The 110599-nt window shown below is 68.5% G+C and carries 114 protein-coding genes, 5 tRNA genes and 2 pseudogenes (1 of these 121 only partly in view); 51 read left to right on the top strand and 70 right to left on the bottom strand.

Annotated elements, in window-relative coordinates; translation table 11 throughout:
- Window positions 1-236 precede the first annotated feature (236 nt).
- The 19 genes from rplL to JI752_RS04385 all read right to left on the bottom strand — a co-directional run bounded on the left by rplL (window position 237) and on the right by JI752_RS04385 (window position 12808).
- Window positions 237-608 carry a 50S ribosomal protein L7/L12 gene (rplL, locus tag JI752_RS04295; protein ID WP_216959694.1) on the bottom strand — a complete coding sequence of 124 codons (372 nt, stop codon included), beginning with the start codon at window positions 606-608 and terminating at the stop codon, window positions 237-239.
- Between the two features lie 63 nt (window positions 609-671).
- Window positions 672-1205 carry a 50S ribosomal protein L10 gene (gene rplJ, locus JI752_RS04300; RefSeq protein ID WP_216959697.1) on the bottom strand — a complete coding sequence of 178 codons (534 nt, stop codon included), beginning with the start codon at window positions 1203-1205 and terminating at the stop codon, window positions 672-674.
- 337 nt (window positions 1206-1542) lie between these two features.
- Window positions 1543-2241 carry a 50S ribosomal protein L1 gene (rplA, locus tag JI752_RS04305; protein WP_216959700.1) on the bottom strand — a complete coding sequence of 233 codons (699 nt, stop codon included), beginning with the start codon at window positions 2239-2241 and terminating at the stop codon, window positions 1543-1545.
- A 4-nt stretch (window positions 2242-2245) separates the two neighbouring features.
- On the bottom strand, window positions 2246-2674 hold the full coding sequence (gene rplK / locus JI752_RS04310; protein ID WP_137835422.1) for a 50S ribosomal protein L11: 429 nt from the start codon (window positions 2672-2674) through the stop codon (window positions 2246-2248).
- Between the two features lie 177 nt (window positions 2675-2851).
- Window positions 2852-3421: a transcription termination/antitermination protein NusG gene (nusG, locus tag JI752_RS04315; protein WP_216959702.1), complete on the bottom strand. Its 570-nt coding sequence runs from the start codon at window positions 3419-3421 to the stop codon at window positions 2852-2854.
- Window positions 3422-3426: 5 nt separating this feature from the next.
- Window positions 3427-3804 carry a preprotein translocase subunit SecE gene (gene secE, locus JI752_RS04320; RefSeq protein WP_216959706.1) on the bottom strand — a complete coding sequence of 126 codons (378 nt, stop codon included), beginning with the start codon at window positions 3802-3804 and terminating at the stop codon, window positions 3427-3429.
- An 86-nt stretch (window positions 3805-3890) separates the two neighbouring features.
- A tRNA-Trp gene (locus tag JI752_RS04325) sits at window positions 3891-3966 on the bottom strand.
- Between the two features lie 163 nt (window positions 3967-4129).
- Entirely contained in the window at window positions 4130-5320 is a 1191-nt protein-coding gene (gene tuf / locus JI752_RS04330) for an elongation factor Tu (RefSeq protein ID WP_216959677.1), read from the bottom strand.
- 48 nt (window positions 5321-5368) lie between these two features.
- A tRNA-Thr gene (locus JI752_RS04335) sits at window positions 5369-5444 on the bottom strand.
- Window positions 5445-5479: 35 nt separating this feature from the next.
- Window positions 5480-5553, bottom strand: a tRNA-Gly gene (locus JI752_RS04340).
- Between the two features lie 81 nt (window positions 5554-5634).
- Window positions 5635-5720, bottom strand: a tRNA-Tyr gene (locus JI752_RS04345).
- Window positions 5721-5848: 128 nt separating this feature from the next.
- Window positions 5849-6940 carry a redox-regulated ATPase YchF gene (gene ychF / locus JI752_RS04350; RefSeq protein ID WP_216959719.1) on the bottom strand — a complete coding sequence of 364 codons (1092 nt, stop codon included), beginning with the start codon at window positions 6938-6940 and terminating at the stop codon, window positions 5849-5851.
- A gap of 78 nt (window positions 6941-7018) precedes the next feature.
- A complete protein-coding gene (pth, locus tag JI752_RS04355; RefSeq protein ID WP_216959722.1) occupies window positions 7019-7600 on the bottom strand; it encodes an aminoacyl-tRNA hydrolase in 582 nt (193 codons plus the stop codon).
- A gap of 54 nt (window positions 7601-7654) precedes the next feature.
- Window positions 7655-8308 (bottom strand): 50S ribosomal protein L25/general stress protein Ctc, encoded by a 654-nt coding sequence (locus JI752_RS04360; RefSeq protein WP_216959725.1) that lies wholly within the window; start codon window positions 8306-8308, stop codon window positions 7655-7657.
- A 114-nt stretch (window positions 8309-8422) separates the two neighbouring features.
- Entirely contained in the window at window positions 8423-9382 is a 960-nt protein-coding gene (locus JI752_RS04365; protein ID WP_216959727.1) for a ribose-phosphate diphosphokinase, read from the bottom strand.
- A 104-nt stretch (window positions 9383-9486) separates the two neighbouring features.
- Window positions 9487-9563, bottom strand: a tRNA-Gln gene (locus JI752_RS04370).
- Between the two features lie 13 nt (window positions 9564-9576).
- Window positions 9577-10482, bottom strand: a complete 906-nt coding sequence (ispE, locus tag JI752_RS04375; RefSeq protein WP_216961901.1) for a 4-(cytidine 5'-diphospho)-2-C-methyl-D-erythritol kinase — start codon at window positions 10480-10482, stop codon at window positions 9577-9579.
- Complete coding sequence (gene lolB, locus JI752_RS04380) at window positions 10479-11117, bottom strand: lipoprotein insertase outer membrane protein LolB (protein WP_216959729.1); 639 nt, start codon at window positions 11115-11117, stop codon at window positions 10479-10481. The genes ispE and lolB overlap by 4 nt, the downstream gene beginning before the upstream one ends.
- Window positions 11117-12808: a tetratricopeptide repeat protein gene (locus JI752_RS04385; protein ID WP_216959731.1), complete on the bottom strand. Its 1692-nt coding sequence runs from the start codon at window positions 12806-12808 to the stop codon at window positions 11117-11119. Before JI752_RS04385 ends, lolB begins: the two co-directional genes overlap by 1 nt.
- Before the next feature lie 105 nt (window positions 12809-12913).
- Between JI752_RS04385 and hemA the strand changes: the two genes are divergently transcribed.
- From hemA to JI752_RS04430, 9 genes are all read left to right on the top strand, one after another.
- Window positions 12914-14194 carry a glutamyl-tRNA reductase gene (gene hemA / locus JI752_RS04390; RefSeq protein ID WP_216959732.1) on the top strand — a complete coding sequence of 427 codons (1281 nt, stop codon included), beginning with the start codon at window positions 12914-12916 and terminating at the stop codon, window positions 14192-14194.
- Window positions 14195-14245: 51 nt separating this feature from the next.
- Window positions 14246-15331, top strand: a complete 1086-nt coding sequence (gene prfA, locus JI752_RS04395) for a peptide chain release factor 1 (protein WP_216959734.1) — start codon at window positions 14246-14248, stop codon at window positions 15329-15331.
- 196 nt (window positions 15332-15527) lie between these two features.
- Window positions 15528-16325: a GNAT family N-acetyltransferase gene (locus JI752_RS19500; protein WP_216959736.1), complete on the top strand. Its 798-nt coding sequence runs from the start codon at window positions 15528-15530 to the stop codon at window positions 16323-16325.
- Window positions 16326-16329: 4 nt separating this feature from the next.
- The gene (locus JI752_RS04405) at window positions 16330-18045 is read left to right on the top strand and encodes a tetratricopeptide repeat protein (RefSeq protein ID WP_216959739.1); all 1716 of its coding nucleotides are present in this window, start codon (window positions 16330-16332) and stop codon (window positions 18043-18045) included.
- A 9-nt stretch (window positions 18046-18054) separates the two neighbouring features.
- A complete protein-coding gene (gene moaB / locus JI752_RS04410; protein ID WP_216959742.1) occupies window positions 18055-18576 on the top strand; it encodes a molybdenum cofactor biosynthesis protein B in 522 nt (173 codons plus the stop codon).
- A gap of 66 nt (window positions 18577-18642) precedes the next feature.
- Window positions 18643-19032 carry a helix-turn-helix transcriptional regulator gene (locus tag JI752_RS04415; RefSeq protein ID WP_216959745.1) on the top strand — a complete coding sequence of 130 codons (390 nt, stop codon included), beginning with the start codon at window positions 18643-18645 and terminating at the stop codon, window positions 19030-19032.
- Window positions 19032-19808 carry a polyphosphate kinase 2 gene (gene ppk2, locus JI752_RS04420; protein WP_216959748.1) on the top strand — a complete coding sequence of 259 codons (777 nt, stop codon included), beginning with the start codon at window positions 19032-19034 and terminating at the stop codon, window positions 19806-19808. The genes JI752_RS04415 and ppk2 overlap by 1 nt, the downstream gene beginning before the upstream one ends.
- 148 nt (window positions 19809-19956) lie before the next feature.
- Window positions 19957-20331 (top strand): hypothetical protein, encoded by a 375-nt coding sequence (locus JI752_RS04425; RefSeq protein ID WP_216959750.1) that lies wholly within the window; start codon window positions 19957-19959, stop codon window positions 20329-20331.
- Between the two features lie 9 nt (window positions 20332-20340).
- Entirely contained in the window at window positions 20341-20850 is a 510-nt protein-coding gene (locus JI752_RS04430) for a DUF695 domain-containing protein (RefSeq protein WP_216959753.1), read from the top strand.
- Window positions 20851-20865: 15 nt separating this feature from the next.
- On the opposite strand, the gene JI752_RS04435 is transcribed toward JI752_RS04430, so the two are convergent.
- From JI752_RS04435 to JI752_RS04445, 3 genes are read right to left on the bottom strand one after another with little or no spacing between them, the layout of a single operon-like run.
- On the bottom strand, window positions 20866-21135 hold the full coding sequence (locus JI752_RS04435; protein WP_216959755.1) for an acylphosphatase: 270 nt from the start codon (window positions 21133-21135) through the stop codon (window positions 20866-20868).
- Window positions 21132-21734: a TlpA disulfide reductase family protein gene (locus JI752_RS04440; protein ID WP_345777318.1), complete on the bottom strand. Its 603-nt coding sequence runs from the start codon at window positions 21732-21734 to the stop codon at window positions 21132-21134. Before JI752_RS04440 ends, JI752_RS04435 begins: the two co-directional genes overlap by 4 nt.
- A 1-nt stretch (window position 21735) precedes the next feature.
- Window positions 21736-23001 (bottom strand): YihY family inner membrane protein, encoded by a 1266-nt coding sequence (locus JI752_RS04445; RefSeq protein WP_216959759.1) that lies wholly within the window; start codon window positions 22999-23001, stop codon window positions 21736-21738.
- A 112-nt stretch (window positions 23002-23113) separates the two neighbouring features.
- Between JI752_RS04445 and wrbA the strand changes: the two genes are divergently transcribed.
- The 3 genes from wrbA to JI752_RS04460 all read left to right on the top strand — a co-directional run bounded on the left by wrbA (window position 23114) and on the right by JI752_RS04460 (window position 24584).
- Window positions 23114-23707 carry an NAD(P)H:quinone oxidoreductase gene (gene wrbA, locus JI752_RS04450; protein WP_216959761.1) on the top strand — a complete coding sequence of 198 codons (594 nt, stop codon included), beginning with the start codon at window positions 23114-23116 and terminating at the stop codon, window positions 23705-23707.
- Window positions 23704-24033, top strand: a complete 330-nt coding sequence (locus JI752_RS04455) for a DUF2069 domain-containing protein (RefSeq protein WP_216959763.1) — start codon at window positions 23704-23706, stop codon at window positions 24031-24033. Before wrbA ends, JI752_RS04455 begins: the two co-directional genes overlap by 4 nt.
- Window positions 24034-24095: 62 nt before the next feature.
- Window positions 24096-24584, top strand: coding sequence for an asparaginase domain-containing protein (locus JI752_RS04460; protein WP_216959765.1), 489 nt, complete (start codon window positions 24096-24098; stop codon window positions 24582-24584).
- Between the two features lie 68 nt (window positions 24585-24652).
- Here JI752_RS04460 and JI752_RS04465 read toward each other — a convergent pair whose 3' ends face one another.
- The 7 genes and pseudogenes from JI752_RS04465 to sufT form a co-directional block, all read right to left on the bottom strand.
- The gene (locus tag JI752_RS04465; protein ID WP_216959768.1) at window positions 24653-27028 is read right to left on the bottom strand and encodes a S8 family serine peptidase; all 2376 of its coding nucleotides are present in this window, start codon (window positions 27026-27028) and stop codon (window positions 24653-24655) included.
- 385 nt (window positions 27029-27413) lie between these two features.
- Window positions 27414-29396, bottom strand: coding sequence for a S8 family serine peptidase (locus tag JI752_RS04470; protein WP_254200360.1), 1983 nt, complete (start codon window positions 29394-29396; stop codon window positions 27414-27416).
- Window positions 29397-29660: 264 nt separating this feature from the next.
- Window positions 29661-29933, bottom strand: a complete 273-nt coding sequence (locus JI752_RS19240; RefSeq protein ID WP_345777331.1) for a proprotein convertase P-domain-containing protein — start codon at window positions 29931-29933, stop codon at window positions 29661-29663.
- A gap of 87 nt (window positions 29934-30020) precedes the next feature.
- A pseudogene (locus JI752_RS04475) lies at window positions 30021-31250 on the bottom strand (zinc-dependent metalloprotease); the annotation flags it as partial.
- Window positions 31251-31406: 156 nt separating this feature from the next.
- Entirely contained in the window at window positions 31407-31679 is a 273-nt protein-coding gene (locus tag JI752_RS19245; protein ID WP_345777332.1) for a proprotein convertase P-domain-containing protein, read from the bottom strand.
- A gap of 87 nt (window positions 31680-31766) precedes the next feature.
- A pseudogene (locus JI752_RS04480) lies at window positions 31767-33488 on the bottom strand (S8 family peptidase); the annotation flags it as partial.
- A gap of 483 nt (window positions 33489-33971) precedes the next feature.
- The gene (gene sufT, locus JI752_RS04485) at window positions 33972-34529 is read right to left on the bottom strand and encodes a putative Fe-S cluster assembly protein SufT (RefSeq protein WP_216959781.1); all 558 of its coding nucleotides are present in this window, start codon (window positions 34527-34529) and stop codon (window positions 33972-33974) included.
- A gap of 160 nt (window positions 34530-34689) precedes the next feature.
- On the opposite strand from sufT, the gene JI752_RS04490 reads away from it, so the two are divergent.
- Window positions 34690-35106, top strand: a complete 417-nt coding sequence (locus JI752_RS04490; protein ID WP_216959784.1) for a hypothetical protein — start codon at window positions 34690-34692, stop codon at window positions 35104-35106.
- 4 nt (window positions 35107-35110) lie between these two features.
- Here the strand turns inward: JI752_RS04490 and JI752_RS04495 are convergent, their stop codons facing one another.
- Window positions 35111-36553: a PLP-dependent aminotransferase family protein gene (locus JI752_RS04495; protein ID WP_216959786.1), complete on the bottom strand. Its 1443-nt coding sequence runs from the start codon at window positions 36551-36553 to the stop codon at window positions 35111-35113.
- A gap of 128 nt (window positions 36554-36681) precedes the next feature.
- Between JI752_RS04495 and JI752_RS04500 the strand changes: the two genes are divergently transcribed.
- The 4 genes from JI752_RS04500 to JI752_RS04515 all read left to right on the top strand — a co-directional run bounded on the left by JI752_RS04500 (window position 36682) and on the right by JI752_RS04515 (window position 39340).
- Window positions 36682-37224: a hypothetical protein gene (locus tag JI752_RS04500; RefSeq protein WP_216959789.1), complete on the top strand. Its 543-nt coding sequence runs from the start codon at window positions 36682-36684 to the stop codon at window positions 37222-37224.
- A gap of 213 nt (window positions 37225-37437) precedes the next feature.
- Window positions 37438-38244 carry a helix-turn-helix transcriptional regulator gene (locus JI752_RS04505; RefSeq protein ID WP_216959792.1) on the top strand — a complete coding sequence of 269 codons (807 nt, stop codon included), beginning with the start codon at window positions 37438-37440 and terminating at the stop codon, window positions 38242-38244.
- A complete protein-coding gene (locus JI752_RS04510; protein WP_216959796.1) occupies window positions 38232-38744 on the top strand; it encodes a hypothetical protein in 513 nt (170 codons plus the stop codon). The genes JI752_RS04505 and JI752_RS04510 overlap by 13 nt, the downstream gene beginning before the upstream one ends.
- Window positions 38745-38845: 101 nt before the next feature.
- Window positions 38846-39340 carry a hypothetical protein gene (locus JI752_RS04515; protein ID WP_216959798.1) on the top strand — a complete coding sequence of 165 codons (495 nt, stop codon included), beginning with the start codon at window positions 38846-38848 and terminating at the stop codon, window positions 39338-39340.
- Window positions 39341-39520: 180 nt separating this feature from the next.
- Here the strand turns inward: JI752_RS04515 and JI752_RS04520 are convergent, their stop codons facing one another.
- Together JI752_RS04520 and JI752_RS04525 are read right to left on the bottom strand one after the other, a co-directional pair.
- Complete coding sequence (locus tag JI752_RS04520; protein ID WP_216959802.1) at window positions 39521-40912, bottom strand: NAD(P)(+) transhydrogenase (Re/Si-specific) subunit beta; 1392 nt, start codon at window positions 40910-40912, stop codon at window positions 39521-39523.
- Window positions 40909-41208, bottom strand: coding sequence for an NAD(P) transhydrogenase subunit alpha (locus JI752_RS04525; RefSeq protein ID WP_216959805.1), 300 nt, complete (start codon window positions 41206-41208; stop codon window positions 40909-40911). Before JI752_RS04525 ends, JI752_RS04520 begins: the two co-directional genes overlap by 4 nt.
- 132 nt (window positions 41209-41340) lie before the next feature.
- Here JI752_RS04525 and JI752_RS04530 point away from each other — a divergent pair, with 132 nt between their 5' ends.
- The 5 genes from JI752_RS04530 to JI752_RS04550 all read left to right on the top strand — a co-directional run bounded on the left by JI752_RS04530 (window position 41341) and on the right by JI752_RS04550 (window position 44390).
- On the top strand, window positions 41341-41697 hold the full coding sequence (locus tag JI752_RS04530; RefSeq protein ID WP_216959808.1) for a hypothetical protein: 357 nt from the start codon (window positions 41341-41343) through the stop codon (window positions 41695-41697).
- Between the two features lie 111 nt (window positions 41698-41808).
- Complete coding sequence (locus JI752_RS04535; protein WP_342317257.1) at window positions 41809-42324, top strand: RNA polymerase sigma factor; 516 nt, start codon at window positions 41809-41811, stop codon at window positions 42322-42324.
- A complete protein-coding gene (locus tag JI752_RS04540; RefSeq protein ID WP_254200183.1) occupies window positions 42321-42728 on the top strand; it encodes a hypothetical protein in 408 nt (135 codons plus the stop codon). The genes JI752_RS04535 and JI752_RS04540 overlap by 4 nt, the downstream gene beginning before the upstream one ends.
- 1 nt (window position 42729) lies before the next feature.
- Window positions 42730-43185 (top strand): DUF3106 domain-containing protein, encoded by a 456-nt coding sequence (locus JI752_RS04545; RefSeq protein WP_216959814.1) that lies wholly within the window; start codon window positions 42730-42732, stop codon window positions 43183-43185.
- Window positions 43186-43253: 68 nt separating this feature from the next.
- Window positions 43254-44390 (top strand): NAD(P) transhydrogenase subunit alpha, encoded by a 1137-nt coding sequence (locus JI752_RS04550; RefSeq protein ID WP_216959817.1) that lies wholly within the window; start codon window positions 43254-43256, stop codon window positions 44388-44390.
- A 57-nt stretch (window positions 44391-44447) separates the two neighbouring features.
- On the opposite strand, the gene JI752_RS04555 is transcribed toward JI752_RS04550, so the two are convergent.
- Complete coding sequence (locus JI752_RS04555) at window positions 44448-46721, bottom strand: DUF1631 family protein (RefSeq protein WP_216959818.1); 2274 nt, start codon at window positions 46719-46721, stop codon at window positions 44448-44450.
- Window positions 46722-46831: 110 nt separating this feature from the next.
- Between JI752_RS04555 and JI752_RS04560 the strand changes: the two genes are divergently transcribed.
- The 3 genes from JI752_RS04560 to JI752_RS04570 are packed head-to-tail and all read left to right on the top strand — an operon-like array spanning window position 46832 to window position 48963.
- Window positions 46832-47434 carry a nitroreductase gene (locus tag JI752_RS04560; protein ID WP_216959821.1) on the top strand — a complete coding sequence of 201 codons (603 nt, stop codon included), beginning with the start codon at window positions 46832-46834 and terminating at the stop codon, window positions 47432-47434.
- Window positions 47431-48366, top strand: coding sequence for a 5'-3' exonuclease H3TH domain-containing protein (locus JI752_RS04565; RefSeq protein WP_345777319.1), 936 nt, complete (start codon window positions 47431-47433; stop codon window positions 48364-48366). Before JI752_RS04560 ends, JI752_RS04565 begins: the two co-directional genes overlap by 4 nt.
- A 30-nt stretch (window positions 48367-48396) precedes the next feature.
- Window positions 48397-48963, top strand: coding sequence for an NUDIX hydrolase (locus tag JI752_RS04570; RefSeq protein WP_216959824.1), 567 nt, complete (start codon window positions 48397-48399; stop codon window positions 48961-48963).
- 96 nt (window positions 48964-49059) lie between these two features.
- On the opposite strand, the gene pip is transcribed toward JI752_RS04570, so the two are convergent.
- Window positions 49060-50004: a prolyl aminopeptidase gene (gene pip, locus JI752_RS04575; RefSeq protein WP_216959827.1), complete on the bottom strand. Its 945-nt coding sequence runs from the start codon at window positions 50002-50004 to the stop codon at window positions 49060-49062.
- A gap of 201 nt (window positions 50005-50205) precedes the next feature.
- Between pip and JI752_RS04580 the strand changes: the two genes are divergently transcribed.
- The gene (locus JI752_RS04580) at window positions 50206-50844 is read left to right on the top strand and encodes a hypothetical protein (protein ID WP_216959830.1); all 639 of its coding nucleotides are present in this window, start codon (window positions 50206-50208) and stop codon (window positions 50842-50844) included.
- Window positions 50845-50900: 56 nt separating this feature from the next.
- Here the strand turns inward: JI752_RS04580 and prmC are convergent, their stop codons facing one another.
- A complete protein-coding gene (gene prmC, locus JI752_RS04585) occupies window positions 50901-51806 on the bottom strand; it encodes a peptide chain release factor N(5)-glutamine methyltransferase (protein WP_216959832.1) in 906 nt (301 codons plus the stop codon).
- A 211-nt stretch (window positions 51807-52017) separates the two neighbouring features.
- Between prmC and ahpC the strand changes: the two genes are divergently transcribed.
- The 3 genes from ahpC to oxyR all read left to right on the top strand — a co-directional run bounded on the left by ahpC (window position 52018) and on the right by oxyR (window position 55417).
- Window positions 52018-52581, top strand: a complete 564-nt coding sequence (ahpC, locus tag JI752_RS04590; protein WP_216959835.1) for an alkyl hydroperoxide reductase subunit C — start codon at window positions 52018-52020, stop codon at window positions 52579-52581.
- Window positions 52582-52806: 225 nt separating this feature from the next.
- Complete coding sequence (gene ahpF / locus JI752_RS04595; protein ID WP_216959838.1) at window positions 52807-54396, top strand: alkyl hydroperoxide reductase subunit F; 1590 nt, start codon at window positions 52807-52809, stop codon at window positions 54394-54396.
- Window positions 54397-54481: 85 nt separating this feature from the next.
- On the top strand, window positions 54482-55417 hold the full coding sequence (gene oxyR, locus JI752_RS04600) for a DNA-binding transcriptional regulator OxyR (protein WP_216959840.1): 936 nt from the start codon (window positions 54482-54484) through the stop codon (window positions 55415-55417).
- A gap of 17 nt (window positions 55418-55434) precedes the next feature.
- Here oxyR and JI752_RS04605 read toward each other — a convergent pair whose 3' ends face one another.
- The 3 genes from JI752_RS04605 to JI752_RS04615 form a co-directional block, all read right to left on the bottom strand.
- A complete protein-coding gene (locus JI752_RS04605; protein WP_216959842.1) occupies window positions 55435-56010 on the bottom strand; it encodes a hypothetical protein in 576 nt (191 codons plus the stop codon).
- A 164-nt stretch (window positions 56011-56174) separates the two neighbouring features.
- On the bottom strand, window positions 56175-56696 hold the full coding sequence (locus JI752_RS04610; protein WP_216959845.1) for an adenine phosphoribosyltransferase: 522 nt from the start codon (window positions 56694-56696) through the stop codon (window positions 56175-56177).
- A gap of 46 nt (window positions 56697-56742) precedes the next feature.
- Complete coding sequence (locus JI752_RS04615) at window positions 56743-57018, bottom strand: DUF2007 domain-containing protein (RefSeq protein WP_216959848.1); 276 nt, start codon at window positions 57016-57018, stop codon at window positions 56743-56745.
- A gap of 116 nt (window positions 57019-57134) precedes the next feature.
- On the opposite strand from JI752_RS04615, the gene JI752_RS04620 reads away from it, so the two are divergent.
- The 5 genes from JI752_RS04620 (at window position 57135) to JI752_RS04640 (ending at window position 61826) form a co-directional block, all read left to right on the top strand.
- Window positions 57135-58901, top strand: coding sequence for a glutamine--tRNA ligase/YqeY domain fusion protein (locus JI752_RS04620; RefSeq protein WP_216959852.1), 1767 nt, complete (start codon window positions 57135-57137; stop codon window positions 58899-58901).
- 13 nt (window positions 58902-58914) lie between these two features.
- Window positions 58915-59349, top strand: a complete 435-nt coding sequence (locus JI752_RS04625) for a hypothetical protein (protein ID WP_216959856.1) — start codon at window positions 58915-58917, stop codon at window positions 59347-59349.
- The gene (locus tag JI752_RS04630; RefSeq protein ID WP_216959858.1) at window positions 59349-59924 is read left to right on the top strand and encodes a nucleoside deaminase; all 576 of its coding nucleotides are present in this window, start codon (window positions 59349-59351) and stop codon (window positions 59922-59924) included. The genes JI752_RS04625 and JI752_RS04630 overlap by 1 nt, the downstream gene beginning before the upstream one ends.
- Window positions 59925-59940: 16 nt before the next feature.
- Window positions 59941-61005, top strand: coding sequence for a 23S rRNA (cytidine(2498)-2'-O)-methyltransferase RlmM (gene rlmM, locus JI752_RS04635; protein WP_216959861.1), 1065 nt, complete (start codon window positions 59941-59943; stop codon window positions 61003-61005).
- 119 nt (window positions 61006-61124) lie between these two features.
- Window positions 61125-61826 (top strand): hypothetical protein, encoded by a 702-nt coding sequence (locus tag JI752_RS04640; protein ID WP_216959863.1) that lies wholly within the window; start codon window positions 61125-61127, stop codon window positions 61824-61826.
- A 54-nt stretch (window positions 61827-61880) separates the two neighbouring features.
- Here the strand turns inward: JI752_RS04640 and JI752_RS04645 are convergent, their stop codons facing one another.
- Window positions 61881-63074, bottom strand: coding sequence for an FAD-dependent oxidoreductase (locus JI752_RS04645; protein WP_216959866.1), 1194 nt, complete (start codon window positions 63072-63074; stop codon window positions 61881-61883).
- The gene (ubiH, locus tag JI752_RS04650) at window positions 63071-64354 is read right to left on the bottom strand and encodes a 2-octaprenyl-6-methoxyphenyl hydroxylase (RefSeq protein ID WP_216959869.1); all 1284 of its coding nucleotides are present in this window, start codon (window positions 64352-64354) and stop codon (window positions 63071-63073) included. The genes JI752_RS04645 and ubiH overlap by 4 nt, the downstream gene beginning before the upstream one ends.
- Before the next feature lie 53 nt (window positions 64355-64407).
- Between ubiH and JI752_RS04655 the strand changes: the two genes are divergently transcribed.
- The 9 genes from JI752_RS04655 to JI752_RS04695 all read left to right on the top strand — a co-directional run bounded on the left by JI752_RS04655 (window position 64408) and on the right by JI752_RS04695 (window position 73886).
- On the top strand, window positions 64408-65028 hold the full coding sequence (locus JI752_RS04655) for a DUF6580 family putative transport protein (RefSeq protein WP_216959872.1): 621 nt from the start codon (window positions 64408-64410) through the stop codon (window positions 65026-65028).
- Window positions 65029-65037: 9 nt separating this feature from the next.
- Window positions 65038-65592 carry a cob(I)yrinic acid a,c-diamide adenosyltransferase gene (locus JI752_RS04660; RefSeq protein WP_216959875.1) on the top strand — a complete coding sequence of 185 codons (555 nt, stop codon included), beginning with the start codon at window positions 65038-65040 and terminating at the stop codon, window positions 65590-65592.
- Window positions 65593-65605: 13 nt separating this feature from the next.
- The gene (locus JI752_RS04665; RefSeq protein WP_216959878.1) at window positions 65606-66526 is read left to right on the top strand and encodes a histone deacetylase family protein; all 921 of its coding nucleotides are present in this window, start codon (window positions 65606-65608) and stop codon (window positions 66524-66526) included.
- Between the two features lie 222 nt (window positions 66527-66748).
- Complete coding sequence (gene lptD, locus JI752_RS04670) at window positions 66749-69229, top strand: LPS assembly protein LptD (RefSeq protein WP_216959891.1); 2481 nt, start codon at window positions 66749-66751, stop codon at window positions 69227-69229.
- A complete protein-coding gene (locus JI752_RS04675) occupies window positions 69226-70596 on the top strand; it encodes a peptidylprolyl isomerase (protein WP_216959894.1) in 1371 nt (456 codons plus the stop codon). The genes lptD and JI752_RS04675 overlap by 4 nt, the downstream gene beginning before the upstream one ends.
- Before the next feature lie 7 nt (window positions 70597-70603).
- Complete coding sequence (gene pdxA, locus JI752_RS04680) at window positions 70604-71584, top strand: 4-hydroxythreonine-4-phosphate dehydrogenase PdxA (RefSeq protein ID WP_216959897.1); 981 nt, start codon at window positions 70604-70606, stop codon at window positions 71582-71584.
- A gap of 7 nt (window positions 71585-71591) precedes the next feature.
- A complete protein-coding gene (gene rsmA / locus JI752_RS04685; RefSeq protein ID WP_216959900.1) occupies window positions 71592-72416 on the top strand; it encodes a 16S rRNA (adenine(1518)-N(6)/adenine(1519)-N(6))-dimethyltransferase RsmA in 825 nt (274 codons plus the stop codon).
- A gap of 74 nt (window positions 72417-72490) precedes the next feature.
- A complete protein-coding gene (gene apaG / locus JI752_RS04690) occupies window positions 72491-72874 on the top strand; it encodes a Co2+/Mg2+ efflux protein ApaG (RefSeq protein WP_216959902.1) in 384 nt (127 codons plus the stop codon).
- 10 nt (window positions 72875-72884) lie between these two features.
- Window positions 72885-73886 carry a symmetrical bis(5'-nucleosyl)-tetraphosphatase gene (locus tag JI752_RS04695; RefSeq protein WP_216959906.1) on the top strand — a complete coding sequence of 334 codons (1002 nt, stop codon included), beginning with the start codon at window positions 72885-72887 and terminating at the stop codon, window positions 73884-73886.
- A gap of 13 nt (window positions 73887-73899) precedes the next feature.
- Here the strand turns inward: JI752_RS04695 and JI752_RS04700 are convergent, their stop codons facing one another.
- The 9 genes from JI752_RS04700 to JI752_RS04740 all read right to left on the bottom strand — a co-directional run bounded on the left by JI752_RS04700 (window position 73900) and on the right by JI752_RS04740 (window position 80252).
- Entirely contained in the window at window positions 73900-74394 is a 495-nt protein-coding gene (locus JI752_RS04700) for a dihydrofolate reductase (protein ID WP_216961795.1), read from the bottom strand.
- On the bottom strand, window positions 74394-74996 hold the full coding sequence (locus tag JI752_RS04705; protein ID WP_216959909.1) for a hypothetical protein: 603 nt from the start codon (window positions 74994-74996) through the stop codon (window positions 74394-74396). The genes JI752_RS04700 and JI752_RS04705 overlap by 1 nt, the downstream gene beginning before the upstream one ends.
- Before the next feature lie 16 nt (window positions 74997-75012).
- Window positions 75013-75807, bottom strand: coding sequence for a thymidylate synthase (locus tag JI752_RS04710; protein WP_216959912.1), 795 nt, complete (start codon window positions 75805-75807; stop codon window positions 75013-75015).
- A gap of 12 nt (window positions 75808-75819) precedes the next feature.
- Complete coding sequence (lgt, locus tag JI752_RS04715) at window positions 75820-76698, bottom strand: prolipoprotein diacylglyceryl transferase (RefSeq protein WP_216959916.1); 879 nt, start codon at window positions 76696-76698, stop codon at window positions 75820-75822.
- A 162-nt stretch (window positions 76699-76860) separates the two neighbouring features.
- Complete coding sequence (locus JI752_RS04720) at window positions 76861-77349, bottom strand: TPM domain-containing protein (protein WP_216959918.1); 489 nt, start codon at window positions 77347-77349, stop codon at window positions 76861-76863.
- Between the two features lie 10 nt (window positions 77350-77359).
- Window positions 77360-78220 (bottom strand): TPM domain-containing protein, encoded by an 861-nt coding sequence (locus JI752_RS04725; protein ID WP_216961798.1) that lies wholly within the window; start codon window positions 78218-78220, stop codon window positions 77360-77362.
- A gap of 79 nt (window positions 78221-78299) precedes the next feature.
- Complete coding sequence (locus JI752_RS04730) at window positions 78300-78947, bottom strand: LemA family protein (RefSeq protein WP_216959922.1); 648 nt, start codon at window positions 78945-78947, stop codon at window positions 78300-78302.
- Between the two features lie 172 nt (window positions 78948-79119).
- On the bottom strand, window positions 79120-79854 hold the full coding sequence (locus JI752_RS04735; protein ID WP_216959925.1) for a TerC family protein: 735 nt from the start codon (window positions 79852-79854) through the stop codon (window positions 79120-79122).
- A 17-nt stretch (window positions 79855-79871) separates the two neighbouring features.
- A complete protein-coding gene (locus JI752_RS04740) occupies window positions 79872-80252 on the bottom strand; it encodes a diacylglycerol kinase (protein WP_216959928.1) in 381 nt (126 codons plus the stop codon).
- A 298-nt stretch (window positions 80253-80550) separates the two neighbouring features.
- On the opposite strand from JI752_RS04740, the gene JI752_RS04745 reads away from it, so the two are divergent.
- Together JI752_RS04745 and JI752_RS04750 are read left to right on the top strand one after the other, a co-directional pair.
- A complete protein-coding gene (locus JI752_RS04745; protein ID WP_216959931.1) occupies window positions 80551-80853 on the top strand; it encodes an antibiotic biosynthesis monooxygenase in 303 nt (100 codons plus the stop codon).
- A 50-nt stretch (window positions 80854-80903) separates the two neighbouring features.
- Entirely contained in the window at window positions 80904-81380 is a 477-nt protein-coding gene (locus JI752_RS04750) for a VOC family protein (RefSeq protein ID WP_216959934.1), read from the top strand.
- 208 nt (window positions 81381-81588) lie between these two features.
- Here the strand turns inward: JI752_RS04750 and JI752_RS04755 are convergent, their stop codons facing one another.
- Entirely contained in the window at window positions 81589-82611 is a 1023-nt protein-coding gene (locus JI752_RS04755; RefSeq protein ID WP_216959937.1) for an isoaspartyl peptidase/L-asparaginase, read from the bottom strand.
- Between the two features lie 204 nt (window positions 82612-82815).
- Here JI752_RS04755 and JI752_RS04760 point away from each other — a divergent pair, with 204 nt between their 5' ends.
- Window positions 82816-83142 carry a hypothetical protein gene (locus tag JI752_RS04760; protein ID WP_216959940.1) on the top strand — a complete coding sequence of 109 codons (327 nt, stop codon included), beginning with the start codon at window positions 82816-82818 and terminating at the stop codon, window positions 83140-83142.
- A gap of 10 nt (window positions 83143-83152) precedes the next feature.
- On the opposite strand, the gene JI752_RS04765 is transcribed toward JI752_RS04760, so the two are convergent.
- From JI752_RS04765 to JI752_RS04785, 5 genes are all read right to left on the bottom strand, one after another.
- Window positions 83153-84388 carry an ABC transporter permease gene (locus tag JI752_RS04765; RefSeq protein WP_216959942.1) on the bottom strand — a complete coding sequence of 412 codons (1236 nt, stop codon included), beginning with the start codon at window positions 84386-84388 and terminating at the stop codon, window positions 83153-83155.
- Window positions 84389-84449: 61 nt separating this feature from the next.
- Window positions 84450-85220 (bottom strand): ABC transporter ATP-binding protein, encoded by a 771-nt coding sequence (locus JI752_RS04770; protein WP_216959945.1) that lies wholly within the window; start codon window positions 85218-85220, stop codon window positions 84450-84452.
- Complete coding sequence (locus JI752_RS04775; RefSeq protein ID WP_216959947.1) at window positions 85217-86776, bottom strand: efflux RND transporter periplasmic adaptor subunit; 1560 nt, start codon at window positions 86774-86776, stop codon at window positions 85217-85219. The genes JI752_RS04770 and JI752_RS04775 overlap by 4 nt, the downstream gene beginning before the upstream one ends.
- A gap of 154 nt (window positions 86777-86930) precedes the next feature.
- Window positions 86931-88208 (bottom strand): HAMP domain-containing sensor histidine kinase, encoded by a 1278-nt coding sequence (locus JI752_RS04780; RefSeq protein ID WP_216959950.1) that lies wholly within the window; start codon window positions 88206-88208, stop codon window positions 86931-86933.
- Window positions 88209-88224: 16 nt separating this feature from the next.
- Window positions 88225-88941, bottom strand: coding sequence for a response regulator transcription factor (locus tag JI752_RS04785; protein WP_115843669.1), 717 nt, complete (start codon window positions 88939-88941; stop codon window positions 88225-88227).
- Window positions 88942-89049: 108 nt separating this feature from the next.
- Between JI752_RS04785 and JI752_RS04790 the strand changes: the two genes are divergently transcribed.
- Window positions 89050-89391, top strand: coding sequence for a DMT family protein (locus tag JI752_RS04790; protein ID WP_216959953.1), 342 nt, complete (start codon window positions 89050-89052; stop codon window positions 89389-89391).
- A 164-nt stretch (window positions 89392-89555) separates the two neighbouring features.
- On the opposite strand, the gene JI752_RS04795 is transcribed toward JI752_RS04790, so the two are convergent.
- From JI752_RS04795 to nudE, 5 genes are read right to left on the bottom strand one after another with little or no spacing between them, the layout of a single operon-like run.
- Window positions 89556-89858 (bottom strand): DUF962 domain-containing protein, encoded by a 303-nt coding sequence (locus JI752_RS04795; RefSeq protein ID WP_216959956.1) that lies wholly within the window; start codon window positions 89856-89858, stop codon window positions 89556-89558.
- Window positions 89859-89881: 23 nt separating this feature from the next.
- Window positions 89882-90718, bottom strand: a complete 837-nt coding sequence (mazG, locus tag JI752_RS04800; RefSeq protein WP_216959958.1) for a nucleoside triphosphate pyrophosphohydrolase — start codon at window positions 90716-90718, stop codon at window positions 89882-89884.
- A 40-nt stretch (window positions 90719-90758) separates the two neighbouring features.
- On the bottom strand, window positions 90759-91037 hold the full coding sequence (locus JI752_RS04805; RefSeq protein WP_216959961.1) for a hypothetical protein: 279 nt from the start codon (window positions 91035-91037) through the stop codon (window positions 90759-90761).
- Window positions 91038-91053: 16 nt separating this feature from the next.
- The gene (gene cysQ / locus JI752_RS04810; protein ID WP_216959964.1) at window positions 91054-91851 is read right to left on the bottom strand and encodes a 3'(2'),5'-bisphosphate nucleotidase CysQ; all 798 of its coding nucleotides are present in this window, start codon (window positions 91849-91851) and stop codon (window positions 91054-91056) included.
- Window positions 91848-92399 carry an ADP compounds hydrolase NudE gene (gene nudE, locus JI752_RS04815; protein ID WP_216959967.1) on the bottom strand — a complete coding sequence of 184 codons (552 nt, stop codon included), beginning with the start codon at window positions 92397-92399 and terminating at the stop codon, window positions 91848-91850. The genes cysQ and nudE overlap by 4 nt, the downstream gene beginning before the upstream one ends.
- Before the next feature lie 118 nt (window positions 92400-92517).
- Between nudE and bioA the strand changes: the two genes are divergently transcribed.
- The gene (gene bioA, locus JI752_RS04820; RefSeq protein WP_216959970.1) at window positions 92518-93936 is read left to right on the top strand and encodes an adenosylmethionine--8-amino-7-oxononanoate transaminase; all 1419 of its coding nucleotides are present in this window, start codon (window positions 92518-92520) and stop codon (window positions 93934-93936) included.
- Window positions 93927-94664 carry a 16S rRNA (uracil(1498)-N(3))-methyltransferase gene (locus JI752_RS04825; RefSeq protein ID WP_216959971.1) on the top strand — a complete coding sequence of 246 codons (738 nt, stop codon included), beginning with the start codon at window positions 93927-93929 and terminating at the stop codon, window positions 94662-94664. The genes bioA and JI752_RS04825 overlap by 10 nt, the downstream gene beginning before the upstream one ends.
- A gap of 412 nt (window positions 94665-95076) precedes the next feature.
- Here the strand turns inward: JI752_RS04825 and JI752_RS04830 are convergent, their stop codons facing one another.
- The 10 genes from JI752_RS04830 to pilG all read right to left on the bottom strand — a co-directional run bounded on the left by JI752_RS04830 (window position 95077) and on the right by pilG (window position 109090).
- A complete protein-coding gene (locus tag JI752_RS04830) occupies window positions 95077-95427 on the bottom strand; it encodes a helix-turn-helix domain-containing protein (RefSeq protein WP_254200186.1) in 351 nt (116 codons plus the stop codon).
- Between the two features lie 176 nt (window positions 95428-95603).
- Entirely contained in the window at window positions 95604-95939 is a 336-nt protein-coding gene (locus JI752_RS04835; RefSeq protein WP_216959977.1) for a hypothetical protein, read from the bottom strand.
- 19 nt (window positions 95940-95958) lie between these two features.
- Window positions 95959-97035, bottom strand: a complete 1077-nt coding sequence (locus tag JI752_RS04840; protein ID WP_216959980.1) for a heparan-alpha-glucosaminide N-acetyltransferase domain-containing protein — start codon at window positions 97033-97035, stop codon at window positions 95959-95961.
- Entirely contained in the window at window positions 97032-97529 is a 498-nt protein-coding gene (locus JI752_RS04845; RefSeq protein ID WP_216959983.1) for a chemotaxis protein CheW, read from the bottom strand. Before JI752_RS04845 ends, JI752_RS04840 begins: the two co-directional genes overlap by 4 nt.
- A 33-nt stretch (window positions 97530-97562) precedes the next feature.
- Complete coding sequence (locus JI752_RS04850) at window positions 97563-99239, bottom strand: chemotaxis protein CheB (protein WP_216959986.1); 1677 nt, start codon at window positions 99237-99239, stop codon at window positions 97563-97565.
- Window positions 99232-105576, bottom strand: a complete 6345-nt coding sequence (locus tag JI752_RS04855; protein ID WP_254200188.1) for an Hpt domain-containing protein — start codon at window positions 105574-105576, stop codon at window positions 99232-99234. Before JI752_RS04855 ends, JI752_RS04850 begins: the two co-directional genes overlap by 8 nt.
- Window positions 105577-105670: 94 nt before the next feature.
- Window positions 105671-107692 carry a methyl-accepting chemotaxis protein gene (locus JI752_RS04860; RefSeq protein ID WP_216959989.1) on the bottom strand — a complete coding sequence of 674 codons (2022 nt, stop codon included), beginning with the start codon at window positions 107690-107692 and terminating at the stop codon, window positions 105671-105673.
- Window positions 107689-108291 carry a chemotaxis protein CheW gene (locus JI752_RS04865; protein ID WP_216961802.1) on the bottom strand — a complete coding sequence of 201 codons (603 nt, stop codon included), beginning with the start codon at window positions 108289-108291 and terminating at the stop codon, window positions 107689-107691. The genes JI752_RS04860 and JI752_RS04865 overlap by 4 nt, the downstream gene beginning before the upstream one ends.
- A 16-nt stretch (window positions 108292-108307) precedes the next feature.
- Window positions 108308-108673: a response regulator gene (locus JI752_RS04870; protein ID WP_115843696.1), complete on the bottom strand. Its 366-nt coding sequence runs from the start codon at window positions 108671-108673 to the stop codon at window positions 108308-108310.
- Window positions 108674-108691: 18 nt separating this feature from the next.
- The gene (gene pilG, locus JI752_RS04875) at window positions 108692-109090 is read right to left on the bottom strand and encodes a twitching motility response regulator PilG (RefSeq protein ID WP_115843698.1); all 399 of its coding nucleotides are present in this window, start codon (window positions 109088-109090) and stop codon (window positions 108692-108694) included.
- A 424-nt stretch (window positions 109091-109514) separates the two neighbouring features.
- Here pilG and gshB point away from each other — a divergent pair, with 424 nt between their 5' ends.
- Complete coding sequence (gene gshB / locus JI752_RS04880; RefSeq protein WP_216959992.1) at window positions 109515-110486, top strand: glutathione synthase; 972 nt, start codon at window positions 109515-109517, stop codon at window positions 110484-110486.
- A protein-coding gene (locus JI752_RS04885) for an energy transducer TonB (RefSeq protein WP_216959994.1) crosses the window boundary here: on the top strand, window positions 110483-110599 show its start. It continues 756 nt past the right edge of the window; the window shows 117 of its 873 coding nt (coding positions 1-117); its start codon is at window positions 110483-110485; its stop codon lies off the right edge, out of view. Before gshB ends, JI752_RS04885 begins: the two co-directional genes overlap by 4 nt.

A 110599-nucleotide genomic window follows, 5' to 3' on the forward strand; every position in this document is an offset into this window, starting at 1 on the left:
CCGAATCTCGAATCCCGTGGGGAAGTGAACTGTCAGTTGGAAGCCGCGGGTATTGCCGGCACCCGCACGCCCTCTAATGCTGCTTCCAACTACCAACTCGGTTGGGTTTTCGTCCGATCCGTAGCCGCGAACCGGGGTCTTGCTACAACGGCCAAAGGCCGGGGGCTCTCGCCCCCAGCCTTCAGGTGGTCGCCGGTACTGCGCTCTCGGTCAAGAGCAGGCGACGCGGGTGCTGCTTACTTGAGCTCGACGGTCGCGCCAGCGGCCTCGAGTTCCTTCTTGAACTTCTCGGAGTCTTCCTTCGACACGGCTTCCTTGACGGTCTGCGGAGCACCTTCGACGAGGTCCTTCGCTTCCTTCAGGCCCAGGCCGGTGATGGCGCGGACGGCCTTGATGACCTCGACCTTCTTCTCGCCGGCGGCCTTCAGGATGACGTTGAACTCGGTCTGCTCTTCGACCGGGGCAGCGGCGACGGCCGGACCGGCAACAGCAACCGGAGCAGCGGCGGTGACGCCGAACTTGTCTTCGATCGCCTTGACCAGGTCCATAACCTGGCTGATGGTCATGCCGGCAACGGCGTCGATGATCTGTTCGTTGGACAGGGACATGTTGTTAACCTCTGGAAATTTTTGAACTTACGAATGTGTTCAGTCGCGTGAACGAAGCGGCGATCAAGCCGTCTCGGTCTCGGCTGCGGCTTCTGCGGTTGCTTCGCCGCCACCCTGCTTGTCGGCCACGGCCTTGACGGCGCGGGCGAACATGGTGACCGGCTCGGCCAGGACGCGGGCCAGCATGGCCAGGGCCTGTTCGCGGGTCGGCAGCGAGGCGAGAACTTCGACGTGCGAGCCCGGATAGAGCTTGCCGTCGATGGACACGACCTTCGCCTGCAGCTTGTCGTTGGTCTTGGCGAATTCCTTGATCAGACGCCCGGCAGCACCGGGGTCTTCCGACGAGAACGCGTACAGCAGCGGACCGACCAGTGCATCCTTCGTGCACTCGAAGTCCGTGCCTTCGACGGCGCGCGCGGCCAGGGTGTTCTTGACAACCTTCAAGAACACGCCGGATTCGCGAGCCTTCTTGCGCATCGCGGTCATCTGACTGACCGTGGTGCCTGCGTACTCGGCAGCAACCAAGGAGTGGGCCTTCGAAGCGACTTCCGCCAGTTCGGCGACTACTTCTTGCTTCTGGGACAGATTGAGAGCCATTGCACTCCTCCAAATGAACTCCGCTCACGGCTCCAGCCGTTTGCGGTCCTGGGCGGCACCGGATCCATGGCGCCGGGGATGTTGAGACATCCCGGTGGTGGCCACTCCAGAAAAATTTCCAGAAGGCACCATCTACGCAGGCCGACCCGGAGGGGTCCGGATTAAGCAGCCCCGCTTCCACCGACGGCGATTCCTTGCCATGTCGAGCATCCCTGCCCGTCGCCGGTAGGCGCTGACCGCACCTGCGGTCTTTGACGGCTGCCGCCCCGATCGGGACCGGGGCGACGCCCTCAAAACTTGCTACCGACGGTTCGACACACCGTCGGCATGAAACGAATTACTTCAGCGTCAGCGAAGCCTGGTCCACGGTCACGCCGGGGCCCATGGTCGAGCTGATCGAAATCTTCTGCAGGTACTGGCCCTTGGCCGTCGCCGGCTTGGCCTTGATCAGGTCAAGCAGCAGCGCGTGCAGGTTGTCCTTCAGCGAAGCGTCTTCGAACGAGGCCTTGCCGATGGTGCAGTGGATGATGCCGGCCTTGTCGGTGCGGTAACGCACCTGGCCGCCCTTGGCGTTCTTGACGGCTTCGGCCGGGTTCGGCGAAACGGTGCCGACCTTCGGGTTCGGCATCAGGCCACGCGGACCGAGAACCTGACCCAGCTTACCGACGACGCGCATGGCGTCCGGGGTGGCGATGACGACGTCGTAGTTCAGGTCGCCGGCCATCATCTTTTCGGCCAGATCGTCCATGCCGACGGCTTCGGCGCCAGCGGCCAGGGCCTCGTCGGCCTTCGCGCCCGCCGGAGCGAACACGGCCACGCGGACCGACTTGCCGGTACCGGCCGGAAGCACGGTCGAACCGCGCACCTGCTGGTCGGACTTCTTGGCATCCACGCCGAGACGCACGGCCACGTCGACGGACTCGACGAACTTGGCCTTGGTCGCGGTCTTGATGATCTTGATGGCTTCGTCGATGGCGTAGGTCTTGCCGGGGACGACAGCGGCCTTGATGGCCTTTTCGCGCTTGGTCATTGCCATGTTCTTAACCCTCCACCACCAGACCCATGCTGCGGGCCGAACCCGCAATCGTCTTCACCGCCGCGTCGAGGTCGGCCGCCGTCAGGTCGGCTTCCTTCTGCTTGGCGATCGCTTCCAGCTGGGCGCGGGTGACCTTGCCTACCTTCTCGGTGTTCGGGCGCTTGGAGCCGGAGGCGATGCCCGCGGCCTTCTTCAGCAGCACCGAAGCCGGGGTCGACTTGGTGACGAAGGTGAACGTACGGTCGGAGTACGCGGTGATGATGACCGGGGTCGGCAGACCCGGCTCGAGCTTGGAGGTCGCGGCGTTGAAGGCCTTGCAGAACTCCATGATGTTCAGGCCGCGCTGACCGAGGGCCGGACCCACCGGCGGCGACGGATTGGCCTGACCGGCCTTGACCTGCAACTTGATGTAACCGACTACTTTCTTAGCCATTTCTTCCTCTCCGGGTGCAAGCGCCTGGACCTCAGGCTCCCCATCGCGCCGGGAAAATCACGTGTCCCGACATCACGTTTTGACTGAAAAATGCCGCTGACACGGCAACGGCCGCCCCGTGGCGGCCGGCCTTCCGGCCCGCGCCCAAGGCAGCGAGCCGATAAGTATAGCAGGGTTTTAGGCCTTTTCGACCTGGCCGAATTCCAGCTCAACCGGGGTCGAGCGGCCGAAGATGAGCACCGCCACGCGCAGGCGACTCTTCTCGTAGTTGATTTCCTCGACCACGCCGTTGAAGTCGTTGAACGGGCCGTCGATGACGCGAACCATCTCGCCCGGCTCGAACAGGACCTTGGGCTTGGGCTTCTCCACGCCTTCCTGAACACGCTGCAGGATGGCATCGGCCTCACGGTCGGCAATCGGGAGCGGGCGATCGGCGGTACCGCCGATGAAGCCCATCACCTTCGGGGTCTCCTTGACCAAGTGCCAGCTCTCGTTGTCCATGCGCGGGATGCCCGCCTCGTCATGGGTCGCGATCTGGACCAGGACGTAGCCCGGGAAGAACTTGCGCTCGGAACGACGCTTCTGGCCGGAGCGCATCTCCACGACTTCTTCCGTCGGGACGAGCACTTCACCGAACCGGTCCTGCATGCCGTCGCGGACGATGCGGTCGCGCAGCGCCTGCGCCACGGACTTCTCGAAGCCCGAGTAGGCGTGGACGACATACCACCGCTTGTGCACTTCGCTCATTAGCTTTACTGCCCCAGGATTAGCTTGACCAGGAACTGGATGAGCAGGTCCATGGCTGCGAGGATCAGACTGAGGACGGCCACCGCGATCATCACCACCCAGGTGGTGCGCATGGCTTCCTGGCGGGTCGGCCAGACGACCTTGCGCAGCTCGAAGCGCGACTCGGAGAGGAACTCGCGAGTCTGCAGGCCCTTGCCGCTGGTCAGGAAGACGCCGGCACCCAGCACCAGGCCGGCCGCCACGGCCAGCGCGCGGATCGGCCCCGCCCACTGATCGAAGTAGATGTACGCGGCCACGCCAGCGGCGACCAGCAGCAGCGCCAGTGCGTACTTGACGATGTCGCCGGCAGAGGCGGACCCGGGTTGTTCGACCTTGCTGTTCATCCGATCCATCGCGCGGCACGCGCGCCGCGTGTGTTGTGGGAAAGACCGACCACGTCTGACCGGCTTCTGCGGAAGATCCGCATGGGTGGCACGCCAGGAGGGACTCGAACCCCCAACCTGCGGTTTTGGAGACCGCTGCTCTGCCAATTGAGCTACTGGCGTATGGAACCTAGTGTATGGGTTTTCTTAAGACGGCGAAGGCGGACCGAAGCCCGCCCTGCCGATCTTCCGGTTTCGGGACCGCAGGGCGGGTCCGATGACCGGGCCCCGGCTTCCGCCGGGATGAAATCCAAACCCCGCGCGCCGAAGCGCACGGGGTCGGTTGTTACTTGAGGATCTTCGCCACGACGCCGGCGCCGACCGTACGACCGCCTTCGCGGATCGCGAAGCGCAGGCCTTCGTCCATCGCCACCGGGTTGATCAGTTGCACGACCATCTTGATGTTGTCGCCCGGCATGACCATCTCGACGCCTTCCGGCAGCTGCACCGCGCCGGTGATGTCCGTCGTGCGGAAGTAGAACTGCGGGCGGTAGCCCTTGAAGAACGGCGTGTGGCGGCCGCCCTCGTCCTTCGACAGCACGTACACCTCGGCTTCGAACTCCGTGTGCGGGGTGATCGAACCCGGCTTGGCCAGCACCTGGCCACGCTCCACGTCGTCACGCTTCGTGCCGCGCAGCAGCAGGCCCGCGTTGTCGCCCGCCTGGCCCTGGTCCAGCAGCTTGCGGAACATTTCAACGCCCGTCACCGTCGTCTTCTGCGTCGGACGGATACCCACGATTTCGATTTCGTCGCCGACCTTGATGATGCCGCGCTCGATACGACCGGTCACCACGGTGCCGCGGCCCGAGATCGAGAACACGTCTTCCACCGGCATCAGGAACGGCTTGTCGACGTCACGCTGCGGCTCCGGAATGAACGTGTCCAGCGCTTCCACCAGCTTCAGGATCGCCGGCACGCCGATTTCCGACTGGTCGCCTTCCAGCGCCAGACGCGCCGAACCCTTGATGATCGGGGTGTCGTCGCCCGGGAACTCGTACTTGGTCAGCAGCTCGCGGACTTCCATCTCCACCAGCTCCAGCAGCTCGGCGTCGTCCACCATGTCGGCCTTGTTCAGGAACACGACGATGTACGGCACGCCCACCTGGCGCGACAGCAGGATGTGCTCGCGCGTCTGCGGCATCGGGCCGTCTGCGGCCGAGCACACCAGAATCGCACCGTCCATCTGCGCCGCACCCGTGATCATGTTCTTCACGTAGTCGGCGTGGCCCGGGCAGTCCACGTGCGCGTAGTGACGGTTCGGGCTTTCGTACTCAACGTGCGCCGTCGAGATCGTGATGCCGCGCGCCTTCTCTTCCGGCGCCGCGTCGATCGCGTCGTACGCCTTGAACTCGCCGCCGAAACGCTCCGCACCCACCTTCGTCAGTGCCGCCGTCAGCGTCGTCTTGCCGTGGTCGACGTGACCGATCGTGCCCACGTTCACGTGCGGCTTGGTGCGCTCAAACTTACCCTTGGCCATGACTGTCGACTCTCGCTTAAGGACGGTGTGCAGGTGGTGCGTAAAAGTTGGTGCTCACGAAAGGAATCGAACCTTCGACCTCCTCCTTACCAAGGAGGTGCTCTACCGACTGAGCTACGTGAGCAAGTTGTTCCAGCAGTTTGTCTGTCGCGGCATCAATGGAGCGGGAGACGGGAATCGAACCCGCACCATCAGCTTGGAAGGCTGAGGTTCTACCATTGAACTACTCCCGCGCCGGACAAACCTGCTTGGGTACTGCGCCGGTGGATGGTAAGTCCGCCGGTTTTTCCACCAGTCTAGCGACCGGGTGAAGCTGGTGGAGGGAGGTGGATTCGAACCACCGAAGGCGTAAGCCAGCAGATTTACAGTCTGCCCCCGTTGGCCGCTTGGGTATCCCTCCAAAAGAGCCCGCAATTTTGGGACTGGACGCCGAAGTTGTCAACGCGTTTCAGACATCAATTTTCGCGCGATGCACTCTTCCGCGTCTCCCGCCCCTCCGGCCCCGCCGACGGACGGCAGCTCCGGGGCTTACACGTTGAAGCGGAAGTGCAGCACGTCGCCTTCCTGGACGCGGTATTCCTTGCCTTCCAGACGCAGGCGGCCGGCGTCGCGGGCGCCGGACTCGCCCTTGTACTTGATGAAGTCGTCGTAGGCGATGGTTTCGGCGCGGATGAAGCCCTTCTCGAAATCGGTGTGGATCACCGCCGCGGCCTGCGGCGCCGTCGCGCCCGACTTCACGGTCCATGCGCGGACTTCCTTCACGCCGGCGGTGAAGTACGTCTGCAGGCCCAGCAGCTTGTAGGCGGCGCGGATGACCCGGTTCAGGCCCGGCTCGTCCAGGCCCAGGTCGGTCAGGAATGCGTCGCGATCGGCGTCTTCGAGCTGGCTCAGCTCCTCCTCGATCGCCGCACACACCGGCACTACTTCAGCGCCTTCGGTCACGGCGCGGGCACGCACGGCATCCAGGTGCGGGTTGTTCTCGAACCCGTCCTCCAGCACGTTGGCGACGTACATCACCGGCTTGAGCGTGAGCAGGAACAGGTCGCGCAAGAGCACCTTGTCGTCGTCCGACAGACCCAGCGCGCGCGCCGGCTTGCCGGAGTCCAGGCCGGTGCGCACGCGGCTCAGGACCTCCACGCGCGCCTTGGCGTCCTTGTCGCCGGTCTTGGCCGAGCGCTCGGCGCGCTGCAGCGCCTTTTCTACCGACTCCAGGTCGGCCAGCGCCAGCTCTGTGTCGATCGTCTCGATATCGGCGATCGGGTCGATGCGGTTGCTGACGTGGATGACGTCCGGATTCTCGAAGCAGCGCACCACGTGCGTGATCGCATCGACTTCGCGGATGTGGGCCAGGAACTTGTTGCCCAGGCCCTCGCCGCTCGCCGCGCCGGCCACCAGGCCTGCGATGTCGACGAACTCCACCGCGGTCGGGATGACCTTCTGCGGCTTGACGATGCCCGACAGCGCGTTCAGGCGCGGATCCGGCACGGGCACGACGCCCACGTTCGGCTCGATCGTGCAGAACGGGAAGTTGGCCGCGGCGATACCGGCCTTGGTCAGGGCGTTGAAGAGGGTCGACTTGCCGACGTTCGGCAGGCCGACGATGCCGCATTTGATGCCCATGGCTGTTGTTCCGTGATTCGAGATTCGGGATTCGGGATTCGCAAAGGCAGCGCTTCGCGAATCCCGAATCCCCAATCCCTAATCCCTGCCCGTATGCAGCCGTTTCATGGCTTCGTTGAAATCACCGGCCACCGCCAGTGGCAGCACGTCGTCGGCGTCGGCGATGGCGCGCAGGATGGAGGCTTCGTCATCGACACCCGGCTTGCCCAGCACCCACGAGGTCACGCGGTCCTTGTGCCCCGGATGGCCGATACCCACGCGCAGGCGATGGTACTTGCCGTGGCCGAGCAGCTTGGTGATGTCGCGCAGGCCGTTCTGGCCACCGTGGCCGCCGTCGAACTTCAGGCGCGCAGTACCCGGCGCGAGATCCAGTTCATCGTGGACGACCAGCATCTCCTCCGGCTCGATCTTCCAGTAGCGAAGCGCTGCCGTGACCGACTTGCCGGAGAGGTTCATGAACGTGGCCGGCTTGAGCAGCCACAGCGGCCGGCCGGCGATGTCGATCTTGGCGGTCTCGCCGAACAGCTTGGATTCCAGGCCGAAGCGCACGCCCTGGCGCTGCGCGAGGGCGTCAACAAACCAGAACCCGGCGTTGTGCCGGGTCCGGAGATGTTCGGCACCGGGATTTCCCAGGCCGACGATGAGGCGCAAACCGGCCATCGTGAACTCACGCGGCGACCCGCCCGCTCGCGCGGGCGGATCGTCGGGACGTGATTACTTCTCGTCCTTCTTGGCGGCCTTGGTCGCCGGCACTTCGGCCGGCGGCGCATCGGTCGTTTCTTCCGACTCGACGCGGCCGTGCTTGGCGATCACGACGGCAACGTCGTGTTCCTTGCCCAGCTTCAGTTCCGGCAGCTCGACGCCCTTGGGCAGCTTGATGTCGGACAGGTGGACGATGTCGCCCACGGCCAGCTTCGACAGGTCGATCTCGATGAACTCCGGCAGGTCCTTCGGCAGGCAGCTGACGGTGACTTCGTTGAGCTCGTGCGTGATCACGACGTCGGCGGCCTTGCCGGCCGGCGAGGTGTCCTGGTTCAGGAAGTGCAGCGGCACCGAAGCCTTCAGCGCGGCGTTGAGATCAACGCGCTGGAAGTCCAGGTGCATGATGATCTGCTTGAACGGATGGCGCTGGATGTCACGCAGCAGCACCGGCTCGGACTTGCCGTCGATGTCGAGCGTCAGGATCGAGGAGTAGAACCACTCGTTCTGCTGGGCCAGCCAGGTCTTCTCGTGGTCGAGCTGGATCGGCAGCGGCGCGGACTTGCCGCCGTAGACGATGGCCGGGATGCTGGCGGCGTGGCGAAGGCGGCGGCTCGCACCCTTCCCTTCGACCTTGCGGCCAGTGGCCTTGAGGATGTGTTCGGACATTTTCGTAACTCTCTTTGCTTGCAATGAACCCGCCTCGCGGCGGGATGGACGCTCACCCGCGACCAGGTGAGCGGTTTGCGGTGAAGGCCGGAGCCGTCACCGCGGGTTCTTTGATCAGTCGACGTAGAGCGAGCTGACCGATTCGCCGAATGCCACGCGGCGGATCGTCTCGGCCAGCAGCTCGGCGACGCTGAGCTGACGGATCTTGCTGCACGCCTTTGCCGCGTCCGACAGCTTGATGGTGTCGGTGACCACCAGCTCGTCGAGCTGGGACTTGGTCACGTTGTCCATCGCCGCGCCCGACAGCACCGGGTGCGTGCAGTACGCGACCACCTTGGTCGCGCCCTGCGCCTTGAGCGCATTCGCCGCGGCGCACAGGGTGCCCGCGGTGTCGACGATGTCGTCGACCAGAACGCAGGTCTTGCCTTCCACGTCACCGATGATGTTCATCACCGTGGCGACGTTGGCGCGCGGACGGCGCTTGTCGATGATCGCCAGATCCGCGTCATCCAGGCGCTTGGCGATCGCACGCGCTCGCACCACGCCGCCGACGTCCGGCGAGACCACCACCATGTTGTCCGTGCCGTGCGCGCGCCAGATGTCGGCGAGCAGCAGCGGCGAGGCGTACACGTTGTCGACCGGCAGGTCGAAGAAGCCCTGGATCTGGTCGGCGTGGAGGTCGACCGTCAGCACGCGATCGGTACCGACCGCGCTGAACATCTTCGCCGCGACCTTCGCCGTGATCGGCACGCGCGAGGAGCGCGGGCGGCGATCCTGGCGGGCGTAGCCGAAGTACGGCACCACCGCGGTCACGCTGGCCGCAGAGGCGCGCTTGAGCGCGTCCACCAGCACCAGCAGTTCCATGAAATTCTCCGCCGTGGGCGCGTTCGTCGGCTGGATGACGAACACTTCCTGGCGACGCACGTTCTCCTCGATCTCCACCTGCACTTCGCCATCGGAGAAACGCCCGACGAGCGCCTTGCCCAGGCGGATGCCAAGTTCCTTGCACACCGACTCGGCGAGCGGGCGGTTGGCGTTGCCGCTGAAGATCAGCAGGTTGCGGTCGTTCTGCATGGTCGGGCCGGTCGGGGATCAAGGATTCGGGATTGGGGATTCACAACGACTTGCGAAACCCCAATCCCGAATGCCCGACCCTTGTGTGGAGTTCCGGTTGGAATTGGCAGGGGCGGTAGGATTCGAACCTACGGATGCCAGGATCAAAACCTGGTGCCTTGGGCCTCTTGGCGACGCCCCTGCAGTGGTTCCCGTCAGGGAGCCGGTGTTGCGGTTGTTGCCTGCTTCGCCCAGTCCGCCAGTGCACGATGCAGCGGGGAGGCGTGAGCCCCTTCCGCCACCCAGGCACGAAGCCCGGTCGGCAATGCAGCCAGCGCCGCTTCGGCGGCTTCGCGTGTGGCGAATTCGACGAAGCAACCGCTGCCGGAGCCGGTCAGGCGCGGTGAACCGACCTGCGACAGCGCAGCGAACACGGCCTCGACGGCTGGCTCGCGCGCGCGCAGCACCGGCTCGAACGCATTCCCGAGCGGCACACCCGAAACGAAGTCCGACATTGTCGCGGGAGGGGCATCACGCGTCAATTCAGGGGACTTGAACAAAGTCGCCGTGGGAGCGTGCACGCCCGGATCGGCCAGCACGTACCACGCCGGCGCGAGCGGCATCGTTGCGAGGCGCTCGCCGATCCCCTCGGCCCACGCATTCTCACCGCAGACGAAGACGGGCACGTCGGCGCCCAGTTCCAGGGCCAGAGCCGCCAGGGCGTCCAGATCCAGGCCCGTGCTCCATAGCGCATTCAGGGCGACGAGCACGGTCGCCGCATCCGACGAGCCACCGCCGAAGCCGCCGCCCGCCGGAATGCGCTTTTCGATGACGATATCGGCACCAAGGCTGCAATTGGCGGCATCTTTGAGCATGTTCGCAGCACGAACCGTGAGGTCGTCCGCCTCTTCCACGCCGGGCACAGAGGGCCCATGCCGGCGCACCTGCCCGTCCTCACGAACCCGCAGGCGAAGGGTGTCGCCCCATTCGAGGATCCTGAACACCGTCTGCAACAGGTGGTAGCCGTCCTGACGACGCCCGGTAATTCGCAGGAAGAGGTTCAGCTTGGCCGGCGCCGGCCAGGTCGACCACGCCGCGCCGCGCAGGCCCGACGCAGTCACGGGGTTTCGCCCGGCGACCAGGTATCGACGATCAGTCGCACCTTCGCCTCGCCCCGGGTGGCGGTGAGGCGCGCGGGCAGGACCGGCGCCGAGGCGGGCTCGGCCGGCTCCGCCTGCCATTGGGCGTAATCGATGGTCCAGCCGGCCTGGACCAGCCGGACCGGGCGGTCGCCGGCGCCGTAGACGATCTGGGCCGGGCCATAGCGATCGGCATCGGCGCCCACGCCCCGAACCCAGTCGGCCAGCGCCCGCACGGGGATGTTCCAGCCGGTGGTCTGCACCAGCATGGCTTCGACGTCGTCGCTCTCGCGCGGACCGCCTTCGATGCCCTCCAGCCGCGCGCCGCGATCGTCGCCGCTGAGGCGCCAGCTCTGGCGCGTCACGGGTGCGCTCAGGGAGACGGTGAAGCGGTCGTTCGACTGCTGCCAGTCGATCCGCCCGCTGCCGCCCTGCTTGCCGTTGGAAACGGCGATGCGGCCCGACAGCGACCAGTCGCGCAGGTTCGCGCGAACCTGGTCCTGCGCCTGTGCGCGTGCTTCGTCGACGGGGACCTGCGGCGCGCGCGTCGGCTGGGAGACGCAGCCCGCCAACAGCAACGTCGCCAGGACAGGCGCGAGGAAAGCCGAAGCACGCATCATTCGCCGATCTTCTCCAGCGCGCGCTTGAGCGAGCGGTTGTCGGGGTCGATCTTGCGCGCCTGTTCGAAGTACTTGCGCGCTTCGTCCTTGCGACCCAGATCCCACAGCACTTCACCCAGGTGCGCGGCGATTTCCGCGTCCTTCTGCAGGGTCAGCGCGCGACGCAGCTCCACCAGCGCCTCTTCCTTGCGGCCCAGTCGATAGAGCACCCAGCCGTAGCTGTCGATGATCGCGGCGTTGTCGGGCTCGGCGGTGCGCGCGCGTTCGATCAGTTGCAGCGCTTCCTGGTAACGGGTGGTGCGATCGGCGAGCGTGTATCCCAGGGCATTGAGCGCGGCGACATTGTCGGGCTCGGCTACGAGGATCTTGCGCAGATCGGCTTCCGCGCGCGGGACGTCGTCGCGACGCTCCCAGCTCAGCGCGCGGGCGTAGAGCACTTCCGGATCGTCCGGGAACGCCGCCAGGCCGCGCGCGTACGCGTCCATCTCGCCGGTCGCGTCCTTGTCCTTGGAGCGCAGCGAGGCTTCCAACAGATAAGCGTCGCGGCGCGCTTCGTCGTCGACGGAGGCGTCGGCCTGCAATTCGCGCAGCGAGCGGTAGGCTTCTTCGTCGCGATCGAGTTCGTGCAGCACGTTCGCCGCGCGAAGCCGCGCCGACAACCGCTGCCCGCCGCCGGGCACGCCGCGGTACCAGGCCAGCGCTTCGTCGAAACGGTCCAGGAACTCGGCGATCTGGCCCAGCAGCAGGCGGCGCTGCGGGTCCGGATCGCTGGATTTGGCGCGCAGCTCCTCGTACAGCCGCGCCAGCGCGGATTTGTCCTCGGCCTGCGCCAGCAGGGCCGCGCGCAGGGCGTAGGTCTGGTCGTCCTGCGGCCCCCTGGCCAGCACGTCCTCGGCGGCAGGGTAGTCGCCCAGGCGGTGGTATTCGTCGGCGATGGCGCGACGGAGTTCGACGTCGTCACCGGCCTGGTTGGCCAGCGTCGCCAACAGGTTTCGGGCTTCTTCGGTCTTGCCGGCTTCACGCAGTTGGCTGGCGCGCAGCAGGCCGACGCGGGCCTCGCCCGGGAAACGCTCGACCACTTCGCCGACGATGCGTTCCACCAGCGCCGGCTGCTCCAGGCCCTGCGCCAGTCCGCCGAAGGCCAGCCAGGCCTGCAGCTTGTTGGGGATGCGGTCGGCGTCGATCAGCTTTTCCAGCAGGCGCGCGGCCTGCTTGGGGCCGCGCGCGCCGCCGGACAGCACGCCCAGCGCCTGGCGCCAGCCGGCGTCGCCGGGCGACTGCAGCAGATCGGTCAGGTGCTTGCGGGCGGCGCGCTCGTTGCCGCGACGGATCGCCAGCACTGCCTCGGCGGCGGACAGGCTGAGCCCTTCGCCGCCCTGCTTGCGCCACAGGTCCAGCGCCTGCGCGGCACGCTTGTCGTCCTTGGCGAGCAGGGCGATGCGGGTCGCCCGCTCGGCCAGGGCCACGTCGTCGGCTTCGCGGGCGGCGTCCAGGTAGGCCTGTGCGGCCTCGTCCAGACGGCCGGACTGCAGCGCGAACTCGCCCGCCAGCAACGCCTCCAGCGACGCGCTCGTGGGATCGGGGGTGGGTGCTGGCGCCTTCTCGGCGGCCAGCAGCGGCGTGAAAGCAATGGCCGCGACAAGGAGGGAGGCGCAGATGGGACGGAGCGTGCGCGAGGCAACGGGCATTCGAACGGGCCTGATGGAAGCCGGGACGGGACGGGGCCGGTAGAATGTCGGCCTTCCGGGTAGCCAGCAGCTTATCGCAAGCACCTGAATGAGAGTCCGGCGTCAATGAGTTTGTTCGTACTAGGCATCAATCACCAGACCGCGCCGGTCAGCCTGCGCGAACGCGTGGCGTTCTCGGCCGATACGGTCCCCGCCGCGCTGGATGCCTTGAAGACCTTGCCGCAGGTGCACGAAGTCGCCCTGCTCTCCACCTGCAATCGCACCGAGCTGTACGCCGTTTCCCATGACGACGGCCAGGCGCTCGCCGACTGGCTGGCCACGCACCCCGACGACGTCGGCGACCTGCATGCCTACCTCTACCGCCACCGCGATGCCGACGCCGTCCGCCACCTGTTCCGCGTCGCGACCGGATTGGACTCGCTGGTGCTGGGCGAGCCGCAGATCCTGGGCCAGGTGAAGGACGCCTGGGCCACCGCCCGCAGTGCCGGCACGCTGGGCAGCCAGCTCGACCGCCTGTTCCAGCACGCCTTCAGCACCGCCAAGCGCGCGCGCACCGACACGCGCATCGGCGCCAATCCGGTGTCGGTCGCCTCTGCCGCCGTGCGTCTGGCGCAGGAGTCCTTCGCGCGTCTGGAAGACTCCACCGTGCTGATGATCGGCGCCGGCGAAACCATCGAACTGGCCGCGCGCCATCTCGTGCAGGCGCGCGCCAAGCGCCTGCTCGTCGCCAACCGCACCCTCGCCCATGCGCAGGAACTCGCCAGCCGCCACGGCGGTTTTGCCCTGCCGCTGAGCGAGATCGACAAACACCTGGGCGAAGCGGACGTGGTGATTTCCGCCACGGCCAGCCGCGATCCGATCCTGGGTCGCGCGCAGGTCGCCGCCGCGCTGGCTCCGCGCAAGCATCGGCCGATGCTGCTGCTCGACCTCGCCGTGCCGCGCGACATCGCGCCGGACGTGGCCGAGCTGAAGGACGTGTTCCTCTACACCGTCGACGACCTGGAACGCGCCATCGAAGACAACCGCCGCAGCCGACGCGAAGCAGCGACGGAAGCCGAGGCGATCGTCGAAATGCAGGTCGCGCGCTTCACCGAAACCCTGGCCGCCAGCACCCGCACCGAACCGCTCAAGCGCCTGCGCGCGCACGGCGAGGCGGCGAAGACCGACGTGCTGGCAAAAGCACAGCAGCAACTGGCCGCCGGGCAGGACCCGGCGCAGGTACTGAACTTCCTGGCGCACACGCTCACCAATCGCCTGCTGCACGCGCCGACCGTCGCGCTGCGCGAGGCCGCGCTGACGGGCAACGCCGATCTCGGACGCGCCGCGGAAAAGCTGTTCGCCGCCCGCGACGACGCCAACGGAACGGGCGAGGACCGGGAGGCCTAGCGACGCTGTGCGCGTCCGCGGTGCCTTCCCTTCCTTCGCTCATTCCGGCCCATGACCCCTACCCTGCGTCGCAAACTGGAAGCCCTCGCCGAACGCCGCGAGGAACTCGAACGCCTGCTCTCCGACGCCGGCGTGATCGCCGACGCGGACCGCTTCCGCCGCTTCTCGCGCGAGTTCGCGCAGCTGGAACCGGTGGCCAACGCGCTGAAGGCCGAAGCGCAGGCCAAGGCCGACCTCGCCGCCGCCGAAGCGATGCGCGAGGATCCCGAGCTGGCCGGACTCGCACAGGAAGAAATCGCCGCCGCGCACGAACGCCTGGAGCGCCTGGACGCCGAACTGCTCGCGCACCTCATCCCGAAGGACGCGCGCGACGAAGGCGATCTCTACCTGGAAGTGCGCGCCGGCACCGGCGGCGACGAAGCGGCGATCTTCGCCGGCGACCTGTTCCGCATGTACGCGCGCTACGCCGAGCGGCAAGGCTGGAAGGTCGAAATCGAATCCAGCAGCCCCGGCGAGCACGGCGGCTTCAAGGAAGTCATCGCGCGCGTGGAAGGCCGCGGTGCGTACTCGCGTTTGAAGTTCGAATCGGGCACACACCGCGTGCAGCGCGTACCGGAAACCGAATCGCAGGGCCGTATCCATACCTCGGCGGCGACGGTGGCGATCATCCCGCTGGAAGCCGAGGGTGAGCCGATCCAGATCAATCCCGCCGACCTGAAGGTCGACACGTTCCGTTCCAGCGGCGCGGGCGGACAGCACGTCAACAAGACCGAATCGGCGATCCGCATCACCCACGTTCCCAGTGGCGTGGTGGTGGAAAGCCAGACCGAACGCAGCCAGCACGCCAACCGCGACAAGGCGATGAAGCGCCTGAGCGCGATCCTGGCCGAAGCGCAGGCCGCCAAGGCCGCCGCCGCGCAGGCCGCCACGCGCAAGTTGCAGGTCGGCAGCGGCGACCGCAGCCAGCGCATCCGCACCTACAACTTCCCGCAGGGCCGCATCACCGACCACCGCGTGGAAGGGCTCACCTTGTACGACCTGCCGAACGTGATCCAGGGCGACATGGACGAACTGGTCGGCCGCTTGCAGCACGAGCACCAGGCGGACGAACTGGCGCGGCTGACACACGAAGCCTGAGTCGAGCCCCTCTCCCACCGGGAGAGGGGTTGGGGTGAGGGGCAACGCAGCGACTACGCCAAACCATCGGTGGTAATGCACTGCGCGTTCGCTCGCTTCGTTCCGTTCTCCCTCCTCCGGCCTCCGTTCCTCCGCACGGAGAAGGGAAGTGCGACAAAGCTACAATCGTCCGCAGCCTACGAGCCGGACACCCCCGATGCCCCTCGCGATCAAGCGCGTCACCCTCGACGACCTCGACACGGTCGTCCCGCTGTTCGACGCCTACCGCCGCTTCTACGCACAGCCCTCGGACGAGGCGCGCGGCCGTCGTTTCCTCGAAGCGCGGCTGCTCACGGAAGAATCGGTGATCCTGCTGGCCAGCGACGACGGCCGGGCGCTCGGTTTCACCCAGCTCTACCCGACGTTCTCCTCGGTACGCACCGGGCGGCTGTGGATCCTCAACGACCTTTACGTCGATGCCGACGCGCGCCGCGGCGGTGTCGGCAAGGCGCTGCTGGACGCGGCGGCGGATTTCGCCAGGGCCGACGGCGCGGTCGGAATCACGCTGGAAACCACGCAGGACAACGCGACCGCTCGCGCGCTGTACCGCGCGGCCGGATGGGAAGAAGCGCAGACGCAGTGGTACTCGCTGTCGTTCGCGCCGGCCGCACTCGCGCCGCACGACGAGCTGGTCTTCTCCTACGGCACGCTTCAACACGTCGACGTGCAGCGCCGCCTGTTCGGCCGCAGCTTCGTCGGCACGGCCGATGCATTGCCGGGTTACCGCATGGACTGGCTGGAAGAACGCGATTCCGCCGCCGTCGACGCCAGCGGCGTGGTGCGACATCCCGTCGTGCATGCGACGGGCGACGCCGCCGATCGCGTGCCGGGCATGGTGCTGCGCCTGAGCGGCGCCGAACTGGAGCGCGCCGACGCCTACGAAGCCGGCGACTATCGCCGCGTACGCGTGCGCCTGGCATCCGGCCTGGAAGCGTGGCTCTACGAAGCCGCCTGAGCCGATGAACCACGCCGCCGATCCGCGCGTCGAACTGCGCCGCGCTCTGGAGCGCAACCCGGGCGACGGCTTCGCCTGGATCCTGCTGGCCGAGCACGAACTCGACCACGGTGATGCCGTCGCCGGCGAAGCGGCGGCGCGGCGCGCGCTCGCGTTGCGCCCGGGCCATCCGGAAGCCCTGGCGCGGCTGGGCCGCGCGCAATGGATGCAGGGCCGCCGCGCGGAGGCCGTCGCCAGCCTGCGCGCCGCCGCCGACAACGCGCCGGACCATCCCGGCATCGCCGTGTGGCTCGGCCATGCGCTGGAAGACACCGGCGAAGCCGAACCCGCCGCCGACGCCTACGCGCGTGCGCATGCGCTGGCGCCGGACGAACCGCAGATCGCCGCGTACCTGCTGGCATGGCGGCGACGCCTGTGCGACTGGCGCGACCTCGACGCCCTCGCCGCACAGGTGCGCGAGGCCGTGAACCGGGGCACCGCCGCGGTGGAACCCTTCGCCTTCCTCAGCGAGGACGCCAGCGCTGCGGAGCAACTGCGCTGCGCGCGTCTGCGCGCCGGCGAGATCGCACGACAGACGCGCCCCTTGCCACCCGCGCCGGCGCGAAATCGCGAACGACTGCGCGTCGGTTTCCTTTCCAACGGCTTCGGCGCGCATCCGACCGGGTTACTGACGGTCGCGCTGTTCGAACAACTGCGTGAACTGGATTCACTCGACCTGCATCTGTTCGCGCTGAACGAAGACGACGGCAGCCCGATCCGCCGTCGACTGCACGCCGCGGCGCACACGCTGCACGACGTGTCGCGGCAACCGCACGCGCGCATCGCACAGCGCATCCGCGAAGCCGACATCGACGTCCTGTTCGACCTGCGCGGCTGGGGCGGCGGCGGCACGCCGGAAGTGCTGGCGATGCGTCCGGCGCGCGTGCAGGTGAACTGGCTCGCCTATCCCGGCACGTCGGGCGCGCCATGGATCGACCACGTGCTGGCCGATGGCTTCGTGTTGCCGGAGTCGATGACGCGCGACTTCAGCGAGAACGTCGTGCGATTGCCGCGCTGCTTCCAGCCGTCCGACACGACGCGGGCGATTCACGCGCCGCCCTCGCGCACGGAATGCGGGCTTCCCGAACGCGACCACAAAGGTGGCGGTGTCGTGCTGTGCTGCTTCAACAACAGCTACAAGCTCAATCCACGCAGCATGGCGCTCGCGTTCGCGGTCCTGCGCGACGTTCCCGGCAGCGTGCTGTGGCTGCTCTCCGGCCCGGGCCGCGCCGATGCGCGCCTGCGCGCGGCCGCGCAGGCGCAGGGCGTGGATCCGCAACGCCTGGTGTTCATGCCCAAGCAGCCGCATGCCGACTACATGGCACGCCTGCAGCACGCCGACCTGTTCCTCGACACCGGACCGTACAACGCGCACACCACCGCATCCGACGCGCTGTGGGCCGGCTGTCCCGTGCTGACGCGACCGGGCGAAACCTTTGCCGCGCGCGTGGCCGGCAGCCTCAACCATCATCTGGGAATGCAGGCGATGAACGTCGACAGCGACGAGGCGTTCGTCGCCCGCGCGGTTTCACTGGCGCGCGATCCACAGGCATTGCAGGCGCTGCGCGCGGAACTGGCACAACGTCGGCGTGAAGGTGGGCTGTTCGACATGGCCGGCTTCGCCCGAGATTTCACCGACGCCGTGCAGCGCATGGCATCGTCCCCCAACGTGAAGGAGTAGGCTGCCCGCATGACCGCCACCGCAGAATTGATCCCGCTGAACCTGTGCGTGCTTACCGTGTCCGACACGCGCACGCTGGTCGAGGACAGCTCGGGCGATTACCTCGTGCAGGCGCTTACCGACGCCGGACATCGCCTCGCCGAACGCGCGCTGCTGCGCGACGACCGCTATCAGCTGCGCGCAGTCGTCTCGCGCTGGATCGCCGACGAGGGCGTCGACGGCGTGCTGGTCACCGGCGGCACCGGCTTCACCGGTCGCGACTCCACGCCCGAAGCGCTGCTGCCGCTGCTCGACAAGGAAATGCCCGGCTTCGGCGAGCTGTTCCGTGCGGTCAGCTTCGACGAGATCGGCACCTCGACATTGCAGTCGCGCGCCTTCGCGGGGCTGGCGAACGGCACGTTCGTGTTCGCGCTGCCGGGCTCGACCTCGGCCTGCCGCACCGCGTGGGAGAAGATCATCCACGCGCAGCTGGATTCGCGCACCAAGCCCTGCAACCTGGCCACGCTGCGCCCGCGCCTGCGCGAACGCTGACGCGCGCATCACCGACGCGGCGCCATCGTCGCAACCACGTCGTCATCGCTGTGATGGAGTGAGGACATGCCGCTGGACACCACCCTGCGTTTGCTCGCAAAAGCCAGCGGCATGAGCGCCGCCGACATCGCCACCGCGATCCCGCGCGCCGGCGTCGCCACGGTCAGCGCCTGGCTCAAGGGCGAGAAGCTGCCCGGGCGCGAACAGCTCGACGCCCTGGCGCGCGCATTCGGCGTACCGGCCGGCGCACTGCTCGCCGAACTGGCCAGCACCTTCGATCCCGCGCGCACCCAGGGCGAACACGACCTGCTCGCCGCCTACCGTGCGCTCGACACGCGCCAGCAGGGCGCGCTGCTGGAAGTCGCGCGCAGCATGGCCGGCACGCGCAAGCGCACGGCATCGGCGAGTGCGGCCGGCACGGCCTCGCGTCCACGCCGCCGGCGGAGCGCCGGGTGATGGCCAAGCTCAAGCGCAAGGAATACGACGCGGCGCTGGAGCCGTTGCAGGTCGAACTCGTCGAAATGGCGCGCTGGCTCAGCGACACCGGCAAGCGGCTGGTAGTGCTGTTCGAAGGTCGCGACACCGCCGGCAAGGGCGGCGCCATCGACGCCATCGCCGAGCACCTCAACCCGCGCCAATGCCGCATCGTCGCCCTGCCCCGCCCGACCGAGCGCGAGATGGGCCAGTGGTATTTCCAGCGCTACATGCCGCACCTTCCGGGTGCCGGCGAAATCGCGCTGTTCGACCGCAGCTGGTACAACCGCGCCGGCGTCGAGAAAGTGATGGGCTATGCCGACACCGAGCAGGTGCGCACGTTCCTGCGCCAGGCGCCGGTGTTCGAGCAACTGCTGGTGGACGACGGCATCGTGCTGATCAAGTACTGGCTGTGCTGCGACCAGGCCAAGCAGGAGGAGCGCTTCGCCGAACGTCTGCTCGATCCGCTCAAGCGCTGGAAGCTCTCGCCCATCGACGTCGCTTCGCGCGAGCATTACGACGACTACACCCGCGCCCGCGAAGCGATGCTCAAGGCCACCCACACCGAGCACGCGCCGTGGACGCTGGTCGAGTTCAACGACCAGCGGCGCGGTCGCCTGGCGCTGATCCGGAATCTGCTCGACCGCATGCCCGACAAGCGCGTGCCGGAGCACACGGTCGAGTTCCCGCCACTGGAAGGAAAGCCCCGGAAGGAGCGCTACACGGTACTCAAGCCCATCGCGCCGACGCGCGACTGAGGCCGCGCCTCCCGACGACCGGCAGCCCGATGCCTTTACCGGCAGCCTCGCAGGGCCATACAGTGCGGTGGGGGCTGGTTGGGGACGGGCTGCGCTGGGGTAGGCACGGCCGACCGGCAGGTTCTGGGCACGACCAAGGGGGATCGTCATGGAACAGCAAGCCAGGGCGGCGCACGCGCATCGCACCGTCGCCGGGATCCATTGCGTCATCGCGGTGATGGCCGCGATTTTCGCTTACCTGATGACACGCCAGGCACCGCTGTTGGGTGCGTTGGCGCTGGCGGCGCCGTTCGCGGTGCTGGCCGCCGTGCACTTCGCCGTCGCGTCGGGAGCGGAGCAGTGCCGATCGTGGGCGCGCACGGCATCCACCGTGCTGGGCGTGATGATGCTGCCGCTGATTCCACTGGGCACCGCCATCGGGCTCTACCTGCTGTACAACACGCGCGGCGAATGGGTGCACAGGCAACGGCTGTCGGATTCGCTCGGCGAAGGCTGGCCGCAGCTGCAACGCGATTCGGCCTGAATCGTGCCGATGAAGCATCTGCTGCTGGTCGGGCTGATGCTCCTGCCGATGGCGCCCGCCAAGGGCGCCACGCCGATGACGGTGGCGCAGATCGTCGCCGCCGATCGCTGGACGCTCGCCGAAGGCGAATGCGAGGGGCATCCGCTGTTTCTGCGTTTCCGCGAGGACTTTCGCGAACACCCCGACGTGAGCGCCTACCCGCACCTGATGCGGGTGGTCTGGCACTACGCGCCCAATGCGGCCGGCATGCCCGACCGCACGGCCAGCGAACAGATGGGCGTGTTCGAGGATTGGCTCATCGCCGCGGTCGAACCGGACCAGACCGCCGTGCTCGCCGCCGTGATCACGCACGACGGCGATCGCCAATGGTTGTTCTACGGCGCCGACGTACGTGCGTTCGCGCGGGCACTGCGGGCGATTCCGCAGGGCGACGTGCGCCTGCCGATCGACGTCACCACCGAACGCGACCCGGACTGGACGAACCTGCACGAAGGCACGCTGTCGGGCCTGGCGGGTTGAAGCGTCGCGTACCGCTCACGCGGTCGTGAAGCCCTCGCCCACTTCCTCATCGCGCGCGGGCAAGCGTTCCAGATCGTCCACGCGCGCCATCGGCGGGCCTTCGCGCAGCCAGGCGGCGAGGTCATCCAGGGCCGTTTCCTCGCCTGCCGCGATCACCTCGACGCGGCCGTCGGGCAGGTTCTTCGCGCAGCCGCGCAGGCCCAGCCGCAGCGCTTCCTCGCGCGCGGACGCGCGGAAGAACACGCCCTGCACCTTGCCGCTGACGATGAAGCGCGCCGCGCTCACGACTGCCCGGCCTTCGGCCCTCCGGCCTTCGTGATCGCCGCTTCGATGTCCTTGGCCGTGATCGGACCGAGGAACTTGTCGGCGACCTTGCCATCCGGCGCGATCAGGTAGGTCATCGGCAATCCGCGCGGCGTGGCGAAATCGGCCGGCGGGTTGAACGTATCCACCACCGCGATCGGGTACACCACCGGGTGCAGCTTCAGGAACACTTTCATGTCGTCCGGCGTGATGTCCTCGTAGGCCAGGCCGACGACCTCGATGTGCTCGCGCATCGCGTCCAGCGCCGACAACTCGGGCATTTCCTTCAGGCACGGCTTGCACCACGTCGCCCAGAAGTTCACCACCACCCACTTGCCCCGGCGCGCGGCCAAGTCGTACTGCTGGCCATCGACCGTGGCGATGGTGAGCTTGGGCACGTCGACATCGCTTTCCGTGCGCGGCTGTTCGGCGGGTTGCGGCAGGGTCAGCGCGCCGGTGTCGGCGGGCGTTTGCGGCGCGGCCAGGTCGGTGTCGGCGGGCTTTTGCTTGCACGCGGCAAGCAGCATCGTCGCGGCGAGCGCGACGACAAGGAGGGAACCCGTGGGCGCACGGCTGGACATGTCAGACCTCGTCGGCATGGATGGAGGATGCGCGCCGCTTGAGCAGCTCGCGCAGGGGAAGGCGCAGTTCGTCGAGCGCGGCGATGGCCGAGCGCCCCAGGGAATCGTCACGGCACGGCAGCACCGCTTCGGCGACGGGGATTCGCAACTGGCAGGCTTCGTACAGCTCGGCCAGGGAGAGTTCGTCCAGATCGCGGGAGAGTATCCATTCGCCGGTCTCGGCACGGCGCACCACGTTGATCGTGTCCAGCTGCGCCAGCATCTGCTGCACCAGCGCATCGGTCAGCATGGGCTCCAGGTTCTCGATCTGGTCGCTGTGCAGCCCGCGCCCGTGCTTTCGCGCTTCGTCGAAACGCGCGAGCAGCCGCAGCAGGCCGTAGATCTCGAAGCCCAGCGGCAGGCGCATGCCGACGGGCTGATAGCGGAACTCGGACATCGACGAGGCCAGCGACGCGCCCAGCAGGATCGCCACCCAGCTCATGTAGATCCACAGCAGGAAGATCGGCACGAAGGCCAGCGTGCCGTAGATCTTCGAGTAGGAGCCGAAGTTGCCCAGGTACAGGCTGATGCCCCACTTCACGATTTCGAACAACACCGCCGCCAGCGCCGCGCCGGCGAAGGCGTGGCGCCAGTGGATCGTGCGATGCGGAACGACGCGGTAGATGGCCGCGAAGGCGAGGAACTCCAGCGTCATCGGCGACAGGCGCAGCATCGCGGTCTGCAGCGTTCGACCGGCTTCGGTTTCGAACATCGACATCGCGAAGAACTTCGCCGACAACGCCAGGCTGGCGGCGGCCATCAGCGCGCCGAGGGTCAGCACCGTCCAGTACACGAGGAAGCGTCCGATCCGCGGGCGCCCCGACTTCACCCGCCAGATCCGGTTGAACGCCGACTCCACGCCGTTGAGCGTGATCAGCAGCGACACCACCAGCGCGATCACGCCTGCGGCGGTGAGCTGGCCTGCGTTGGCCGAGAACTGCTTCAGGTACGCCTCCACCGACCGCGCCGCACTGGGCACGAAGTTGGAGAAGATGTAGTCGCTGAGCTTGTCGCTCCATTCGCCGAACACCGGGAACGCCGACAACACGCCGAAGACCACCATCGACAGCGGCACCAGCGCGAACACCGTCGTGTAGGCCAGCGCGCCCGCCGCCTGGAACAGGTTGTCCTCGAGGAAGCGCCGCGCGAGGAAACGGAAGAAGGTGCCGACGCGGGCGCGGTCGCGCGCGCGTTCGCTCCATCGGTACAAGGTATCCAGCGGGTCCATGCGCCGGAGGGTAACCGATGGGCGCAGGTAGCGGGGTCATGGCGCGCCGCGGCCGGCGGTGCCTGCACATCACGGCGTTGCCGTTATCCTGTGCGCCCTGAAGGAGGACGCGATGCCCGAGATCCTGGTGCTCTACTACAGCCGCGGCGGTTCCGTGGCACGGTTGGCGCGACAGATTGCGCGCGGCATCGGCGAGGTCGAGGGCGTGAGCGCGCGCATCCGCACCGTGCCACCCGTGGCCGCTGTTACGCAGGCCGCCGCGCCGCCGGTGCCGGAAGACGGTGCCCCGTATGTCGAACCACGCGATCTGGTCGAATGCGCCGGACTCGCGCTCGGCAGCCCGACGCGCTTCGGCAACATGGCCGCGCCGGTGAAGCACTGGCTCGACGGCCTGGTCGGCGAATGGACCAGCGGCACGCTGGTGGGCAAGCCCGCGGCGGTGTTCACCTCCACCGCGACCATGCATGGCGGCCAGGAATCCACGCTGCTGACGATGATGGTGCCCCTGCTGCACCACGGCTGCGTGTTGATGGGCATTCCCTATACCGAGCCCGCGCTGAGCACCACGCGCAGCGGCGGCACGCCCTACGGCGCCTCGCACGTGGCCGGCAACGACGACGACCCGCAGCCGACCGATGAAGAGGCGCAGCTGGCGCGCGCGCTCGGCCGCCGGCTGGCGACGCTGGTGGCGAAGGTGGCGGCATGAACGCGCGACACGTGCTGGTCATCGCCCTGCTCGCCTTGACCGCGTTGTTCATCGCGTGGTTCGCGGCGGATGCCTCGCCCGTCGCCGAACTGCTGGTGTTCGCCCTGCCGCCGCTGGCCCTGGCCGCCGGCGTGCTGCGCCGGATGCGCGCGGCGTCGTTCTGGGCCGGCGTGCTGGCCCTGGCGTGGTTCAGCCATGGCGTGATGGTGGCCTGGTCGCGCCCGGCCGAACGCGGCTTCGCCCTGACCGAGGTCGTGCTGGCCATCGTGGTGGTCTTCTCTGCGAGCCTGCCCGGCCTGCGGGCGCGGTTCGCGCGCAAGGGCTGAGGGCGCGGGCGGCGGTGCGGCCGGTATAATTTCGGCCGTCTTCCACGCGCGCGCATTCCACGATGGACCAGCTCTGCATCGTCACCACCGGCGGCACGATCGACAAGATCTACTTCGACGACAAGTCGGATTACCAGATCGGCGAACCGCAGATCGGCGGCATCCTGCGTGAGCTGGGCGTCGCATTCCAGTTCAACGTGATCCCGATCCTGCGCAAGGATTCGCTGCACATCACCGCCGACGACCGCGAGCTGATCCGCGCGACCATCGCCGCCCAGCCGGTCAAGCACGTATTGCTGACCCACGGCACCGACACCATGGTGGAAACGGCCAAGGTGCTCGCCAGCCTGGAGGGCAAGACGATCGTCCTCACCGGCGCGCTGAGCCCGGCGCGCTTCCGCGGCTCGGACGCGGAGTTCAACGTCGGCTGCGCGGTCGGTGCCGTGCAGTCGCTGCCGCCGGGCGTGTACATCGCCATGAACGGCCGCATCTGGAATCCACTGGAAGTGCGCAAGAACGTCGCGGCGAATCGCTTCGAGCCGATCGGCTGAGTCGCTAACCCTTCACACGACAATGCCCGCCCCCGAAGGCGCGGGCATTGATTGGTGCTCGGCGTCGATCAGAAGCGGATCGACCAGTTCTGCAGGTACCCCGTGTCGCCGCCCGCGCCGTCGTACACGCGCAGCTTCCACGTGCCGTTGAGCGGATGTGCCGACAGGTTCAGCGTCACCGTCTTCTGCACGTTGTCCGTGCTGTACCCGGTTCGGTTGTGCAGGTTGTACAGCGTGCCGTTGGGCGCCACCAGGTCCACCTTCAGATCGCCCTGGTACGTGTGGATGATGTTGACCGTGACCGGCGTGCTCGCCGACGCGTTACCGCTGCGACCCGACACGACGATCGGGCTCTCGATGGTCGTCAAGTCGAGGATGTTGTAGCGGGTGGCGTTGGAATAGGTCACGGCGCTGGGCGCCGCGGCATAGTCGGCCACCAAGCTCGCCCCGGAGAAGGCGGAGTACGCCCTGACCATGACGTGGTAGGTACCCGCCTGCGGCGCGGCGAAGGTGCACGTTTCATTGTTGCCGCCCAGGTACGGCCTGCAGTCGTAAATCGTGGTGGTGGGGGCACTGCCGAACTTGACGTACATGTCCGCGTCGCCTGTGCCACCAGAGAGCTTGAACGTCAGGTTGCTCGCGCCGGCCGGAACGGCGAACGTGTACTTGCGTTCAGTACCGGCAGCCGCCGACAGCCCGGTGACAGGCACGCCCTTGTTCAAAGTCGTGGAGGTGACGGGCAGGACGTAGTCGGCTACCAGACTCGCGCCCGAGAACGCGGAGTAGGCCCTGACCTTGACCAAGTACGTACCCGGCTGCGGTGTGGCGAACGAGCAGGTTTCGTTGTTTCCACTCTGGTAGGGCCTGCAGTCGAAGCTCGTGGTCGTGGGCCAGTCGCCAAACTTGACGTACATGTCCGCGTCGCCGGTGCCGCCGGACAGCTTGAATGTCAGGTTGGTCGCACCGGCCGGAACATTGAACGTGAAAAGTCGCTCATCGCCAGCAGGAGCAAGAATCCCTGTGACGGGCACACCCTTGACGAGCGCGACGACAGACGGCAACACCGGCGGCACCACCGGCGGATGCACTGTGTCCACCGCGAGCCGCGCGTTGACGATGCCGGGGCCGATTGCCGGCGACTGTATCGAGGCGAACGGCGTGGCGGTGCTCTTGAGGATGGCTTCGATCTGCGCCGGCGTCTTCGGCGTCGTAGACGCCGCCTGCATCAGAGCCACCACGCCCGACACATGGGGCGCTGCCATCGACGTGCCTTGGTAGGTGGCGTAGGACTCGGTCCCCGGTGCGGTTGTACCGCTGTTGAGGGTGGACAGGATGTCCGAGCCCGGCGCGGCGATATCGACCAGCGAACCATGGTTGGAGAAGCTCGATCGCACACCGGCGCTGGTGGTGGCTGCCACCGCGATCACGTTGTTGCAGTTTGCCGGGGTTGCAGTGGACGCATCGGCGTTCGAGTTGCCCGCGGACACGACCACCGTGGTTCCGCGGCTAACGGCGCTGTTGATCGCGTTCTGGTACGTAGCACCGCATGCGGCGGTGCCGCCGAGGCTCATGTTGATGACTTCGGCGGGATTGGCGTTGGCCGGTACGCCCGCGACCGTGCCACCGGAGGCCCAGACGATGCCATCGGCGATGTCGGACGTATAGCCACCGCACTTGCCCAGCACGCGCACGGGAAGGATCTTCGCCGCGGGCGCTACGCCAGCCACGCCCTTCCCGTTGTTCGTGACGGCGGCGATGGTTCCGGCGACGTGGGTTCCGTGCCAGCTGGAGTTCCGTGCCGCATGCGCGTAACCGCACGAATTCGCCGCCACCCAGTCGCCCGGGTCGCTGGCGTTGGCATCGCGCCCGTTGCCGTCATTTGCCATGGTGATGTCGGTGACGAAGTCATAGCCCGGCAGCACGTTGGCGTTGAGGTCGCTGTGACTGGTGATGCCGGTGTCCAGCACCGCGACCACCGATCCCGCTCCCTGGGTCACATCCCACGCGACGTTGGCGCGGATGCCGTACGTTCCCGAGTAACCCCACTGCTGGCTGTAGTTGGGGTCGTTGGGGGTCAGGGTCGGATAGTTGAGGCGGTCGACCTCGACGTACTCGACGTTCGGATGGGCGGCGATCTGGCGCATCAGCCCTTCCGCTTCGACCCGGTCGAGCCTGTTGCGGGTGACGACCACGTCCGCGCCCAGGGCCGTGCGTCGCAATTGTGACAGGCCCACCGCTGTGCCACGCGTGCTGCGCGCTGCAGCGGTGGAGAGCGCGCGCTCGCGTGATGCGGCGCTCATGGCTTCGGGACTTCCATCCCGATACTTCACGATGAAGCGCTCATAGGTCGTGCCGGACTCGAGGCCCGAGACATCGACACGCGCCTGCGCGAGCGCAGTTGCCGTCGATAACGATGAACACGCCGCCACGATGGCGATCGCCATCAGACGCGTGCAAAGGGAACTACGGGAACGACCGTGCATCTTGCGGACTCCTTCCTTCTGGACAACCGGACTCCCCGCCATGTCTGGGAACGAACCGGATCGGGAGGCATGGGTCGCAACAGCATGGGAACCAGCCCCTGCGTCATCGCGTCTTCGCGATGCACTGGCCCATGCAACCATCTCTCAAGACCGGAAGCCCCCCCTGATGATTCAATGCGGGGCATTGATAGACGAACGCGTCGATCTTCCCCGCGCCATGGTCCCGAGAGAAGGCGAATATGTATCAGCCCGGTGCACACTACTTCTCAAAAAAGCGCCTAAAAAACAGGGGCCCCGACGTTTCCGCCGGGGCCCCGTACCAAACTCGAAATTGCTTTTATAGCCGTCAGAACGTGATCGACCAGCTGTTGATGTAGCCCGTATCCAGGCTGGCGTTGTCGTTCACACGCAACCGCCAAGTGCCATTGAGCGCCTCGGTCGACAGATTGCGCGAGTACGTCTGCACGAGGTTGTCCGCGCTGCCGCCGGTGCGGTTGTGCAGGTTGTAGACGCTGCCATCGGGCGCGACCAGATCCACGCGCAGGTCGCCGCGATAGGTGTGCACGATGTTCACGCTGACCGATGCGTTGGTCGGCGCGTTGCCGGTGCGGCCGGAGACGGAGATCGGGCTTTCCACCGTGGCGTTGTCGTTGATCGGGAAGTCGGTGCCGTTGGTGTACGTCTGCGGACCTCCGGTGCTTCCCACCGTGACCGACGAGGTCTTCGTGTTCGTCGCGCCGTCGTCGTCGGTAACGGTGAGCGTGACGGTGTACGTGCCGGCCGAGGCGTAGGTCTTGCTCGGACTCGTCGCGGTCGACGTGGTGCCGTCGCCGAAGTTCCAGCTGCGCGAGACGATGCTGCCGTCGGTATCGCTGGAGCTGTCGGTGAAGGTCGCCGTAAGGCCGCTGGTGGTGAAGCTGAAGTTCGCCGTCGGCGGCGTGTTTCCGCCACCACCGCCGGCCGCGTCGACCACCGCCTTGGCGTCGAGGATGCCCGGGCCGATCGTCTGCGACGGCGTGACCGGGAACGGACGGAAGTTCGTCTTGATGATCTGCTCCACTTCCGCCGGCGTTTTTGGCGTCGCCGCCACCGACTGCAGCAGCGCGATCACGCCGGCCACGTGCGGTGCCGCCATCGACGTGCCGTTGTAGCTGGCGTAGCTCTCCGCGCCCGGCGTGGTGGTGCCGGCGTTGAGCGTGGACAGGATGCTCGAACCCGGCGCGGCGATGTCGATCAAGGCGCCGTAGTTGGAGAAGCTGGAACGCTGGCCGGTGCTGGTGATGGCCGCTACGGCGATGACGTTGTTGCAGTTGGCCGGTGTGAAGCCGGACGTGTTGGCGTTGCTGTTACCCGCGGCGATGGCGAGCGTGGTGCCACGGCTGACAGCGCCGTTGATCGCGTTCTGCATCGTCGCGCTGCACGAACCGCCGCCGCCGAGGCTGAGGTTGATCACCTCCGCCGGGGTCGCATTCGCAGGAACGCCGCTCACCGTGCCGCCCGAGGCCCAGGTGATCGCATCGGCGATGTCGGAAATGCTGCCGCCGCACTTGGCCAGCACGCGCACGGGCTGGATCTGTGCGTTGAACGCCGTTCCGGCCACGCCGATGCCGTTGTTGGTGCGCGCCGCGACCGTGCCGGCCACATGCGTGCCGTGCCAGCTTGAATTGGAACCGACAATCTGCCCGCATTCGCCCGCGCTGTACCAGTCGCCCTGGTCGGCGGGATTGGAATCGCGGCCGTTGCCATCGCGCGCGGCGGTCGCATCGCTGACGAAGTCGTAGCCGGCGATGACATTCGCGTTGAGGTCGCTATGACTGGTAATGCCCGTGTCGAGCACCGCGACCACCACGCCCGTGCCACTGGCGCTGTCCCAGGCTTCGTTCGCGCGGATGCCTGCGTCGCTGTCCTGGTAGCCCCATTGCTCGGGATAGCGCGGGTCGTTCGGCGTGAGCGCGATCTGGAGCAGACGGTCGACTTCGATGAATTCGACGTTGGGGTCCGCGGCGATCTGGCGCATCAGCTGTTCGGCTTCTGCGCGATCCAGCTTGCGATCGGCGCGCACGAGTTCACCGCCGACCGACAGACTGCGCAGCTGTTGCAGGCCGACGGCCTTGCCACCCACGCCCAACGAAGCGGCGGCATCCAGCGCGCGCTTCATGTTGGCGGCGTTGGCGCGCGGCGCGCTGCCGTCGCGGTACTTGACGATGAAACGGTCGTGCGTCGGCGCCGATGCGAGGCCGCTCAAGTCCACGCGATCGGCGGCGAAGGCCGGCGCGCAGGCGCACGAGAGGATCACCGCGGTCGCGGTGGCCAGAGCATGCAGGCGCATGCGGTTGGAGCACAGGTTGCGTGAGGACATCTCGATTCACCCCATAAGTCCATTCAATGCCGCGTTGCGCGGCGGGGAAAGGTCGAAGCGGCGTGGCGTCATGACGCTCGCGCTGCGACAACCGACGATGGTGGCGTCGCCGCCGCAAATGCGGCTGCGAAAGGGGGCGATCGCCACGGACCTCGATCGACAGCGGCCGCCCTGCACGGCCGCGTCGAGAAGGCGCCCCTCAGCGGGGCGCCATGCGACTTGCTGGAGTCGCCTTCAGAACGTGATGCTCCAGCTGTTGATGTAGCCCGTGTCGCCGCCGGCGTTGTCGTTCACGCGCAGCTTCCAGGTGCCGTTGAGCGGCTCGCTCGTCAGGTTCTTCGTGTACGTGCCGACGAGGTTGTCCGCGCTGCCGCCGGTGCGGTTGTGGATGTTGTAGAGCGTGCCGTCGGGCGCGACGAGGTCGACCTTCAGGTCACCGCGGTAGGTGTGCACGATGTTCACCGCGATCGACGCGCTCGCCGGGCCATTGCCGCTGCGGCCGGACACCGTGATCGGGCTGTCGACGGTGGCGTTGTCGCTGATCGTGTAGTCGGTGGCGTTGCTGTAGGTCTGCGTGCCGCCACCACCGCCGCCGCGGAAGGCCGCGATGGTCGCCTTGGTGTTCACCAGCACGCGCTGGTTGTGGCTGGTGGCCGCCGTGCCCATCGCGACGCCCTGGTAGGTGACGTCCGGGTTCGACCAGTAGTTCAGGCGCGGGCAGCCGCTGGTGCAGTCGTAGGCCATGATCGTGCGCCACGCGTTGTTGGGCGCGCGGTAGCCGTGGCCGTAGGCGTAGGGCGAGGTGCTCGGATCGGTGGCGGGATCATGCCGTGCCGACTGCAGGTGGCCGATTTCGTGCGCGAACGAGTAATAGCCCGTGGCGCAATCCCAGTACGCGGTCGCGAACGCCGTCGTCGCGCTGGAGCCGATGCCCGACGCCAGGCCGCAGGCGGAACTGTCGTTGCCGATCAGCACCGCAACGTCGGCCGCGTTGCTGTCGCGCAGCGCGTGGATGGTGTCCATGTAGCCGTCGCTGGTGCCGCGGAAGCGCGACAGGTCGGTGCTCATGCCGACGTCGTTGTAGGTGACGCTGCTGTAGCCGGCCAGTTCCAGGTTGATGCCGACGTTCGAATTGACGTAGCCCTGGTTGGACTCGGCCACCGCCAGCTGCGCGAGCGCCTGCATGTCGCCGCCGTAGGCGGAGACGGCGGCGCTGGTCGCCACGACCAGCACGCGGATCGTCGCCGTCGGGCCAGGATCGATGGCGAGCGCGCCGACGCGTCCGGCGGGCGGTTCCATGTTGATCTGCGGAAGATCACCGAAGGCGCTGGGATGATCCGGCGGCATCGCCCGCTCGTTGACTTCGATCACCGCGTGGTTGCCGTCGGGCAGCGGGCGGATGCGGTAGAGCTGGCCGTCCACGCGCACGTTGCCGGTGATGCCCTGCCCCCGCCTCACCAGGATCACGGAGTTGTTCCCGTCGTGCTTCACTTCGCGCGCGGTCATCGTGCGCGCCTTGGCTGTTTCGCGAACGTGACCGATCCAGACCAGGCTGCCGTCGGGCTGCACCTGCGCCTTTTCGAGCACGGCGTTGACGTTGCGCAGGCCGAGGTCGAGGCCGATCTCGGCGTTGCTCTCGCTCACCACCGCGGGATTGGCGCGCAGCGCGCGCAACGAGGTGGTGGTGGCGCTGGCGGCCAGGCGGCCGGCGGTGGTGGCCGAGGCCGACTGCACCTGCGCCGGGCCCAGAAACAGCGGCTCGGCGGAGATCGCGGTGCCGCACAGCAGCAGCGCGCCGGTCGCGACCAGCACGCGCGAATGCATGGAAATCCTGCGGTTCATACGTATGTCCTCCTGCGTGGATGGGTGTCCTTCCCCGCGACGCGCATCGGACGCGATGCGCTGCGCCGATCCGTGCGCCGCGGCAGGAAATCCCCGCTCCCGGCGCGTGCCGGGAGCGGGTTTTGTCACAACTTCAGATCAGAACGTCACCGACCAGCTGTTGATGTAGCCGGTGTCGCCCGATGCGTTGTCGTTCACGCGCAGCTTCCACGTGCCGTTGAGCGCTTCGCTCGACAGGTTGAACGTCACCGTCTTGTTGACGTTGTCCGCGCTGCCGCCGGTGCGGTTGTGCACGTTGTAGAGGCTGCCGTCGGGCGCGACCAGGTCCACCTTCAGGTCGCCCTGGTAGGTGTGCACGATGGCGACGGTGACCGAGGCGTTGGTCGGCGCGTTGCCGCTGCGGCCGGACACCGTGATCGGGCTGTCGACGGTGGCGTTGTCGCTGATCGTGTAGTCGGTGCCGTTGCTGTAGGTCTGCGTGCCGCCACCGCCGGTGGTGTAGCTGCCGGTCAGGCTCAGGGCCGAGAACGCCGAGTAGCCGCGCACCAGCACGTGGTACGTGCCCGCCTGTGCGGTGGCGATGTTGCAGGTCTCGGCGTTGCTGCTGCCTTCGGACTTGCAGTCGTAGCTGGTCGTGGTCGGCGCGCTGCCGAACTTCACGAACAGGTCCGCGTCGCCGCTGCCGCCGGAGGTGACGAAGCTCAGCCCGCTGGCGCCGGAGGGCACGACCAGCGTGTAGCGCAGCTCCGTGCCGGCACTGCCCGACAGGCCGGTGACCGGCGTGCCGTTGGTCAGCTGGCCGGTGGGCGGCGGCGTGGTGCCGTTGGCGGCGTCGACCACGGCCTTGGCGTTGAGGATGCCCGGGCCGATCGGCTGTGACGGCGTCGACGGGAACGCGGTGACGTTGGCCTTGATCAACGCCTCCACCTGCGCCGGCGTCTTCGGCGTGGTCGCCACGGCCTGCAGCAGCGCGACCACGCCCGCGACGTGCGGCGTCGCCATCGAGGTGCCGTTGTAGCTGGCGTAGGTTTCCGAGCCCGGCGTGGTCGAACCGCTGTTGAGCGTGGACAGGATGTTCGAGCCCGGCGCGGCGATGTCGATCAGCGAGCCGTAGTTGGAGAAGCTCGAACGCGCGCCGGTGCTGGTGATCGACGCCACGGCGATGACGTTGTTGCAGTTCGCCGGCGAGGCGTTGGACACGTTGACGTTGTCGTTGCCCGCGGCGATGACGAGCGTGGTGCCGCGGCCGACCGCGCTGTTGATCGCGTTCTGCGTCGTGGTGCCGCATGCGCCGCTGCCGCCGAGGCTGAGGTTGATGACTTCGGCCGGATTGGCATTGGCCGGCACGCCGCTGACGGTGCCGCCGGAGGCCCAGATGATCGCGTCGGCGATGTCGGAGTCGTAACCGCCGCAGGTGCCCAGCACGCGCACCGGCACGATCTTCGCGCCGTACGCCACGCCGGCCACGCCCTTGGCGTTGTTGGTCACCGCCGCGATGGTGCCGGCCACGTGCGTGCCGTGCCAGCTGGAACCTTGCGCGGCATGCGAGCCGCCGCATTGGTTCGCGCTGACCCAGTCGCCCGGATCGCTGGCGTCGCTGTCGCGGCCGTTGCCGTCGTTCGACACCGCGGTGTCGATGATGAAGTCGTAACCCGGCAGCACGTTCGCGTTGAGGTCGCTGTGGTTGGTGATGCCGGTGTCGAGCACCGCGACCACCGCGCCTGCGCCGTTGGTGACATCCCAGGCCTGGTTGGCCTTGATGCCGTACGTGCCGGAGTAGCCCCATTGCTCGCTGTAGCGCGTGTCGTTGGGCGTGAGCAGCGGCTTGTTGATCTTGTCGACCTCGACGTACTCGACGTTCGGATCGGCCGCGATCTGGCGCATGAGGCTCTCGGCCTCCACGCGGTCCAGCTTGCGGTCGGCGCGCACCACGTCGGCGCCGGTGGCGATGCGACGCAGGTGCTTCAGTCCCAGGGCCTTGCCGCGACCCGTCGAAGAGGCGGCGGCCGTGCTCAGCGCACTTTGCAGCGTGGCGACATTGGCGCGTTCGGCGCTGCCGTCCTTGTACTTGACGATGAAGCGGTCGTTCTTCGTCTCGGCGTCCAGGCCCGAGAGATTGACGCGGGCCTGCTGCGCAAGCGCCGGAGCGGCGAGCGCGGACGACAGGGCGATGGCGGTTGCGACGGAAAGCGCATGAGCGCGGATGCGGCGATCAGACATCTGGTGGAACCCCCGAAGTTGGGACTGCGTGATGGAAAGACCTGCCTACCGGCGCCGATGGGCACCGTGTGACGGGCCTTGTGTGCGGCCGTCCGCGTCGAGGCGGACGACCGTTTTGCCAGCTGACACCTCCGGTGCCGCAGAAGCTGCGACAACCCGGCATCACGCACTCCGGAGTCTCGGCGGTTGCCCGCCCCCTGTTCCGCGACCCTGCCAGCGCAGTTGCCGGGCCTTGCCCCCCGTTCCGGCCCGGTACCGGCGGGGTCACGCGGCCGACCGGAGCCGGCCGCGTCTCAACACAACGCGAGGTGTACCCGATGCCCCACCACCCATCGACGCGACAGGATTGGCAAAGTCACCCATTTGTGGATGCCATCACTGTTCAGGAACGGCCGTCACAGTTGCGCCCGGTGGACAACACCAACGAAAACGCCCCGCTGGGCGGGGCGTTCGTGCACTGCACAACGGTTTTCACGGGGATGCTCAGAGCATCCCGGTCTCCAGGCGCGCGGCCTCGGACATCATCGTGCGGTTCCACGGCGGGTCGAAGACCAGATCCACATCGGCCTCCACCACCGTCGGGATCATCTCCAGCTTGTCGCGCACGTCGGCGACCAGGATGTCGCCCATGCCGCAGGCGGGGGCCGTCAGGGTCATGCGCACTTCGACGCGGCGCTGGCCGGGCTTTTCCGGATGCGGCGCGATGCGGGCCTCGTAGACCAGGCCCAGGTCGACCACGTTGATCGGGATCTCCGGGTCGAAGCAGGTGCGCAGCTGGCGCCACACCATCTGCTCGACCGCCTCGTCGTCGGCGCCTTCGGGCAGTTCCAGGGGTTCGGGCGCTTCCTTGCCGATGGCGTCGGCATCGCGGCCGGCGACACGGAAGAGGTTGCCTTCGACGAACACGGTGTAGCTGCCGCCCAGGCCCTGGGTGATGTAGCCCACGCTGCCCGCGGGCAACGTGACCTGTTCGCCCTGCGGGACCATGACGACGGCGCAATCGCGCTCGAAACGGACGGGTTCGCTGCTGCGGGAATACATGCCGGGAAGATTGGGGTGCCGGGCCCCGGCACAAGTGCGGCCATTCTAGCGGCACCGTGCCCGCACGAGCCCGTCGCGCACGCGATGCAGCGTTGCCGCGCCGGTCGTTTTGCGCGCTCGCCCGCTATGCTGTGCGGCCTGTCGCCCCCGCGAGCGTTCGATGACACCACCCGCCCCTGCCCGCCGCACCTCGTGGCTCTCGTGGCCGCTGTTGCTGCTCGGCGCGTTCGGCTTCGCCGCGGTGTGGGTCCTGGCCAGCCTCTACAGCGGTCGTCAATTGGGCTGGATGGCGGTGCTGGGCGCGCTCGACATCGCCTGGATGCTGCGCCTGGGCGGCTGGCGTCCGGGCCTGGGGCGGATGGTCGCCGGCGTCGCCGCGACGGCCGGGATCGTGATCGCAGCCAACTGGTTCATCACCGCCACGCAGCTGGGCGGCATGCTCGGCCTGGACCCGTGGGACTCGGCCATGAAACTGGGCGGGCACCACGCGTGGATCCTGGTTCAGCTGGCCAACAGCGCGATGGACGCGGTGTGGATCGGCGTCGGCCTGCTGGCCGCGGCGTGGCTGTCGCGCTGAAGCCTCAGGCCGCGTCGAACTCGTCCAGACAGGTCGCGAACAGCGCCACGGCCTCCTCGATCTCCGCCACCGACAGTCCGCAATAGCCCAGCAGCAGGCCGGCGCTGTCGGGCGGCGCCAGGTAATACGGCGCGATCGGATAGAGCCCCAGCCCCAGGCTGCGCGCCCGCGCGATGAACGCCTCACCTTCGGCCGCATTGCGACCGTTGAGCCAGACCACCAGATGCATGCCGGCGTGTGAATCGTTGATGCGCAGCCGCCCGCGTCCGCAGCGCTGCAATCCGTCCAGCAGCGCATCGCGGCGCTCCTTCAGCGTCTTCCACGCGCGGCGCAGATGGCGCTCGAAACCGCCGTCGACGATGAAGCGCGCCAGCGCCGCCTGCTCGATGCCGCAGGAGCCGAAGTCGTCCTGCCACTTGGCGTTGACGTAATCCCCGCGCAGTCCCGCCGGCACTACCAGGTAACCCAGCCGCAGCGAGGGGAACATCGCCTTGGAGAAGGTGCCCACGTAGATCACCCGATCGCCCTCGTCGAGCGAACGCAACGCGGCCAGCGGTCGCGCGTCGTAGCGGAACTCGCCGTCGTAGTCGTCCTCCAGGATCCAGCTCCCGTGGCGGCGGGCGTAGTCGAGCAGTTCCAGCCGGCGCGGCAACGACAGCACCGCGCCGCTGGGGAACTGGTGCGAAGGCGTGACGCAGATGAGCTTGGGCGCGTGCGTGGGCAGGTCGTCGACGATGAGCCCGTGTTCGTCGACGTCGCGCGTGACGACCTTTGCGCCGTGGATCTGCAACGCCTCGCGCATCGCCGAGTAGTGCGGCTCCTCCAGCAGCACCTCGTCGCCCGGATCCAGCAGCACGCGCGCCGTCAGCGCCACCGCCTGCTGCGTGCCGGCCACGATCACCACGTCCTGCGGTTCGGCCTGGATGCCGCGCCGGCGCGCCAGGTAGTCGCACACGGCTTCGCGCAACGCCGGCACGCCCTGCGAGGCGGGGTAGTTCGGCGAGGTGTAGGCCGCCGCATGAGCCAGCTCGCGCGCCCAGGCGCTGGTCAGCGCGGGATTGGTCAGCGGAACGCCGTACTGGAAGGCGTAACGCACGCCGGGAATCGCGCGGCCTGGTATGCGCAGGTGATCGTGGATGACGCGCGCGCGGCGGGCGAACTGCGACTGCGCCGGCAGCGGCATGTCCACCGCGTGCAGCGGGCGCGGGGCCTGCAGAGGCGGTGTCACGTAGCTGCCCGAGCCGACGCGGCCATCGACGAAGCCTTCGGCGCGCAGCTGCTCGTAGGCGGCCAGCACGGTGTTGCGCGACACGCCCAGCTCGCGCGCAAGCTGGCGCGTGGCGGGCAATCGCGCGCCCTCGCTCATGCGGCCGCCGAAGACGGCGCCCTTCAGCGCCCGAGTCAGTTGGGCATGGAGCGGACCACGACCGTCCAGCTGCAGGTGCATGGCGGATCTCCGCAGTCGATTGGCCCCATTGAACCCCCCTGAATTGGCCCTTGCCAGTGCCAATTCTTCGCGGCCTCATAGGGCCATTCGCCGTCGCCCGTCCGCCCGCCCCCAGGAGCTTCGCGTCGATGAAAACCGCGCCCATGAAAGCCGCGCCGATGAAGGCCGGCCCCGTGCTGCCCTCCGCACGCTTCGCAGGCCACGCCCGCCCCGCGGCCTGGGCCTGGATCGTCGTCGGCGGCCTGGCCGTCGGCAGCGCCGACCTCCTGTTCGCGATGGCCTGGTGGGCGCAGTCGGGCACCCCGCCGGTGCGGATCGTGCAGTCGATCTGGGCCTGGATCGTCGGCCGCGAAGCGGCCTTCGCCGGGGGCATGGCCTCGGCCGCCGCGGGCGCGGTCCTGTACTACACGCTGATGTCGGCGATCGTGGCGATCTACCACCTGGCCGCGCGCGACTACCGCGCGCTGCGAGACCGCCCGCTGCTCGCCGGTGCGCTGTACGGCGCGGCGTGGTTCGTGCTGCTGCACGTCGTGATCGTGCCGTTGTTCTCGGCCGCGCCGCCACGGCGTTTCCTGCCCGACTGGAACCTCGCCTGCCTGCTCGCCCACATGGTGCTGATCGGCATTCCGACGGCCTGGATGGCGCGGCGCTGGTACGGCCCCGCGCCTTGATGACGCGCTGATCCGCGCACCCGATGGCAAGAGGCCGGCCGCTGAACTCGGCCGGCCTTGTTTCATGCGCGCCGCCGGACGAATGGCCCCCACGGGACCTGCCGAATTGGTTCTCCAAACCCGGCCCATGCGTGGTTAGCGTGGGGCCATTGGCGACATGCGCCGATCGGGCCCTTCGACATGCCGTTGCATCGCCACGAGCTGCCTCCCTCCGTGCGACTGTCCCCCGACGCGCTCGCCGCCGACGATTGGCACCTCGTCGTCGCGCATGGCGCCGCCGCGGTGCAGCTTGCGCCGAACTGGCCCTCGCTCTGGCTGCCGCTGCGCGGACGGCTGGCGATGCAGGCACCCGATGCGCAGTGGTGTCTGCGCGCGGGCGAAGCGCAGCTGTGGCGCGCGGCGACGCTGCGCGTGCAGGGCTCGCACGAATCGCGCTGGATCGGACTCACTGCATCGCAGGAAGTGTGGTGCCGGCACTTCGCGAACCTTCGCGACGAAGAGGAACCGTTGCCCTGGCGCGGCGAAGCCGACGACATCCACGACGCCCTGGCCACACTCGTTCGCGACGACACCGCGCTCGACGCCCTCCTGCCCGCTCTGCTCGAACGCCAGCGCGACGTCGCCGCGTGCCTGCCGCGCTGCCGTGGGCGCACGCTGGCGCACCGGCGTCAGGCACTGCTGCGCCTGCTCTGGCTGCGCCATCTGATGCAATGCCATGTCGAGGCCGACGACGACGCGACGGTCGACGTCGCCTGGCTCGCCGAACGCGCGCACTACTCGCCCGGGCATCTCATCCGCCTGCATCGCGCGGTGTTCGGCGAAACGCCGAGCGACTACTTCGCGCGGCTGCGCCATGCGCGTGCATGGCAGCTCGTGCGCGAGACCGACATGCCCGTGGCGACGATCACGCACAAGCTCGGTTTCGAAAGCCAGAGCGCCTTCTGTCGCGCGTTCAAGCACGCCTTCGGCATGACCGCCACCGAAGCACGCCGCTTGGAGACCAACGCATGCGCGGCCTGACACGGCACGCACTCGTCTGGGGCGTGCTGGGCGGATTGCTCGCGGGCACGCTCGACATCCTGTACGCCATCGGCTTCTGGTCGCTGTACGGCGTGCCGCCGCAACGCATCGCGCAGAGCATTGCCGCAGGCGTATTGGGGCGCGCCGCATTCTCCGGTGGAGCATCGAGCGCGCTGCTGGGCCTGGGGCTGCACTACCTCATCGCCGCCTGCATGGGCCTGGCCTATGCGTGCGCCGCACGCGACGCGCTGCCGCTGCGCGATCGGCCGTGGCGTTACGGCGCGCTGTACGGACTGGTGCTGTACGCCTTCATGAATTTCGTCGTCGTGCCGCTGTCGGCGTCGCCGCGCGGCGGTTCGCTTCCGACGGTCTGGACGGTGTGCAGCGTGATCGCACACGTCATGCTCGTCGGCTGGCCGTGTGCGTGGTTCGCGCGGCGCGGGTGGGACGGGCGATGGTCGCGAACGCCTGCCTCGCCGGCGTTCGTCGCCGGTTCCTGAGCTTCGCCCCGGTCATTCCGCTTCACCCCGCTCGCGCGCCTCATCGAGCCGCGCGGTGCCGCTGCGCGCGCAGGCGGCCCGCACCGCATGGAGCAACGCTGATGAACCGCACGTCCCTCGCAATGCCGTCCTTCGCAACGTCCGCGCTGGTGCTGTTGCTGGCCGCCGCGTCCGTCCCCGCCGTCGCCGGTGGCCGCTGCAAGGAGATCCGCGCCGACCTCGACGAGATCCAGTCCACCACCGGCTGCAACGCCGGCTTGGCTTCGTGCTTCCTCGGTGAAGTCGAAGGCAGCCACGGCTTCCGCGGCGTGACGCACTTCGCCGCCGACAGCGCGGTGTCGACCAGCCCGGCCACGTCGCCCAACTTCCTGATCTACAGCGGACCGTTCGAATACCGCACACGGCGCGGCACGATCATCGCGCGCGAGACCGGCGTGACCACGCGTGGCCCGGAGGGCGTGGTGACGGCGTATCAGGAGATCGTGTCCGGCACCGGCGAGTATGCCGGCGCGACCGGTCACTTCTTCGTCAGTGGCCACAAGACCGGCGGCACCGTCGACACCTTCGTCAACGGTGAGATCTGCACGGTGCGTTGAGCACTGCGCATTCACGCTCGTCGATTGTCTACGGAACCCGTGATCCCGGCGCAGGCCGGGATCCAGGCCATCATGTCAGCCGAAGAGCAGGCTTCGGTGGAACTGCGGCGTGCCTAGCCTGGATCCCGGCCTGCGCCGGGATCACGTCTTCGGTGACCCGTCGAATGCGCGATGCGCGCCTCAGTGCCCGCCGCCGTCCAGCGCCTTCAACTCGCTCACCAGCGCGCTGGCCATCTCCGCACCGTCGCCATAGAGCATGCGCGTGTTGTCCTGGTAGAACAGCGCGTTCTCGATGCCCGCGAAGCCCGTGCCCTTGCCGCGCTTGATGACGATGGTGTTCTTCGAGTTCGCCACGTCGAGGATCGGCATGCCGTAGATCGGCGAGGCCGGATCGGTCTTCGCCACCGGGTTCACCACGTCGTTCGCGCCGATCACCAGCGACACGTCGGTGTTGGGGAACTCGGGATTGATGTCATCCATGTCGGCGATGAGGTCGTACGGCACGCCCGCTTCGGCCAGCAGCACGTTCATGTGGCCGGGCATGCGTCCGGCAACCGGATGGATCGCGAACTTCACCTTCACGCCGCGATCGATCAGGCGCTGCGCCAGCTCCCAGATCTTATGCTGCGCCTGCGCCACGGCCATGCCGTAGCCGGGCACGATCACCACGCGTTCGGCGTAGGCCATCATCGCGGCGACGTCGCCGGCTTCGATGGGCTTCTGCGTGCCGCTGATCTCCTGCGCCTGCCCGCCGCCGCCGAAGCTGGAGAACAGCACGCCGTGGATCGGGCGGTTCATCGCCTTCGCCATCAGCTGCGTGAGCAGCGTACCGGCCGCGCCTACCATGGTGCCGGCGATGATCAGCGCCTCGTTGCCCAGCACGTAACCTTCGAACGCCACCGCAAGACCGGTGAGCGCGTTGTACAGCGAGATCACCACCGGCATGTCGGCGCCGCCGATGGGCAGCGTCATCAGAACGCCCAGCGCCAGCGCAAGAACGAAGAACCCGATGATGGCCGGCACCGAAAGCGAGTGCACGACGATGCCGCCCAGCACCAGCATCGCCACGAACACGGCGAGGTTGAACAGCTGCTGCCCCGGGAACACCACGCGCTTGTCGAGGCGTCCGTCGAGCTTGGCCCAGGCGATGATCGAACCCGACAGCGAGATCGCGCCGATGGCGGCGCCGATGACGGCAAGCACCAGCGCCGTGGGCGAAGGCGCCTGTCCGGCCGCGGAGAAACGCAGCAGTTCCACCGCGCCGATCGCCGCCGCCGAACCGCCGCCCATGCCGTTGTAGAGGGCGACCATCTGCGGCATGTCGGTGATGGCGACCTTCTTGCCGGAGATCCACGCCGCCGCGGTGCCGATGACGAGCGCGGTCACGATCAGCGGCAGGTTGTGCAGACCCGGCAGCAGGAACGTGGCGACGGTGGCGATCACCATGCCCAGTCCGGCCCAGCGGATGCCGCTGCGCGCGGTCACCGGCGAGGCCATGCGCTGCAGGCCCAGGAGGAACAACGTGGCGGCGACGAAGTAGCTGGCCGAAGCGACCCAGACCAGGGCGCTCATGCCTTCGACCCCGGCTTCTTGCTGGTCTTGAACATTTCCAGCATGCGCTCGGTCACCACGTAGCCGCCGGCGGCGTTGCCCGCGCCCAGCAGCACGGCGACGAAGCCGATGACCTTTTCCAGTGTGGTGTCGGCGTGGCCGAGGACGACCATCGCGCCGATCAGGACGATGCCGTGGATGAAGTTGGAGCCCGACATCAACGGCGTGTGCAGGATCACCGGCACGCGCGAGATGATCACGTGCCCGGCGATGGCCGCCAGCATGAAGATGTACAGCGCCACAAACCCGTCGCCCATCACCCATCCCCGTCGAATTGTCATCCGCATCATAACCGCCGATGAACGCGGCGCCAGTCGTGTCAACCGCGCCGCACGCGGGACGTTCCCCCTCCCGCAAGGCCCGTCCGGGCCGATCAGGAGGAGGCACCCATGAAGCACGCATCGCGCAGGCGTTGGCTGTTGACGGGACTCGGGTTGCTGGCGCTCGGCGCCGTTTCGGCGGCCAGTGCGGGGGACTTCGGCGATCGTGTGGACCGTCGCCTCGACCGCAAGGGCGAACGCGTGGAAGCGCGGCTGGACCGCAAGGGCGACCGCATCGACCACCGCCTGGACCTGCGCGCGGACCGCCAGGCCGCGCTCGGCCACTGGCGCAATGCCGCCCGGCTGGACGCCAGGGGCGACCGCATCGACCGCCGGCTGGACCGCCGCGGCGACGTCGCGCAGGCGCGCTGGGACCGCAGGGGCAACCGATTCGATCGCCGCTGGAATCGTTCGCACTGGGATTAATTCTTAGCCCTTATGCTCCGACGCGTGAACCGCGAACCCGAAGACGACGTGCTGACCGCCGCACCGGCCGACGCACACGCCCGCGCCGCTTCCTCTCCGGAGGCGGCGCCGGTGCGCCTGCCGGCGTCGCTGGAAGAGTTCCTGTCCGGCATCGGCACGCGCGCATTCCGCTTCGCCGAACTGGGCCTGCGCCATCGCGACGACGCGCTGGACGCGGTGCAGGACGCGATGATGAAGATGCTCGCCTACCGCGAGCGCCCGGCGCAGGAATGGACGCCGCTGTTCTGGAGCATCCTGCGCAGCCGCATCGTCGACGTGCAGCGTCGCCGCACGTTCCGCCTGCGCTGGCTGATGCCCGCGCCGGAGCGCGAGGACAGCGCGCTGGACTGGGCCGACGACGCACCCGACCCCTCGCGTGCCCACGAAGGCCGCGAGGCCTACGGCAAGCTGGCCGATGCGCTGGGCAAACTCCCGGCCCGGCAGCGCGAGGCGTTCAGCCTGCGCGTGCTGGAAGAACTCGACGTCGCCACGACCGCGCGGGCGATGGGCTGCAGCGAAGGCGCGGTGAAGACCCATCTGTCGCGCGCACGCGAAGCGCTGCAGCGGCAACTGGAGGATTGGCGATGACACACGAGCACGAACCGATGAACCGCAGCGACGACCGTTTCGATCAGACCATGCGCGCCCTGCACGCGCAGGCGGTGGCGCAGGTCTCCTCGCCCACCCGCGCGCGCCTGCGCGTCGCGCGGCAGGCCGCCGCACGTCCGGCCGTGGAGCGCGAACCGCGCCGCGGCCTGAACTGGGTGCTCGGCAGCGGCCTGGCGGCGGTGTTCGCCGTCGCGATCGGACTGCAGCTGCGTCCGTCGCAGGCGCCGGCGCCCGCACCGTCCGCGGCCGCCGTGGCGAGCGCGACGAGCGAGTCCAACACCGCCTTCGATACCGACACCGCCATCGCCGCGCTCGACGAAAACCCTGACCTGTACCTGTGGCTGGCGTCCAACGACGACGCCGTGCCGACCCTGGAGCCGTGACATGCGTACCTTCGTGCTTTCCCGCGTTTTCGCCTTCGCGCTGATGTTCGCCAGCGCGCCATTGCTGGCCGCCGACCCGCCCGCCGCCAAGCCGTTGCCGGCATGGGAGCAGCTCACCCCGGCGCAGCGCGAGACGCTGATCGCACCGATGCGCGATCGCTGGAACGCACAGCCCGACGGCCGCCAGCGCATGCTCGACCGCGCACAGCGCTGGCAGCAGATGACGCCCGGGCAGCGCCAGCGCGCGCGCCACGGCATGCAGCGCTGGGAAAGCATGAGCCCGGAGCAGCGCGAGCAGACCCGCGCCCTGTTCGCGAAGATGCGCACGCTCGACGAACCGCAGCGCAAGGCATTGAAGGCGCAATGGCGGGACATGACGCCCGACCAGCGCCGCGACTGGGTGAAGGCCAACCCCGCGCCGGCCGACATGCCGCCCGGCCGGCCGCCGCGCGACTAAGCCGCACCGTCGCACCGCCCGCGTCGCTTCCGCTAGGATGCGATGACAACCGGTTCGGGGAGCGGAGCATGGCGGGCATCACGATTGGCGTGGCGAGCGAAACCGCAAGCGGCGAGCGCCGCGTCGCATTGACGCCCGAAACCTGCAAGAAGCTCGTCGCACGCGGCGCACGCGTGCGCGTGCAGCGCGGTGCCGGACGGCTCGCGGCCTTCACCGACGAGGCCTACGCGGACGCCGGTGCGGAACTCGTCGCCGACGCGAACGCCGCACTGGGCGAAGCCGATGTCGTGCTCTGCGTGCAGCCGCCTTCGCCGCAGACGCTGACGTCGTTGCGCGAAGGCACGGCCGTCGTCGGCCTGCTCGCCCCGCAATCCGATGCCGCGCGCGGCGAAGCCATCAACGCGCGCAAGCTGCTCGCCTTCCCGCTCGAACGCCTGCCGCGCACCACGCGCGCGCAGGCGATGGACGTGCTCAGTTCGCAGGCCGGCATGGCCGGCTACAAGGCCGTGCTGATCGCCGCGCAACTGGCGCCGCGCTTCTTCCCGATGCTCACCACGGCCGCCGGCACGATCCGCCCGTCCAAGGTGCTGATCGTCGGCGCGGGCGTGGCGGGCCTGCAGGCCATTGCCACGGCCAAGCGCCTGGGCGCCCAGGTCGAAGGCTTCGACGTGCGCCCGGAAACGCGCGAACAGATCGAGTCGCTCGGTGGAAAATTTCTCGACCTGGGCGTCAGCGCCGCAGGCGAAGGCGGCTACGCCCGTGCGCTTACCGACGAGGAGCGCGCCGAACAGCAGCGTCGTCTTGCCGAACACCTGAAGAACGTCGATGTGATCGTCTGCACGGCCGCTGTGCCGGGCCGTCCTGCGCCGAAGATCGTCACTGCCGCGATGGTCGCCGGCATGCGCCCGGGCAGCGTGATCGTCGACCTCGCGGCCGAAACCGGCGGCAACTGCGAACTCACGCGTCCCGGCGAAAACATCGAAAGCGGCGGAGTCCTGGTCGCGGGCCCGCTCAACCTCGCCAGCATGGGGGCGGTGCACGCCAGCGAGATGTATGCGCGCAATGTGCTCAACTTCGTGAGCTTGTTCGTCACCGAAGACGCTTCGCGCGAAGGACGGCTCGCACTGGATTGGGACGACGAGCTGCTGGCGAAGACAGTGTGGCCGGAACGCGTGGTGGCGCCGGCGGTGATCGCGGCTACGTAGTAAGGATTGCGCGCGCTGCGCGCATGCCGCGATTCGCGTAGACGACGAGGACGCCGCTCAGCGCGTCCCCGTTCCCCTGTCCAGATGGCGGCGCACCTGACGCATCGCCTCGTCGAAGGCCGTGCGTTCGGCGCCGACGGTGAGGCGGCCGGCGCCGGCGAGGGCGGACAGTTCTTCCGCCGAGGCGACCAGCACGCGCAGGCCGCGGCGATTCACCAGCAGGTAGCGCGACGTGAGCGGGCTCAGCCATGCGATCTTGACCGCCGTCGTCTCGCCTTCGGCGTTGGTCAGGCGCAGCCAGTCGCCGACATCGAGCGTGCGCATGCGCTCGGCAAGCAGAGGGTCGTGACGGACCGTGTCGGTACCGCCGACCAGCCACAGGCGACGCTCGGCTTCGCCGGCGTCGTCCTCCGGCATCGACAGCGGCGGCGCCGGCCGTTGGCGTCGCGGCGTGTCCGGCGTCGCCAGCGCGCGCACCAGGCCGGCCATGCCGTGCTGGGCGGCGCTGTCGTCCAGGCCGGAGCTGGCCAGGCATTCGATGATCGAAGGCTGCAGGGCGAGCAGCTGGTCGGCCAGTTCGGCGCCGCGATTCTGCTCGGCCAGGCGGTCGGCCATCACCAGCGCGTCGCCCAGGGCGATCGCCTCGGCGTGGCGGCGCGGATCGGCGTTGTCGCGCAGCAAGGTCTGCACGACGTGGTGGCGCCAGGGCATCGCGAGGAAATCGGCCACCGCCTGCGTCAGCGTCGTATCGCCCAGGCGCTCTTCCAGCGCGTTTTCCGCCTGAGCGCGTGCGGCGCCCAGACGTTCGCGGCCGTAGGTGGCCTTGGCGGCGCGCTGCTCCTGCAGTTCGAAACGGCGGCGCTGCTGCGCAAGCAGTGCATCGAGCTCGGCATGGGCGAGTTCGAACACCGCCAGGTCTTCGTTGTAGTCGGCCACGACGCGCTGCGAAACCTCGGTGGCGCGGTCGAGCAGTTCGCGGTCCTGCGGCGTCTCGCCGTCGTTGCCTTCACAGGCTTCGGTGATGGCATCGAGCAGGCGGCGCGCGGGGTGTTCGCGCTTGACGAACACGGCGTTGTCGGTGAGCGCGACCTTGACGTACGGCAGCACCAGTCGCGCGTACAGACGGCGCGCACGGTCCTGCAGTGCGTTGTGGCGGAACAGCGAGTCGAACAGCATCGCGACCAGGTCGATCGCGTCTTCCTCTTCCGGACTGAAGCAGGCCTGGTCGGGATTGAGGCCCAACCGGCGCGCGCCGTCCTGCAGATGGTCGCGGATCGTCTCACCCAGGCGGCCGGTCACGGCCAGCGCGCGTGCGAATGCATCCGGCGGCTCGGCCTGCAGCAGCGAAGCGACGCTGAGGATTTCGTCCACGCGCATTTCGCGGCGCTGCATCACCGGGCGGTCGGGCTGCCCAGCCGTGCCGCCGGAGGCCACGTCGCCGCGCGCGATCGATTCGCGCCACGCGTGCAACTGGCTGCGCAGCTGGGCCAGTTCCTGCGCCATCGCCGCGATGTCGGGCTGCGACACCGGGGCGCCGCCCGGGCCGGGCGCATAGCCGCCGGCATAACCGCCGAGGCCGTCCTGCGGCGCCACGTAGCCAGGGGCGCCATAACCACCGCCGCCGTACACCGGCGCGGGCGGCGGCACGACCGGCTCGCGGCGGAACTCGTCCTGCGGCGGGCGCGGCGCCATCGGGGCGCCGTAACCGGAGCTGGCGAGCAGCGCGTTGATGCGCGCGTACAGATCGCCCAGCAGGCGGATCAGGTCGGTTTCGTAATGACGGAACAGGCGGCCGCGCAAGGTGTCGGGCACCTGCGCGTCCAGCAGCGTCTGCGAGAACGCCTGGACCAGGCGCTCCGGGCCGATCGGATTGATGCCGGCCGGCACGCGCATGGCCTCCGACAACGCCTGCAGACGGGTCTGCAGCGTATCCAGCGGGCGGGCGAAGCGCGCCACGAGGGCCTCGTTCAGGCGGCCGCTGGCGAGCTCGTATTCCAGTTGCTGTTCATCGACCAGGCGCAGGGTTACATCGCCGCCGCTGCGGATGCGCAGGGCGCGGAAGTCGTCGAACGCCTGCGCCACCTGCTGGCGGTACTTCATGACGTGCGAGGCCTGGTGCTGGCGCAGCACCCACAGCGCGGCCTGTTCTTCGTAATGATTGGTCTTGCCGTCGCCCTTGAGCAGGGCCACCTTCAGGGCATCTTCCACAGGCCCGTAAAGCGAACCCGGCAGACCGCCGAGCGCCTCCAGAGACTGGCGCTTGATTTCTTCGAGCACGCGCAAGGGATCGGTACGCGTGGCTTGAGCGACGCCGTGCGGGTAGCCGGACACCTGTGTTCCCCTGTAACTAGGACCGAACGTGCCGTGCGCCGGCAGTTCCCCGGCACATAGTGGCAAGATACGACACCGTCTTGCAGGCCCTCTTTGAACAATTGTGACTGATGTCGCTAAACACTTCTGACCCCCAGCAAATCGACCTCGCCCTGGCCTCCCTGGACGCCCGTCGGTCGGTCCCGCCGAAGCAGCTCGGCGAGCCTGCACCCGACTCCGAGACCCTCCTGCGCCTGCTCCAGTCGGCCGTGCGCGTGCCGGACCACGGCAAGCGGGTGCCGTTCCGCTTCCTGAGCTTCCGTGGCGAGGCCCGGCATGCCTTCGGCGAGCGCCTGGCCGCCCGCAGCCGCGAGCGCGACCCGGAGGCCAGCGAAGCGGTGTACGAAAAGGACCGGCTGCGATTCTCGCATGCGCCGCTGGTCGTGGCGGTCATCGGCCGCTTCGGGCCGGACGAAAAGATTCCTGAATCGGAGCGGTTTTCCACCGCCTCGTGCGTCTGCTTTGCCCTGCTCCAGGCCGCCCAGGCGCTGGGGTACGGCGCGATCTGGCTGACCGGCTGGCTGGCCTACGACCCGGTGGTGGACGGCTGGCTGGGCCTGGGCGAGCACGAGCGCGTGGTCGGCTTCATCCACATCGGCACGCCGAAGCTGGACGCGCCCGAGCGCGAGCGCCCCGATCCGCGTGACCTGCTGACGCACTGGAGCCCGACGTGAGCGCGGCACCCGCGGCCGGCGGCACGCTCTATCTGGTGGACGCCAGCCTGTACGTGTTCCGCGCCTGGCATTCCATGCCCAACGAGTTCCACGACACGGAAGGCTGGCCGACCAACGCCGTGCACGGCTTCGCCCGCTTCCTGCTGGAGCTGCTCGACCGCGCGCGTCCACAGCACATCGCCATCGCGTTCGACGAAGCGCTGGACTCGTGCTTCCGCAATGCGCTCTACCCCGCCTACAAGGCCAATCGCGAGCCGGCGCCGGAAGAGCTCAAGCGCCAGTTCGTGCATTGCCGGCAGCTGTGCGAGGCGCTGGGGCTTGCGGTGCTCGCGCACGGCGAATACGAGGCCGATGATCTCATCGGCACTGCGGCGACGGCCGCGCGCATGCACGGGTTCCGCTCGGTGATCGTCTCGGCCGACAAGGACCTCTCGCAGCTGCTGGGCGAACACGACGAGCAGTGGGACTTCGCCAAGGGCCAGCGCTGGGGCGCCGCTGGCGTGCCGGAACGCCACGGCGTGCACGCGCATCAGATCGCCGACTACCTCGCCCTCACCGGCGATGCCGTCGACAACATCCCCGGCGTGCCCGGCATCGGCGCGAAGACGGCGGCGGCGCTGCTGGGGCATTTCGGCACGCTCGACGCGCTGCTGGAACGCGTGGAGGAAGTGCCGTTCCTGCGCCTGCGCGGCGCGGGATCCACGGCCGCGAAGCTGCGCCAGCATCGCGAGCAGGCGCTGCTTTGCCGCCAGCTCACGACCATCGCACTGGATGCACCGCTGGGCGAAACCTCGCTGCATTTCGTGCGGGGTCGCGCCGATGCGGCGATCCTCGGCGCGCTCTGCGACGGGCTGCGCTTCGGCCCGATGACGCGACGCAGGTTGTACCAGTCGGCCGGGCTCGACTTCGCCCCGTCACAGCTTCCGTCGTAGCATCGGCCACCGCACCCACCGCCGACACCGATGACCGATCCCGCCACCGAACACGTCGAGGAACCGCTCGAAACCCTGTACGAAGGCCCGTGGCTGCGCATGTTGCGACGCGGTCGCTGGGAGTACGTCGAGCGCACTCACGGCGACGGCATGGCGGTGATCGTCATCGCGGTGACGCCGGACGACAAGGTGCTGTTCGTGGAGCAGTACCGCATCCCGCTGGGCGCGCCGACGATCGAGATGCCGGCCGGCCTGGTCGGCGACGACCACGCAACCGACACGCTGGAAGCCGCCGCCGGCCGCGAGCTGATCGAGGAAACCGGCTGGGCCGCCAAACGCCTGGAAGTGCTGCTGGTGGGGCCGACCTCGGCCGGCATGAGCAGCGAGCGCATCGCCTTCGTGCGGGCCCGCGACCTCACACGAGTCGGCGCAGGCGGCGGCATCGACAACGAGAACATCACCGTGCACGAAGTCCCGCGCGCGCAGGCGCCGGCGTGGCTGATGCAGAAGCAGCGCGAAGGCTACGAGCTCGACCTCAAGCTCTGGGCGGGGCTGTGGATGATCGAGCACAACCCGGACGGGTCGCCGGCGGGCTGAGCGTTTCGACTCGCTTCTCGCAACTGCCCCACATCCCTCTCCCCTTGCGGGAGAGGGATAGGCCGCCGAAGGCGGCCAGGGAGAGGGAAAAGGCCCTCAGCCCGCGAACCGATCCGTCGCGCGCACCAGCGCATCCACATTCTCGGCTTCGAACGCCGAATGGCCCGACGCCGGCGTGATCGCCAGTTCCGCCTTCGGCCACGCCTTCTTCAGATCCCACGCATTGGCGACCGGGCAGACCACGTCGTAGCGACCGTGCACGATCACGCCCGGAATGTCGGCGATGCGGTGCGCATCGCGCAGCAGCTGGTCGTCGACTTCGAAGAAACCGCTGTTGACGAAGTAGTGGTTCTCGATGCGCGCGAAGGCCAGCGCGAACTGCGGGTCCTCGTGGCTGGCGGCGAAGTCCGGGTCGATGTGCAGGAAGCTCGTTGCGCCTTCCCACACGCTCCACGCCTTGGCGGCGCCCAGCCGCGTGGCTTCATCGGTCGAGGTGAGGCGGCGGTGGTAGGCGCTGATCAGGTCGTGGCGCTCCACCACCGGAATCGCCGACAGGTAGTGCTCCCACGCATCCGGGAACAGGCGCGAGGCGCCTTCCTGGTAGAACCATTCCAGCTCCCAGCGACGCAGCATGAAGATGCCGCGCAGCACCAGTTCGGTCACGCGCTTGGGATGGGCCTGCGCGTACGCCAGCGCCAGCGTCGAACCCCACGAACCGCCGAACACCTGCCAGCGGTCGATGCCGAGTTTTTCGCGCAGCCGCTCGATGTCAGCGACCAGATCCCAGGTGGTGTTGTCGACCAGATCCGCGTGCGGCGTCGAGCGCCCGCTTCCGCGCTGGTCGAACAGGATGATGCGGTAGCGCGCCGGATCATGGAAACGCCGCATCTTCGGGCTGCAGCCCGCGCCGGGGCCGCCGTGCAGCAACACCACCGGTTTTCCCTTGGGATTGCCGCACTGCTCGTAGTACAGCGTGTGGCGATCGTCGACCTGCAACGTGCCGCTGTCGAAGGGTTCGATCTCGGGGTAGAGCGTGCGCATCGGGGAACCTCGTCTGGGGAAGCTGGATTCTAGCGCGCGCCTCGCGGCGAGCCTGCCACGACGGTCAAGGCGAAAGAGTCGGTGAGCTTATGCCCCGGATAACAAAACTTTTAGGAGGTGTCTGATGCCCCCCGTGCGCGATGCGGACAAAACTGCGCGTCCGTCCGCCGGACGGCCATCACTGAATCAGGAACGTAATACGTGAAGAAGACCTTGATCGCCCTGGCGCTCGCCGCCGCCCCGTTCGTGTCGTTCGCCAGCGAGTCCAATGGCATCGGCCACACCTATGTCCAACTCGATGCCATCTACCAGGATGCCGACGGCCTCTATCCGTATGGCGCCGGGTTGAGCGGCTCGTATGCATTCACCGACACGTTCTTCGCGACCGCCAGCTACGCGAGCACCCGCGACAACGATTTCAATGCGTACCCCTACAGCCCCCGCTATTACGACACCTACAACGAGCACTACCGCCAGACCAACTGGTCCTTGGGCGTGGGTTTCAACCAGTCCCTCGGCAGCCGGGCGGACTGGGTGACGCAGCTGTCTTACGTCAACAGCTCGACCACGATGCGCTTCGAGGATGACTACTACTACTACCGTGCACGCACCCGGTCGAGCGGCTACAACATCAGCACCGGCGTGCTGGGCCGACTGACCGACAAGCTCAACGCCAATGCCTACCTGGGTTATGAGGATTTCAACCATAACTACGACGGCGACTTCTACGCTGCCTTCGACATGGTCTACGCCTTCAACAAGACCTGGGGCCTGCATGGCGGTGTGAAGTTGAACGACGGCATGGAAACCTACACCGTCGGCGTTCGCGCCAGCTTCTGATCCTCCGGCTCGTCGACGAAAAGCCCGGCTCGATGCCGGGCTTTTCTTTGCGCAACTCACACGGAGGGCGTGCCCGCGGTTGGATCGCGTCGATCCGTGAGGCAGCCCAGTGTCACCCGGTCGCGCCGCTCCCAATCCTGTTCGGTCTGCACCGCTTCCAGCCCCGCCGCCTCGAACACCGCGCGCACCGCGGCGCCCTGATCCCACCCGTGCTCCACCAGCAACCATCCGCCGGGACGAAGATGCGCAAGCGCCCCGGCCGCGATGCGGCGGATGTCGTCCAGGCCATCCGCGCCCGATGCGAGCGCAGCGCGAGGCTCGAAACGCAGATCGCCCTGGCTCAGGTGCGCGTCGTCTTCGGCGATGTACGGCGGATTGCTGGCGATGAGGTCGAAACTTTCGCCCGTCAGAGGGGCGAGCCAGTCGCCCTCGCGGAATTCCACGCCCGCCAAGCCGAGCGATTGCGCATTGGCGCGGGCCACTTCAAGCGCGTCGGCACTCGCGTCGGTGGCGATGACGGTCGCCATGGGCCGTTCGTGGGCGATCGCCAGCGCGATGGCGCCCGTGCCCGTGCCCAGGTCGGCCACACGCAGCGGACGGTCCGCCGGCAGACGCTCCAGCGCGAGTTCGACCAGCCGCTCCGTTTCCGGTCGCGGGATCAGCGTCGCGGGCGTGACTTGCAGGTCGAAGCGCCAGAAGCCGCGGCGCCCGAGCAGGTAGGCCACCGGCTCGCCCGCCAGGCGACGCTCGAGCAGACGCTCGAAATCGGCCGTCTCCACCGCCGCCGGCACGTCGTCGCGATGCGTGTAGAGCCAGGTCGATCCCACGCCGAGGGCGTGGCCGAGCAGTCGCTCGGCCTCGGCGCGGGCTTCGTCGCCGGGCAACTGGCGGGTCGCGGCGGCCAGGAGGGCGCCCACGGTGGCGGCGGTCTGGGAGGGGCGGAACTCGGAGGCATCGTCCATCGCCCATTTTCGCGTGCGAAGCCGCCTGCGGCGAGGTTGGCCTTGCGGTGCTTCGACGCTGCCCGCATCTGAATGGGTCGATGAGCGTCAAGCCTTCAATAGGTTTTATCTATTAAATCCATTCCATCAATCAACTTGATGGATTAATGCGCCATCCGTAACCTCTCCCTATCGATTTTCACCCTCACCCACCCAGCCAAAGGAAGCATCCATGTCGCTGATCAACACCGAAGTCCTGCCGTTCAAGGCCACCGCCTATAAGAACGGGGAATTCATTGAAGTCACCAATGCCGACCTGAAGGGCAAGTGGTCCGTGGTGTTCTTCTACCCGGCCGACTTCACCTTCGTCTGCCCGACCGAGCTGGGCGACCTGGCCGACAACTACGCCGAATTCCAGCGCATGGGCGTGGAGATCTACGGCGTGTCGACCGACACCCACTTCACCCACAAGGCCTGGCACGACACCTCCGACACCATCGGCAAGATCCAGTACCCGCTGGTGGGCGACCCGACCGGCACCATCACCCGCAACTTCGGCGTGATGATCGAGGAAGCCGGCCTGGCCGACCGCGGCACCTTTGTGATCGACCCGGAAGGCAAGATCCAGATCGTCGAGATCAACGCCGGCGGCATCGGCCGCGACGCCAACGAGCTGCTGCGCAAGGTCAAGGCCGCCCAGTACGTCGCCGCGCATCCGGGTGAGGTCTGCCCGGCCAAGTGGAAGGAAGGCGAGAAGACCCTGAAGCCGTCGCTGGACCTGGTCGGCAAGATCTAAGTCGTCACGTTCCAACGCTGCACCGTCGCCCCGGTATCGAGGGGCGACACCGGAGGGGCGAGGCCGCCCGTGGACCCGCCCCTCCCCCCAGCCTCCGCGCGAGGCCCGGCCAGGTTGCTGGCCCCTTCTCTTCTTTGGATGTCGCGACGCTCGGGCTGTTCCCTCCCTCCCAACCGCCCGGGCGCTCGCGGCGTTCATCCCGAACAACCCCATTGGAGCCGTCGCATGTTGGATGCCGATCTCAAGACCCAGTTGAAGGCCTATCTGGAAAAGGTCACGCAGCCGATCGAGCTGGTCGCATCGCTCGACGACGGCGAGAAGTCGCGTGAGCTCGAAGGCCTGCTGCAAGACATCGCCTCGCTCTCCGACAGGATTTCGTACTCGCGCCGCGACGACGACGCACGCCGGCCGTCCTTCGCGATCAACCGCGCCGGCACGGACGTGAGCGTTCGCTTCGCCGGCATCCCGATGGGCCACGAGTTCACCTCGCTGGTGCTCGCGCTGCTGCAGGTTGGCGGCCACCCTTCCAAGACCGCGCAGGACGTGCTTGATCAGGTGCGCGACCTGGAAGGCGAATACCACTTCGAAACCTATTTCTCGCTCTCGTGCCAGAACTGCCCGGACACCGTGCAGGCGCTGAACCTGATGAGCGTCATCAACCCCAACATCCACCACGTCGCCATCGACGGCGCGCTGTTCCAGGACGAAGTGGAAGCGCGGCAGATCATGTCGGTGCCGACCGTGCTGCTCAACGGCGAGGTGTTCGACCAGGGCCGCATGACGGTCGAGCAGATCGTCGCCAGGCTCGACACCGGCGCTTCGCAGCGTGACGCCGCGAAGATCAAGGCCAAGGACGCCTTCGACGTGCTCGTCATCGGCGGCGGCCCGGCCGGCGCTGCGGCCGCGGTCTACGCCGCGCGCAAGGGCATCCGCACCGGCATCGCGGCCGAGCGTTTCGGCGGCCAGGTGCTGGACACGATGGCGATCGAGAACTTCATCTCCGTCACCTACACCGAGGGCCCGAAGCTCGCCGCCGCGCTGGAGCAGCACGTGCGCGAGTACGACGTGGACCTCATGAACCTGCAGCGCGCGAGCAAGCTGATTCCGGCCACCGAGCCGGGCGGCCTGATCGAAGTGCAGTTGGAGAACGGCGCGTCGCTGAAGTCGCGCAGCGTGGTGCTGTCCACCGGCGCGCGCTGGCGCCAGATGAACGTCCCGGGCGAGGAGCAGTACCGCAACAAGGGAGTGGCCTACTGCCCGCATTGCGACGGCCCGCTGTTCAAGGGCAAGCGCGTGGCGGTGATCGGCGGCGGCAACTCGGGCGTGGAGGCCGCGATCGACCTGGCCGGCATCGTCTCGCACGTCACGCTGATCGAGTTCGACGGCCAGCTGCGCGCCGACGAAGTGCTGCAGCGCAAGCTGCGCTCGCTGAAGAACGTCGTGGTGATCACCAACGGCCAGACCACCGAAGTGCTCGGCGACGGCCAGAAGGTCACGGGCCTGATCTACAAGGACCGCGTTTCCGGCGATCCGCTCCAGATCGAACTGGAAGGCATCTTCGTCCAGATCGGCCTGCTGCCCAACACCGAATGGCTCAAGGGCGCGATCGCGCTGTCGCCGCGCGGCGAGATCGAGATCGACTCGCACGGCCGCACCTCGGTGCCGGGCGTATTCGCCGCGGGCGACGCCACGACGACGCCGTACAAGCAGATCGTGATCGCCATGGGCGAAGGCTCCAAGGCCGCACTGAGCGCCTTCGACCACCTGATCCGCACCAGCGCGCCGGCCGAATCGGCCGCCGCCGTCACGGCATGACCGCACCCGCGCCCTCCCGGCTTGCCGGAAGGGCGCGGTAGGTTGAAGCTTCACACTCACGCAGCATCGACGCGAGGGACACCGCTTGAACCTGCGCGATCTCAAATACCTGGTGGCCCTGGCCGACCACAAGCACTTCGGCCGCGCCGCCGCGGCCAGCTTCGTCAGCCAGCCGACGCTGTCGACCCAGATCAAGAAGCTCGAGGACGAGCTCGGCGTGGCGCTGGTCGAACGCGCTCCGCGCCGCGTGATGCTGACGCCGGTGGGCCGCGAGGTCGCCGAACGCGCGCGCAAGGTCATCGCCGATGTCGAGCAGATGGCGGAGATCGCGCGTCGCAGCCAGGACCCCGAGGCCGGCACGGTCCGGCTGGGCCTGTTCCCCACGCTGGGGCCTTACCTGCTGCCGCACGTGGTGCCGCGCCTGCGCCAGCGTTTTCCGCGCCTGGAACTGTTGCTGATCGAGGAAAAGACCGACCAGATCCTCGCGCGTCTGCGCGATGGGCGCCTGGACGCGGGTCTGCTCGCGCTGCCCATCCATGACGACCAGCTGCACGTGGAGGTGCTGTTCGACGAACCGTTCCTGCTGGCCGTGCCGCAACAGCATGCGATGGCCGAACAGGATTCGCTGGACCTGCACGACCTGGATCACCAGCACCTGCTGCTGCTCGAGGAAGGCCACTGCCTGCGCGACCAGGCGCTGGACGTGTGCCACATGGCCGGCGCCGACGAACGCGACGGGTTCCGCGCGACCAGTCTGGAAACGCTGCGGCAGATGGTCGCCGCCGGTGTCGGCATCACGCTGTTGCCGGTGCTGGCCGTGCAGCCGCCCGTGCCCTCCTCCCCCGACATCCACCTGCTGCGCTTCCGCGGCAACGCGCCGCATCGGCAGATCGCGATGGTGTGGCGGCGCAGTTCGGCGATGGGCGACTTCCTGATGCAGCTGGCGGGCGAGTTCCGAAAATTGCCCGAGCACCTCCTGCGCCCGCCGCAGCACGCGCCGTCGCAGGACAGCCGGCTGTAACCGGCGACGCGATCGCCTCACTCCATGCCGATCTGACCCAGCCGGTAGCGCGTGAGGAGCGTCGTGCTCACGAGCATCGCGATGACAATGAAGGTGCAGGCCGCGTGCACGCGCCGGTTCGCGCTCCACGCGCACAGCACCATCAGGCCGATGCCGAAGATCTGCACGAGACGGAACGGCACGATCAGGGCGTTCAGTCCCATCATCGATTCCAGCAACAACGCCCATGCGCCCGCCGCCGCAAGCAGGCTGAAGAACACGGCGCGCGTGTCGTAGTAGTGCTTCTGCACGTCGATGGTGCCGTCGACGAGTTCGGGCAACAGGACGTGGCTGGCGATCACCAGCATGGCCGGCCCCAGCAGCACGAAGGCGAAGCCGGTGTAAGTCCATTCCTGCACGCCGCGCAGCATCCAGAACGACCACCACATCTGGATGTGCAGGCCGATCATCAGCACGATCCACATCGCGTGCAGCCAGTAGGGCTTCACCCGGCGGCGCACCTGCACCATGTTGCCGATGCCCGCGAACAGCTGGGTCAGGCCGAGGCTCAGCACCATGGACACCATCACCGCGAGGTAATTGAACGCATCCATCGGCGTGCGCCCGGCTGGCCGGCTCGGGCCGGCGATGTCGAGCGTAGCGCTCCGGCGCCGGTCGTTTCGACTGCCGGGGCGTAGCGGTGCCGTCGAAGGCGCGCTTCCCGTTTGCCGGAGCGGGCTGCGCCGGGACCCAACGCCCTGCCGAGGCGATGCCCCGCTCAGTAATGCAGCAAGGCGTGCAACGGCACTCCCACCGGCCAGCGCGACCGCCCGCCCAGCGCATCCAGTTCGATGAGCACGCTCGCGCCGACCAGGGTCGCGCCGAGCTTCTCCACCAGTTCGCGTGCGGCCGCCAGCGTCCCGCCGGTTGCCAGCACATCGTCCACGATCAGCGTGCGTTCGCCCGGACGCAGCGCGTCGTTGCGCGCCTGCAGCCGGTCCGTGCCGTATTCCAGCGCATAGGACACCTCGACCAGCGGCGGCGGCAGCTTGCCCGGCTTGCGCAGTGGGACGAAGCCGGCATGCAGCTTCTGCGCCAGCGCCGCACCGAAGATGAAACCGCGCGATTCGATCCCGCACACCGCCTGCACCTCACTGCCCTGCCACGGCTCAGCCAGCGCGTCGATGCAGCGGGCGAAGCTGCCCGCGTCCGCCAGCAGCGGGGTGACGTCGCGGAAGGTCACGCCGGGCTTGGGAAAGTCGGCGACGGCGCGGATCAGGGAGCGGAAATCGGTGGACATGGGACGGGCCGGCGTTGGGGCCGGTCACCATACCGGAAAGGGCCGTTCAGGCCGGCAGCCACCCGTGCGACGAATCCGCGGCCTCGTCGTCATCGGGCTCGGCGGCGGCGGGCTGGTTCAGCGGAAGCGTGGCGACGATGTCACTGGCTTCGGGCCAGACCACGTCCGGCACGCACACCAGGATGGTCCCGAACAGCGGCAACTCGCCCATCCCGCCCGTCAGGGCTTCGCCCTGCAGGAATACAGGGATCTCCTGCGCCTCCAGCGCATGCCGCACCAGATGGGCGTCGATCAGGTTGGCGGCTTGGTAGACGACTTTCATGGCGGGGCTCCCGACGGGGCGTATCGACAGCATACGCCCGGCCCTGAACGCGGGTGACGGCGGCGGCCGGCATCACCGGCTAAACTTGACGGTCTTACCCGTCCACGGCTTTACGCATGTCCGCTACGCCCCACCACGCAGCCCCCGCCACTCCGTCCGCCCCCGAAGCCGCCGCGCCCGCGAAGCAGGACTTCATCCGGCAGATCGTTCGCGAGGATCTGACCAGCGGCAAGCACCAGGCCATCCGCACGCGCTTTCCGCCGGAGCCCAACGGCTACCTGCACATCGGCCACGCCAAGGCGATCTGCCTGGACTTCGGCATCGCCGCGGAATTCGGCGGCGACTGCAACCTGCGCCTGGACGACACCAACCCGGTGAAGGAAGACCCCGAGTACGTGCGCGCCATCCAGGACGACGTGCGCTGGCTCGGCTTCGAATGGCACGACCTGCGCCACGCCTCGGACTACTTCGGCGTGCTCTACCTGGCCGCCGAGAAGCTGATCCGCCAGGGCGACGCCTTCGTCTGCGACCTCAGCGCCGAGCAGGTGCGCGAATACCGCGGCACGTTGACCGAGCCGGGCCGCGAATCGCCGTTCCGCAATCGCAGCGTGGAGGAAAACCTCGACCTGTTCCGCCGCATGCGCGCCGGCGAGTTCGCCGACGGCGCACGCACGCTGCGCGCGAAGATCGACATGTCCAGCGGCAACATGAACCTGCGCGACCCCGCGCTGTACCGCATCAAGCACGTCGAGCACCAGAACACCGGCCACGAATGGCCGATCTACCCGATGTACGACTTCGCCCATTCGCTCAGCGACGCGGTGGAAGGCATCACGCACTCGCTGTGCACGCTGGAGTTCGAGGACCACCGCCCGCTGTACGACTGGTGCGTGGACAAGGTCGACCTGGCCAACTCGCCGGACGTGCTGGAACCCGCGCTCGCCAAGGGCTTCCCGAACGAGGCCAGCAAGCCGCGCCAGATCGAGTTCTCGCGACTGAACTTCAACTACCTGGTGATGAGCAAGCGCAAGCTGCTGGCGCTGGTGAACGAAGGCCTGGTCGACGGCTGGGACGATCCGCGCATGCCGACGTTGCAGGGCATCCGCCGCCGCGGCTACACGCCCAGCGCGCTGCGCCTGATGGTCGACCGCGTCGGCATCAGCAAGCAGAACTCGCTGTTGGACATCTCGATCCTGGAAGGCGCGCTGCGCGACGACCTCGACTCCGCGGCGCAGCGGCGCATGGCGGTGATCGATCCGCTCAAGCTGGTCATCACCAACCTGCCGGCCGGCTTCGAAGAATCGCTGACGTTCCCGAACCACCCCAAGGACGAAAGCGCCGGCTCGCGCACGATGCCGTTTTCCAACGAGCTGTGGATCGAGCGCGAGGACTTCGAGGAAGTGCCGCCGAAGGGTTTCAAGCGTCTGATCCCGGGCGGCGAAGTGCGCCTGCGCGGCGCCGGCATCTTCCGTTGCGATGAAGTGATCAAGGACGGCGACCGGGTCGTGGAGATACACGGCGAGCTCGACCTGGAATCGCGCCCCGGCATGGCCGGCGCCGACCGCAAGATCAAGGGCACCATCCACTGGGTCAGCGCGAAGCACGCTGTGAAGGCCGAAGTGCGCCTGTACGACCGCCTGTTCCTCGTCGCCGATCCGGATAACGACGAAGGCGGCAAGACGTACAAGGATTACCTCAATCCCGAGTCGCGCCGCACCGTCACCGGCTACGTCGAACCGGCCGCGGCCGCGGCGTCGCCGGAGCAGTCGTTCCAGTTCGAACGCATCGGCTACTTCGTCGCCGACCGCCACGACCACCGCAGCGACGCACCGGTGTTCAACCGCAGCGTCACCCTGCGCGACACCTGGGCCACCAAGGCCTGAGAAGGAGCCTGCCATGCGCCGCCTGCCGAAGATCCTGCTCGCCGCTGTGCTGATGATGTCGTTGTTCGCGATCGCTTCGTGCGCCTCGCCGCAGGCCGAGCCCGCGCAGGCCGAGCCCGCGCAGGCGGCGACGCCGCAACGTGCCGCCGCGCCGCAGCCGGAACCCAAGCGCGTGGAGGCCCCGGCGGCCGCCGCGACCGGCGAGGCGATCAGGCTCGATTTCAGCTGCAAGACCGATTCCGACTGCGCCGTGAAGAACGTCGGCAACTGCTGCGGCGCCAAGCCCGCGTGCGTCAACGCCAACAGCCCGACCGATCCGGAAGGCGTCAAGGCCGAATGCGCGCGCAAGGGCATCATGGCGATGTGCGGCTTCAAGCCCGTCGAGGGCTGCCAGTGCGTGAAGGGTGAATGCAAGGACAAGGTCGCCGAAGTGGAATCGGTGCACTGATGCTCTACGCGCAGGTCCACCTCACGTTGCCGGCATGGGTGCACGAGTCGGTCGACACCGATCGCGCGTACGTCGGCGATGAAGCCAAGGTCGAACTCGCCGTCGCGCTGTCGCGCACGAACATCGAGGCCGGCAGCGGCGGGCCGTTCGGCGCCGCGGTGTTCGGTCCCGACGACCGCCTCATCGCCATCGGCGTGAACCGCGTGCTGCCGCACAGCTGCTCGCTCGCGCATGCCGAGACGATGGCCTACATGCTCGCCCAGCAGCGCACGCAGCGCCCGCGCCTCAACGAGGACGCGGTCGGCGAACACATCGGCCCGATCACGCTGGCGACTTCCTCGCAGCCGTGCTGCCAGTGCTACGGCGCGACCATGTGGGCCGGCATCGACCGCCTGCTGATCGGCGCGCGCAGCGAGGACGTGGAAACGCTGACCGAGTTCGACGAAGGCCCGCTGCCGGCGGACTGGGTCGGCGAACTCGAACGCCGCGGCATCCAGGTCGTGCGCGACGTGCACCGCGAGGCCGCGTGCGACGTGCTGCGCGCCTACGGCGAGTCCGGCGGCGAGCGCTACTGATGGCGCGCGCAACGTCATGACGCCCGGCGACGCCCTGCTCTGCTACTGCCGTCCCGGCTTCGAGCCCGAACTCGCCGGCGAACTGAGCGAGCGCGCCGCGCTCGCCGGCCATCCCGGCTACGCGCGCACCGAACGCAACAGCGGCTACGTCGAATTCCTCGGCGCCGACGCCGGTGCGCTCACGCGCGCGCTTCCGTTCGCGTCGCTGATCTTCGCCCGCCAGAAGCTGACCCGCATCGCCGAGCTGCGTGGACTCGATCCGAAGGACCGCATCACGCCGATCCTGCGCACGCTCGAAACCGTGCTTTCCAACGCATACACCTTCGGCGAGCTGTGGGTGGAGCATCCCGATTCCGACGAAGCCAAGCCGCTGGCCGGGCTCGCGCGCAGCTTCGGCAATGCGCTGCGGCCGGTGCTGCGCAAGCGCGGCTGGCTGACGGGCGTCGACGATCCGCGTCGCGCCAGGCTGCACGTCGTGTTCCTCGCCGGCGACCACGTGCTGCTGGCCATCGCCGAGGCCGGCGACAACGCGCCGTGGCCGCTCGGCATCCCGCGCCTGCGCATGCACGCCGATGCACCCAGCCGTTCCGCGCTCAAGCTGGAAGAAGCGCTGATGGTCCTGCTCAGCGAGAAGGAGCGCGAGAAGCTGCTGCGCGAAGGCATGCGCGGCGCCGACCTCGGCGCGGCGCCCGGCGGATGGAGCTGGGTGCTGGTGCGACAGGGACTGCGTGTGATGTCGGTCGACAACGGACCACTGCAGGAGAAGCTGATGGAGAGCGGGCGCGTCGAGCACCTGCGCGAAGACGGCTTCCACTGGCATCCACGCGCGCCGTTGGACTGGATGGTGTGCGACATGGTCGAACAGCCGCGGCGCGTCGCCGAGCGCATGGCGACCTGGGTGCGCGAAGGCTGGTGCAAGCACACGATCTTCAACCTCAAGCTGCCGATGAAGAAGCGCTGGGACGAAACGCGCCTGTGCCTGGAACTCTTCGAGGAACAGGCCGGCAAGCCGCTGCTGATTCGCGCGCGCCAGCTCTACCACGACCGCGAAGAGATCACGGTTTTCGCGACGTCGCGCTAACACCACACTCACATGGGTGAACGCTGCGCATCGCGCGACGCGCCGGTGTGCGTGAATTGACCTGCGGTTGATGTTGGGCGGGCTAGCGTCGGCCTCGTCCCCTACAGCGAGGTCACATGATGAAGTCCGCGCTTTCCCTTCCCAAGAATGTGATGGGCCCGAAGCTGTTGGCGATGGCGATCCTCGCCACGCTGGCCATCGCCGGCCCGGCCGCTGCGCAACGCACGCAGGGCGAACCGGCGAAGTCGAAGATCCAGGCCGAGGCCGCCGCCGAGGTCGCCTCGGAACAGGCCGAAGCCGCACGCGCCAGCGCGCAGACCGCGCGCGATGCCACCAGCGTCAGCGGCGGCACCTACACCACCATCAACCAGCAGGCCGACGCCGCGAACAAGGCCGCCAACCAGGCCGTCAACGCCGCTCACGACGCGCGCAGTGCGCAGAGCGCCGCGCAGTCCTCGGCCAATCCGAAGCAGGGCGCGGTCGAAGCGCGCGAAGCCGCGACCGCCGCCACCAACGCCAGCCTGCAGGCCCAGGCGTCCGCGGACGCCGCGGTGGAGCAGGCGTATCCGCAGCCGGCGCCGCCTCCGGCGACGGCACCCGCCTATGCGGGCCCGGTGAAGGAAGAGGTGCACGCCACCTCCAGCCCGCCGAATTCGACGCTCACCAACAAGGTCGATTTCAACGCGCTGGACACCAACCGCGACGGCAACCTCAGCCGCACCGAAGTCAGCGCGAACGCCACGCTGTCGGCGGATTTCAACGCGATCGACGCCAACCGCGACGGTCGCATCACCCAGCGCGAGCTTGCCGGCGGTAAGTGACCTGTCGAAGCCGTCGGCGATGGCGAACCCCTCCCGCGCCGGGAGGGGTTCGCTTTATTGACCGGCCGCGTGACGCCAGAAGGCGTGTGTGAGCGGCGGAAGTTTCCCGGCCAGCCCCAGCAGCGGCCCGCGCAGCAGCGTGGCCGCGACCGAATCGTTGGAGAACAGACGGTTGATGCCGTCGAAGGCATACGCCGACATCGCATTCTCGCTGCGCTGCTGCCGCGCCCAGCGTGACAGGCGCGCGGCCGGATCGCGCCCGGCTCGCTGCGCATCGGCCAGCGTGCGCCGCAGCGTCGCCACGTCGCGCAATCCCAGGTTCACACCCTGCCCCGCCAGCGGATGCACCGCATGCGCGGCGTCGCCGACCACGACAAGGCGTCCGGCGACGAGCGACTGCGCCAACTGCAAACGCAACGGGAATGCGGCGCGGCGGGACACGCGCGTCAGTGCTCCCAGCGTGCCAGCGAACGCGGACTGGAGTTCGCGCAGGAACGTCGTGTCGTCGATCTCCAGCAAACGCTGCGCCTCGACGTCGGGCAGCGTCCACACGATCGAGCTGAGATTGGGCTCGCCGAACGGCAGGAACGCCAGCGGCCCCGTCGGCAGGAAACGCTGCCAGCAGGTGGCCTGGTGCGGCAGCTCGCTTTCGACGAACGCAACCAGCCCGCGCTGGCCGTAATCGCGGCGCGGCGCCTGGATACCGGCAAGCGAACGAAGCTTCGATTCGGCGCCGTCGGCGGCGACCACGATCCGCGCACGCAGCGAGAGCCCACTTTCGAGCACGACGGTCGCACCGCTGTCGTCCTGCTCGAGCGCGACGACGCTGTCCGGGCAGTGCAACTGCACGCCCGCTGCCGGCAAGGCGGCCCACAGGCGATCGACGAGCAGCGCGTGTTCGACGATCCAGCCCAGCTCGCGACGGCCGAAGGCGTCGGCATCGAAGACGAGTTCACCGCCACCGGCCGCGTCCCACACCCGCATCGCGCGGTACGGTTGCAGCCGTGCGGATGCGATCTCGCGCCACACGCCCAGGTCGTCGAGCAGCGCCGCGTTGTCGGGCGCGAAGGCATACACACGCAGGTCGATGCGTTCGGCGTCGGGCGGCAGCGGCTGCCAGGCCGGCGGCTGGCGGGATTCGACCAGCGCCACGCGCAGACCGTCACGCGCGAACGCGAGCGCGGCCGCCGCGCCGACCACGCCGGCGCCGACCACCACCACATCCAGTCCGCTTCCCCGCCGGCTCATGCGCGGTTCTCCCGGCACAACGCGGGCACGTCGCCGCGATAACCCATCGCACCGCCGACCAGATAGGACTGCGCCGACGCGACGCGATCCACCGCGAACAAGCCCAGGCTGCGCAGCGGCCGCAGCAGCGGCGCGGCGTTCGCGGTCAGGCGGGCGAGGCCGTCGGAGAATCCCACCGTGCGTTCGCGATCTTCGCGGCGGCGCGCGGTGTAGGCGTCGAGCAGCGCGGCATGGCCGCAATCGCCGCTTGCATCCAGCGCGCGCATGTCGGCGATGAGTTCGGCCAGCGTGAGCGCATCGCGCAGGCCGAGGTTGAAACCCTGCGCGCCGATCGGGTGAATCGTCTGCGCGGCGTTGCCGATGAGCACCGCACGCGGTGCGACGGTGCGATGCGCGACGACGCGGATCGCCGCGTGCGCGCTGCGCGGTCCGCACGACAGGAACCGTCCGGCGCGCCAGCCGAAGGCCTCCTGCGCACGCGCGAGGAAGCCGGCTTCGTCCAGCGCGGCCACGGCGTCGGCGTCTTCGCGCGCGACGGCATGGATCAGGCCGTAGTGGCGGTCGCCGCGCGGCAGCAGCGCGGTCGGGCCGTCGTTGCCGAGGCGTTCGTAGGCGGTGCCGTCGGGCGGTCGCGAGCCGCGCACGCGCGCGATGAACAGCGCCTGCAGGTAATCGTGCTCGTCCACGCCGATGCCCAGCGTTTCGCGCACGGCGCTGCGCGTGCCGTCGGCGGCGACGAGCAGGCGCGTGTGCAGCAAACGTTCGCCGTCGGCATCGGCCACGCGGATTGCGCGCGATTCGTCCGATACGTCCGCCAGGCCGAGGAAGCGCACCGGCCGATAGCGTGTGAGCGTCGTCGCTTCCGCGAGCCGGGCTTCCAGCGCTTCGCCGAAATCACGTGCGACCACCACGCGACCGAACTCGCTGCGGCCGTAACGCGCGGCGTCGAGCAGGCCGCGGCCGAAATCGCCTCGGCGGCTGATGTGGATGCGCTGGATCGCACCGGCCGGCGCACGCAGCTTCTGCATGACGCCGAGTGCGGTGAGCGCGTTGACGGTGGCCTCGGCGAAGCTGAGGTTGCGCTCGTCGAACACCGCCGGCAGCGTGCCGGGCGGCGTGGCCTCGACCAGGCCGACGTCGAGTCCCAGGCGCTCCAACGCGATCGCCAGGCTGGCGCCGACCAGGCCGCCGCCGACGATCACAACGTCGTGGACGGTGTCGCGCGAGGGGGTGTCTCCGGGCGCGCCGGAGGGCGGAGTTGAGGGGGCCGCTACAGGCATTGCGCTATGCTAACGGTTCCTGAAGGCCCTGACCTTCCCCAGATTCCGCCCCGATGAACCGTCCAGTTTCGACCTCGCCCGCTACGCCCGCCTCCAGCTCCCTGTTCGCCCCCGGCCCGCTGGTGCTGATCGGCATGATCGTCATCGCCGCGCTCTCGCGCCTGCTGCCGCATCCGCCGAACTTCTCGCCGGTCGAGGCGGTCGCGCTGTTCGGCGGCGCCTACTTCGCCTCGCGCGCGTTGGCCATCGCGATCCCGCTGGTGGCGATGCTGCTGTCGGACGTGATCCTGGGCCTGACCCTGGGCGGTACGTACTTCGAACACTTCACCAGCTCCACCTACCTGGTGACCTGGCTGTCGGTTTACGTCTGTATCGCCCTGTCGGCGGCGCTGGGCTTCGGCCTGCGCGGTCGCGTGAGCGGCGCGCGCGTGCTGGGTTATTCGCTGATGGGCTCGGTGCTGTTCTTCGTGGTGACCAATTTCGCCGTGTGGGCGACGGCCACGCCGGTCAACGCGCATCCGGCCTGCATGACCGGCCTGATGCCGTGCTACGCCGCGGCGCTGCCGTTCTTCCAGTGGACCGTGCTGGGCACGCTGTTCTACGCCGCGATCCTGTTCGGCGGCTTCGCCCTGCTGCGTCAGCGCGTGCCGGCACTGCGCGCGCAGACGGTGTAAGCGGCGCCGATGGGCAACCGCCTTTCGAAGATCTACACCCGCACCGGCGACGACGGCACGACGGGGCTTGGCGACGGCAGCCGCGTCGCCAAGGACTCGGCCCGCGTCGCCGCCTACGGCACCGTGGACGAGGCCAATTCCTGCATCGGCCTGGTGCTGGCCGCCGATGTGCCCGATGACATCCGCCGCCTGCTCACCACGGTGCAGCACCAGTTGTTCGACCTGGGCGGCGAGTTGTGCATCCCGGGGCATGCGGCGATTTTCGACGCGGACATCGAGCGGCTGGAACAGCAGCTCGACGCATTCAACGAACCGCTGCCGCCGCTGAAGGATTTCATCCTGCCCAGCGGCGGTGAAGCGGCGGCACGCTGCCACATCGCGCGGACGGTCGTGCGCCGCGCCGAACGCGAGGCGGTGTCGCTCTCGCGCCTGGAGGACGTGCGCCCGGAAGCCGTGCGCTACCTCAACCGGTTGTCCGACCTGCTGTTCGTGCTGGCCCGCGTCCTCGCGCGTGCCAGCGGCCACGGCGAAGTGCTGTGGAATCACGAGCGGCGCAAAGGCTGACGCGCCGCGCGCCATGCGCATCTACACCCACCCCGCCTGCACGCGCCACGACCCGGGCCCCGGGCACGCGGAGCGTCCCTTGCGCCTGGTGGCGGTGACCGAGGCGCTGCGCGAAACATTCGCATCCCTGGAATGGGAAGAAGCCCCGCGCGCCAGTCGCGGGCAGCTGCTGCGCGTGCACGACGACGCGTTGCTCGCGCTGGTCCTGGACACACCGGTCGAAGGTCCGATGGCGCTGGATCCCGATACCGTGCTCGCTCCCGGTTCCGCCGAAGCCGCGCTGCGCGCAGCCGGCGCCGGCATCGCGGCGGTGGATGCGGTGATGCACGGCGAGATCCGCCGCGCCTTCTGCGCGGTACGGCCGCCGGGTCACCACGCCACGCCGTCGGCGGCGATGGGCTTTTGCCTGTTCAACAACATCGCCGTGGCCGCCGCGCATGCCTGCGACAAACACGGACTGTCGCGCGTGGCCGTGGTGGATTTCGATGTCCATCACGGCAACGGCACGCAGGCGATCTTCGACACCGACCCGCGCGTGATGTACCTGAGCTCGCACCAGATGCCGCTGTATCCCGACACCGGGTACGCGAACGAGCGTGGCGTGGGCAACATCGTCAACGTACCGTTGCCGCCGGGATGCGGCAGCGAGGGGTTCCATCGCGTCTGGCGCGAACAGCTGCTGCCGGCGCTGGACTCCTTCCGCCCGCAGCTGCTCTTCATTTCCGCCGGCTTCGACGCGCACAAGCGCGACCCGCTCGCGCAGGTGGAGCTGGAAACCGAAGACTACGGCTGGATCACGCGCGAACTGGTGGCCATCGCGCGTCGCCATGGCAACGGGCGCGTCGTGTCGATGCTCGAAGGCGGGTATGACCTGGCGGCGTTGCGCGAAGCCAGCGTCGCCCATGTGGGCGCACTGCTGGAAGGGCTCGACTGATCGCCGCTCGCGGCCCGCGTCGCCCAAGCCCGCACGGCCTGCGAACCGCACGCGACCTTCGCCGTTCGCGCCATCGTCATCCGCCGGCGGCACTCGCCCTCGTGCCTTGACGCGGAAATGAACAGCGATGGGCGCAAGATGGACCTCGCGTTGCCCCCTCGCAAGGGATACGGCAATCTAGCGACCCGTTTTTCCTGAACGCAGACGATCACGGTCCCCCGAGTGCGCCCAACCCTCCGACTGCTTCCGTTGTCGCTGTGCATCGCGCTGGCCCTGCCGGCGCACGCCGCCGACGGCGACGAGGAGGACTGGTATCTGTGCCCGATCATCGATGCCGTGCCCCGGTTCGAGGACGCGCCCGCGCCCATGGGCGGCATCGCCAGCCGTTCCACCGAACCCACCGACATCGACGGCGGCCAGCTCGAACGTGCCGGCAGCGAGCAGGACATCGTCGTCCAGGACAATGTCCGCCTGAACCGTGGCGACCAGTTCCTCGGCACCGACAAGCTCAGCTACAACGCCGAAACCGGCAAGTACAGCGCCATCGGCAACGTGCGCTACCAGGACAGCGGCATGCGCATCCTGGCCGACCGCGCCGAGGGCGACCAGAACGCCGACCAGCACCGCATCGAGAACGTGCAGTACCAGCTCACCGAGCGGCGCGGCAACGGCGGCGCGGACCGCATCGAACTCGACGGACCCAGGGGCCACCTCATCGGCTCCACCTATTCCACCTGCGCGCCGAACCAGCGCGCGTGGGAACTGCGCGCCAACCAGATCGATCTCGACACCGCCGAAGGCATGGGCGTGGCGAAGAACGCCACTGTGCGCATCGGCCGGGTGCCGGTGCTGTACGTGCCCTGGTTTACGTTCCCGATCGACGATCGTCGTCGCACCGGCCTGCTCTATCCGCAGTTGGCCCTGTCCGGACGCAACGGCTTCGACTACCGGCAGCCGGTCTACCTCAACCTGGCGCCGAACTACGATGCCACGCTCTACCCGCGCTGGATGAGCGACCGCGGCGGGCTGATCGGCGCAGAGTTCCGCTGGCTGTACGAGAAGGGCAAAGGCGAGGTCTACGGCAATTGGATGCCGAGCGACGACCTGCCCCGCAACGAGCCGGACCGCTACCTCAATCCGGAATTCGGCAATCCTTCCTCGAGCCTGCCGGACAAGAACCGCGGCCAGTTCGCGCTGTATGCCACGCACAACATCAACAGCGCCTGGTATGCCAGCACGAACCTGGGCTGGGTGAGCGACACCCATTACTTCGAGGATTTCAGCAGCAGCCTGTACGGCATCTCGATGTATTCGATCCGCAGCGACGCCGGCGTGTATGGCCGCGGGCGCTACTGGAGCGCGTCGGTGATGGCCGACCATTACCAGCTCGCCGACTACACGCTCAGCGACTTCAACCTCCCATTCGATCGACTGCCGCGCGCCTCCCTCAGCTGGGCGCAGCCGGTCATGCCCTGGTTGCAGGCGGGCGTGGATGCCGAGGGCGTGCGCTTTGCGCACACTGAGTTCCTCGGCGGCAACCGCCTGGACGTGAAGCCGTTTGTATCCCTGCCCCTGGAAGGCGCCAGCTGGTACATCCGGCCCAAGCTGGCCTGGCGCTATACCGCATACCAGCTCGATGGCAGTGCCGTCGACCGCGCTGCCGAATACACGCAGCGCGTCCTGGGTTCCAACGCCCCGCCCACGCCCGAGTTGGTCCAACAGTTTTCCGACCGCAACCTCACGCGCAGCCTGCCGATCACCTCGGTCGACGCCGGCATGTACTTCGACCGCAACACGGAGTTCCGCGGCACCAGCTACCTGCATACGCTGGAGCCGCGCCTGTACTACCTCAATATTCCGTACCGGAACCAGGACAACTTCCCGGTCTTCGACACCGGCTCGATGACCTTCAGCTGGGGCCAGCTGTTCCGCGACAACCGTTACACCGGCGCGGACCGGCAGATGGACGCCAACCAGCTGACGGCGGCGCTGACCACGCGCTTCATCAGCGAAGAAGACGGCCGCGAACGCCTGGCGGCCAGCATCGGCCAGATCCAATACTTCGACGACAGCCGCGTCACGCTGCCGAATCAGGCCACCATCGAATCGGGCAAGTCGGCCTGGGTGGCCGATGCCAGCGTCACGCCGAACGATCGCTGGAACCTGGGCGCGACCTACATCTGGAACCCGAAGTACCGCGGCGAAGACTTCGTCAGCGCACGCGTGCGCTACCTGTTCCCCCGCGGCGGCATCGTCAACGTGGGCTATCGCTACCGTCGGAATGCGGCCTTCCGCGAGGGGATCGACCCGCCGAGTTCCAGGGATCAGCTGGAGCAGGCCGACTTCTCCTTCCTGTACCCGATCAATGAGACGTGGAGTCTGGTCGGCCGGTACTACTACTCGATCCTGGACCGGAAGGAACTGGAGACCATCGCCGGTGTCCAATGGGAAAGCTGCTGCCTGGCCGCGCGTCTTGTCGGCCGGCGCTACATCCGCAACCGAGACAGCGAACTGGACACCCGGATCATGTTCGAATTCGAGCTGAAGGGCCTGGGCTCCGCCGGCCAGAACACGGAGCGGGCTTTGCGCCGTGGTATCCTCGGGTACGACCGCGACGACCTGTATCTCGTGCCGCCCACCTCGACGCAACGCCTGAACAACGGCGGCGGCCAAGTCGAAACCACCCCCGACCCGACCCTATGAAGAAACTACTCGCGTCCGCCCTTGCCGTCGCGGTGCTGTCCACGACCGCCCTGCCGGTGGCGACCGCCCTGGCCCAGACCGCGACCTCCGTCCAGCCCATCGACGGCATCGCCGCCATCGTGGATGAGGACGTGATCCTCAAGACCGAGCTGGATCGCGCGGTGAACAACATCCTGGCCCAGTACGCAGGACGCGAGAACCAGCTTCCGCCTCGTGACGTGCTGCAGCGTCAGGTGCTGGAACGCCTGGTGCTGGTCAAGCTGCAGGTCGCCCGTGCCCAGGGCACCGGCGTGCGCGTGACCGATCAGGAGGTCGACCAGGCCATCGCCGGCATCGCCCAGCAGAACCGTGTGACGCCCGAGCAGCTGCGCCAGCAGCTGGCCCGCGAGGGCACGCCCTACAACGATTTCCGCAGCTCGATCCGCGATGAGTTGCTGATCCAGCGCCTGCGCCAGCGTTTCGCGCAGAGCCGCGTGTCGGTCAGCGAGGCCGAGGTCGACGCCGCCATGGCGGCCCAGGCCAACGCGGGCAGCCAGTTCCACCTGGCCCATATTCTCGTCGCCCTGCCCGAGGGGGCCACGGCCGAGCAGATCGCCGTCGCCCAGAAGAAGGTCGAGGGCGTGAAGTCCCTGATCGACAAGGGCGAGATGGATTTCTCCGCCGCCGCGGTCCGCTACTCCGACAGCCCCAACGCGCTGGAAGGCGGCGACCTGGGCTGGCGCAGCATGGACGAGATCCCCAACGCCTTCGCCACGCTCATGCGCAACATGCAGCCGGGCGACGTGACCCAGCCGATCCGCGGCCCGAGCGGTTTCCAGCTGCTCAAGCTGGTCGAAGTCCGCGACGCGTCGCAGGCCGGTCCGAACCTGGTCACCCAGTACCAGGCGCGCCACATCCTGATCCGCGTCAGCGACTCGGTCGACGACGCCAAGGCCAAGGCCCAGGCCCAGACCCTGCAGGCCCGCCTGATGGGCGGCGCCGACTTCGCCCTGCTGGCGCAGGAAAACTCGCAGGACCAGAGCTCCGCCGCCAAGGGCGGTGAGCTGGGCTGGTTCACCCGCGACGATTTCGGCCCCGAGTTCGGCAATGCCGTCGCTGGCCTCCAGGCCGGCCAGGTGTCCGCACCGATCCGCACCCAGGCCGGTTACCACCTGATCAAGCTGGAAGGCACGCGCGAATCCGACGTGGGCGACCGCAACCGCCGCGCCCAGGTCCAGGAAACGATCGGCCGCCGCAAGCTGGAAGACGAGTGGAACCGATTCCTGCGCGAGATGCGCGGCGAAGCCTTCGTCGACGTCCGCGTCGGCAAGGCCGCCGACGCCGCACCGGCCTCGCCCACCACCCCGGCCCCGCCCACCGGCGGCTGATCCGGACATGACCCCTGTTCGGCTCGCGCTGGTGCCGGGCGAGCCGGCGGGTGTCGGTCCCGAGCTCTGCGTCCACCTGGCGCAGCGCCCCCGCGATTACGCCCTGACGGCCTTCGCCGACGCGCGCTCCCTGCGCGCCGCGGCCGAGGCGCTGTCGTTGCCGCTGCACCTGCTCGATGCCGGGGCGGTGGCGACGCAGCCGGGCGAGCTGGCGCTGGTCGAAATCCCCAACGCCGTCGTTCCCGACTTCGGTCGCCCCGACCCGCGCAACGCCGAGGCCGTGATCCGCGCCCTGCGTGAAGCCGCACGCGGCTGCCTCGACGGCCGCTACGCCGGCGTCGTGACCGGCCCCGTGCACAAGGCGGTGATCAACGAGGGCGGCATCGCCTACACCGGCACGACTGAGCTGCTGGCCGAACAGGCGGGGCGCGAGGTCGTGATGATGCTCGCCAACGACATCGTGCGGGTCGCGCTGGTCACCACGCACCTTCCGCTGCGCGAGGTCGCCGACGCGATCACCGCCGATGCGCTGGAACGCACGCAGCGCATCACGCACGACGCGCTGCGCCGCGACTTCGGCATCGCCGAGCCGGTGATCGCCGTGCTCGGCCTCAATCCGCATGCGGGCGAAGCGGGGCATCTGGGGCGCGAGGAGCTCGATCTGATCGAACCGTTGCTGACAAAGCTGCGCGCCGAAGGCATGCGGCTGGTCGGCCCGCTGCCGGCCGACACCGCCTTCCTGCCGGCCAAGCTGCGCGGCTTCGACGCGGTGGTCGCGATGTACCACGACCAGGGCTTGCCGGTACTCAAGTACAGCGGCTTCGAGCACGCGGTGAACCTCACCCTGGGCCTGCCCTACCCGCGCGTCGCCGTGGACCATGGCACGGCGCTGGACCTGGCCGGCAAGGGCACGGCCGACCCGTCCAGCCTGTTCGCCGCGGCCGACACCTGCGCCCGCATCGCCCGTAACCGCCACACGCCGGCATGATGTCCGCATGACCACGCGCAGCCCCCATTTCAGCGAGCCGGCCAAGAAGCACCTGGGCCAGCACTTCCTGCACGAACGCGGGATCATCGACAAGATCGTCCAGGCCGTGAACCCCAAGCCGGGCGACCGCCTGGTCGAGATCGGCCCCGGCCAGGGCGCGATCACCTTCCCGCTGCTCGATCGCCATCGCGAGCTGACGGTGATCGAGTTCGACCGCGACCTGATCTTCCCGCTCACCGAGGCCGCACGCGCGCACGGCACGCTGGAAGTGATCCACCGCGACGTGCTCACCGTCGACTTCACCGCGCTGGCGCGCAACGCCGGCGACGAAGGCAGCCAGATCCGCCTGGTGGGCAACCTGCCCTACAACCTGTCCTCGCCGATCCTGTTCCATGCGCTGGACCACGCGGCGGCGATCCGCGACATGCACTTCATGCTGCAGAAGGAAGTCGTCGATCGCATGGCCGCCGGCCCCGGCAGCAAGGTGTACGGCCGACTGGGCGTGATGCTGCAGGCGTACTGCCACGTGACGCCGTTGTTCGACGTGCCGCCGGGCGCGTTCCGCCCACCGCCGAAGGTCGATTCGGCCGTCGTGCGGATGGTGCCGCGCAAGCCGGAGACGATCGGCGTGGAGGATCCGGCCGTGTTCTCTGCGGTCGTTCGCGACGCCTTCGGCCAGCGCCGCAAGACGCTGCGCAACGCGCTGTCCAATCAATGCGATTCGGCCGCCATCGAGGCCGCCGGCATACGCCCGGATGCACGCGCCGAGCAGATCGAAGTCGCCGATTTCGTCCGCCTGGCCAATGCGCTGGCGCGCCAACGCAGCGCGTGAACGACCGCGGCGCTGCGAATCGCGCCTCCACAATGCGTTGACCTATCGCGGGCCTCACGCCCTAAACTGTCCGCATGGAACGCAGTACCGACTACGCCTTCGACATCTCCGTGGCGACCCGCTACCTCGACGACCAGTCCGAGCCGGGCCAGGACCGCTATGTCTTCGCTTACACCATCAGCATCCGCAACAGCGGCAGCGTGCCCGCGCGCCTGACGCGCCGTCACTGGCTTATCACCGACGGCAACGGCAAGGTCCAGGAAGTCGAAGGCGAAGGCGTGGTGGGCGAACAGCCCTGGCTGCGCCCGGGCGATGATTTCGAATACACCTCCGGCGCCGTGCTGGAAACCACGCACGGCATGATGGAAGGCAGTTACACGATGGTCGGCGACGACGGCACTCCGTTCGAGGCGCCGATTCCCGCCTTCAGCCTGTCCGTGCCCCGCACGCTGCACTGACGGATACGCCATGAGCATCTGGGCCATCGGCGACCTGCAGGGCTGTTACGACGCGACGCAGCGGCTGCTGGAACGCATCGCGTTCGATCCCGCGCGCGACCAGCTATGGTTCTGCGGCGACCTCGTCAATCGCGGCGGGCAGTCGCTGGAGACGCTGCGGCTCGTGCATTCGCTGCGCGCGAACAGCGTGGTGGTGCTGGGCAACCACGACCTCTCGCTGCTGGCCATCGGCGAGCGGCGCGAGGACGAGCAGCGCAAGGTCAACCCCGACCTGCAGCGCATCGTGCTGGCCGAGGACCGCGACGAACTGCTGACCTGGCTGCGCACGCAGAAGCTCGTGCACGCCGATCGAAAGCTGGGCTGGATGATGGTGCACGCCGCGCTCGCGCCGCAGTGGACCACGCAGATGGCCGAGCGGTTCGCGCGCGAAGTGGAAGAGCGCCTGCACGGCGACCAGTTCCGCCGCTTGCTCAGGAACATGTACGGCGACAAGCCGGCATGGCATCCCAAGCTGGCCGGCATCGATCGCCATCGCGCGATCATCAACGTGTTCACGCGCCTGCGTTACTGCACGCCGCGCGGCCGCATTTCCTTCGAGGACAAGGGCAGCCCGGGCACGCAGCCGGTCGGTCTGTACCCGTGGTACGAAGTGCCCGGCCGCGCCGAACGCGACCTCAAGATCGTCTGCGGCCATTGGTCCACGCTGGGGCTGTTCATCGGCCACGGCGTGCACGCCATCGACACCGGCGCGGTGTGGGGCGGCAAGCTGACGGCGCTGCAGCTGGACACCGACGAGCTGCGCCTGGTGCAGGTGCCCGGTCGCGACGTGCCGGCACAGCCGCCGCGCCCGCGCCCGCCCTACCATCCCGACGACAAGCGCCCGCAGCGCCCGCGCCAGAACCACAACCAGAACGGTCAGCGTCGCCAGCAGGGGCGTCCGCAGCCGCGCACGGAAACGTCGACGCAAGGCGTGCCGGCGCAGACCGCACCGGTCGAACAGGACCACGATTGAATCCGCGCGCCGCTCAGGCGCGCGCGTAATCCACGAACTCGAACGCGAAGGCGTGCTTTGCATCGCTGTCGTGATGCTCTCGCGCGATCACGCGCCACTGCGATGCATCGAAGCGGGGAAAGAATGCGTGCGCATCGTCGACCACGGTGTCGACGTGCGTGAGGTACAGGTGCGTGGCCTCGGGCAGGCACAGCCCATAGACTTCGCCGCCGCCGATCACGCACAACTGCTCGGCGCCGTCTTCGACGGCCAGGCGCATCGCCTCGTCCAGCGACGCCACCGCCTGCATGCCCTCGAACGGCACCGTGCCCGAGCGCGTCAGCACCAGGTTGCGCCGCCCGGGCAATGCGCGGCCGAGCGACTGCGCCGTCTTGCGCCCCATCAGCACAGGTTTGCCGAGCGTGAGCGCCTTGAAGCGCTTGAGATCGTCGGGCAGGCGCCACGGCAGGTCGTTGTCGCGGCCGATGGCGCCATGGCGATCGAGCGCGGCAATGAGGACGACCGGGATCACGGCGTTGCCGTCTCCAGTGCAGCGATCGGCGCGGGAGCCGAATCGCTGCAAGCCAGCTGCATGCCTTCGATGGCCGGAACCAGCGCCTCGTGCAGTTGCGAATCGCGCGGATACAGAAGCGCGACTTGAGCAGTGCCGTGCGGGTACTCGATGACCCACGCGATCCGGCTTGAGTCCTTGCGTTGCTTGTAGGGCCCCATGTAGCGCGTGGCGGAGCGGCCACCGATGGAGACGGTCTCGGTCGAGCGCACGTCCATGGAGCCGGTGGCCGCACCCAGCAGTCCGATCCTGCCGACCTTGCCCAGCCCCTTCTTGTCGAGCTCGGCGAACACGTTGGCATCGCACTGCTGCGTCAGCGCCAGCGCGAAGGGCTGGCCCTCGTGCAGCACGAAGATCTGGTGCACGGAGAACCCGCTCGCGCCCGGCGTGGTGGGAGCCTCTTCCTTGCCCAGCGCGTACCCCGGAGGCAGGTCGAACTGCCCCACGATGCCGTGCACCGTGCCTGTCCGCGTCGAAGCAGCGGGCGCCGCTTCCTGCGCGAGTGCCGATCCGGCCGCCAACGCCAGCAACCCCCACACTCCCCACATCCTTGTCTTCATCCCCTCTCCCCTTTGGTTACACCGCCACCGGCGCCTTGATGGCCGGCAGCGGGTTGTAATGCTCGATGGCGATGTCGTCGAAGGTGAAGCCGAAGATGTCCTTCACGTCCGGATTCAACCGTAGCTGCGGCAGCGCGCGCGGCGTGCGCGTGAGTTGTTCGCGCGCCTGGTCGAAGTGGTTCGAGTACAGGTGCGCATCGCCCAGCGTGTGCACGAAATCGCCCACGCCCAGCCCGCACACCTGCGCCACCATGTGCGTGAGCAGCGCGTAGCTGGCGATGTTGAACGGCACGCCCAGGAAGATGTCGCCGCTGCGCTGGTAGAGCTGGCAGCTGAGCTTCCCGTTGGCCACGTAGAACTGGAACATCGTGTGGCACGGCATCAGCGCCATGTGCGGCAGGTCGGCGACGTTCCAGGCCGAGACGATCAGCCGGCGCGAATCGGGATTGCGCTTGATCTCCCCCACGACCCAGCGGATCTGGTCGATCTCGCTGCCGTCGCTGCCGGTCCAGCGGCGCCATTGCTTGCCGTAGACCGGGCCGAGTTCGCCGTCGGCATCGGCCCACTCGTCCCAGATGCTGACCTTGTTGTCCTTCAGGTAGGCGATGTTGGTCTCCCCCTGCAGGAACCACAGCAGCTCGTGCACGATCGAGCGCAGGTGCAGCTTCTTGGTCGTGACCAGCGGGAAGCCTTCGGACAAATCAAAACGCATCTGCCAGCCGAATACGCTGCGCGTGCCGGTGCCGGTGCGGTCGGCCTTGTCGGTGCCGTGTTCCAGCACGTGGCGCAGCAGGTCGAGGTATTGCTTCATCGCGATCTCCGCTTACTTGACCGGCACGAAGGGCTGCGGCTCCAGCGTCGGCTGGCGACGCGACCACCACAACCAGACCAGGCCCAGCGCAATCAGCGGCAGGCTCAGCACCTGCCCCATCGTCAGCCAGCCGAAGGCGAGGTAGCCGATCTGCGCATCGGGCACGCGGACGAACTCCACCAGGAACCGGAAGCAGCCGTACAGCAGCGCGAACAGGCCCGAGACCGCGTAGCGCGGTCGCGGCTTGCTCGAGAACCACCACAGGGCGAGAAACATCACCAGCCCCTCCAGCGCCGCCTGGTACAGCTGCGAAGGATGGCGCGCGAAGCGGTCCAGCGCGCCGGTCGCGAACTGTGCCTGCAACTGCGGCAGGCTCATCCCCGCGAACTCGGCTTCAGCGCGCGGAAAGATCACGCCCCAACCGGCCTGCGTGTACTTGCCCCAGAGCTCGCCGCCGATGTAGTTCCCCAGCCGGCCGAAGCCCAGTCCCGGCGGCACCAGCGGTGCGAGGAAATCGACCGTGTCCATCAGGTGCAGCTTGTGGCGATGCGACCACCACCATGCCGCCGCGACAACGCCGATCAGGCCGCCGTGGAAGCTCATGCCGCCTTCCCAGATGCGGAACAGCATGAGCGGGTCCTTCAACAGATCGCTGAAGGAATAGAAGAAGACATAGCCCAGCCGACCGCCCAGCACGACGCCGAGCATCGCGTAGAACAGCAGGTCGCCGTAGGACTGCTCGTTGACGCCCGGCAAGCGCCCGGCGCGCACGCGCAGGCGGCCCAGCCACCAGGCCGTGCCGAAGCCCAGCAGGTACATGATCCCGTACCAGTGCACCTGCAGCGGGCCGAGGTGGAAGGCGATCGGGTCGATCTGGTGCAGAACGGTCATGCGGCGGCTCGCGGAGGCGTCGCCGTATTGTGCCCGACGCGGACGGGCGACGGATTGCCGCAGATGCCGGCGGGTCTTCGCCGACAGCGTCCGTTCCGAGACGGTTCCGTAACGATCCCCCTCCCCCTTGGCACAGGCCCGGGTTCGACGGACTGCGCGACCTCACAGCACGTAAGGCAGGTCCGGCAGCTCGTTGACGTCGTGCGCGCCGTCCTCGCGCGGGAAGTGCTCGACCAGGATGGCGGTCATCGCCGCCACCCCCGCCAGCACGCCGGCTTCGGCCTCGCCCGCGCGCAGGCGTTCCTCGATCAGCTGGCACACGCCGCGCCATTGTTCGTCGCTGACGCGCCCCTGGAAGCCACGGTCGGCGACGATCTCGATCCGGTGGTCCGCCAGCAGCAGGTACAGCAGGACGCCATTGTTCGCGTGCGTGTCCCACACGCGCAGTTGGGCGAAGGCCTCGTGCGCACGGTCGCGCGCCTGCGCACCGGACAGCACCGCGCGCGGATGCAGGCCCGGTTCGACGGCGAAACAGATCTCGCCGGTGTGCAGCAGCTCGCTGTCGGCAATGGCCCGCGTGATGCGCTGCAGGCTGTCGCCGGGGAACAGGCGCTTGGCCGAGGGGGCGAACAGGTGCTTGAAGACTCTCATCGCCCGCTCCTCACCAGCTGCCGGAGGCGCCACCGCCTCCGCTCATGCCGCCGCCACCGCCCCAGCCGCCTCCGCCGCCGAAGCCCCCACCGCCACCGCCAAAGCCACCGCCGCCCCAACCGCCTCCGCCCCAGCCCCCGTAACCGCGATCGCGCGCATAGCGACCGGTCGGCACCGCGGCCAGGCCGAAGAAGAAACCGATCAGCGCGCCGATGCCGCCGACGACCAGCACCGAGGAAATCAGCCACGCCACGCCGCCCGCGGCCGCGCCGCCGATCAGGCCGCGCAGCAGCGACGGCGCGCGCCCGAAGATGCCGCGCGCCACCTGCGCGACGATGAACGCCACGAACAGCGCGATCAGCCATCCGCTGCCGCCACCGCGGCGTTCGGCGCGGTGGTCGGTCATCGGCGCCGGCAGCGGCTCGCCGTCGATCAGTTTCACCAGCGCCGCGCTCGCGTCGGTGATGCCGCCGCGGTAATCGCCCGCGCGGAATTTCGGCACGAGGTATTCCTGGATCACCCGCGCGGAGGTCGCGTCGGGAATCGCGCCTTCCAGCCCGTACCCGACTTCGATGCGCACGCGCCGGTCGTCCTTCGCGACCACCAGCAGCACGCCGTCATCGACGCCCTTGCGCCCGATCTTCCACTGCTCGAAGGCACGCACCGAGTACTGCGCGATGTCCTCCGGCATCGTGGTCGGCACCACCAGCACCTGCAGCTGGCTGCCCTTGCGCTGCTGCAACGCGAGCGCCTGCGTTTCCAGCTGCTGCTCCGTCGCGGCGTCGAGCGTGCCGGTGGTGTCGATCACCGGCGAATCCAGCGGCGGAATCGGCGCCAGCTGCTGCGCCTGCGCGAAGGCGCAGGCGAGCATCAGCACGAGCGCGGCTACGGGCGCGCGCAGCACCGAGAAAACACGCCGGACATTCACGATGCGGCTCCGCGCCCGCGCATCAGCCATTCGACGGCGCGGGCTGCGGCGGCGGCGGGGTCTGCTGCGGTTGCGGCGGCTGCGCCGGCGCACCGAAGTCCACCTTCGGCGCGTCCTGGATCTGCGCTGCGTTCTCGACCGTGAAGTTGGGCTTGGGCTTGTAGCCGAAGACCATCGCGGTGAGGTTGGTCGGGAACTGGCGGATGTAGGTGTTGTAGTCCTGCACCGTCTGGATGTAACGCTGGCGTTCCACCGTGATGCGGTTCTCGGTGCCTTCCAGCTGCGCCTGCAATTGCAGGAAGTTCTGGTCGGCCTTGAGCTGCGGGTAGTTCTCGCTGACCACCAGCAGGCGGCCGATGGCGCTCTGCAGTTCGCCCTGCGCCTGCTGGAACTGCGCCAGCGACGCCGGATCGTTGGCGTTGACGTTGATGCTGCCCACGCGCGAACGCGCCTCGGTGACCTGCGTGAGCACCTGCTGCTCGTGGCTGGCGTAGCCCTTCACGGTCGCCACGAGGTTGGGCACCAGGTCGGCGCGGCGCTTGTAGACGTTGAGCACCTGCGACCAGGCGGCGTTCACCGCTTCGTCCTTCTGCTGGATGGTGTTGTAACCGCAGCCGCTCAACATCGCGACCGCAACGACCAGCACGAACGCTTGCACCAGACGGACCATGGGGGAACTCCTTCCGTGACGTTGGCCGGCATTGCACCACTGCACCGTGCGGCGCGCAATGGAGACGATGTGCACGCCCGCGCGAACGTTACGGGCGCGTTAGTGCGCCTGCGCAAACGAAAACGGCCTTCCCGTAGGAAGGCCGTTCGCGGCGACACCGGTGGGTGCGCGCTTATTCCGGCTGCAGGCGTGCCTGCGCGCGGCGCTTGGACCACAGGTTCAGGCACTCCACCAGCGCCGAGAAGCCCATCGCGCCGTAGATGTAGCCCTTCGGGATGTGCAGCTCGAAGCCGTCGGCGACCAGGTACACGCCCACCAGCACGATGAAGGCCAGCGCCAGCATCTTGATGGTCGGGTTGTGGTCGATGAACTGGCCCAGCGGCTTGGAGGCCAGCAGCATCACCGCCACGGCAAGCAGGATCGCCGCCACCATCACCGGCGTGTGGTTGGCCATGCCGACCGCGGCGATCACCGAGTCCAGCGAGAACACGATGTCGATCACCGCGATCTGCGCGATCACGGCCATGAACGAGGCCTTGGGCTTGGTGTGGATGTCCTCTTCCTCGGACTCGCCGACGATGAGGTCCTTGATCTCCATCGTGCCCTTCACCAGCAGGAACGCGCCGCCCAGGATCAGCACCAGGTCGCGCACCGAGATGCCCTGGCCGAGCACGGTGAACAGGTCGTTGGTCAGTCCCGCCAGCCACGCCAGCGTCAGCAGCAGCGCGATTCGCGTGATGCACGCCACCGCGATGCCGAACTTGCGCGCCTTCTCGCGCTGCGCGTACGGCAGCTTGCTGACCGCAATGGAGATGAAGACGAGGTTGTCGATGCCGAGCACGATTTCGATCGCGCTCAAGGTCACGAGGGTGATCCACACATGCGGATCGGTCAGCAGCTCAATCACTTCGGGTTCCTACCTGGTCAGATCAGTCGGGGCAGCAGGATCGCGCCCCAGGTCAGCACTACGTTCATCATCACCACGAACACCGCGGCCGAGCCCATGTCCTTGGCGCGGCCGGCCATCTCGTGGAATTCGGCGCCATAGCGTTCGATCACCGCCTCAACCGCCGAGTTGAGCAGTTCCACGCTCAGCACCAGCAGCATCGAGCCGATCATCAGCACGCGCTCCACCGGGGTTTGTCCGAGCCACCAGCCCACCGGGGCCAGGATGACGAACAGGTAGACCTCCAGGCGGAAGGAGGATTCGTGCAGCCATGCGGCGCGCAGGCCCTGCATGGACCACATGGTGGCTTTGGCGATGCGCGCGGGACCGCGCGGCAGGTGTCCGAATTCGTCGGCCATGCGTGAGACTCAGGCCGCGTACCGGGCGCGAACCCGGCCTGGCACCACGGAAGCCGGACGGGGATTCCCGGACGGCGTGCACACGGCTTGGGTCGGATCTGCGATCGGCATGGAGGCGTTCGTGGACGTGAAGGGGTCGCGGGCGGGCCGCGACTGGGGGCCGATTTTGCCACAAAGCCCCGCCCTCGCCCCGGGCCGTCGGTTGGGGCCGGGCGCTGTCATGCCCCCGTAGCGGCTTCTTCGCGCCCCGTTAGCGACGCACGGCCTAGGCTGAGCGGCCCGTCCGGAGCGCTTCGCCATGTCCCGCTGCGCGTTGCTGGCCCGCCTGGAAGCCAAACCCGGCAAGGAAGAGGAGCTCGAACGGTTCCTGCGCGGCGCCCTGCCGCTCGCCGAAGCCGAGCCCGGAACGCGGACCTGGTTCGCGCTGCGCTTTGGCCCGACGTCGTTCGGCATCTACGACACCTTCGACACCGAGGCCGGTCGCCAGGCGCACCTGGACGGGCCGATCGCCGCGGCGTTGATGGAGCGCGCCGACGAGCTGCTGTCGCGCCCCCCGCAGATCGACCGCGTCGACCTGCTCGCCAGCAAGCTGCCGCACTGATCCCACCCCGGGGCGGCGCGTGCCGCCCACCCCCGACCATGGAGGCCGAGATGAGCGTTCCCGCTACGCCCGAGGGTTACCACAGCGTCACCCCGTACCTGGTTGTCGACGACGCGAAGGCGGCGCTCGACTTCTACCGCGACGCGCTCGGCGCGGAAGAGATCTTCCGCCTGCCGATGGGCGACAAGATCGGCCATGCGGAAATCCGCATCGGCAATTCCATGCTGATGTTGTCGGACGAATGGCCGGACATGGACGCCTACGGCCCCAAGCACCGCGGCGGCGCGACCGCCACGTTCGTCATCTACGTGCCGGACGTGGATGCGTCGTTCGACCGCGCGGTGAAGGCCGGCGCCAAGGTCGACCGCCCGCTCAACAACGAGGCCTGGGGCGACCGCATGGGCACCGTGGTGGATCCGTTCGGGCACAAGTGGAGCCTGGCGACGCACATCGAGGACGTGTCGCCGGAGGAACTCAAGCGGCGCATGGACGAGTGGATGAAGCAGCAGGCGGGGCTGACCGCCTAGCGCGCCCCCCATTGCGATGCCGGCAAAGCCCCTCTCCCACCGGGAGAGGGGTTGGGGTGAGGGGCAACGAAGTGGCGGCGATGCCGCTCGTAATGCATCGCCGCGCTTGCCGATGTTCGCCAAATGGGTGGTGCGGCTGTGCGTCCGCCGGAATGACGAGATGCGGTGGCAGGCGTGATGCCGGCCTACGCCGGGATGACGGTAGCCTTCACTCGCCTTCGTGAATCGCCGTCCCGCGACTGCCATCGGGCTTGATCCACCCGCGGAACATGCTGCCGCTGTTGAACGGCATCGCGATGTTGCCGTCCTTGTCCAGCGCGATCGCGCCGCCGTCGCCGCCCGCGGCCGGCACGACCTTGTTCACCACCTCGTTCGCGGCGACCTCGAGCGAATCGCCGCGATACGCCATGCGCGCGCAGATGTCGTGCGCGACCGCGTTGCGGATGTAGAACTCGCCCCAGCCCGTGCCCGACACGCCGCAGCGGTCGTCCGCCCAGGTACCCGCGCCGATGATCGGCGCGTCGCCCACGCGGCCCCACTTCTTGTTGGTCATGCCACCGGTGCTGGTGGCGGCGGCGATGTGCCCCTGCGCATCCAGGGCGACCGCGCCGACGGTGCCGAAATACGTCGGCGCTTCCATCGTCCCGTTGTACGCCTCGCGCTTGCCCTTGGCGGCTTCCTCGCGCTGCGCCTTCTCCAGCTGCTGGCGACGCTTGTCGGTGTCGAAGTAGCTGTTGGGCACGCGTTCGATCTCCGGATGCGCGTCCGCGAAGGCTTCCGCTCCGCCACCGGCGAGCATCACGTGCGGGCTCTTCTCCATCACCGTGCGCGCGAGCTTGATCGGATTCTTGATTGTCGTGACGCCCGCCACGGCGCCCGCGCGGCGCGTGTGCCCTTCCATGATCGAAGCGTCGAGCTCGTGCCCGCCCTTGGCGTTGAACACCGCGCCCTTGCCGGCGTTGAACTGCGGCGCGTCCTCCATCACCACGACAGCGGCGGTCACCGCATCGAGCGCGGAACCGCCGCGCTGCAGCACGGCGTTGCCGGCGTCCAGCGCGCGGTTCAACGCCGCATGGTAGGCGCGGCGCTCCTCGTCGCTGATCGCGTCCTTCGGCACGAAACCCGCGCCGCCGTGGATGACCAGCGCCGTCTTCGGCGTGGCGGAGGATTCGGCGGCGTGAGCGTTGAAGGTCATGGCGATGAGAGCAAGCATCGGGATGAACAGGCGCATGCGAGCGGAGACCGTGATCAGGGCCCTCGAGAATAGCGTCTGAGGAGGCTTTTCAGACATATCCGATGGCCGCGGCTCACCGCCACCCCCGATGCTGGCAGCCTTCGCGCAACGAGTGATTTCGCCAAGCGCAGACGAACAACCCGCTCAGGTTACGGCGCATTCCACGCGCGCGCCGGCCCCCACACCCAAGGAGCCCGAGTCATGCATCCCATTCTCGTAACCTTGCTCGTCGTGGGCGCGGGCGACTACACGCCCCCACCGCCGGAGGCGCCCGAATGGGCGTACTACCAATGCATGATCGAAAACTCCAGCAAGTACGCGCGCAAGACATCGCTGGCGGAAGAGGCGATCACTGCGGCTCGGGCGTCGTGCCATTCCCTGCGTGAGGAACTTCTGGCCCGCTTGTACATGGACGCCTACGAATTCCAGAATTCGGAAAGCAGCAAGCGTTCGTCGGCACACTTGCTGCGCAGGATCGATGGCCAGCTGTACCCGTTCTTCGTCAAGGCGGCGCTCGATTCGAAGTAGTGCACAACGGCTACTGCTGCCGCAACGCCTCGATCGGATCCAGCTGCGAAGCCTTGCGCGCCGGGTAATAGCCGAAGAACAGGCCGGTCATGATCGAGAACGTGGCGGCCAGCGCGATCACCTGGCCGTTGAGCGCCACCGGCAGGTCGCTGAACTTCCCGACCAGCAGCGCGCCCGCCACGCCGATGACGATGCCCAGCACGCCGCCGCCCAGCGAAAGCAACATCGCCTCGGCGAGGAACTGCCGGCGCACATCCGCCGGACCTGCACCGACCGCCATGCGCAGGCCGATCTCGCGGATTCGCTCGGTCACCGAGACCAGCATGATGTTCATGATGCCGATGCCGCCGACGATCAACGAGATCGTCGCCACCGCGCCGAGCAGCAGCGACATCAGCCGCGTCGTCGCCGTGCGCGTGGCGACGATCTCGGAAATGTTGCGAACGTTGAAGTCGTCTTCCTCGCCCGGCTTGATGCGATGGCGCTGGCGCAGCAGGCCCTCCACTTCGCCCTGCGCGTAGGACAGGTCCTTCGCGTCGGACACGGTCAGCGCGATCTGCATCACCGCGCCCGACGGCAGGCCCATCGCGCCCATCAGGCGGCGGCGCGCGGTTTCCAGCGGCACCATCACCACATCGTCCTGGTCCTGGCCGAACCCGCCCTGCCCCTTCGGCTTGAGCGTGCCGACCACGGTGAACGGCACGCGGCCCAGGCGGATCGTCTGACCGATGCCCGGCTCGTCGCCGAACAACGTGCGCCGCACCGTTTCGCCCAGGATCACGGTCTTGCCTGCGCTGGTGTAGTCCTGCGCATCGAAGCCCTGGCCGTTGGCGATCACCCAACCGTTGATGTCGAAGAAGTCCGCCTGCACGCCCTGCCAGCTGGTGGAGGCGTTGTTCTCCGCGTACACCACCTGCGTGTTGCCGCGCAGCGCGCCGGCGACGTACTGCACTTCGGGGATCTCGCTGCGGATCGCGTCGACGTCGCCCTCATTGAGCGTGAAAAAGCTCGCCGAGCTCATGCGCACGCCGCCACCGCCACGGCCCGCGCCGGGGCTGATGTCCAGGCGCTGCGAGCCCAGGCCGGAGACCATCTTGTCGATTTCCTGCTGCGTGCCCTGCCCCACCGACACCATCACGATCACCGCCGCGATGCCGATGATCACGCCCAGCGAAGTCAGCGCGCTGCGCATCCAGTTGCCGCGCAACGCGTAGATGGCGGTGCGCAGGATGTCGGAGAAGTTCATGGTGTGTGGCCGGGATTCGTGATTCGGGATTCGGGATTCGCAAAAGCGGGGCTCAGGAGCGTCATGGCGCTTCTCCCAATCCCGAATCCCGACTCCCGAATCCCGGCTCTTCATGCATCTGGCCATCGCGCATCACGTAGATGCGGTCGGCGTGCGCGGCCACGTCGGCGTCGTGGGTGATCAGCACCACGGTGTGGTCCTCGTCGCGCAGCCGCTTGAACAACGCGAGGATCTCCTCGCCGGTCTTGCTGTCGAGCGCGCCGGTGGGTTCGTCGGCGAGCAGGATCGGCGGCCGGTTGATCAGCGCGCGCGCGATCGCCACGCGCTGCTGCTGACCGCCGGAGAGTTCGCTCGGACGATGGCCGACGCGCTCGCCCAGGCCCACCGCGACCAGCGCCTCGCGCGCACGCTCGATGCGCTCGTGCGGCGGCACGCGCGCGTAGCCCAGCGGCATCGCCACGTTGTCCAGCGCGCTCATGCGCGGCAGCAGGTTGAAGCCCTGGAAGACGAAGCCGATCTTGTCCAGACGCAGCGTCGCCAGTTCCTCGGCGTCGAGCGTGGACACGTCCACGCCGTCGCATTCGTAGCTGCCCGAGGTGGGCGTATCCAGGCAGCCGATCAGGTTCATCAGGGTCGATTTGCCCGAGCCCGACGGCCCCATGATCGCGACGAACTCGCCGCGGTCGATGCGCAGGTCCACGTCGCGCAGCGCCTGCACTTCGGCCTCGGTGTGCGCGGAGTAGGTCTTGCACAGCGCACGGGTGAGGATGACCGGCGTCGCCGCCGGCGCGCGCGCCGTGCGCCCGATTGCGTCGTCGCGGGTCCCGCTCATTCGCGCGCCTTCTCGCCGGTGACGATCGGGTCGCCGGCCTTCAGGCCGCCGCCGGAGATCTCCGTGCTGGTGCCATCGCTGGGCCCCAGGCGCACGGTCACCGCAACGGGCTGGCCGCCGTCGAGCTTGTAGAGCTGCACGCGCTTGGCGTTGAACAGGCCCGACAGCGTGGCGTCCCACTGCTTCTTCTGCGCGTCGTCGAGCGAAGCGCGGAAGGTGCCGAAGTCTTCCTTGAAGCGCTCGGCCATGCGCTGACGCATCTGCGCCTGGTTGTTGCCAGAACCGGGGCCGCCCATCACCACCATGCCGCCCGGACCGCCGCGACCACCACCACCGCCACCGAACAGGCGGTTGCCGCCGCCCTGCTGCGTCGCCTGCGCCTGGCGCGCGGCCTGGCGTGCGCGGACGGCCTCGATCGCGGTGTCGAAGGCCGCCTGCTGGTCGGCGTTCAACTTCATCGCGGTGGCCGTGCGCGTCAGATCGTCCAGCATGCCCGTGCCGCCGCGCGGGCCACCGGCCTGCGGCGCCGCGCCCGGTGCGTTCTGGCCGGCATCCGCGGGCTTGTAGCGCAGCGCGGCATTGGAGACCTTCAGCACGTCGTCGCGCTGGCTGACTTCGATTTCGGCGTTGACCGTGAGGCCCGGCAGCAGCGTGCCGTCACTGTTGTCGACGGTGACGACGACGGGATAAGTCACCACGTTGTTCGTCGTCGTGGCCGACAGGCGGACCTGCTCGACGGTGCCGCGGAACTGGCGGTCCGGGAACGCATCGACGGTGAAGGAGACGTTCTGCCCGGCCTTGACCTGGCCGATGTCGGCCTCGTCCACCGCCAGTTCGATCTTCATCTTCGCCAGATCCTCGGCGATGGTGAACAACTCCGGCGCCTGCAGGCTGGCCGCGACCGTCTGGCCGGGCTCGATGCTGCGCGTGAGCACCACGCCGTCCACCGGCGAGCGGATCACGGTGCGATCCAGGTTCACCTGCGTGGTCTGCGTGGACGCGGTCTGCTGGCGGATCGAGGCCTGCGCCGCGTTGACCTGTGCGCGGGCCTGGTCAAGCGTGGCCTTCGCCAGGTCGACATCGCTGCGCGCGACCAGCTGACGCGCGCCGAGGTCGGCCTTGCGCTTGTAGTCCAGCTCGGCGTTGAGCAGCGTCGCCTGCGCCTGGTTGAGCGAGGCGTGCGCACTGGCGATCTGCGCGTTGCCCTGGGCGATCTGTGCCTCGTAGGTCTTCGGGTCGATGCGGGCGATGATCTGGCCCTTCTTCACCTCGTCGTTGTAGTCCACCAGTACGTCGGTGACCTGACCGGACACCTGGCTGCCGACGGTGACGGTGGAGATCGCGCTGAGCGTGCCGGTGGAGGAGATCGCGACGCGGATGTCGCCGCGTTCCACCGGCACGGTGCGATAGGCCCCGGCGGAGGCTTCCGCGCCGCGCTGGCGATAGAAATAGACGCCGCCCGCCACGACGGCGAGCACCACGGCGGCGGCGATGCCATGGCGGATCCAGGGCGTGGGCTTGCGGGCGTTGCGGGACGACGGGCGGGCTGCGCTCATGAGGCTCGCTTCAAGGGTTCTGCCGGCGCAAACGCACCGGGGGCGCCTGCGTTGACAACCGCGGCGCCGATTCGTTCATTGGAGGATCGTGTCACGGCCGCCACCGGCGGCCAACGTTAAGGATGCACGAACGCACGTTCGCGTCGCGGGGCGATCAACGCGCGAAGCGGATCACCGCCGTCGTGCCCTGCCCCGGCGCGCTGGCCAGGCTCACCGGCCAGCCGAAGCGTTCGCCCAGGCGTCGCACGATCGACAACCCCATGCCCTTGCCGTCGCTGTCGGCCGAATCGGCGCGGAAGAACGGGTCGAACGCCTTGGCCAGGATTTCCGGCGACATGCCGATGCCGCTGTCGCGGATCACCACGCGGTCGGGCATCAGGCGGATTTCGATCTCGCCCGATTCGGTGAACCGCACCGCGTTGCCCAGCAGGTTGCCGACCATTACCCGCAGCACGTGCGGCGGTGCGATCAGGCGCGGGGCGCCTTCGTCGTGCAGGCTCACGCTCACCGGGCGATCGCTCAGCAACGGGCGGATGCGATCCACTTCGGCGCTCACGATGTCGCGCACCTCGAACTCCTCGCTCTGCGGCGCCACGTCGGCCTCGCGCGCGAGGATGAGGAAGGCCTCGATCACCGCCTCCATGTCGCGCCCCGCCTGCTGGATGCGCGAAAGCGAACGCCGCGTGCGCGGGCTGTTCTCGTTGTCGGCCAGCATCAGATCGGTGGCGACGCGGATGACGGTGAGCGGCGTGCGCAGTTCGTGGCTGGCGTCGCGGGTGAAGTTGCGCTCGCGCTGGACGAAATCGCCCACGCGCTGCGACAACCCGGTGAGCGCGCGCGAGAGCTTGCGCACTTCATCGCCCGCCTCGGCCGGCAGGTGCGCGGTGGCGATCGCGCTGGCATCGGGATCGCGCGGGTCCCAGTGCGCGACCTGGTTCGCCAGCCAGCTCACCGGCGTGACCATGCGCTTGGACGTGCGGTACGTCAGCCAGATCAGCACGCCGCTGGTCACCAGCGACAGCAACAGCGAGACCAGGCCGGTGAACAACACCGACTGGTCCGCCAGCCACGCCGAGAAGATCAGGTACAAGGTGCCCTGCGGTCGGCGGTCGACGTAGACCAGCCGCCCGCTTTCCGGCAGGCGCTGCACGCCCGTGCCGGTGACGTCGCGCAGCTCGGCCGGCAGTTGCGGTTGCAGGTTGCCCGGGATCACCAGGTAGCTCGACATCGTCGAGCTGCTGGGCAGCCGATGCGTCGGGTCCTGTTCGTAGGCGCGCCAGAACGCCGCCGCCTCCTGCGCCACGCGCTGCTCCACGACCTTCTGGCGCACGACGATGCCGGTGAGCAGGATGCCCACCGTGATCACGATGCTGCCGATCAACGCCTGCGTGATGAACGCAAGTTTGATCCTGCGCGGAAGTCCGTGCGCCATGGCGTTCCCGCGCCGCCTACTCGGGCGGCTGCGATATGTCGGCCACGCGATAACCCGCGCTCTGCACGGTGTGCAGCAGCTGCTTGTCGAACGGCTTGTCGATGGTCTTGCGCAGGTTGTAGAGGTGACTGCGCAGCGTGTCCGAGTCGGGCAGCCCGTTGCCCCAGATCTCGCGTTCGATCTCCTGCCGGCTGACCACGCGCGGCGATTCGCGCATGAGGATCGTCAGCAGGCGAAGTCCGATGGGCGAGAGCTGCAACTCGCTGCCGCCGCGAGTGACGCGCAGGCTGGCCGGATCGAGCACCAGGTCGGCGACCTTCAGCACTTCGCCGCCGACCTGCCGGCGCTCGCGGCGGATCAGGGCGCGCAGGCGCGCTTCCAGTTCCTGGATCGCGAACGGCTTGGTCAGGTAATCGTCGGCCCCGGCGCCCAGTCCGGTGAGCTTCTCGTCCAGCGTGTCACGCGCGGTGAGCATCAGCACCGGCGTGGACTTGCGGGCCTCTTCGCGCAGCTTCTTGCACAGCTCCACGCCGTCCATGCGCGGGAGCATCAAGTCGAGCACGATGACGTCGTAGTTGTTCTCCGTCGCCAGGCGATAACCGTCGAGGCCGTCGCTGGCATAGTCGACTTCGAACCCCCGGCCTTCGAGGTATTCGCCGACCATTTCCGAGATGTTGCGGTTGTCTTCGACAATGAGGACCAGGCCGCCGTCCCTTGTTCCGGTACCCTGCATGCAAAAACCCTCCCGACGCTTCAGCTTTGTGAAGGCTGCCGGGCCGCCGGTGGAGGGACCGTGAAGGCCCACCACAAAACCTGAACGAAACCCTAGCGATTCCTTCTCATGCCCCTGGACCGCATCCTCCCCATCGCCCTGCTGCTGGGCTCGAACATCTTCATGACCTTCGCCTGGTACGGGCACCTGAAGTACAAGTCCGCGCCGCTGATGCTGGCGATCTTCGCCAGCTGGGGCATCGCGTTCTTCGAGTACTGCCTGATGGTGCCCGCCAACCGGATGGGCAGCTCAGTCTACTCGGCGCCCCAGCTCAAGGGCATGCAGGAGGTCATCACCCTGCTGGTCTTCGCGGGCTTCTCGGCCTGGTACCTGGACCAGCCGCTGAAGTGGAACCACTGGGCCGGCTTCGCGCTGATCGCGGTGGCGGCGTGGTTGATCTTTCTGGAGTGAGGTCCGGTGTTGGCCTTCTCCCCTTGCGGGAGAAGGTGCCGACGGGCGGAAGAGGGCGCGCGCAGCGCGGACTTGTGCCCCCTCTCCCTGGCCGCATTCGGCGGCCTGTCCCTCTCAGCTCTGCACTCCCTTCGGTCGCCGAAAGGGGAGAGGGAAAACAGAAATCAGAACCGTATCCTCCCGCTCAAGATGTCCTTGAACATCACCCAGTCGCCGACGAACGAATAGAACGGGTGCTTGAACGTCGCCGGCCGGTTCTTCTCGAAGAAGAAGTGCCCGACCCAGGCGAAACCGTAGCCGCACACCAGCGCCGCCAGCAGCCACCACGCATTGCGCTGCACGATCGCGGTCGCCAGCAGCGCCAGCACCCCGCAACTGCCGATGAAATGCAGTCGCCGGCTGGTGCGGTGGCTGTGTTCGCTGAGGTAGAACGGGTAGAACTCGCGGAAGCTGGCGAAGCGCGACATGTCGTCCTCCGTGGCCTGACCGCTCAGGCCTTTTCGGCGGCCTTGGCGCGATCCCAGAGGCGATCCTGCGCTTCCAGCGAAAGCCCGGCAAGCGGGGTCCCGTCGGCCTCGGCCAGCGCCTCCATCGCGCGGAAGCGGCGCTCGAACTTGAGGTTCGCCCGGCGCATCGCCGCGCCCACGTCCACCTGCGCATGACGCGCAAGGTTGGCACAGACGAACAGCACATCGCCGATCTCGTCCTCCAGCCGGTCCCGCGCCGCGGCGTCCTGCGGATCGGCGTCCAGTGCAGCGAACTCCACCCGCACCTCGTCGATCTCCTCGTGCAGCTTGGCGATCACCGGCGTGACGTCGGGCCAGTCGAAGCCCACGCGCGCGGCGCGCTTCTGCAATTTCACCGCGCGCTGCCACTCGGGCAGGCCGCGCGCGATGCCGGCGAGCGCGGAACGGTCCTCATGGCCGCTGGCCTCGCGCTCGCGGCGCTTCTGTTCTTCCCATGCGACGGTCTGCGCGTCCGCGTCCTCGACCGACGCATCGCCGAAGACATGCGGATGCCGGCGCACCATCTTGTCGCAGATCGCCGCGACCACGTCGCCGAACGCGAATGCGCCCTGCTCGTTCGCCATCTGCGCATGGAAGACCACCTGCAGCAGCAGGTCGCCCAGTTCGTCCTTCAGATCGACCAGGTCGCCGCGGTCGATCGCGTCGGCGACTTCGTACGCTTCCTCGATCGTGTACGGCGCGATCGTGGCGAAGTCCTGCTCCAGGTCCCACGGGCACCCGCCGTTCGGGTCGCGCAGGCGGGCCATGATGTTCAAAAGGGTATGGACATCACGGAAATCGAAGCTACTGAGTGACGTCATCGCAGTTCACGGAGTCAGGGAAGCGAACCCGAACAGTACGTCATCCAATGCCGTCCTGCGGTGCTGCTTTATCGGCAATGGCATGCGCCTGGGCGTCCTTCTTCTTGTCCAGCCACTCGGTGCGGAGCATCCAATACACCAAAGCCACGGACACGCCGTACCAACCGAAGAACAAGATACCGGCCAAGAGGACGAGGACTGCTTCCGCCGCCGCACGCCATCCGGACTGCTGTGCAGCCAGATGCGAGCGCCCGACAACAAGCGTCGGTCCCAAGATGAGTATCAGCACGACAACAAGCATGATCAATGTGATGGGCATGGCGCGCGCAGCTGGATCAGGAAGTGATCCATTCTTGCCACGGCAGCGACCGATCGCCCAACGCGACGAAGTCGCCGTTGAGGATCCGCTCGCGCTGGTTGTAGCGGAACGGTCGGCCCTGCGGATCCAGCACCGCGCCGCCCGCGCCTTCCAGCACGCACTGGCCGGCGGCGGTGTCCCATTCGCTGGTCGGGCCGAAGCGCGGATACACGTCGAGCGTGCCGTCGGCGAGCTTGCAGAACTTGAGCGACGAACCCAGCCCCAACGGCTCCGTCTCGCCCATGCGGTCGATGAAGGCCTGCGTGCGCGTGTCGCGGTGCGAACGGCTGGCGGCCACGCGCAGCGGCGCGGTCGCCGGCGCGCGGACGTGCAATGCCGATTCCTGCGTGCCTTTGCGAAGGAACGCGCCCAGCTCGGCGCCGCCGTGCCACAGCTCGCCCGTCACCGGCGCCTGCACCACGCCGAACACGGCCACGCCGTCCTCGATCAGCGCGATGTTCACCGTGAACTCACCGTTGCGCTTGACGAACTCGCGCGTGCCGTCGAGCGGATCGACCAGCCAAAGCCGCGACCACTGGCGGCGCATCGCCGTCGGCACTTCGTGCGCGGATTCCTCCGACAACACGGGAATGTCCGGCGTGATGCGCGCCAGTCCATCGACGATGCAGCGGTGCGCGGCCAGGTCGGCGGCGGTGAGCGGCGAATCGTCGTCCTTGTGCTGGACGGCGAACTCGCTGTCGTAGATGCCCAGGATCGCGGAAGCGGCGTCGTGCGCCAGCGCGATCACCTCCTCGCGCAGTGCGGCAGGAATCATTGCGTGTGCGTCCTCAGCCATTCGCGGGCGATGAAAAGGGCGGCGATGCTGCGGCCTTCGGAGAAGTCCTCGCGCAGGATCAGCTCGTGCAGACGATCGAGCTTCCACGGCACCACTTCGAGTTCCTCCGGCTCATCGCCCGGCAGGCGCTCGGGATAGAGATCGCGCGCCAGCACCAGGTGCGCCTGGTGGCTCATGTACGTGGGCGCCAGCGTGAGCGCGCGCAGCACCTGGATGTCGCGCGCGCCGTAGCCGGCTTCTTCCTTCAGCTCGCGGTCGGCGGCCTGGACGGGCGTCTCGCCGGCGTCGATGCGGCCTTTCACCAGGCCCAGTTCGTAACGGTGCACGCCGGCCGCGTACTCGCGCACCAGCAGCACGGTCTCATCGTCCAGCATCGGCACCACCACGACCGCGCCGTGGCCGCGTCCATGCAAGCGCTCGTAATGGCGGCGCTCGCCGTTGGCGAACTCCAGGTCGAGGCGTTCGAGCCGGTACGGTCCGGCATCGTGTTCGGTGATGCGATGGATGGTGGGCAGGCGACGCGACATGCGGGATTCCGGAAGGGATGCTGGCCCGCGTGGCGCTCGGCATTGGATGCCCGCGTACTGCGGCGGACATCTGGACCTCGGCCCGGGCCGGCCCGGTGTGCGGGGCTAGAATGGCGGGATGCAGCGATTCGACAACATCATAGCGCGCGCCGACGCGGACGCCGTCGCAGACACCTGGCGCGAGCGCGACCTCGCCGTGCTCTGGCACCCGTGCACGCAGATGCGCGAACACCCCCACACCCTTCCCCTGCTCCCGATCGAACGGGGTGAAGGCGCCTGGCTGGTCGGACGCGACGGCCGTCGCTACCTCGATGCCATCAGCAGCTGGTGGACCAACCTGTTCGGCCACGCCGAGCCGCGCATCGCCGCGGCCATCGCCCGGCAGGCCACCACGCTCGAACATGTGATCCTCGCCGGCGTCTCGCACGCGCCGGCGGTGGAGCTGGCCGAGAAGCTGCTCGCCATCGCCCCGCGCGAGGCGGGCCGCGAACCGCTGGCGAAGGTGTTCTACGCCGACAACGGCTCGGCGGGCGTGGAAGTCGCGCTGAAAATGGCCTTCCACTGGTTCCGCAACCGCGGCATCGAAGGACGCACCAAGTTCATCGCGCTCGACAACGGCTATCACGGCGAAACGCTGGGCGCGCTGGCGGTCGGCGACATCCCGCTCTACCGCCGCGTGTATGCGCCGCTGCTGGCCGAAGCGCTGTTCGCGCCCTCGCCCGACGCCTACCTGTGCGAGCCGGGCGAATCGCCCGCCGATCGCGCGCAGCGCGCCGCCGATGCGCTGGCGACGCTGCTGGAACGCCATGCCGGCGAGGTCTGCGCGCTCATCATGGAGCCGCGCGTGCAGTGCGCCGGCGGAATGCGCATGCACGATCCGCGGTACCTCAGGCGCGTGCGCGAGTTGTGCGATGCGCACGGCGTGTTCCTGATCGCCGACGAGATCGCCGTGGGTTTCGGCCGCACCGGGACGTTGTTCGCATCGGAGCAGTCGGGCGTGCAGCCGGACCTGATGTGCCTGTCGAAAGGCCTCACCGGCGGCGCGCTGCCGCTGGCGGCCGTGCTGGCGACGCAGTCCATCTACGACGGCTTCCTCGACGATTCGCGCGAGAAGGCCTTCCTGCATTCGCACAGCTACACCGGCAATCCGCTGGCGTGCGCGGCGGCGCTCGCGTCCATGTCGATCCTGGAGGAGGACGACGTGATCGCGCGCAACCGCGGAACCGCCGCGCGCATGGCCGCGTTGTCGGCGCCCTTCAGCGATCACCCGCACGTCGCCGACGTGCGCCAGGCCGGCATGATCGTCGCGTTCGAGCTGACGCAGAACGGCGACAAGCGCACGCCCTTCGATGCCGCCGCGCGCATCGGCCTGCGCGCCTACCGCGCCGCCCTGCAACGCGGCGTGCTGCTGCGTCCGCTGGGCGACGTGCTGTACTGGATGCCGCCGTACTGCGTCGACGACGACGCATTGCGCCTGCTTGCCGACACCACGCGCGCGGCCATCGACCACGCCATCGAGGAGGCCGCATGCGCCTGACCCGCGTCCATGTCGACGAACCGCTGCGCGCCGGCGCGGAGATCGCCCTGCCCGAAAGCGCCGCCGCCCACCTGGGCCGCGTGCTGCGCTTGGGCGTGGGCGATGCCTGCGTGCTGTTCAATGGCGACGGCCACGACTACGCCGCGCGCATCGTCGCGATGAGCAAGCGCGAGCTGCGCGTGGCGATCGACTCGGCCGAATCGGTGTCGCGCGAATCGTCGTTGAAGCTCGTGCTGCTGCAGGGCGTGGCGCGCGGCGAGAAGATGGACCTGATCCTGCAGAAGGCGACGGAACTGGGCGCGACCGCGTTCCATCCGCTGTGGTCGCAGCGCAGCGAAGTGAAGCTGGACGAAGCACGCGCGGAGAAGCGCCTGGCGCACTGGCGCAGCGTGGTGTCGTCGGCGTGCGAACAGAGCGGACGCGCGTTCGTGCCGGACGTCGCCGCACCGGTGTCGCTGGCGGCGGCGCTGGGGTCGCTCGAGACCGGTGGAACAAGGCTGATCCTCGATCCCGACGGCGAGTTCGCGTTCGGCACGCTGGCGTTCGATGCATCCCAGCCCGTGTACCTCGCCATCGGCCCGGAAGGCGGCTGGTCGCCGCAGGATCGCGAGCAACTGCGCGCGAGCGGATTCCATGGGCTGCGACTGGGCCCGCGCATCCTGCGCACGGAAACGGCCGGACTGGCGGCCATCGCGGCCTTGCAGGCGCGCTTCGGGGATTTCGCCTGAGGCATCGAAGCGGCGCCGATGCGCGCGCCGCTCCCGTTCCGCACCGCCGGGGCGAACTCCGCGCCCCGGCGATGCATCCACGCGCGGCATTCCCTGCGGGCCCGGGCGCTTCCGTCATCGCCCTGCCCCGCGCCGCGTGACGGCGACGGGTGCGGTCGCGTCCCTGCGTCGTCCTCTCCACACCCGTCGCACGGATTCGTCGAACCGACGTCCATGCGGGTCGTCTGTTCCAGCGAACGCGCGACCTTCGCAGCACAGGCCTGTGCCTTCGCGGCCGATGCGTTAAGCGCTACTGCCCTTCCCCACCCGTATCGGCCGCAGCGGCGATGCACGTGCGGCGGACAGCCTTCGTGGCCAGGCTGCGCTCAGTCCTGCTATCCGGACAGCGCGGCGAAGCGCACGCGCACCGCTTTCAGCCGGCCAGCAGCTCGATCACGCGCACGACGGCCTCGCGCTTGTGCCCGCTGACGCGGCGCAGGCTCTCCAACGCGCGGCTTTCGACGTCGTCGCGCGCGTAGTCCTGCATGGTCACGGCGGTGTCGAGCGCGCCCGCCTCCGGGTGCGATTCACCGCGTCCCGTCGCCAGCCACTCGAAGTACACCTGCGTCTCGCACGCGATCTGCGCCAGGTGCGCGACGCTGGGGTGCGTGCCGGCGTCGCGCTCCCACTGCGTGACGGCGCTGCGCTGCACCCCCAGCCGCCTCGCGAGTTCCGCCTGCGTGAGGCGTGCGGCGACGCGCGATCTCCGGATCCTCGAAGACATGGAGTACATGATCGACCCTCCAGGTTGGCCCTCCAGACTGGAGACAACGCAAGTACTGCTGCCCGGCAGGACAGGCCCGCGAGGCCGGCAGATGAACGGCAAAGGCGGCAGAAATGCTGTCCTGGCAGCGCGGCTGACGGCATTCCGTCCAGTTCCGCTGCCCCGGTCGGAACCGCTTACGAAAGCCGCACGACGAGCAGCATCAGCGCCGCGAAACCGAGGAACACCGCGATCGCGACGATGGTGGCCCAGCGCGCCAGGAGCGACGTGTCGTCGTGTTGGAGCGTCGCCTCGAACGCCGTTGCGTCGACCTTGTATGCAGGCTCGTGCGCGGGATCGCGCAACACGCGGCGCGCGTCGTCGGCCTGTTCGTCGATGCAGGCGAACAGCGACCAGAACCGTGCGGCACGCGAACCTCCCTGAGCCACGTAGGTAGGAATGCCCTTGTCGCGAAGCCGCTCACGCAAGCGGTCGAGGTCGTCCGGATCGTGGAAGCGTCGGATGAATTCCATCGCGTCGTCGAACGCCCGCTCAGATCTTGAAGTAGATGCGCCGCGCATCCAGCACGCGCACCACGATCCACCACACCGCGACGAACGCCAGCGCATAGGCCAGCGATGGCACGAACGGGCCGAAGCGCGGCGTCATCCAGCCGGCGAACGCGTGCTGGTACAGCGGATCGAGCCAGCCCAGGCCGGCCAGCGCATAGAGCATGAAGGCCGAGCCCGCGTAGGCGGCGATGGCGTTCACGCCGAACGCGCGACCCAGCGGCGGCCAGCCGCGCAGGTCGATCAGCGAATGGAACACCGCCATCACCCAGCAGGCGATGCCGCCCGTCCACAGCACGTAGGACGGCGTCCACAGGTTCTTGTTGAGCGGTTGCCACAGCGACCATGCCAGGCCCGCGGCCATGGCGATCAAGCCTGCGATCCACAATGCGCGACGGTCGCCGCGTCGCAGCCAATCGCCCGCGCGCAGGCCCAGCAACGTCGTCGCCAATGCGCCCAGCGTGCTGACCAGGCCTTCGGGATCGTGACCGCGTCCCGTCGCCGCATCGAGCTGATAGACGTGCACGCCCAGCAGCGCGTGGTCGATGCGGCTGGCGATGTTCACGAACGGCTCCAGGCTCCCGCCCGCCGCAAGCAGCGCGCCGTAACCGAAGAGCAGCGCGCCGAATACGAGCCACTGCGTGCGCGGCCACGTGTACAGCGCGAGCACGCCCGCCGCCGCGAAGCACAGGCCGATGCGTTGCAGCACGCCCGGCACGCGGTAGTGCGCCACGTCGAATGCCCACAGCGCGCACAGGTGCAGCAGCAGACCCAGGCCGACGATGCGCGCGCCGCGCACGAGCACGGTTTTCGTCAGCGCGCTCGGGTCGTCGCCGCGTTCCACGCGCGGCATCAGCGCCAGCGCGATCGACACGCCGACGATGAACAGGAACATCGGGAAGATCAGGTCGGTCGGCGTGAAGCCGTGCCAGACGGCGTGTTCGAGTGGCGCGTAGACGTGCCCCCAGTCGCCGGGATTGTTCACCAGCAACATCGCCGCGACGGTGACGCCGCGCAGGGCGTCGACGGAGGCGTAGCGAGGCGCGGTCGCTTTGCTCAAGCCGCCTGCGCCAGCGCCAGGCCGATCTGCTCTTCGATCACGCCCAGGTCCGGCAGGAATGCGGCGTCCTCGTTGAGCAGCACGCGCGCCTGCACGCCGTTGGGCAGCGGGTTGTGGTCGTCGACGACCATCAGCGTATCGCGCGACACCGTGACCAGGCGCGGGAAGCCCTGCGTCAGCAGCGCGAAGTACGGCGAGCGCGGATTGCCGCCCAGCGCACGCAGCACGACCACCTTGCTGCCCAGCCCGCCGCGTTCGTTGGCCAGCCCCGAGAGGCGGCCGAATGCGATCAGTGGCAGCTGCCAGCCGCGCCAGCGGATGCGGCCCAGCAACCAGTCCGGCGCATCGGCGATGGCATCCGGCTCGGCGTAGGAAAGCACTTCGGCGATGGTGGCGTTGGGCAGCAGCAGGCGCCCGCCGGCGACCTGGATGAGCACGCCGCGGATGTCGTTCTCGACGGCACCGGTGGTGTTGGCAGGATGTTCGTTCGCCATTTTCGTAGTCCTAGGCGCGATCTCTCGCGCGGCTTACCGCCAACGTTCGGCCAGTCGCGCCGCCAGTTCGGCCGGCTGGCCGGACTGCGCGCCGCGTGCGATCAGCGCCGAGGCCGCGGCGGCATCGTAGCAACCGTCCGGCGCCTGACCGGCGACCAGACCGCCTGCCCACGACAGGTTCATTGCACCATCGACCTGCGCCGCATCGGCGCCGCTGAGCATCAGCACCGCCGAATCGGCGGTCGGCAGCACGGCCAGCACGTCACCGTCGCCCTCGACGAAACGCATGCCCGACTCGCTCACGGTGATGGAGATTTCCGCCGGCAGGATGTAGATCGTGCCGGCCATCGCGAACAGGCCCGGCTCGGCCAGGCGCACCTGCAACGGCGTGGCGCGCTGCATCTGCGCGACCAGACGGTCGTAGCGGCCACCGTCCAGGCGCTGCTGGACCAGCACCGGGCGCGGGAATTCCGCCGGCAGCCCGCCGAGCAACTGGCGCACGGCATCCGGCCCGCCGATGCCGGCCAGCACCAGCACGGCACCACCGAACTGCGAAACCGGACGCTCCTCGACGAGCTCCAGCGCGGAGATGCGGCGCTCGATGTCGCCCAGGTCGCGCTGGAACTTGTGGTTCGGGTCCGCCTCGCGCGTCGCATGAGCGGCAGGCGTGTCGTCGGCGAAGGACCAGTCCGGCGCGGCCGGCGCGGCGACTTCGGCGCGCGGCGCGGCGGACAGCGTGCCCTCGCGGCTGGCGTCGAACATCAGCACCGGCGCGTCGGCGGTGACGGTCGCCAACGCTTCGGCGGCCGGCGCATCCATCGTCATCTCGACGACTTCGGGAATCGACGTCTCCAGCACCACCGGAGTCGGCGCCGCGTCGGCGATTTCGAAATCGAAACTGGACTCGAACGGTTCGATCACCAGTTCGGCCTCGTCCACCGACATCGTCGGCGCGTCGGCGGCGAAGCTGAGTTCGACCGCCGCCAGCGACGGCGGCAGTTCGATCGCTTCGGCAACGTCGAAGCTGGCTTCGGCGGCGACTGGATCGAACGGGTTGTGGCGGCTCTCGTGCGTGTACTGGGTCACAGGCGCGGCGGCGGCCTCGACGGCCGGCGTCGCGACTTCCACTGCCGCCACAGGCGTGGCGGCCACCGGCACGACCACCGGCTCGACAATCAGCGACGCGATTTCGATCGTCTCCACGGCCTGCGTGGCGATCTGCGGCGGCGCGGCGGACACGTCCACCACGCGCGGCGGTTCCGCGGGCGCGGCGACTTCGACGGCCGGCGGCGCGACTTCGACCACCTGCGGCGCGACGGCCACCGGCGGTTCCGGCGGCTCCATGCCTTCGGGTTCGTGGCCCGGCGGCAGCACGTCGCCGTGGCCGTGCAGCTTGGCTGCGAGGTGGCGCACCCAGCGCGCCAGGTCCCAACCCTCGCGGGTCGCGGCCAGCGCGGCTTCTTCGTAGATCACTTCCACCGACGGGTCGGCGAGCACGGGATCGAAACGCTCGATCACGTCCTCGGTGACCGGATCCAGCGCGACCACCACCACCTGCGGCGAGACCTGCCCGAGCGTGTCGAGCTGCAGCGTGGTCGGGTCGGCTTCCAGCACCACGTTGGCGCCTGCGTCGGCCAGCGCCGAGCGCAAGCGTTCGCAGGCAGCGCCCGGTCGCGCCAGAAGGACCGCGCGACGCGAAGACTCACTCATTCCGCGTGGCCCCTGCATTGATGCCGAGCAGCTCGTACACGTTGCGGACCAGTTCCGGCTCCTGGTACGGCTTGCCGAGGTAGCGTTCCACGCCGATCTCGAACGCGCGCTGGCGGTGCTTGTCGCCGGTACGCGACGTGATCATCACGATCGGCACGCCACGCAGGCGCGAGTCGCCCTTCATCGCGGTGGCCAGCTCGTAACCGTCCATGCGCGGCATTTCGATGTCGAGCAGCATCAGGTCCGGCACGCGTTCGGCCATGCGTTCCAGCGCGTCGATGCCGTCCTTCGCGGTCATGACCTCGAAGTTGTGGCGCTCCAGCACGCGGCCGGTGACCTTGCGCATCGTGACCGAGTCGTCGACCACCATGACCAGCGGCACGCGGCGCGTTTCCACCGGCGCTTCCGGCACGGCCACGAAGTCGCGCGGCAGCAGCTGCTGGCGGCGCACCAGCGGCGCGACGTCCAGGATCACCACGACGCGGCCGTCACCCATGATGGTGGCGCCGAAGATGCCCGGCACCGATGCGACCTGCGGGCCGACCGGCTTCACCACGATTTCGCGATTGCCGACCACCTGGTCGACGCACACCGCGGCGCGCAGGTCGCCCGAGCGGATCAGCAGCAGCGGCATCTGCAGGTGGCCTTCGGCCTTGGCAGTGCCATGGCCGACCAGCGCGCCCAGGTCGTGCACCGCGTAGTCCTCGCCGCCGTAGCGGTAGGTCGCGTCGACCATGTCCAGGCGGTCGCGGGCGATGCGGCCCACGCCGCGCACCGAGGCGATCGGCACGGCGAAGGTGGTCTCGCCGATGCGCACGAACACGGCCTGCGTGACCGCCAGCGTCTGCGGCAGGCGCAGCGTGAAGGTGACGCCCTTGCCGGGTACGGAGCGGATGTCGAGCGTGCCGCCCAGCTGGCGGACTTCGCTGGCGACCACGTCCATGCCGACGCCGCGGCCGGCCAGGCGGCTGACCGATTCGGCGGTGGAGAAGCCCGGCTCCAGGATCAGCGCGTCGATGGCGGCGTCGGACAGCGTGGCGCCTTCGGGCACCAGGCCACGCTCGATGCCGCGCTTGAGGATCGCCTCGCGGTTCAGGCCGGCGCCGTCGTCGCCGACTTCCAGCACCACTTCCGAACCTTCGCGGCGCACCGCGATGCGGATCGTGCCTTCGTCGGACTTGCCGGCCTTCTTGCGCTTGTCCGGCGTTTCCAGACCGTGCGCGACGGCGTTGCGGAGCATGTGCTCCAGCGGCGCGGTCATGCGCTCCAGCACGTTGCGATCGAGTTCGCCCTGGGTGCCGTCGAGCTTGAGCGCGACATGCTTGCCCAGTTCGCCCGAGGCCTGGCGCACGACGCGGCGCAGGCGCGGCAGCAGGCCGTCGAACGGCACCATGCGCGTGCGCATGAGGCCTTCCTGCAGCTCCGAGCTCACGCGCGACTGTTGCAGCAGCAGCGTTTCGTACTGGCGCGTCAGGTCGTCGAGCGTGGTCTGCAGGCTGGTCTGGTCGGCGGCCGATTCGGCCAGCGCGCGCGAGAGCTGCTGCAGCGTGGAGAACTGGTCGAGTTCCAGCGGATCGAATGCCTGCTCGCCGTCGTCGCCTTCGCGCTGGTAGCGCGCGACGATCTGCGCTTCGGTTTCGATTTCCAGGCGGCGCAGCTGGTCGCGCATACGCGTGTTGGTCGCGGCCATTTCCGCGATCGCGCCACGGAAGGCGCCCAGCTGCTGTTCCAGGCGGGCGCGATAGATCGCGACTTCACCGGCGTAGTTGACGAGGCGGTCGAGCAGGTCGGCGCGGATTCGCACCTGTTCCTGCGGCGCACGCACGCCGATGTCGTCTTCGTCGCCGACCGGCTGGTCGCTGATCGGGGCCGACAGCGGCTTGAGGTCGGCGTGCGACTCGTCGGCATCCGTGTGCACCGGCTCGGCGACGACGGGCTTGGGTGCCGGCGTCGGAGCCGGCGTCGGTGCCGGCTTTGCCGGCGCAGCGGCGACCGCCGCGGCCAGGTGGCCGAGCGTGGTCTCGCCGCGGGCTCGCGCGTCGAATTCTGCGATGAGCGCTTCCGGCATGGCGATCGCGCGGCGTTCGCCGACGCGGGTGACCATCGCGTGCAGGCGGTCGAAACCGCGCTCCAGCAGCGGCACGCCATCGCGGCCGAGTTCGCAGCGGTTTTCCACCACCGCTTCCAGCAGCGATTCCATCGCGTGGCCGAGTTCGCCCACGGCCATGATGCCGGCCATGCGCGCGCCACCCTTGATGGTGTGCAGGTCGCGCTGCATGCCCACCAGCGTCTCGCGCTCGGTCGGTGCTTCGCGCAGCTGCGCGAGCAGGCCGTCGGAGTGGTCGAGCAGGTCGCTGGCTTCCTCGACGAAGATGTCGACCAGCTCCGGATCGAGTTCGCTCAGGTCCAGCGCTTCGTCCGGATCGTCGTTGCTGGCCAGCGCGTGCGCGATGAGCGCGGCCACGGCCGGCTCCTGCGCTTCGGGCGTGACCGGCGCGGCGACGGGCTCGTCCGCGGCCGGCGCTTCGGCCGAAGCGTCCTGCGCGAATTCCTCGACCTCCGGCAGCCCGTCACGGACGTCGCCGATGGCGGGCGCGTCGATGAAGGCATGGCCGACGGCCGTGGCTTCGAGCGCCGTCTGCTGTTCGCGCGCGGCGCGGTCGGCTTCGGCGTATTCGGCTTCCAGGCGCGCGTATTCGGCCTCTTCGTCCGCGATGCGTGCGGCTTCCAGGCGTTCGGCTTCCAGGCGCTCGGTGGCGATGCGCTCGGCTTCGAGCAGCTCGGCTTCGATGCGCTGCTGTTCGGCCAGCGCGGCGGCGGCTTGCGCGGCCACGCGCTGCGCTTCGGCCTCGGCCTGCGCTTCGGCTTGCGCACGCTGCGCGGCTTCGGCAGCCAGGCGTTCGGCTTCGGCCTGCTCGGCGGCGATGCGTTCGGCTTCGGCGTGCTCGGCGGCGAGGCGTTCGGCTTCGGCCTGCTCGGCGGCGAGGCGTTCGGCTTCGGCCTGCTCCGCAGCAAGTCGCTCGGCTTCGGCCGCTTCGGCAGCCATGCGCTCCGCTTCCAGGCGCTCGGCTTCCTGGCGCGCTTCTTCCTCGCGCTTGAGCAGGGCCAGGCGCTCGGCTTCGCGCTGCTGTTCCTCCAGCGCGAAACGTTCGGCTTCCAGGCGCTCGATTTCCACGCGCCCCGAGTTGGCACGCTCGATCGCTTCGCGTTCGGCTTCGATGCGGCGCGCTTCGGCCAGTTCGGCCTCGATGCGCTCGGCCTGCGCGGCCGGGTCGGCGAGGTAATCCGGGCCGACATCGGCAGCCAGATCGGTGAACTCGCTCAGGTCGATCGCCGAAAGCGTCGCTTCGACCTCGATCGGATCGGCCGGCATCGGCTGGCGTGCATCCGGCAGGCTGTCGCGCAGCGCACGCATGCGCTCGGCGAGGCCTTCGAAGGCGGGGATGCGCGGCGACGGGGACTTCAACGTCGCCAGCGTGCGGCGGATCGCCTCGGCAACCTCGCCCATCGCGGCCACGCCGTCGGTGCTGGCCGGCTGGCCCAGGGCCAGTAGGCGCTTGACGTACACCTCGGTCGGACCGGTGATGTCGGTGATCACCGGCACCTCGGTCATGGCGAAGGCGCCGTTGAGCGTGTGGAACGAGCGCTGCAGGCCATCGTCGGCCGGGCGCGGCTGCACCTGCGAGGCGGCCAGCCACTGCTCGATCGTGACCAGGTGACCGCTGACCTCGGCGTCGAGGATTTCCAGCAGCACCGAATCCACCGAGGCCGGCACGCCGGGTTCGGGTTCCAGCACCGGCTCGGCGTCGAGGACCGGGACGTCGTCGAAGTTGATTTCCTCGACTTCGATCGCGCCGCTGTCCAGGCCGTCGAAGCTGACGGCTTCCAGGATGATCTCTTCGGCCTCCGGCGCGATGACCGGCTCGATGACCGGCTCGATCGCCTCGACCACCGGCTCCACGGCCGCTGCGAGCTTCGGCGCGGCCGGCGTGAAGATCGTTTCGTCGCCTTCGGCCAGGCGCTCGGCATGGGCTTCCATCGCCGCCAGGTCGGCGGTGATGGCGCCTTCATTGCGCAGCGCGGCGTGCAGCTGCGGCAGTGCGGCGTAAGCGTGGCCGACCAGGCCGATCACCGCCGGGCTGGCCGGACGGGTGCCGTCGAGTACGCGGTTGAGCAGGTTCTCGATGCGCCAGCTGAACTCGCCCAGCGTCTTGGCGCCGACCAGGCGGCCGGAACCCTTGAGCGTGTGGAACACGCGGCGGATCGGACGCAGGCGCTCGCTGTCTTCCGGCAGGGCGTGCCATTCCGGGAGCAGGTCGCCCAGGTGACGGATTTCTTCGTCGAGCTCCTCGAGGAAGACCTCGCGGATCTCGTCGTCGATGTCGTCGCTATGCTCGAAGCCGCCGGCGGTGACCTGCTGCGGCGTGCTGGCGACCGGCGCCGGCGCGGGCGTCGGTGCGGCGGTCGGCACCTGCGCGACCGGAACTTCGGCCGCGAGCGTCGCCGAGGAGAGCGCGCTGGCGTCGAACGCGGGCGCGACCGGCGTGCCAAGCGTGATCTCGTCGGTCAGCTCGAACTCCGGCACGCGCGCCAGTTCCTCGCGGCTGATCGGCGAGGTCGGCGCCATCGTGGCGGCGATGTCGAACTCCGGCAGCGGCCAGTAACGCAGCGCTTCCAGACTCTGGCGCGTGATGTCCAGGATGTGGTTGCGGTTCGGGCGCTGCTCGCGCAGCGCTTCGAGGTAGTACTCCAGGCTGGCGAGCGCGTCGGCCAGCGTGTCCAGTTGCTGGCCGTTGGGCACGCGCTTGCGGCCGATCAGCTCGACCTCGGTGTAGCGCTTCACGCCTGCGAGGTAATCGGCCGGCTGCGGCAGTTCCAGCATGCGCAGCGCACCGGCGACTTCGTCCAGCACGCGTGGGACTTCGGCCAGTTCGGCGTGATCCCAGTTGGTTTCCACGAAGGCCACGAACGCCTGGCGCGCATCGCCGAAGTTGGCGATGGCTTCGCGCACGAGCACGTCGAGCACCTTGCGTGCTTCGCCGGCGAGCAGATCGTCTTCGGCGCCGCTGTCGGGCAGGCCAAGGCGCGAGACCTGGTCGTCCAGCGAGGCGTCGACGTAAAGCAGTGCACCGGCGACGTCGAGCAGCGCGCCCTCGTCGGCCGGACGCTTGCCGGAGACGATCTCGTGCATCGCATCGCGCTGCTGCATCACGACGGTACGGGCGACGCCCAGGCCCATCATGCCGAGCGTGTCGCTGACGCGGCCGAGCGCTTCCACCTGCGGCTTGAGCTCGGCGACGTCGGTCTGGCCGGTGCGCAGGTGCAGGTCGAGCGCGTCCTTGACGCGCAGCAGGTCTTCCTTGATCGCCGCGGCGACGGTGTCCAGCAGCGCGCGGTTGCGGCCGGAAAGCGAGCCGCGAGCGTGTTCGAGTTCGGATTCGCTCGGCAGGTGCGCGGCGAGTTCGAAGGTGTGGCGCAGGTCGTCCAGCGCCGGATGGCGGCCGTCGCTGTGGGCGACGTGATAGAGCAGCTGGCGGGTCGGTTCGGCGGCCGGTTCGGAGCGATGAGCGCCGAAACCGTCGTCGGCCAGCATCAGGCGCGCTTCGCGCTCGACGCCGCCGAAGGCCTGGCGCAGCGCGCGCGTGGGCGGCAGCGCGCCGTCGCGCAGCGCACCGGCCACGGAGGACGCGACCCACAGCATGCGGCGCACGGGTTCCAGGATGACTTCGCCAAGCAGGCCGTCGATGGCCGCGGCGAGCTTCTCCGGCTGCGCCGGGTTGCCCTCTTCCGGCCAGGTTGCCAGCGCATCGCGCAAGGCGGTGAGGTGCGACGACGAAGCACCGCGCACCGGCGCGTTGCTCGGCAGCGCGCTGGGCAGGTTGGCCGGCAGCGGACGGTCGAGGTCCGGCGCGAACAGCACGCTTTCGTTGAGGCCCGCCTCGCCGCGCGTGGCGCGTAGTTCGTTGAGCAGCGGCAGCAGCACGATCGGAATATCGCGATGGCCGCCCTGCAGGCGTTCCAGGTAGTCGGGCAGCAGGACCACGCCGCGCATCAGCGCCGCGCAGGCTTCGTCGCGATCGGCGACCTTGCCCTGCTGCAGCGCGAGCGCCAGGCGCTCCATTTCCTCGGCGACCATCGCCGGGGCATACAACTCGACCATGCGCAGCGTGCCGTGCACCTGGTGCAGTTGCTCGGCGCACTGGCGCATGCGGCCGCTGTCGGCGGGATTCTCGGCGTACGCCTCGATCTCCTGCTGGGCCAGGCGCAGGGTTTCATCCAGCTCCGGCTTGATCCAGCCGAGCGTGGTGGTGTCGATCGCCTCGCGCATCACGGTCATCGCTCACCTCGCATGGATGCAAGGTGGCGCGACCTGGGGCGCCATCCGGGGCTGAAGCTGTTCATCGTGACCCGACCTTGTTCCGATCCGCCCGTCAGGCCGGCAGCTTGAAGTCGGCGACCGAGCGACGCAGGTCGGCGGCCAGTTGCGCCAGGTTTCCAATCGAGGCCGCCGTCTGGTTCGCACCCTGCGAGGTCTGCGCGGTAATCGACTGGATGGTGTTCATCGTCGCGGTGATGTTCGATGCCGCGCTGGACTGCTGCTGCGCCGCGCTCGAGATGCCCTGAATGAGGTTCGACAGGTCCGACGACACCTTTTCGATCTCGCCCAGCGCGGTACCCGCGTCCTCGGCCAGTCGCGCACCGGCGACCACTTCGGAGGTCGTCTGTTCCATCGAGGACACCGCTTCGTTGGTGTCGGACTGAATCGTCTGGACCAGCGTTTCGATTCGCTTGGTCGCGTTGGACGCGCGTTCTGCGAGTCGCTGCACTTCGTCCGCCACGACCGCGAAGCCGCGGCCCGCTTCACCGGCCGAAGCCGCCTGAATTGCCGCGTTCAGCGCCAGGATGTTCGTCTGTTCCGAGATGTCGTTGATCAGTTCCACGATCGAGCCGATTTCCTGCGACGACTCACCCAGTCGCTTGATTCGCTTCGAGGTTTCCTGGATCTGGTCGCGAATGCTGTCCATGCCCGCGATCGTCTGGCGCACCACGCCCGCGCCCTTGGTCGCGATCTGCACCGAGCGCTGCGCCACGTCCGCCGATTCGGCCGAGTTGCGCGACACCTGGTTGATCGAGGCCGCGATTTCACTGATACGGCTGGAAGCGGAGTTGATCTCCTGCGCCTGGTGCTCTGCGGCTTCGGCCAGGTGCATGGCGGTGGCCTGCGTTTCCTGCGCGCTGGCGGCGACCTGCACCGAGGTGTCGGTAATGGTCTGCACCAGGCTGCGCAGCTGTTCGACGGCGAAGTTAATCGAGTCCGCGATCGCGCCGGTCATGTCCTCGGTCACGGTCGCCTTCACGGTCAGGTCGCCTTCTGCGAGCGAACCCATTTCGTCCAGCAGGCGCATGATCGCCTCCTGGTTCCGGTCGTTGAGTTCCTTCGTGGTCAGGTAGCGCTTCTTCTGCTGGCTGTTCAGCGAGACGACCAGGAAGACGATCGCGAACAGCGCGATCAAGCCCGAGACGATGGACACCAGGATGTGGCCGATCGGATTGGTGCTGCGCACCGAACCGAACGAGGTGAAGGCGCGGAACAGGCCCTGGCTGTCGGTCAGCAGCTTGTTGGAGCCGCCGGTGATCGACTCGGCCGCGGCCTGCGCGGCGAACAGGTTCTGCGAGGACGACAGGATCGCGTCCAGGTCCTTCTTCATTTCCAGCCACAGCGTCTCGGCCTGGCCGAGCGCGGCGATCGCGTTGGAGTTGCCCAGCGGGGTCACGCCGAACGCGGCGTCGCCCTTGCGCAGGCCGGTCAGCACGTTGCCGAACACCGCGGCGTCGCGACCCAGCGCTTCACCGGCGAGGGCTGCACCGCTGCCGCCAGCGCGGATCTGCGTGATGCGCTCGGCCATCTTGCCCGACAGCACCACCTGGCGCAGGGCGATGTAGACCTGCGAGGACGGCGAGCCGGAAGCCGACATCGCGCGGACCAGTTCGTCCAGGCGCGCCTGCAGCTGCGGCACGCGGCTGGCGAAGCTGTCGGCGTTGCCGGCCAGGGCCAGCACGGCCTTTTCGCTGGCGACCACCTGGTCGGCGCTCTTGCCGAGCGGGCCCCAGGTTTCGGTCACGGTGCGGATCGGGCCGGAGACGCCGGCGGTGTCGCCGAAGTTGGCGTTGAGCTGCTCCACGTCCTGCACGATCGCCGAGCGGGTTTCCTTGAACGCGGCGAACGCGGCGGCGTCACCGCTCACCGCTTCCTGGCCCTGCACGGCCAGCTTCTGCGAGTTCACCTGCAGGTCCGAGGCCGAGGAGCTCGCGCCGCCCAGGCGCGCGGCCTTCCACGTCGCGTAGCCGGTATTCAGACCGAAGATGAGCACCGATACGCCCAGCACGACCAGCCAGGTATTGACGCCAAGATTGCGGCCCTTGCCGGCAGCGCTATCCATCACAGTGCTCATGGTTGAACCTCGGAAACGTTGCTGATGCGATGCGGCATTTCGGATGCCGCCTGACGGAATTCGGGCGTGCGGGCCAGCTTGTCCAAGCTGAAGATGCCCCACGTGTGCGCGTCGAGGCGGTAACCGCGTTCGACGAAGTGCGCGTAACGGCCCTGCGTCAGCGCGACGATCGCGTCGTCGCCTTCGGCTTCGGGCTCAAGTTCGATGCGGTGTTGCTCGTGGAAGCTGCGCTGGCCGTAGAGCTCGTCGATCAGCACGGCCACGTCGCCGCCGGGCTGGCGGACGAGGAGGATGCGCTGGCTTTCGTGCACGACCGTGCGCTCGCCTTCCAGAAACTGCTTGAGGTCCACGATCGGAAGGAGGTTGCCGCGCACGTTGGCCAGGCCCAGCAGCCAGGGCTGCGCGCCCGGGACATGGGTGACCTGCGGCAGCGGCAGGATTTCCAGGACCTCGCCGAAACCGGAGGCGAGACGGCGGGCACCGATGCGGTAACCCACGCCGCGCCACAGGCCCGGAGCGTCCAGCTGCTCGGGCAGGCCGACCACGTGCGCCAGGCTGCGGCGCTCGTAGTCCACCAGCACGTCGAAGGGCGACTGCAACATCGGGACTCCGGACTCAGGCGCCCAGCAGGGCGTTGATGCGGGCGATCAGCTCGTCCTCGCGCGGCGGCTTGACGATGTAGTCGCGCGCGCCCTGGCGCATGCCCCAGGCCTTGTCGGTGTCCATGCCCTTGGTGCTGACGATCAGCACCGGGATGGTGCTGGTGTCGGCGTCGCGGGACAGCGCGCGCGTGGCCTGGAAGCCGTTCATGCCGGGCAGCACGACGTCCATCATCACCAGGTCGGGCTTCTCGCGCTTGCAGGTCTCGATGCCATCCTCGGCGTTGCCGGAGGCCAGCACCTGGTGGCCATTGCGCTCGAGGAGCTGGGTCAGGACGGCCGTGTCGGTCGGCGAGTCCTCGATCAGAAGAATACGTGCCATTGGTGCCCTACCCCCCGGTCAGGCGTTTACGTGCGTGCGGATCGCGTCGAGCAGTTCTTCGCGTGTGAATGGTTTGGTGAGGTACTGCTCGGAGCCGACGATACGTCCGCGCGCCTTGTCGAACAGGCCGTCCTTGGAGGACAGCATGATGACCGGCGTGCCCTTGAACAGATGATTGTTCTTGATCAGCGCGCAGGTTTGATAGCCATCCAGCCGCGGCATCATGATGTCCACGAAGATGATCTGCGGCTGTTGATCGGCGATCTTCGCCAGCGCCTCGAAGCCGTCGGTGGCGGTAACCACCTCGCAGCCCTCGCGCTTGAGCAACGTCTCGGCGGTTCGGCGGATGGTCTTGGAATCATCGATCACCATGACCTTCAAACCGCCGAGGCTGCCGTTGCGGACCTCGTCTAGCATTTTCGAATTCCCCCATGCGAATGCCGCCGTGTGCAGGCACTTCGCCAGCCGTCTTTATTCCAAGCCTCGCGAATGCTGTCAAGCAGCGGTTTCGAGGGGCAAGCTGAATGCGCCGCGGGGACGGCCTGGCCGGCTCCGCTTCCGGATCGTTCTCGAAGGACCGCCTGGCGGTCACGCGACGATGCTGGGCACGCGCATTGCATATACCGGAAAGGCATGACATTTCCGAGCGCCGGGGCCCCAAGCCGGGACGCCGGTTCCAAGTCTCCGGGCCGGCCCGGGCCGGCCCGCGCCGGCCGCTCCGCCCGGCCGCGCCAGGGCAGCGGAGGCGATAAGGGGACGGACCGCAGCTTTCCGCCGATGGCGCCCGGCGTGCGCGGAAGGGCCTGTTACCATCGCGACCACCCTTCCCCCAGCCACCGCCATGCCGCTCGACATCGTCGTCGTGATGGACCCCATCGGGTCGATCAAGATCGCCAAGGACTCGACCTTCGCCATGCTCCTGGAGGCGCAGCGCCGCGGCCATCGGCTGCATTACGTGCGCCCCGGCGGGCTGTCCGTGCGCGACGGCCGGGCCGAGGCAATCGTCGCCCCGCTGCGCGTGCGCGACGACAAGAGCGGGTGGTTCGAGCTGGGCGAGTTCGCCACGCTGCACTTCGGCCCGGGCCAGGTCGTGCTGATGCGCAAGGACCCGCCGGTCGACAGCGAGTACATCCACGACACGCAGGTGCTGGGCCTGGCGCAACAGGCCGGCGCGCTTGTCGTCAACGATCCACAGGGACTGCGCGACTACAACGAGAAGCTCGCCGCGCTGCTGTTCCCGCAGTGCTGCCCGCCGACGCTGGTGAGTCGCGACGCGGCCGCGCTGAAGGCCTTCGTCGGCGAGCACGGCGAGGCGGTGCTCAAGCCGCTGGACGGCATGGGCGGTCGCTCGATCTTCCGCGCGCGCGCAGGCGAAGCGAACCTCAACGTGATACTGGAAACGCTGACGCAGGGCGGCCACAGCCTGGCGATGGCGCAGCGTTATCTGCCGCAGATCAGCGAAGGCGACAAGCGCATCCTGCTGGTCGACGGCGAGCCGATCGACTACTGCCTGGCGCGCATTCCGCAGGGCGACGAATTCCGCGGCAATCTCGCCGCCGGTGGTCGCGGCGAAGGCCGTCCGCTGAGCGATCGCGATCGCTGGATCGCAGCGCAGGTGGGCCCGGAAATGAAGCGTCGCGGCATGGTGTTCGTCGGCCTGGACGTGATCGGCGACTACCTCACCGAAGTCAACGTCACCAGTCCGACCTGCATCCGCGAACTCGATGCGCAGTTCGGCATCAACATCGCGTCGGTGCTGTTCGATGCGATCGAGTCGCGCGTGGCCACGCAACCGGCGGCACGCACCGCATGAGCGCAGTCGTCGCGCGCCACGACGACGCGGGCAACGGCCGCGTCAGCGCCACCTTCGTCCTGTCGCTGATCGTGCACGGCATCGTGCTGCTGGGCGTGGGCTGGACGCTGGAA

This window comes from Lysobacter sp. MMG2 (assembly GCF_016735495.2).
GTDB lineage: Bacteria > Pseudomonadota > Gammaproteobacteria > Xanthomonadales > Xanthomonadaceae > Lysobacter_J.

Coding starts and splice junctions, on each gene's coding strand:
- rplL (WP_216959694.1), bottom strand. CDS start 608: ATGTCCCTGTCCAACGAACAGATCATCGACGCCGTTGCCGGCATGACC.
- rplJ (WP_216959697.1), bottom strand. CDS start 1,205: ATGGCTCTCAATCTGTCCCAGAAGCAAGAAGTAGTCGCCGAACTGGCG.
- rplA (WP_216959700.1), bottom strand. CDS start 2,241: ATGGCAATGACCAAGCGCGAAAAGGCCATCAAGGCCGCTGTCGTCCCC.
- rplK (WP_137835422.1), bottom strand. CDS start 2,674: ATGGCTAAGAAAGTAGTCGGTTACATCAAGTTGCAGGTCAAGGCCGGT.
- nusG (WP_216959702.1), bottom strand. CDS start 3,421: ATGAGCGAAGTGCACAAGCGGTGGTATGTCGTCCACGCCTACTCGGGC.
- secE (WP_216959706.1), bottom strand. CDS start 3,804: ATGAACAGCAAGGTCGAACAACCCGGGTCCGCCTCTGCCGGCGACATC.
- tuf (WP_216959677.1), bottom strand. CDS start 5,320: ATGGCCAAGGGTAAGTTTGAGCGCACCAAGCCGCACGTGAACGTGGGC.
- ychF (WP_216959719.1), bottom strand. CDS start 6,940: ATGGGCATCAAATGCGGCATCGTCGGCCTGCCGAACGTCGGCAAGTCG.
- pth (WP_216959722.1), bottom strand. CDS start 7,600: ATGGCCGGTTTGCGCCTCATCGTCGGCCTGGGAAATCCCGGTGCCGAA.
- JI752_RS04360 (WP_216959725.1), bottom strand. CDS start 8,308: ATGTCCGAACACATCCTCAAGGCCACTGGCCGCAAGGTCGAAGGGAAG.
- JI752_RS04365 (WP_216959727.1), bottom strand. CDS start 9,382: ATGCAGAACGACCGCAACCTGCTGATCTTCAGCGGCAACGCCAACCGC.
- lolB (WP_216959729.1), bottom strand. CDS start 11,117: ATGCGTGCTTCGGCTTTCCTCGCGCCTGTCCTGGCGACGTTGCTGTTG.
- JI752_RS04385 (WP_216959731.1), bottom strand. CDS start 12,808: ATGCCCGTTGCCTCGCGCACGCTCCGTCCCATCTGCGCCTCCCTCCTT.
- hemA (WP_216959732.1), top strand. CDS start 12,914: ATGAGTTTGTTCGTACTAGGCATCAATCACCAGACCGCGCCGGTCAGC.
- prfA (WP_216959734.1), top strand. CDS start 14,246: ATGACCCCTACCCTGCGTCGCAAACTGGAAGCCCTCGCCGAACGCCGC.
- JI752_RS19500 (WP_216959736.1), top strand. CDS start 15,528: ATGCCCCTCGCGATCAAGCGCGTCACCCTCGACGACCTCGACACGGTC.
- JI752_RS04405 (WP_216959739.1), top strand. CDS start 16,330: ATGAACCACGCCGCCGATCCGCGCGTCGAACTGCGCCGCGCTCTGGAG.
- moaB (WP_216959742.1), top strand. CDS start 18,055: ATGACCGCCACCGCAGAATTGATCCCGCTGAACCTGTGCGTGCTTACC.
- JI752_RS04415 (WP_216959745.1), top strand. CDS start 18,643: ATGCCGCTGGACACCACCCTGCGTTTGCTCGCAAAAGCCAGCGGCATG.
- ppk2 (WP_216959748.1), top strand. CDS start 19,032: ATGGCCAAGCTCAAGCGCAAGGAATACGACGCGGCGCTGGAGCCGTTG.
- JI752_RS04425 (WP_216959750.1), top strand. CDS start 19,957: ATGGAACAGCAAGCCAGGGCGGCGCACGCGCATCGCACCGTCGCCGGG.
- JI752_RS04430 (WP_216959753.1), top strand. CDS start 20,341: ATGAAGCATCTGCTGCTGGTCGGGCTGATGCTCCTGCCGATGGCGCCC.
- JI752_RS04440 (WP_345777318.1), bottom strand. CDS start 21,734: ATGTCCAGCCGTGCGCCCACGGGTTCCCTCCTTGTCGTCGCGCTCGCC.
- JI752_RS04445 (WP_216959759.1), bottom strand. CDS start 23,001: ATGGACCCGCTGGATACCTTGTACCGATGGAGCGAACGCGCGCGCGAC.
- wrbA (WP_216959761.1), top strand. CDS start 23,114: ATGCCCGAGATCCTGGTGCTCTACTACAGCCGCGGCGGTTCCGTGGCA.
- JI752_RS04455 (WP_216959763.1), top strand. CDS start 23,704: ATGAACGCGCGACACGTGCTGGTCATCGCCCTGCTCGCCTTGACCGCG.
- JI752_RS04460 (WP_216959765.1), top strand. CDS start 24,096: ATGGACCAGCTCTGCATCGTCACCACCGGCGGCACGATCGACAAGATC.
- JI752_RS04465 (WP_216959768.1), bottom strand. CDS start 27,028: ATGGCGATCGCCATCGTGGCGGCGTGTTCATCGTTATCGACGGCAACT.
- JI752_RS04470 (WP_254200360.1), bottom strand. CDS start 29,396: ATGCGCCTGCATGCTCTGGCCACCGCGACCGCGGTGATCCTCTCGTGC.
- sufT (WP_216959781.1), bottom strand. CDS start 34,529: ATGTATTCCCGCAGCAGCGAACCCGTCCGTTTCGAGCGCGATTGCGCC.
- JI752_RS04490 (WP_216959784.1), top strand. CDS start 34,690: ATGACACCACCCGCCCCTGCCCGCCGCACCTCGTGGCTCTCGTGGCCG.
- JI752_RS04495 (WP_216959786.1), bottom strand. CDS start 36,553: ATGCACCTGCAGCTGGACGGTCGTGGTCCGCTCCATGCCCAACTGACT.
- JI752_RS04500 (WP_216959789.1), top strand. CDS start 36,682: ATGAAAACCGCGCCCATGAAAGCCGCGCCGATGAAGGCCGGCCCCGTG.
- JI752_RS04510 (WP_216959796.1), top strand. CDS start 38,232: ATGCGCGGCCTGACACGGCACGCACTCGTCTGGGGCGTGCTGGGCGGA.
- JI752_RS04515 (WP_216959798.1), top strand. CDS start 38,846: ATGAACCGCACGTCCCTCGCAATGCCGTCCTTCGCAACGTCCGCGCTG.
- JI752_RS04520 (WP_216959802.1), bottom strand. CDS start 40,912: ATGAGCGCCCTGGTCTGGGTCGCTTCGGCCAGCTACTTCGTCGCCGCC.
- JI752_RS04525 (WP_216959805.1), bottom strand. CDS start 41,208: ATGGGCGACGGGTTTGTGGCGCTGTACATCTTCATGCTGGCGGCCATC.
- JI752_RS04530 (WP_216959808.1), top strand. CDS start 41,341: ATGAAGCACGCATCGCGCAGGCGTTGGCTGTTGACGGGACTCGGGTTG.
- JI752_RS04540 (WP_254200183.1), top strand. CDS start 42,321: ATGACACACGAGCACGAACCGATGAACCGCAGCGACGACCGTTTCGAT.
- JI752_RS04545 (WP_216959814.1), top strand. CDS start 42,730: ATGCGTACCTTCGTGCTTTCCCGCGTTTTCGCCTTCGCGCTGATGTTC.
- JI752_RS04550 (WP_216959817.1), top strand. CDS start 43,254: ATGGCGGGCATCACGATTGGCGTGGCGAGCGAAACCGCAAGCGGCGAG.
- JI752_RS04560 (WP_216959821.1), top strand. CDS start 46,832: ATGTCGCTAAACACTTCTGACCCCCAGCAAATCGACCTCGCCCTGGCC.
- JI752_RS04570 (WP_216959824.1), top strand. CDS start 48,397: ATGACCGATCCCGCCACCGAACACGTCGAGGAACCGCTCGAAACCCTG.
- pip (WP_216959827.1), bottom strand. CDS start 50,004: ATGCGCACGCTCTACCCCGAGATCGAACCCTTCGACAGCGGCACGTTG.
- prmC (WP_216959832.1), bottom strand. CDS start 51,806: ATGGACGATGCCTCCGAGTTCCGCCCCTCCCAGACCGCCGCCACCGTG.
- ahpC (WP_216959835.1), top strand. CDS start 52,018: ATGTCGCTGATCAACACCGAAGTCCTGCCGTTCAAGGCCACCGCCTAT.
- ahpF (WP_216959838.1), top strand. CDS start 52,807: ATGTTGGATGCCGATCTCAAGACCCAGTTGAAGGCCTATCTGGAAAAG.
- JI752_RS04605 (WP_216959842.1), bottom strand. CDS start 56,010: ATGGATGCGTTCAATTACCTCGCGGTGATGGTGTCCATGGTGCTGAGC.
- JI752_RS04610 (WP_216959845.1), bottom strand. CDS start 56,696: ATGTCCACCGATTTCCGCTCCCTGATCCGCGCCGTCGCCGACTTTCCC.
- JI752_RS04615 (WP_216959848.1), bottom strand. CDS start 57,018: ATGAAAGTCGTCTACCAAGCCGCCAACCTGATCGACGCCCATCTGGTG.
- JI752_RS04620 (WP_216959852.1), top strand. CDS start 57,135: ATGTCCGCTACGCCCCACCACGCAGCCCCCGCCACTCCGTCCGCCCCC.
- JI752_RS04625 (WP_216959856.1), top strand. CDS start 58,915: ATGCGCCGCCTGCCGAAGATCCTGCTCGCCGCTGTGCTGATGATGTCG.
- JI752_RS04630 (WP_216959858.1), top strand. CDS start 59,349: ATGCTCTACGCGCAGGTCCACCTCACGTTGCCGGCATGGGTGCACGAG.
- rlmM (WP_216959861.1), top strand. CDS start 59,941: ATGACGCCCGGCGACGCCCTGCTCTGCTACTGCCGTCCCGGCTTCGAG.
- JI752_RS04640 (WP_216959863.1), top strand. CDS start 61,125: ATGAAGTCCGCGCTTTCCCTTCCCAAGAATGTGATGGGCCCGAAGCTG.
- JI752_RS04645 (WP_216959866.1), bottom strand. CDS start 63,074: ATGAGCCGGCGGGGAAGCGGACTGGATGTGGTGGTGGTCGGCGCCGGC.
- ubiH (WP_216959869.1), bottom strand. CDS start 64,354: ATGCCTGTAGCGGCCCCCTCAACTCCGCCCTCCGGCGCGCCCGGAGAC.
- JI752_RS04655 (WP_216959872.1), top strand. CDS start 64,408: ATGAACCGTCCAGTTTCGACCTCGCCCGCTACGCCCGCCTCCAGCTCC.
- JI752_RS04660 (WP_216959875.1), top strand. CDS start 65,038: ATGGGCAACCGCCTTTCGAAGATCTACACCCGCACCGGCGACGACGGC.
- JI752_RS04665 (WP_216959878.1), top strand. CDS start 65,606: ATGCGCATCTACACCCACCCCGCCTGCACGCGCCACGACCCGGGCCCC.
- JI752_RS04675 (WP_216959894.1), top strand. CDS start 69,226: ATGAAGAAACTACTCGCGTCCGCCCTTGCCGTCGCGGTGCTGTCCACG.
- pdxA (WP_216959897.1), top strand. CDS start 70,604: ATGACCCCTGTTCGGCTCGCGCTGGTGCCGGGCGAGCCGGCGGGTGTC.
- rsmA (WP_216959900.1), top strand. CDS start 71,592: ATGACCACGCGCAGCCCCCATTTCAGCGAGCCGGCCAAGAAGCACCTG.
- apaG (WP_216959902.1), top strand. CDS start 72,491: ATGGAACGCAGTACCGACTACGCCTTCGACATCTCCGTGGCGACCCGC.
- JI752_RS04695 (WP_216959906.1), top strand. CDS start 72,885: ATGAGCATCTGGGCCATCGGCGACCTGCAGGGCTGTTACGACGCGACG.
- JI752_RS04705 (WP_216959909.1), bottom strand. CDS start 74,996: ATGAAGACAAGGATGTGGGGAGTGTGGGGGTTGCTGGCGTTGGCGGCC.
- JI752_RS04710 (WP_216959912.1), bottom strand. CDS start 75,807: ATGAAGCAATACCTCGACCTGCTGCGCCACGTGCTGGAACACGGCACC.
- lgt (WP_216959916.1), bottom strand. CDS start 76,698: ATGACCGTTCTGCACCAGATCGACCCGATCGCCTTCCACCTCGGCCCG.
- JI752_RS04720 (WP_216959918.1), bottom strand. CDS start 77,349: ATGAGAGTCTTCAAGCACCTGTTCGCCCCCTCGGCCAAGCGCCTGTTC.
- JI752_RS04725 (WP_216961798.1), bottom strand. CDS start 78,220: ATGCTCGCCTGCGCCTTCGCGCAGGCGCAGCAGCTGGCGCCGATTCCG.
- JI752_RS04730 (WP_216959922.1), bottom strand. CDS start 78,947: ATGGTCCGTCTGGTGCAAGCGTTCGTGCTGGTCGTTGCGGTCGCGATG.
- JI752_RS04740 (WP_216959928.1), bottom strand. CDS start 80,252: ATGGCCGACGAATTCGGACACCTGCCGCGCGGTCCCGCGCGCATCGCC.
- JI752_RS04745 (WP_216959931.1), top strand. CDS start 80,551: ATGTCCCGCTGCGCGTTGCTGGCCCGCCTGGAAGCCAAACCCGGCAAG.
- JI752_RS04750 (WP_216959934.1), top strand. CDS start 80,904: ATGAGCGTTCCCGCTACGCCCGAGGGTTACCACAGCGTCACCCCGTAC.
- JI752_RS04755 (WP_216959937.1), bottom strand. CDS start 82,611: ATGCGCCTGTTCATCCCGATGCTTGCTCTCATCGCCATGACCTTCAAC.
- JI752_RS04760 (WP_216959940.1), top strand. CDS start 82,816: ATGCATCCCATTCTCGTAACCTTGCTCGTCGTGGGCGCGGGCGACTAC.
- JI752_RS04765 (WP_216959942.1), bottom strand. CDS start 84,388: ATGAACTTCTCCGACATCCTGCGCACCGCCATCTACGCGTTGCGCGGC.
- JI752_RS04770 (WP_216959945.1), bottom strand. CDS start 85,220: ATGAGCGGGACCCGCGACGACGCAATCGGGCGCACGGCGCGCGCGCCG.
- JI752_RS04775 (WP_216959947.1), bottom strand. CDS start 86,776: ATGAGCGCAGCCCGCCCGTCGTCCCGCAACGCCCGCAAGCCCACGCCC.
- JI752_RS04780 (WP_216959950.1), bottom strand. CDS start 88,208: ATGGCGCACGGACTTCCGCGCAGGATCAAACTTGCGTTCATCACGCAG.
- JI752_RS04785 (WP_115843669.1), bottom strand. CDS start 88,941: ATGCAGGGTACCGGAACAAGGGACGGCGGCCTGGTCCTCATTGTCGAA.
- JI752_RS04790 (WP_216959953.1), top strand. CDS start 89,050: ATGCCCCTGGACCGCATCCTCCCCATCGCCCTGCTGCTGGGCTCGAAC.
- JI752_RS04795 (WP_216959956.1), bottom strand. CDS start 89,858: ATGTCGCGCTTCGCCAGCTTCCGCGAGTTCTACCCGTTCTACCTCAGC.
- mazG (WP_216959958.1), bottom strand. CDS start 90,718: ATGACGTCACTCAGTAGCTTCGATTTCCGTGATGTCCATACCCTTTTG.
- JI752_RS04805 (WP_216959961.1), bottom strand. CDS start 91,037: ATGCCCATCACATTGATCATGCTTGTTGTCGTGCTGATACTCATCTTG.
- cysQ (WP_216959964.1), bottom strand. CDS start 91,851: ATGATTCCTGCCGCACTGCGCGAGGAGGTGATCGCGCTGGCGCACGAC.
- nudE (WP_216959967.1), bottom strand. CDS start 92,399: ATGTCGCGTCGCCTGCCCACCATCCATCGCATCACCGAACACGATGCC.
- bioA (WP_216959970.1), top strand. CDS start 92,518: ATGCAGCGATTCGACAACATCATAGCGCGCGCCGACGCGGACGCCGTC.
- JI752_RS04825 (WP_216959971.1), top strand. CDS start 93,927: ATGCGCCTGACCCGCGTCCATGTCGACGAACCGCTGCGCGCCGGCGCG.
- JI752_RS04830 (WP_254200186.1), bottom strand. CDS start 95,427: ATGTCTTCGAGGATCCGGAGATCGCGCGTCGCCGCACGCCTCACGCAG.
- JI752_RS04835 (WP_216959977.1), bottom strand. CDS start 95,939: ATGGAATTCATCCGACGCTTCCACGATCCGGACGACCTCGACCGCTTG.
- JI752_RS04845 (WP_216959983.1), bottom strand. CDS start 97,529: ATGGCGAACGAACATCCTGCCAACACCACCGGTGCCGTCGAGAACGAC.
- JI752_RS04850 (WP_216959986.1), bottom strand. CDS start 99,239: ATGAGTGAGTCTTCGCGTCGCGCGGTCCTTCTGGCGCGACCGGGCGCT.
- JI752_RS04855 (WP_254200188.1), bottom strand. CDS start 105,576: ATGACCGTGATGCGCGAGGCGATCGACACCACCACGCTCGGCTGGATC.
- JI752_RS04860 (WP_216959989.1), bottom strand. CDS start 107,692: ATGAGCACTGTGATGGATAGCGCTGCCGGCAAGGGCCGCAATCTTGGC.
- JI752_RS04870 (WP_115843696.1), bottom strand. CDS start 108,673: ATGGCACGTATTCTTCTGATCGAGGACTCGCCGACCGACACGGCCGTC.
- pilG (WP_115843698.1), bottom strand. CDS start 109,090: ATGCTAGACGAGGTCCGCAACGGCAGCCTCGGCGGTTTGAAGGTCATG.
- gshB (WP_216959992.1), top strand. CDS start 109,515: ATGCCGCTCGACATCGTCGTCGTGATGGACCCCATCGGGTCGATCAAG.